The following is a 110,165-nucleotide window of genomic DNA, read 5'->3' as shown; positions in this document are numbered from 1 at the left end:
CGATGAATATCCCCGCCACGATGGCGCGCACACATCCGCCACCCCGGTCGTGCCGTGTTCCCATGCAATAATCGGCCATCCATGCCGGGGGACCTTGCCCGGTGGCAGCAGGATCTGGCCCGAAACGGCAACGGGCGTGCCTTCTGCCATCCCGTCTGTCGCGCTGTACAGCGTGCGGATGGCGCGCGCGGTTCCATCTGGCAGATGGGGCGTGTTCAGTTCCTCGGTGCGGATCATGGTGCCGGGGGCAGGCAGCGTCACGCCATCGGTTTCATAAAACGCGCTGACCCCGCCATCGCCATACGGACTGCCCGCAGGCGGCAGGGGCGTGGCCGGGGCTGCCGCCAAGGCAGACGTGCCTATCGCGGTGGCGCAGCATGCCAGAAAGGACACGAGGAAAGAACGTGGATCGGACATGGGGTGTATCCCGGCTGAGCGAATGAAGGAAGGAGGTTAGGATGATAACGTAACGTATTGAAAATGAATTATGCTGTCATGCCCCTTCGGTGGCGTGGCGCCTACGGCCTGCCGCAGGCTTCCCGCCAGGCCAGCGTGCGCGCCACGGCCCCGAAGGGGAAGAAGTGAAGCCCCCGGAACAGGCAGCCCGGAATGTCGCCCATTGCCCGCGCTACCGGCTGGATCATCCGTTCGGGGGGCATGGGCCAGAACCAGCGATGCAGTCGGTGGCGCTGCCCCTTCAGGAACTGCAGCGATGGCCCGACCCCGCATTTCAGGCCGTAGCGCATCAGCATGCGTGGGGAGACAAGGCCCGGCAGCCCCACATGCACCGGCAGCGCAATGCCGTTGCGGCGCAGGTGCCGCTCCCATTCCAGCAGCGGGGCCGGGTCAAAGCACAGCTGGCTTACGATACGGATGTCAAGGCTGTCCCGCTGGCCGATTTCCTGTTTCCTTTGCAGGAAGGACAGCGCCTCTCCGGGTTGCATGACCGGCGCGCCTTCGGGGTGTCCGGCCACGTATATGTGGCGTATGCCGCTTTCCTGCAGCACGCGCGTCTCCAGCAGGGCAAGCGTGTCGGCAAAACAGCCTGCGGGTTTCGGGCTGCCGCCCGCGACAAGCAGGACCCTGTCGGTGCGCAGTTCCCCTGTCACGGCCTGCCCGATCATCCGCAGCATGGGAAGATCGGTTATGGCGCGGGCGGCAAGATGCGGCACGGGCACGCACCCCCACTCCCGCACCCTGTGGCAGGCCGCGAGTGTCTGCCCGAATGGCAGGCCAGGAAGCCATGTGATGAATACGGTGGCGCCCGGCGACAGGGCAGCCGGCCGCTGCCGTGTCGTGCCGACATGGGCGGGCGTCATCTCGATGGTGCTGTCATGCACCAGCTGGCGGGTAGTGCCGGCCATGGTGGCGGGGAACCGGGGATCAGGCATCGGCACCCGCCACGTCAAGGATGTTGTGAAGGAGCATCATGCGGGTCATGCCGCCAAAACTGGTGTCAGGCGGGGTGATCCAGCCATCATGCGCCATCATGCTGGCGGACAGGTCTCCCCTTACCTGTCCGTCATGCCATGTCATGCCAACCCCGATCACGGTCGCGCCGGGGCGCAGCATGTCAGGGGCAAGCAGGCCGGGCACGCCCGCAGCCGCGATCACGATATCCGCCTGCCGCGTGCTGTCCGCCAGATTGCGTGAATGCGTATGCAGGATCGTGACATCGGCATTGCCATGCACGCTCCTGCCCCCCAGCAGCAGCGCCGCCGGCAGCCCGACCAGTTCGCCCCGCCCGATGATGGTGACCCGCAGCCCCGCCATGTGGGGATTGCTTGCGGCCAGGAGATGGGCAATGCCCCGCACGGTGCAGGCCATGATGCCAGGTGTTGCGTCATGCAGCGCCATGACGTTGCATGGATGCAGACCGTCCACATCCTTGTGCACGGCAATGGCGCGGCATATGGCCCGTTCGTCCAGATGGGGCGGCAGCGGCAACTGGACCATGATGCCGTGATGGCGTGGATCGGCATTCAGCCGGGCAATATGGGCCAGCAGCGCCGCCTGCCCGGTAACGGGCGGCAGGTCAAGCGCATCCACATGGATGCCCGCTTCGTGGCAGTTCGCCACCTTGCGGGAAATATAGAGGCGGCTGTGCGCATCCGCCCCGACACTGAGCAGCGCAAGTGCCGGCCGGATGCCCCGGCGCGCAAGTGCCGCCGCGCGCGTGCGGGCGCTGTCCATCAGTCGTGCCACGGTCAGGTCAAGGTTGAACAGGGTTGCCATGATTGTACCGCCATCCGGGTGTGATCAGTAAGCCAGCATGGTCTTCCTGACCCGCTTCATGAAGCGGGCGCGTGAGTCCGGTGTGGTATTGTTCATGTTGTACAAGGCCAGATAGTCCACCCGCACCCGGCGGTTCATGACCGCGCGCAGGAAACGGGTGCCGTTCTTGCGCGGTGGATCACCCAGCATGAACGCCCTGTGCCGGGGGGAGCCATAGGTGGTGATGGTCGAGACGCGGCGGATGTTGGAAAAGCCGGGGGACAGCACGCCATTGACCAGCCTGAATGATACCTCGGGCAGGAAAACGCGGTCGAAATACCCTTTCAGGATGGCGGGCCAGCCAAAGTTCCAGACCGGGTGGCACAGCACAAGCGCATCGGCAGCCTGCAGGCGCTGGACGTAATTGGCCACGTATTTCTGGTTGATGGCGGGATCATGGTAGATTTCGCGGTCCAGCGCGCTCAGGACCGGATTGAACCGTTCGCGGTAAAGATCAAGGTCATCCACCTCATGCCCGGCCTGCCTGAGCGATTTTATCGCCAGTTCGTGCAGGGCGGCGCTGAAACTGTCCGCAAGGGGATGGGCATAGATGACGTGGACTTTCATGGCGCGGCCTGACAGACATGATGGGATAAAATGTTCGATATTCGAACGATCGTTCGTTATTGATTTATGTTAGTCAGGCATGCACTGTCCGTGCAAGATATTATTGCCAGAGCGCATCATTCGTGCGGTGGCCCGCTGCATGGTCCACCATCCTTCTCCTGCCCCGACGGATCACCATGACCGAAGCCGATAGTGAAATATCCCTTACCTTTGCCAGGGGCCTGGCCCTGCTGCGTGCATTCGATGCAGATGGAAAAGGCATGACGGTGGCCGATCTTGCCCGCAGGCTGGACTACACCCGCGCCGCCACGCGGCGTCTGGTCCGTACGCTGGAAATGGCGGGATATGTCACGGCGGACGGTACGCGCTACATGCTGACGCCGCTGGTTCTCAAGCTTGGCCTTGGTTTCCTGCAGAGCCGTTCGATCGGCCGGCTGGTCGGTCCGGTCCTGCACGGGGAATCCCTTGCGCTGGGTGAACCGATCTCGCTTGCGCTGCTGTCCGGGCGGGAACTGGTCTATGTCGTCCATGCCCCGACTTCCGCCAAGATCGAGACGGCGGGCTATACCATTGGCAGCAGCCTGCCGCTGACGGCAACCGCCATGGGGCAGGCGACCCTTGCCTTCCGCCATGCGCCCGACCTGTCGGTGCAGGACGGGCCGGGCACGGACCAAGGCCTTGCCACCATCCGGGCGCGGGGCTTCGCCCATGTTCCCGATACGGATGGCAAGGGGTTCTGCGCCATTGCCGTGCCTGCCTTCGGGCTGGATACGGATGCTGCGGTGGGGGCGCTGGGCATTGTCTATCCCAACGGGCGGTATGGCACGGATCACCTGCTGGACGTGATCGTGCCGAACCTGCAGAAATGCGCCCGCTATATTGCCATGGCGCTGTAGGAGCAGCCGATCATGGCCCGTATCATTGATTCCCGTCCGCTGCTGGATGCCTTCCTCGGGGTGCTGCGCCCGCTGTCCGGGCGGGTGGCGCAGGCCGTGGGCCGCACACCCGGACTGGCCATTCTCCGCGCGGTTGAAAACGCGGGAAGCGCTGCCTATGCCGCACGCATCCGCGCCGCCGCAGCACAGGCCGGCATTGCCTGCCATGAAGTGCCCGTGGCGGCCCGGACGGACGGTGCCGCGGGGGTGCGCGCGCAGGTCAGCGCCCTTTCGGCAGCACCTGACATTGATGGCATTCTTATCCTGCTGCCCCTGCCCGCCGGGTTGGCCATGCCGCGGGCCATGGCGTGCATGGACCCGGACAGGGATGTGGACTGCCAGCATCCGCTCAATCTGGGGCGGCTCATGACGGGGAACCCGCTTTACCTGCCCTGCACGGCCACGGCGGCGGTAACGCTGGCGGAGGGAATGCTACGTGACCTGCGTGGCATGAACTGCGCGGTGATCGGCGCCTCGGCCAGCGTGGGCCGGCCGCTGGCGCTGCAACTGCTGGACCGGGGGGCGACGGTGGACGTGCTGCATATCCAGACCCGTGACATCGCCGCCCATGCCCGCCGTGCACAGGTCGTTTTTGCGGCGGCGGGCCATGCCGGGCTGGTGGATGCCACATGGGTTTCCCCCGGCGCGGTGCTGGTTGATATCGGCATCAATGCCGACCCATCGGGCAGGCCGGGCGTGGTGGGGGATATTGACGCGGCTGCGGTGGCGGACCATGCCGCCGCCGTTACGGCCGTCCCTGATGGCGTCGGCCCGATGACGACCGGCTTCCTGCTGGCCAACACGGTGCATGCCGCCAGCAGGCGTGCCGGGCTGGACTTTACCATCCCTGACCTGACCACCCTGCCTGCCTGGCAGGCCCTGCGGCTGTAGAATACGGTTGATAAAAAATAATAAAAGTTTTTGGGTGTCGCCTTTTTTCAAAAAGGCGACGGTCTTCGAAGTTTTTTGAAAAAAGCTTCACCAAAAACTTTCTTATGACTACCGGGTGTTTCCCGGCCCGCTTCAGGCCAGCACGCAGTCCGTCACCACCTCCCCGGTCATGCCGGATGTAATGCCCATATCGGTTACATGCGGGCCGGGGTTGCAGGCAAGGCTGGCCCCGATCATGAGCTTGATGACGGCGGTATGCCCATCCCACGTCGTGACGGACGCACAGGCATCACGCACGGCCTTGAACTGCCGCGCCACTTCCTGCGGGTCCGCTGCCGAAAGCAGGCCGCAGACCGGCAGTTCCAGATGCGCCAGCACCCTGCCGTCACGCACGGCCACCATGCCCCCGCCCGAGCGGATCAGGGTATTGGCGGCCAGCATCATGTCCGCTTCCCCCCGGCCGATCACGGCCAGGTTGTGGCTGTCATGCAGCACGGTGGTTGCCACCGCACCCGACCATTCGCCCCAGCCTTCCAGAATGCCCAGTCCCGGCACGTCGGATGCGCCATAGCGGTTGAATACGGCCATGAGTGCCGCGTCTTCGGGAATGACGACATGGCCGTCGCGCACCGCGACCTCGCGCTCACCCCACCGGGTGGTGCGGGGTACGGCCACGGTGCGCACGCGGGCATGGGTGCCGGTTGCGGGGATGTGGAAGGACTGCTCCGTGGTCAGTGCAAGCTTCATGGTCTCGGTGGGGGCGGCAACGGGGTCGGGCCGCAGCGGCTCGCACAGCGCGCCATCTTCCGCCACATGGCGGCCGGATGCGAAAACATGATGTGCCCGGAATTCCTTCAGGTCATCAAATACCACCAGATCGGCCCGCCGCCCCGGTGCCACAAGGCCCAGGTCACGGCGCTGCAGCCGCATGGCGGTGTTGAGCGTCGCCGCCCGCAGCGCCTGCACCGGGTCCAGCCCGATCTGCACCAGCCGGCGCAGCATGTAGGCCATGCCGCCACGGCTGACCAGGTCATCGGGGAAGATGTCGTCCGTGCACAGGGTCACGGTCTGGGGCACATGGCCCAGCTTGCCAAACAGGGCGACCGCCTGCGGCAGGATGTCCTCGTGCGAGACGCGCAGTTCGATCGTCATGCCCGCGCGGATCTTTTCCAGCAGGTCGGCTTCGCTGGTAATCTCGTGGTCGGATTCAATGCCCGCGGCAAGGAAGCCCTGCAGCCCCCTGCCCGCCAGGTCACGCGCATGGCCACAGACCAGCTTGCCGCTTTCCAGCCCCGCCTGCGTGATGCCGCGCATGAGCGGGCTGCGCGCCAGCACGCCACGCATGTCCATGATCTCGGCCACGCCGCCCACTTCCGGCCAGGACAGCATTTCCTCCATGGCGGTGCCGTCAAACACCGCGCCTGAACGTTCCAGTCCGGGCGCGGACGGCACGCATGACGGTGCCAGCACGATAATGCGCAGCGGCAGCCCGCGTGCGGCGGCTATGGCCCATCGCACCGCCTCCAGCCCGCCTACATTGCCGACTTCATGCGGGTCCCAGCAGATGGTGGTCGTGCCCTGCGGCACCACCACGCCGGCATAGCTGCGCGGCGTGACCATTGAACTTTCGATGTGCAGGTGTGAATCGATCAGCCCGGGTGCCACGATGCGTCCGCCCAGGTCAATGACCTGCCCGGCGTCGTGAAAGGTGCCGCGCGGATGGACACTGGCGATCAGCGGTCCCGTCAGGCCGATATCCGCATCGCGGATTTCTCCCGTCGCCACATCGGCCACGCGGCCGTTGACCAGCAGCATGTCGAAGGCTTCCTGCCCCTGTGCCGCCCGTACGGCCCGGTCCCGCAGTGCGGGATCATTCAGGTCGGGATAGGGTGAATGCATGTGTCCTGTTCCTTCGTGCTGGAATGATGGATATATGTACCGCATGGCCGCCATCAGTGATGCATGCCCATGCTGACGATGAAAAAGACCGTCATGACCGCGCCCAGCCCCCAGGCCGTGGGGCTGACGCCGCGCCAGCGCCCGGCGGCGATGTTCATGACGATGTAGGAAAACGTGCCAAAGGCCATGCCGTTGAGCAGGTTGCTGGTCAGCACCGCGAACATGAAGGTCATGATGGCGGGCACGGCCTGCGTCATATCCTTCAGGTCCAGCCGGGATATGGCACCGAACATCAGGATTCCCACCATGACCAGCGCCGGTGTCGTGGCCTGTGGGGGAATGATCATGAACAGGGGCCACAGGAAAAGTGCGGCCACAAACCCGAATGCGATGACCACGGCCACCAGCCCGGTGCGCCCGCCCATCTGCACCCCGATCACGGATTCCAGATAGACCGCCACCACCGCCGTGCCCAGCACCGGCCCCAGGATCGTCCCCGCCGCATCAGCGGCAAAGGCGCGCGTGGCATTGGGAACGGACCCGTCGGGGCGCAGCATGCCCCCGGCACTGGCAATGCCCAGCAGGTTGGCCAGCGTGCCGAACAGTTCCGTGCACAGGAAAAAGATGATGACAGGCAGGACGTAGAAGAAGTTGTGGAAAATATAGCCCGGATCAAGGTGGAACGCCGTGGCCGATGGCCAGACGGGCATGGCGAACACGCGCGTGGGCCAGCGGGTGATCGTACCCCCGTGCCCGTCAGGCACGAACAGGCCCGCAAGGGTCAGGGCCATGATCGAGATGATCAGCGCGCCGGGCACGCCCGCGGCCACAAGGGCGGGAGTAAGGATCAGCCCGGCAAAGGTCAGCATCACGGCGGGGCTGGACAGCGCGCCCATGGTGACAAGCGTGGTGTGGTTGCCCACCACGAAACCGGCATTGCGCAGCCCGATGAACAGGATGGTCAGCCCGACCGCGATCTGGATGCCCACGCGCAGGCAGTCGGGCATGCCGTCGGCCATGCGTTCACGCACCCCTGTTACGGTCAGGATCATGAACACGATGCCGGTGAAGCAGACGATGGCCAGTGCCGCGGGCCATGGCACGCCCATCTGCTGGACCATGACCACGGCGAACACCACGTTCGAACCGATGGCTGGCGCAAGACCCAGCGGCAGGTTGGCCAGCAGCCCCATCGTGGCGGATGCGATGATGGCGATAAGGCAGGTTGCCGTCAGTTCGCTGGCGCGGTCCATGCCCGCGTTGCTCATGATGGCGGGATTGACCGCAACGCAGTAGACCATGGCCGCGAACGTGCCCAGACCGGCCACCACTTCCCGGCCAGCCGTGGTTCCGGCAGCCCGCAGGTGAAACAGGCGTTCCAGCAGATTTGGCTTCATCAGAACTCCGGCGCCCGTGGTGCGCGCCATGGTGGCGCGCAACTTGTATCAACTTGTCTTATATTCGTTCCGGGAAACAATCAATAACCGAATGTCGCGCCCGCTCACCCGGCGGGGGGCCATGGGTCACGGGGAATGAAATCGGTATCGGGCAGGCTGCCGCCATGCGCGGTGATGGAGAAGCGCGCAATGCCCGGCCGTGCCAGCAGCGTACTGTGTTCGCACGCAACCCCCGCGTCATCACAGGTCACGCGGCGCATGACCATGACCGGGCTGCCCTGTGCCATGGCCAGTTCGGCCGCCAGGGCCGGCTGTGCCTCGATCACATCCACCGTCAGGTGGGTGCGGCCCAGACGCAGGCCGATATGCTCCGTCATGAGCCGGGGGGAGGAATGGATGCGGGCGTCGTTTTCGGACACGAATGCCCGGAAGGCAGGTGGATAATACACCTCCGTCACCGCAACCGGCACGGCATCGATCAGGTAGCGCCGCCGCATCAGCAATGCGCGGGCATCGTCCAGGTTCAGGGTCCGCGCCACTTCGGGCGGTGCGGGTTCGAGGCCAAACGCCAGCAGTTCCGTCACCACGGCCATGCCGCGTGCCTGCAGGATGTCACTCAGCCCCACGACGGGATGGGCGGGGGGATTCCTGTCCGCGGGTGGGACGACAAACGTGCCCCTGCCCTGCCGGCGGCAGACCAGTCCGGCATTTTCCAGATGCCGCAGCGCGTGGCGGATGGTCACGCGGCTGACACTGTAGATCCGGCACAGGGCCGCCTCGGAGGGCAGCCTGTCGTGATAGCCATCCTCACGGCCGATCCTGCCGCTCAGGTGCTGGGCAATCTGATGGTGCAGCGCACGGGATGATGGGGTGTCTGACAAGGTCTGCATGAACAAGGAAATGCCTGCCCGGATGGGTCTGTCCTGAAAAAAAGGTCCGTGCCCCAGCATGGCACGGACCGGCGGCAAACGGAATGCATCATGCGCCCGGTGGCGCAGTCCCGCGCGTTTGCGCTTTCTGTTTGTTTCCCGTTATGATACGGGCTTGCATGACATAATTCATTCAGCAAGTCGGGATACCATGCCAGGACGCACCACTTTCCAATCCTTCCGGTTCATGGCGTGCGGCGGGGCACGACGTTCTGCCCGTGGCCTGCTGGCCCCGGCCCTTGCATGCACCATGCTGGCCGGGCCGCTCCATGCCGCCACACCCGCGCCGATTGACCAGATCAGGAATGTGGTGGTCATTTTTGCCGAGAACCGTTCCTTTGATAACCTGTACAACGGCTTTCCCGGTGCCGACACCTTTGCGGGCCAGCCGCCCGCCCGCTTTGCCCAGCGTGACCGTGATGGCAGCATCATGCGTGAACTGCCCCCCGTATGGGGCGGGCTGACCGGGCGCGGCGTGCCGGATGCCGTGACACAGGCGATGAGCGCCCACCTGCCCAACCAGCCCTTCCGCGTGGATGATCCCCACGGTTTCAACGTGCCGCTCAGTACCCTGACGCATGACCTGTGGCACCGGTTTTATGAAAACCAGATGCAGATCAATGGCGGCCGCAACGACATGTTCGTGGCATGGGCGGATTCCGGTGCCATGCCCATGAGTTACTGGGACGGTTCGGCCATGCGGATGTGGCAGGTCGCACGCAAGTACACGATGGCGGACCATTTCTTCATGGGGGCTTTCGGCGGGTCGTTCCTCAATCACCAGTGGCTGGCCTGCGCCTGCGCGCCCTATTACCCGCAGGCCGATACCAGCCCCGCGCATCCGGTCATCTCGGTTGTCGATGCGGGTGGCAGGGCGCTGGTGGTTGCGCCCAATTCCCCCCGTTCCGCGCTGGAAGGCGTGCCCAAATTCGTGCGTGATGGTAACCTGACCCCCGATTTCCATGCCGTGAATACCATGCAGCCCGCTTACCAGCCCAGTGGCAACCCGGCGGCAACCGGGCAGGACGCGCGCTTTGCCGACCCGACCGTGGCGACAACCCTCCCCCCCCAGACCGAAGCCACGATTGGCGACCGGCTGAGCGAACGCGGCATTACATGGGCATGGTACGCAGGGGCATGGCAGGATGTGCTTGACCACGGCAACCATTACCCCGCGCCCGATTTCCAGTACCATCACCAGCCCTACAACTATTACCTGAACTACGCCCCCGGCACGCAGGCGCGGCAGGCGCATCTTCTGGATGGCGGCCTGGCGGGTGCCGGGTTCATCGACGCGATTGACCACGGCAGCCTGCCACAGGTCGCGTTCTACAAACCGCAGGGCAACCTGAACGAACATTCCGGCTATGCCGATATCCAGTCAGGGGACCGTCATATTGCCGACCTGATCGAACATCTGGAGAAAAGCCCCCAGTGGCCGCACATGCTGGTGATCGTGACCTATGACGAAAATGGCGGCCTGTGGGACCATGTCGCCCCCCCGGCAGGAGACAGGTGGGGGCCGGGATCGCGCATTCCCGCCATCATCGTTTCGCCCTTTGCCCGTCGCGGTTACGTGGACCATACGGTGCAGGATACGACATCCATCCTGAAATTCCTGACCGAACGTTTCCACCTCCGTCCGCTGGATGGGCTGACGGTACGCGATCGTGCCATACAGGCCGCCACCGGGCACCCGCTGGGTGACCTGACGGGTGCCCTCAACCTGCCTTCCACGGGGAAATGATCCTGCATGCCGCACCGTGCCCTTACCCTTCTGCGTGGCCTGAAGCTGGCCACGCTTGCCTCCGCCGTGTGCCTTATGGCCGGGTGCGCCCATACGCCGCCTGCGGCCCGCACCGATGCGCTGTCGATACCCGTGGTCCAGCATGGGGATTTCGGGCATTACACCTTGGCGCTGACATGGCAGCCCGGTTTCTGCACGGACCAGCATGGCACGACCTGCCAGCCCGACCAGCCGCATACCCCGCTGGTCGGGCTGCATGGGCTGTGGGCTTCCCGCCCCGCCGACCTGGTACGCGATGGCCTGCCCGTGACGCTGTGGTGGATAAAGGGGTGTGACATCTACCAGCATGATGATACACCACCCCAATTGTCCCCCGCGCTGGCAAAACGGCTGTCGGCCACGGTGGCCCATACCCACTCCAGCCTTGTCGTGCATGAATACACCAAGCATGTGCAGTGCTTCGGCATGAATGCCGAACGTTTCTTTACGGTTGCCAGCACGTTGCGTGACCGCTTTGCACACGGGCCGGTCGGCCGTGAACTCGAACACGATGCGGGTCGGGACATCAACAAGGCTGACGTGCTCGGCTGGTTTGAAAAAGCCTATGGTCCCCTGCCGCAGCGGGGCCTGCAGTTCCGCTGCAACACGGATGCGCAGGGCCGATCGGTGCTGGCGCAGCTGTGGTTCACGCTGGACCCGAAGGGACTGGGGCGTTTTCCCGCCGCATCCGGTTTCCTGCCCTCGCCGGACGTGCAGGATGACTGCCCTGCCCGCTTCCACATACCTACATGGCCGGCTACATCGTCGCCTGAATAGTTTTTCCGGCAAGCTGCGGGAGATGTCGCCTTTTTGAAAAAAGGCGACATCCAAAAACTTTTATTATGTTTTTACCATCAGGTTATCTTTTAAATCCTGTTTCAGGGGAACAGGCTGTCGGGAATGGTGGGATGCCGGTCCCAGAAGCCACAATGATGACGGGCCGCCACATCGTGGTCCACCCGGATGCCCCCGTTGGCTGGCAGGGCCAGTACCGTTACCTCGGGGTTGTGCGTGGACCAGGCGGGCCAGGGCGCGGTCGTGCCCGACCGGCCGAATGTGGCCCACATATCCATAATCCGTGCGGACAGGACCTGCTGCGCGGGGGATAGTGGCCCCGCAACGGATTTGTAACCAAACAGGTAAGGCAGTTCCGCCGTATGGGATGCGCCCCGGTCAAACCCCGGCACTTCGGGCAGTTTCATGGCAAGCGAACGGAAGCGCGGCGCGGTCTGGTCCGCGAATTCGTAAACGGCGACATGGGCCTTGCCATCCAGCATGGCGGCCGCGCGCAGCGCAGGGCAGATGAACATCTGGTCGGTGCGCAGGGCGGCAAGGGCATAGGCCGGGTCCTGCCCCGCAACCAGGGGGTATTCCTTCAGCAGCTCCGCCGCAAGGCCAGCATAATCCTGTTTCAGCAACGCATGGTAACGCGCGGGGGAAAGCGGATAGTAACCCGCCAGGAATGATCGCAGTTCATCGTGGTTGAAGCCGATAAGAACGGGGATGCTTCCCGTCGCCCCCGCGCGGATTTCCTCATCTACCGGGCGGGGCTGCAGTGCCGCGCCAGACGGCGTGATGGGAAAGAGCGGGCGGGAAACGGTGCTGCCATCCTTCAGGGTGACGGTGGGCTGCTGCCATACTTTGTCCCATGCCGAAAGCAGGGTTTGCGTTGGCAGGCGCTTCAGGCACGCCAGCGGGTCAGGCCCCGTACAGCCTGCCGCCTGTGCCGTTGCCGTCCCGATGCCTTCCATCACCGCGCGGGACGGGCGGCCGGGACAGAACCCGCTTTGCATGATGGCCTGCGTGACCAGCCCGTGGGCCGCCGGGGCAACAATTACGTCGCATATGTCTGCCGCCCCGGCGGATTCCCCCGCCACGGTCATGCCTGTCGCATCCCCCCCGAATGCCGCGATATTGGTGCGGGTCCACTTCAGTGCCGATATGATATCGCTCAGCGCCAGATCGCCCTGTGGCCGTGCCTGCGTGCCGCCAAGGGCAAGAAAACCGAAAACCCCCAGCCGGTAGGTGGGAATGACCACGATGGAACGGGTGCGGGTGGCAAATGCCGTCCCGTCATAGATGGTGGGCGTGCCGGTCTGGTTGCCGCCCCCGTGAATGAAGATGGTGACCGGCAGGCGGGCATGCGCGTCCACGCCCGCCGGGCGGTAGATGTTCAGGTAGAGGCAGTCCTCGTTCACCGTCTCGTCCGCATCGGCACTGAGCGGGGCCGAACAGCCCTGATGCGCAGCTGTCGCGTGGACGGGGGCAGGAAAGGATGCCAGCGGTGCTGAAACCTGCCACCTGCCCTGTCCCACCGGCGGCGGCGCGAATGGCACGCCAAGGAACAGGTCGGCATTGTCCCGTGTTATGCCCGAGACCATGCCCGCTGGCGCCCTGACCACAGGCGTCGCCGCATCCCCCGCCCATGCGGGCGGCATGCCCATGGTGGCGACAAGCGCCGCCGTGAAAAGACCGCGTATCACCGTCCGTCCATGCATGTCATCACCTGATTGCAATTGTTCCTGTTTCCGTATCATCACGCCCGCCCCTGCATCCGGTCAGTCGCGTCCGGGCATGGCGTAGGTTCTGCCGGCTTCCAGCGGCGTTACGTACGGCCCGGTCCAGTCATGCATGAAAATGGCGTTCAGGTCGCGTGCGGGCGACGCGCCATGCACGAAAACGGCCGCGTTGACCGATGTGGTGAAATAGCTGGGCTCCCAGTTGCCTGTGCCGATATAGACCGCATCATCATCTGCAACCGCGTATTTGCAGTGTTCAACCCGGGCATAGGGTATCTTTATACCCGGCACGTCGGGAACCGTGCTGAATTTGACCGATACATGCGGCAGGACCGCCAGTGACTTGAGATAGGACTGCATCGGTTCGGACAGCGCCCAGTTCGACACGATGATCTGCGTCTCCACCCCCCGCGCGGCCGCGTCCCGCAGGGCCGTATCCAGCACGGGCCAGTAGCCATGCGCGCCGTAATGGTTGAACGCGCTCATGGTCAGGACCTGCAGGCGCAGGGTCTTGCGGGCGCCATGGATCATGTCCACCAGCGCCCGGTCCTCGGTCGTGAGCACGGCCGGCATCATGGCCGCCGGGCTGAAGGCGGGGAAGGCGATCAGCGGCTGTGACCCGTCGGACAGGATGACCGGGCTGGCCTGCGTTACGGGTGCAAAATCCGGTGTTGCCGCAAACCGGGCATAGGCATCGGCAAGTGGCGTACCCTGTGCGAGCATCCACAGCATGCCGAAATCCGATTCAAAATCCCGCGCGATGGGCGTATTGTCGATCCGTGCGCCAATTTCATGAATGTGTTCCAGCGCGCGCCAGTCCCAGTTCTGGCTGCCCACGAATACGCTGCTGCCGTCCACAACCATGTATTTCGCGTGCAGGATGCCGCCGGTCAGCGCATGGCCGGGCAGGATGGCGGTCGTGACATTGGGCACCGCCTTCAGTTTTTCCAGAACACTTCCCGTTTCCTTCAGGAAGGACTGCTCCACGACAATACGCACCTGCACACCCGCCCGGGCGCGTTGTATCAGGGCGTCAAGGATGTCGGACATGCCATGGCCGGGTTTGTCCGTAATATAGAAAACCGCAGCATCAATGGTATGCTGGGCATGGCGGATCATGTCCAGCCAGACATCCCTGGTGCGGGCGATACCCGGCTGGCCGTACCGGGCGCCTTCCGGCACGCTCTCCACAATCTGGAAATCCCTGTGTCCGGTCTCCTGCGCCCCGGCCGGGCTGGCCTGGCCGTACAGGCAGGCCGCCACCACGGCGCAGGCAGGAGCCCACCGCAGGTGCCTGCGCCGTGGTGGGGTACGTCCGCGTGAAAGATGGCTGTGCTGGAAAAGGATCACGGCGTATTGCCCTTTTTTGAAATAAACATGAAATCCCGCCCCAGCCCGCAGGCCCGCGCGCAATGCCGGTTCGTGTTACCGTGCGGGTTTTAAGCTGACATCCGCCAGATCGCGGTTCAGCACGAATGCCAGCCGCACCCCGGCTTTTTCCAGTTGCCGGGTTGCAATCGCGCGTGCCGTGGCATCATACCCGGCGGGCAGCGACAGGGGCGCGCCATCGGTGGAGCATCCCGCAGGCGGGTGGAAATCATACACGTATGTTTTTGCCAGGCCGAAGCTGTCCATCGCCCATTGCGCGACCGTGCCAGCCTGCCACGCATCCTTCTGCGTGACGGAGATCTGGTCAAACAGCCGGTCGGCCAGATGCCGGGCATCGGGGTCGATTTCCGTTACCACCACCGTGTCCCAGTAGCTGTGCAGGTTGGTGGTGCGCGCACCACCCAGGCTGATGCGCACGCAGTTGCCGCCGCGGTCCTCATGGTCGGCCGCGTGCAGGGGCTGGTGCATGTCGCCTACGAAATGGATGACATATTTCAGCGCCACGGCACGATCCGCCACCGTTGTGGCGGGGTCGGACAGGACGTGTTCGAAATGTTCAAGCTGGCTGGTGACACAGGCCTGCCCGCCGCCCTGTGCCGGTGCCTGGCAGGCAGACGCCATGTCGGGGTGGTCGATTTCCATGTTGATGAAGTGCCATGCCCCGGTTTCCGGGTGGCCGGTGGTGCGCCAGTGGTCGGCCCATGTCGAACGCGCGATGAAGTCGGGCGCGGTCAGCGCGTCATGATCCGTGGCAAGGATGGCATCGACCTTTGTCCGGGTGTCGGGTGTCATGTAATGCCACGCCAGGGCGGCAACGGCCTCGTGCCCTTCCACCCCCCATGCATGCGCCCTGCCCGGCAGCGCGGACAGGCCCAGAAGGGCCGCACCGATCAGGCACGCGCCCGCCCTGCGCCTGCCCGCCCGCCCTGCGGAGGATGTGCTGTTCATCATGGTATTCTCTCCTCTGCGGGACGCGGCCCGGTCCCCTGACGCGTTTTTATGAGGGGATGTTGTCGCGGTATTTCTTCCAGTTCATCAGGATTTCCTCAATGACCGGCTCCCCTGCCCGTTCGTTGTTGTCGAACGCCAGCGACTGGCCCGGTCCCTCGTCCCCCATGGACCGGGTCACCGGCACGCCCGGTGGCGGGACCGAGAAATTGCTGCCCGAACGCAGCACCATGATCCGGTCGGGATCAACAAAGCCAAGAGTTGCCAGCGTGCGCATTTCGCGCTGGTAGGTCTGGCTTTCCTCATTCGTCATGACAAACTGGCCCTGCCCGTGCGTCCACAGCCGGACCCAGTCCTGTGCCCAGCGGTTGCGGGGGGCGCCGTGCCAGTAGCGCTCCGCGCCCAGCGTCTCGCCCAGCAGCACGAAGGGGGGCTTGCGGGCCTGGTCAAAGCCCGTCCATGCCCTGCGTCGCAGGGCAATGGCCGGATCATCGGCCAGGTTGACCTTCTGGCTGAGCGCGAACGCCCAGCGCGCCAGCCCCTGATTGAGGGGATAGGCCCGGGTCAGTTCCGCCACGTCGGTCACGGACCCGTAATGGTTGGGTGCCTCGGGCAGCATGTTGGGGCGTGAGGCCCCAATGGCGTACAGGCCGTAGGGCCAGTCCCTGGGGATGGTGCGGTCATCGATTTCGCGCAGGGCATCGCCATCAACGACCCAGCGCGCCCACGCCACGCTGCCGACCGATGCCACGTTCGGGTCCACACCGGAAATACCCGTGAACAGCCAGTAGGTGTGATGGAAATCGAAGCGCGGGTCGAGCACGAAGGCCGCAAGGTCGGTCACCCCATGGCGCAGCACCATGCCGTACAGTCCCGCCTTGTTGCGCCGGACAACGTCGGGCGCGCCACGGACGGGTACTTTTTCATCCAGGTGTTCGCGCTCCACCCAGTTCTGGTATTCACCGGGTTCGTCGCCGCTATCCGCCCCGTTTTCCCAGTTGGCCACGACAACGAAGCGGACCTCCTGCGCCTGCGGGGCCGCCTGCGCGGCCACGGGCAGGCAGGCGGCACCCGCCAGCATGAAAGATGTAAACATACCGGCAGGGAACCTGCTTCGCCTCTGGTCAGCCATCAGATACTTCCGTTTCCATTTCAGTCCCCGCCTGCCGTGGGCCACGGCAGCACTGGTACGGCCTTGCCGTGCCGCCGGCGGGACCGGATCATCACATCTGGTGCAGGAACCCCGCAAACGTTACCGATGCGATCCTATTGCGCCAAATAGAAAGAAGGCCACACGCTGTTGCATTTTAGTTCACACCCTCCACCGCGTGGCCCCGCTTTCCCGCAGGGTTACCTGTGGTGGCCGGGCAGTGATGCCGCCACGCGCCGGTCGGCCTGTGCTTCCACCGTGTTTATGTCCTGTGTCAGCACCCGGCCATGGTCCACCACCAGCCTGCCGCCAACATAGACCTGCTCCAGATCCCGCTCCGACGCGGCAAGGACAAGGGTGGCGTACGGGTCGAACACATGGGCAAGATGTGTGGGATCGATGATCAGGAAGTCAGCGAACTTGCCTGCCTCCAGGCTGCCCAGCCGGTCCGATACCTGCAGCACGGCGGCACTGCCCACCGTATGCAGGCGCAGTACGTCATAGGGGCTCATGATGCTGGCACTCTGGTATCTGTCACGTATGGCGTACAGCCCGGTGCGCATGTTCTCGAACGGGTCGGCCAGGTCGGCGCTGGCTTCCCCGTCCTCACCCATGCCAACGCGGATGCCGTTCTTCAGGTAGGTTGGAATATCCGCCGTGCCCGAAGCCAGCCGCCCGTTGGAAAGCGGGTTCCATGACATGGCGGCCCCGGCCCGGCCCGTCTGTGCCAGGATTTCGGGTGTGGTGTGGATGAAGTGGCCAAAGATCAGGCCCGGCCCCATCATCCCGCTCTGGGCAAAATAGGGAAAGACTGCCTGTTCGGCGGCAATGGTATCGGGCGGTTCAAGGTAATGGGTCTGGTTGCCCACCCCGAATTCCTTCATCAGCGCCGCCTCCATCATCGCTTCGGACAGGGCATGGGGCTGCGTGTCCTGGAAGGCGACGGTGCCGTTGAGCATGATGGACAGGAACGTGGTGCTGGCAGGCTGGGCCTTTGTCCAGTCAATGAAGCCGCGCAGGTGCTGGCGCGCGCCATCAAGCGAATGGTCGGCCGCATCCGCCGTGGGGTTGATGCCGTGTACGAAGCGCAGGCCGGAATCCATTTCCGCGCGGAATTCCTGATGGTCCACGTTGTCACGTTCGGTCTTGGGCTGGCCCCAGTGGTTGCCGTAATTGAAGTTGTAGGCCGCCGTCACGCCGTGCTGCAGGTGGTCAAGCGCGCCATCAAGCGTGAACCAGTAGAAATCTTCCGCCTGTGCGCGGCTGGCGGTCTTGTCATACAGTGCGTCGATCCATCCCGGCAGCGTCTTGTCCTGCGCCAGCCCACGATAGGCGGCCTGCCACAGGTGGCTGTGGGCGGAAATGAAACCGGGCATGATCCAGTGCCCATGCGCATCAAGCGTGGTGGTGGCATGGATGCGGGCACCGGGCGCGCCCGGTGCGATGGATGTGATCCGGCCATCGGCATCAACGGTCATGTAGCCGGTAAAGGGCTTTTTATATTTATCGCCCATGGAAAATATATAGGCGTTTGTCACCAGCAGCGAGGGCTGGCTGCCAGCGGCGCCCGCCGGGGCCAGTGGCAGCATGCACAGCATGGTGGCCGCCAGCAGTGTCCTTCTTGCAATCGGTTTCATGTATGTTGGATCCATTTCCGGTAATATGAAATCGGTCGGGCACGGAACGCGGCCCCGCTAGGGGGCCGGCTGTTCCAGTTCGGTATAGGCGGGCACGCGCGCATCGAGTACCCGGCCGTGGCGGATGACGGTGCGCGGCGCCGCCGGGCGGGTGACAAGCTGGTTCATGTCGCGCGCTTCGAAAATGACCAGGTCAGCAGGGTTGCCGGCCCGCAGCGTCGTGTCCAGCCCCATCCAGCGTGCGGGGGTGACCGAAACCGACTGCCACCACCCGCCAAACGGATGGTCAAGATGCGCGATGCGCACGGCCTGTGAAAAGACTTCCGCCATGTCCAGGTCGCCATAGGCATAGAACGGGTCGCGCGTGTTGTCGCTGGCGAACATGACCGGCACCCCCGCCGCATGCAGTTCGTGCACCATGCTCACGCCCCGCCACAGCGGGGTGCGGCCCGGCTGCCGGTCCTGCAGGTACAGGTTGCACATGGGCAGGCTGACAATGCCCATGCCCGCATCCGCAACACTTTGCACGATTTCCTTCTGCCGTGGCGCATCCTGCACCGACAGGCTGCAGCAGTGCCCGCACAGGACCGGCAGGCTGAAGCGGCGGCGCATGACCATTTCGGCCACGGCCTGCAGGGCGGTGCCGCCACGCACGTTGTTTTCATCGACATGCAGGTCCAGCCCGCAGCCGAATTTTTCCGCAAGGGCAAACAGGCGCTCCAGGTGTTCGGGTGTTGCGTTGTCGTGCATGAGCACCGCGCCAAGGCACGCGCCCGGTGTGGCCGCAACCTCACGCGCGATGCGCTCCCCCTCCTCCCCCGCATAGGATTGCGGCATGGCAAGCGATACGGCCTGCAGCGCGATCCGCCCGGCCCATTGTGCCTGCATTTCACGGATCAGGGGCCACACGGTGTGCCCATGCGCGCCCATGGTGTCCAGATGGGTGCGTACCGCCTGGGTTCCGTGGGCATGGGCGCAGCGCAGCGCGAAGGTCATGCGGCGGCGCACGTCTTCCACGCTCCAGTAGGCTTCGCGGTCCTGATTGACGGCCTGAAGTGCGCCCATGAACGTCCCATCGGGGTTGGGCGTGCGGTCCCATATGAACCCCTTGTCCAGATGGGTATGGATATCCGCCATGGCGGGCCAGACCATCGCGCCGCCAAGATGTGCCACCGGCAGCCCCGCACCGGGGGGCTGTTCGGAGATGGCGGCAATGCGCCCGCCCGCGATCACCAGGTTGCGGCGTAACAGGCCACCATCGGCGGCAGGCAGCGTGGCATCGGCCAGCATGTATGCATCATGGTTTAAAAAAAGTGCAAGATCCATCATCATTCCCGTGGGGCACCGCTCCGCCCTGCTGTATCCGTAATGCCATCGCATCATTAATCCCGTTTTCCGCCCCGATGGCAACGGAACAGCATGATGCCTGTTCGGCAACACGACGTATTCAAAATACCGCTTTATCAATACGAATTTATGATGTTACGCTACCGTTATCGTTGTGAAACCGGCTGCGGACATAATGGGGAAAGACATGCACAGACACGGCATAGGCAGGCGGAGCGTGCTGGCGGCCGGTGCCGCCGCCGCATTCCTGCGCGCGCGTCCCGCCCCGGCGGCGGACCAGCCTGCGCTGCGGCTGCTGACAAACTGGTACGCACAGGCCGAGCATGGCGGTTTCTATCAGGCCCGTGCGGCGGGACTGTATGCACGGGCGGGGGTTCCTGTATCCATAAAAATGGGTGGCCCGCAGGTCAACAACATGCAGCTGCTGCTTGGCGGGCAGGCCGACATCATGATCGGCAGCATGGAACTGGCGCTGCTGGCCGCCGCGAAGAACCTGCCGGTCGTGGCCATCGGCACGTCGTTCCAGAAATCCGTGACCGGATTCATGGTGCACAAGGACATCACGGCCATCGAACAGCTGAAGGGGCATCCCATCCTGATCAATACCGAAGGGCGGTCCACCTTCTGGCCCTGGCTGTGCGCGCGTTACGGTTTTTCGGACGGGCAGGCCGGTGTCTACACCTACAACATCCAGCCCTTTGTCATGAACCCGCGCCTGGCCATCCAGACATTCGTGACATCCGAACCCTTTGCCGCGACACAGAAGGACATTCCCTTCAATTACCTGCTCCTGTCCGATCTGGGCTACCACACCTATGGCAACGTGCTTCTGGCCACAAAAGACATCGTTGCCCGGCGCGGGGATGACGTGACGGCCTTCCTTCGCGCCAGTGCGCAGGGGTGGAAGGATTACCTGTACGCCGACCCGGCGGCGGGGGACAGGGAAATCGTTCTCGATAATCCCGCCATGTCGGCGGCCCAGCTGGACTATTCCCGCGCCGCGCTGCGCCGGATCGGGGCACTGGGGGAAAAGGGCGGCGTGATCGGTACCATGAATGACGCACGCTGGGCGGAACTGCATGACTTCGTGGTCCGTGACAACCATGCGCTCGACACCCCGACGTGGCGCGCGGCCTATACGACCGAATTCGTATCAAAGCTGGATATGACCGTATGATGGACCCCGTGGTCGGCCTGTGGGGGGTCGAGAAGGTTTTTGGCAATGGTGTCCGTGCCCTTGCCCCGGTGAACCTTGCGGTCCAGCCGGGGGAGTTCATAAGCCTGATCGGGCCTTCGGGCTGTGGCAAGAGCACACTGCTCAAGGTCATCGCCTCCATCCATGCCCCCTCGGCGGGGCAGGTGCGCTGGTGGGGGCGGGATTTCGCGCATGTGGGTTCGGCCGGGCACAGGATGGCCTTCGTGTTCCAGGACCCCACCCTCATGCCTTGGGCGTGCATGGAAGATAACGTGCGCCTGCCGCTGGACCTGGAACGCATGCCCGCCACTACCGCCGGCCCGCTGGTCCGTGATGCGCTGGAACAGGTCGGGCTGGGGCATGTGCTCAGGCACTATCCCGCACAGCTGTCGGGGGGCATGAAGATGCGCGCCTCCATTGCCCGCGCGCTGGTGACACAGCCCGACCTGCTGCTGATGGACGAGCCTTTTGGCGCGCTGGACGAGTTCTCCCGCAACCGGCTGGACGAGGAAATGGCCCGCCTGTGCTATGAGAAGGGACTGACCACGCTGTTTGTCACGCATTCGCTGTACGAGGCGGTTTTCCTGTCCTCACGCGTGATCGTCATGGCGGCCAATCCGGGGCGGATCTTTGGTGAATACCACATCGACCCGGCCATCCGCCGCGATGAGACATTCCGCCTGAGCGATGATTTTGCCCATATGTGCCGCGACCTGACCCAGATGCTGACCGAGGCGACACATGCAACCTTTTCCGGCGGAGCGTAGCGCCATGAACGCACGCCATATGGCCAGGCTGACCCTGATTGCCCCGACGCTGGTGGGGCTGTGCACGCTGGGGGTGTGGGAGGCGGCGTGCCGCCTGCTCTCCATCCCCTCCTACCTGTTCCCGGCTCCGTCCGATATCGCCGCCTCCCTTCATGCCAACTGGCCCATGCTGCTGCATGCGCTGGGCAGCACGCTGCAGGTCACGCTGGTCTCGCTGCTGGTCTCGGTCGTGCTGGGCACGGCCATCGCGGTGGTGCTGGTGCAGCACAAACTGCTGCAGGTCAGTTTCATGCCCTATGTCATCATCCTGCAGGTCACGCCCATCGCCGCCGTGGCGCCGCTGATCATCGTGCTGGTCAAGACAACGGGCGTGGCGCTGGTCCTGTGCGCCACGCTGATTGCCATCTTTCCCGTCATTTCCAACACGCTTATCGGTCTTGGCGCGGTGGACCCGGGGCTGGAAGCCTACTTCCGCATGCACAAGGCCACGCGCATGCAGACGCTGCTGCGCCTGCGCATTCCCAGTGCGCTGCCCATGTTCATGGCCGGGGTGCGCATTGCCAGCGGGCTGGCGCTTGTGGGCGCGGTGGTTGCGGAATTCGTGGCCGGCACGGGCGGGAACAGCGCCGGGCTTGCCTATGAAATCCTGCAATCGGGGTTCCAGATGGACATCCCGCGCATGTTTGCCGCCCTTTTCCTTATCACTGTCACGGGGCTGGTGCTGCATGGTGGCATGACCACCATCGAGCGCCTGCTGCTTGGGCGCTGGATGCGCCCGGCCACATGAACCGTGCCCCTTTTTTCGGAAGCTGACCTGACATGACCAATACCCTTCCCCGTCGCTACTGGCAGGACATGATCTCGCGCGAGTTCCGTGAACTGCCGGACAATACGGTGGCAGTACTGCCCGTGGGCGCCATTGAACAGCACGGGCCGCACCTGCCCGTATGCGTGGACAGCTGCATCAATGCCGGGCTGCTGGAACGCGCGCTGGAACGTGCGCCCGCCGACCTGCCGATTACCGCCCTGCCCATCCAGTCCGTGGGCAAGAGTGACGAGCACATCGCCTATCCCGGCACGCTCACGCTTTCGGCCAACACGCTGCTCAATGTGCTGCTGGACCTTGGGGCCAGTGTGGCGCGCGCGGGCGTGCGCAGGCTGGTGCTGCTCAATTCCCACGGGGGGCAGCCGCAGATCCTTGATATCGTGGCGCGTGAACTGCGCCGGACCCACAACCTGTTTGTGGTATGCGTGGCATGGGGGCGTTTTGGCTGCCCCGAGGGTCTGTTCAGCACGACGGAGCTGAAATACGGCATTCATGGGGGCGATGTCGAAACATCGCTGATGTGCTACCTGCGCCCCGATCTGGTGCAGATGGACCGGGCAGAGAACTTCGTGTCCTGGCCCGAGGAAATGGCCCGTGAATACAAATGGCTGCAGGCCGAGGGGCGCGTAGGCTTCGGCTGGCATGCCCATGACCTGCATCCCGCCGGGGCGTGCGGGGACGCATCGGGTGCCACGGCGGAAAAAGGCCGGCTGGTGGCGGACCAGTACATCGCGGGCTTTCTGGAACTGATGGCGGAAGTCGCCCGCTACCCGCTGGAGCGCATCCGCCCCGCCACCCCCGATCTGGGCCGCTAGGCCGGCCAGGCAAAGGAGAGACGCATATGTCCGTGGAAGCCTTCCTTCGGGACCTGCCGCAGGTCACGGCCCAGACCGAGCCTGCCATCGTCAAGCGCAAGAGCCGGGATTTCTACTGGTACAGCCCGGCGCTGAAGGCGCGGCTGCACGGGCTTGCGGCACAGGCGGTTGTCATGCCCCGCACGACGGCGGATGTGCTGGCCATTGCACATGCGGCGCGCCGCCATGGGGTGGCGCTGACCGTGCGCGGTGGCGGCACGGGCAATTATGGTCAGGCCGTGCCGCTGGAACAGGGCGTGATCGTGGACATGACCGACATGAACCACCTGCTGAAGGTGGAAAATGGCGTGGCCCGCGTGCAGGCAGGCGCCAACATGCTGGCGCTGGACCGGGAACTGCGCCAGCAGGGGCTGGAAATCCGCATGTTCCCCTCCACCAAGCGCACGGCTTCCGTCGGCGGTTTCTACTGTGGTGGCTCGGGGGGGATTGGTTCGATCCGCTGGGGCGGGCTGAACAATCCGGGCAACCTGCTGGGCGGGCAGCTTGTCACACTGGCCGAACAGCCTGTGGTGGAGGAACTGCGCGGGCAGGATGCCTTCTGCCTGCTGCATGCCTATGGCACCACGGGCATCGTGACGGAGCTGGACATTCCGGTTGAACCCGCAATCGACTGGCAGGACATGGTGCTGGGCTTTGCGGACTTTGCCGCCGCCGCCGCCTTCGGGCGCCTGCTGGCGCTGCAGCCGGGCATTGACCGCAAGCTGGTCAGCGTGGTCGAGGCGGGGCTGGTGCCATATTTCCCGCATATGCCCGATGTCGTGCCGCCGGGGCATGCCATCGTCATTGCCATGGTCGCCCCCGCCGCCGTGACGGTGGTGGAGGAACTGGCCCGCCTGCACAACGGCAGCCCGTGCTACCGCGCCGCCACGCATGAGGCGGAGGACAACCCCACGCAGATGCCGCTTTATGAACTGACGTGGAACCACACGACCCTGCAGGTGCTCAAAAAGGACAAATCCTTCACGTATCTGCAATGCCTCCATCCCGTGCATGAAACGCTTGCCAGTGTCGCCACCATGGCCGGCCTGCTGGGGGACGAGGTGATGTTCCATCTGGAGTTCATGAACATTGGCGGCCAGATCACCTGTTCCGGCCTGCCGGTGATCCGGTTCACCACGCAGGAACGGCTGGATGAGATCATCGCCCTGTTCCGCGCCCATGGGGTCAATGTCGCCAATCCCCATGTCTATACGCTGGAGGAGGGCAGTCCCCACCAGAAGATCCCGCCTGCCCTGCTGGAAGCCAAGAAGCGCAATGACCCGCTGGGCCTGCTCAATCCCGGCAAGATGCGCAGCTTCGTACCGACCCGCCATGGTGTGCAGGCATGACGGATACGGCCCTTCATGCAGTGGCCCCGCCGCGCACCGGGCGCATGCGCACGCGCGACGGGACGATACTGGTGGCCGATATATGGCAGCCCGAAGGGGATGGCCCCTTCCCCGTGCTGCTGATGCGCCAGGCCTATGGGCGGCATATCGGCACATCGCTGTGCTACGCGCCGCCGGAATGGTATGCGGCGCGCGGGTATATTGTCGTGATGCAGGACGCGCGCGGGCGCGGTGAATCCGGTGGTGCGTTCGACCTGTTCCGCCATGAGGCGCAGGACGGGGTGGATACGGTCAACTGGGCGGCCGGACTGCCGGGCAGTTCCGGGCTGGTGGGGATGTTCGGTTTCTCGTTTCAGGGGACCAACCAGCTTCTGGCCGCAACGCAGCACTGCCCTGCCCTGCGCGCCCTTGCGCCCGCCATGATCGGCTGGGATCTTCGCCATGACTGGGCCTATGAAAACGGGGCCTTCCCGCTTCGCGCCAATCTGGGATGGGCGATACAGCTTGCTGCCGAGACCGCGCGGCTTGCAGGGGATCATGCGGCACAGGCAACCCTGTTCGCGGCGTCACGCGCCCTGTCCTTTTCCGGCCCCGCGCCGGTCAGGCCACCCGTCCTCGACCTGCTGCGCCGTTACAGCCATTACACCACATGGCTGGATACCCCGGCGGAGGACCCGTACTGGGCCACGATCTCGCCCGCCGCGCATCTGGATGCGATCATTGCCAACAAGCCGGCCGTTTTCCTGATTGGTGGCTGGTACGACAGTCACCTGCCGGGCACGCTGGCGGCGTGGCGCGCGCTGTCGGGCCATGTTCCGGCCCGGCTGCTGGTGGGGCCATGGGGGCACTTCCCATGGGACCGCCGCACGGGGGACGTGGATTTTGGCAATGACGCGATAACCGACATAGACCAGCAGCAGGTCCGCTGGTTTGACCACTGGCTGAAAAACCGCCCCCCTGCCGTGCCCGATGCCCCCGTGCGCCTGTTCGATATGGGGGCGCATGCATGGCGTGACAGTGCGGACCTGCCTGGCCCCCGGGCCACGTTCCATCTGTCCGGCACGGGGCGCGCCGCCATCGATACGCGCGACGGGGCGTTGCTGCCCGCGGGCCAGGTGCCCCCTGCCGCCGTCGCCCAGTCCCTTACGCTTGACCCGTGGCGGCCCGCCCCGCCGCAGGGTGGCAGCTTTGGCATGCCGGTCGGCCCCGTTGACCGCAGCCGGACGGATGCCCGCTCCGATATCGCCACGTTCACCACGCCGCCGCTGGCCGCGTCACACCTGCTGGCCGGTGAGGTCCGGTGCCGGTTTGTGGTGCGCAGCCCGCATCCATCCTTTGACCTGCATGCGGTACTGTCACGCGTTGCCACGACGGGGCAGGTCCATACCCTGGCGGAAGGCTATGCTGCTGCCCGGCCGGGGGAGACCACCGTGCCCATGCGCGCGACCTGCGCGCGCCTGCAACCGGGGGAGGCCCTGCGGCTGAGTGTCGCGCTCTCCTGTTTCCCGGCCTTTCCGCTCAATCCCGGCACCGGTGTCAGCCCCTGTGATGCCACGCTGGCGGACATGGGCGTGACCACCGTGCATATCCTGACCGGGGAGGACGGTACGAGCCTGCACCTCCCCCTTTCGCCTGCTGGAGAATGACATGAACGCCTTCTACAAGAGATCGGTCGACCAGATCGAGGCCCGTCGCATCTCACCAAACGACAGCAATTACTTCGTGCTGCTGTTCGATGAAAAGGACGGCGAAACAAGCTGCGTCGCCGTTGTTGAAATCTTCACGGTGGGCGGCAAGACCCCGCCCAACACGCACAAGGGCGCCGATGAACTGTTCTTCGTGCTGAGCGGACAGGGGCGCGCGCTGTGCAACGGGCAGGCCACCGAACTGCGCAAGGGCGATGCCCTGCTGGTCAAGCCCGGATCGGAACATATCGTGGAAAATACCGGCGATACCAAGCTCTATACCCTGACGGTCATGGTGCCGGATGAAAAATTCGGCGCGCTGATCCGTCGCGGCACGCCCGTGACCCTTGATGATGAGGACCGCGCGGTCCTGTGCGGCTGAAAGAAGAACCATGAACCCTCTGGGCTGCAACACCCGCAACCGCTGGCAGGTATCGGACACCACCGCCAGTCTGGTCCGGCCACAGGTCGCACCGCGTCCCGTCACGGTCATGGCGCCGCCCAAACAGGTCACGTTTGACCTGGCGCGTACGGCCATCATCGTGATCGACATGCAGAATGATTTCTGTCACCCCGAAGGCTGGCTGGCTGGCATTGGCGTGGACATAACGCCCGCGCGTGCGCCGATCGCCCCTCTGGCCCGCCTGCTGCCCGCCCTGCGCGGTGCGGATGTGCCGGTTGTCTGGGTAAACTGGGGCAACCGGAAGGATCTGGCCAACATCCCGCCTTCCCTGCTGCATGTCTATGATCCGGCAGGGCAAGGCGTCGGGCTGGGTGGCACGCTGCCGGTGCGGGGTGCGCGTGTACTGGAACAGGGCAGCTGGAGCGCGGGTATTGTGGATGAACTGGTGCCCGCACCCGATGATATCCACATCGACAAATACCGGATGAGCGGCTTCTGGGACACCATGCTGGACAGCGTGCTGCGGAACCTGCGGGTGGATACGCTTCTGTTCGCGGGTGTGAACATGGACCAGTGCGTCATGGCCACGTTGCAGGATGCAAGCTGCCTTGGGTATGACTGCATCCTGCTGGAAGACTGCGCGGCCACGACATCGCCCGACTTCTGTGCGCGGGCCACGGTGTATAACGTGCGGCAGTGCTTCGGTTTCGTGACCAGCAGCGATGAATGCCTGCGTGCGATGAAGGATGCGCCGGCCGCCTGATGCGCGCTGCAGGTGGCGCCACCATCCGGCGTGGCGCGGGACCGATACGGAAACCTGCGCCAGTCCGCGGGGTTACATCGGCCCCCTGGTCATGTCACAGTCATATTGTGGGATATCTTTCCTGAGCATGAGACAGACCGCCCGTGCCATCCGGTCGCGCAGGGATTCGCTCAGATCATGCGGGAATGCTTGGGCAGTGGCCACGACGTCCCTGACCTGGCGGTAGACCGGATCGTCCCGCACGGCCTGCTGGTCCCAGAACGGCCGGGTGCCAACCAGCAGGTGGCGCGCCGGCGTGCCTTCCGGCAGGTCGTGCGAGAAGGCGATGTAGGTTTTCATCTCCCTGCCCGTCATCATGGTCGTGAAATCCGTGCTGTCGGCCCTGCAGGTACGGTGCACGGCGCATGAGGCCCTGTTCGTGACGAATGCATCACTATACAGCATTGACTGACCGTTCTCCCCCCACGGGACGGGAATCATGACCAGGGATGCGGCCTGTGCGGGATTGAAGTGGTTGATATAAAAACTCTGTTCGGAAAACCCGATATCCAGTCCACTCCTGCCTTCAGCGAATATCCGGTCAACTTCGCCATCTGCGGCGCGGCTTGATGTGCCATCCACACAATGGTTCTCCTTCCCGTCCGTACAGGTAACGGCCAGTCTTTGCAGGCTGGCCACCACCTGCGGGTCCGGTGGCAGGCGGAAGGCATCGCGGATATGGTCATAGCCGTAGCGCTGCACATATCCGTCCATGTAAAGGGATGGCAGGCGGGTCGTGCCTGAAAAATCGGCGGAGATGTGGCGTTTTTCCACCGGTTCACGCTGCACGAAAGCCAGAAGCTGCTCCAGGCCATGGATGTTGCGCATATCGGGGGAATAGGAATAGAGGAAATCAAGACACAGCCAGCTTGGCACGGCATAGGTCCCGCCATGATACTGCACGGCGTCGAGACCCGGCTGCCACGGTTCATCCCCGCTTATGCGCACCGGTGCGATACGGCCATGCGCGGCAAGGAAGGCGATGTATAACGTATCCAGTTCCACCACATCATAACCACTGCCGGACAGAAGCCGCAGCAGGCGGGTCGGACTGTAGATGTCCACATCCTCGTTCATGACGGCGTTGAGGAGCACATCCGGGTTACGCTCCTGATAAACGGCAATGACATGCTGGACCAGCGCCCGGAAGTTTCCCTGCGGCAGGCTGGGAATGAACGGGTAGAGCGCGACGTTGAGCACACGCTTCTGCCTGCCATTGAGCACGAGATACCCGTCCATTCCGCCGGGTGTGATATGCATTTCCCGGGTTTTCAGGCCATTACAGTCAACGCTGCCGATCATGCCGCCGGCAGGGGCGCTGACATGCGCCACGTCATGTGCCCTGACCGTCAGGATGCCACCTGCCCTGCTACCCTCCACCACATGGCATGTCACATCGGCGGTGCCGGTGTTGCGGACAATCAGGTCACCGCAGAAAGCGGCATGCGGCAGGGCAAGCATGCCCGCGAGCAGGCAGGCACCGGCATGCCAGGGCGGGAGCCACCCGTGCGATCGCGACAGGGACAGGCGACGCAGGCGAACGCGTGTGGAAAACATGCAGGCATTCCGGGCTATGGTGTGAACATATGCGATCATATCGGCATTGCGGGGCCATTGCGTCATGCCATGCCGGGTTGCCCTGCGGTCCAGAAGTCGGTTTCCAGTGCGACGGCGGTGGAGAACAGGCGGGTCAGTTCCGGCAGGCGGGCCATGCCGCCGCGCCGGGATGCCACGATATCAAGCCGGGCAAGACCCGTGCGCACCAGTGCCTGGTACGGTTCATCGGCATAGACGCTGAACCACGAGAAATAGGGGTTGCCTTCGCGCAGGGTTGCACGATCGGCCGCCAGCGCCAGCCCGATTTCGCCATACCCCACCAGACAGGCGGAAAGTGCTACCAGCAGGTCCAGCAGGTCACCTGCCTGCGCGCGGTCAAGAATGAAGCCCGAATAGGCACGGAGTTCCTGCGCGGGCGGGTGCGCTTCCATTTCCTTGCGGCCAAGGCCCCAGCCTTCGCAGTAAGAGAAATGCATCGCCATTTCAGTATTCAGGATACCTGCCACAATATCGGCGCACTCCCGCATTTCCTCAAAGCTGTCGCTTTTATAGACTGCAAGCGCATAGGCGCGGGCGTAGTTGAGAAGATACAGGTAATCCTGCATGAGAAACGCCCGGAAGCGCGCGGGTTCCAGCGTGCCATCGGCCATGCCGCGCACGAACGGGTGGCGGATGTAGCCCTGCCATGCTTCCGGCACGGCATCGCGCAGCCGGGCGAAGAATGTTCCCTTTGCGTAATCGGTCGTACTGTCCGGCCGTGTATCAATATTCATGTCCGTCTGCTTTCCGTATTGCGTGCGCCCCGCTGGCGGGTGGCGGGCAGTGTGGCGGTCAGTCCGCCAGGTCGGTGGTTTCGTCCTCGGGCAGCTGGCCTGCCTGCATGACGTGTACACGCATCATCTGGTAGGCCAGTTCACCGTGGCCTTCCAGAATGGCATGGACAATGGTCTGGTGCTGGGCATGGGATACGTTCATCTGTTCGACCGACCCCATCCGTTCGACACGGGTATAGGGCAGTACGCGCTGGCGCATCTGCGTGACTGAATCAGCCATGATCTCGTTATGCGCACCCTGCCGGATCGCGGTATGCAGCCGTTCGTTATGCCGGTCGAAACCGGCACGGCTGCCCTGGCGTATGATGTCGGAGAGTTCTTCGTTGATGGTGTGCAGATGGTCGCGTTCCGCGTCGCTCATGCGTTCGGCCGCAAGCCGGGCGGTCGCGGCTTCCAGTTCGGCTATGACCTCCAGCGTCTGTATGACACGCGTATCGTTCATCTTGGTCACGATCACGCCCTGACGTGGGCGGATCTCCACCGTGCCCTGTGCTGCCAGGCGGCGCAGGGCCTCGCGCACCGGTGTGCGCGAGACGCTGAACATCTGCCCCAGGCTTTCTTCTTCCAGCCACATGCCCGGTGTGAAGACGCCCGATGCAATCGCCTTCTGGATCCGTTCTTGCACGATACTGGCCAGCGTGGGCGCGCGTGTCGTGTCCTTGCGGGCAGTGCGGCGGCTACGCGCGCGGGCCATGGCCGGGTTCAGGTTTTCGGTCAGTTCATCTTCACCGGTCATAGGCGCGCTACAATTCCCTTCAGTTCGGTATAATGCTCTATAGCAGGGAAACCGGCGGCGCGCCCCCAGCCGGACTGCTTGAACCCACCCATGGGCAGGGCGGGATCAAAGAAATTATGCGTGTTGATGCACACATTGCCTGCCCTGATGCGCCGTGCCAGACGGTGGGCGCGCGACAGGCCGGTAGTCCAGATACTGGCATGCAGGCCGTAGACCGTATCATTGGCCATGCGCACCACATCATCGATCTGGCCATCGCCAAAGCGGCGGACGCACAGTACCGGCCCGAAGATCTCTTCGCGGTACAGCGCTGCCTCCGGGTCGACATCGACTGCAATGGTGGGCTGCATGAAATAGCCCGGCCCATCAACGGGCGCGCCCCCCGTTGCAAAGTAGGTACCCGCGCGTGACGCGGTGGCCAGATAGCCTGCCACCCGGTCGCGCTGTTCGGCTGAAACCAGTGGGCCGAGCCGTGTCGCTTCATCAAGGCCATGCCCGATGGCAAGGTTGCGGGCAAAGGCCGTAATGCCGTCAAGCAGGCGGTCATATATGCGTTCATGCACGAACACACGCGAGCCCGCCGTGCAGACCTGCCCCGCGCTGAAGAAAATGGCGGAGGCAATGCCTGGCACCGCCTGTTCAGGATCGGCGTCGTCCAGCACGATCATGGGCGATTTGCCACCCAGTTCCAGGAACACCCGCTTCATGTTGCCGGCCGCCGCGCGAATGATCCCGCGCCCGACCTGGGTGGAGCCGGTAAAGGAAATCGCATCGACATCGGCATGGCTGGCAAGGGCGGCCCCCGCGGTTTCCCCCTCCCCCGACACGATATTGACCACGCCGGGGGGGAAACCGGCCTGTTCGATCAGGTGACCCAGATGCAGCGTGGTCAGGGATGTCTGTTCGGCAGGCTTGACCACAACGGCGCAGCCTGCCGCCAGTGCCGGGGCCATGCGCCATATCGCAAGTTCCAGCGGGTAGTTCCATGGCACGATGACCGCCACCACGCCCACCGGTTCGCGCTCCGTATAGGCATGGAAGGTGCCGGGGGCGGAAACGGGCACGCTCTCCCCGTTTATCTTGGTGGCCCAGCCCGCCATGTATTCCAGCATGCCGGTCGAGCCGGGCAGGTCAACGAGCCGGGTTTCAAAAACCGGCCGCCCCGTGTCAAGCGCTTCCAGCCGGGCGAACACATCCGCCTGCTGGTGCAGCAGGTCCGCCAGCCGCCACAGCAGGCGGCCGCGATCCGCGCCGTTCATGCGCGACCACGGGCCGCTTTCCATCGCGCGCCGCGCGCTGATGACGGCAAGATCGATATCCGCGCTGCCCGAACGGGGAATACGTGCGATTTCACACTCCGTGGCGGGATCGATGACGGGCAGTGTCTCCCCCGACAGGCTCTCGCGCCACTGGCCATCGATGAAGTTACGATGCGGCGCGGACAGGATGGCAAAGGCATCCGGCCCCAGAAGGGCTGCAAGGTCGGGTTCCATCCGGCGGCCCATCATTGTGAAGTCCTTTTCATCTTGCGGTTTCATCCTGTCAGAACGATACGGGCCTGGCCGCCGTGGCCGGCAGTTCAAAGGGAGTGGGATCGATGAAGCGCCGCACGACGTTGCCCGTCATGCGCGAGACGGAATTGTCATAACCCGCATGGGACAGGCTGCCGCTCCAGGCGATCGATCCGGTTGAAAATACCGCGCCCCCCTCGGCCGTTTCAAAAAACACGATTTCGGCACGGACCAGGTCGGACTGGGCCGCTCCCTGCCCGGCATAATTGATAAGCAGCGCACAGGTGGATGGAAGATAGGTGTTGGTATGTCCTTCCGACCGTGCAAGGACCAGCGTGTTCAGCGGCGTGCCTTTGGCGCTGTTGGCACGGTCGAGTTCTATGCCGGCCGCGCCCCCGCCAATCAGCCCGAAATCACCGATGATGTCGCCCTTCATGCCCTCGAACACGAAGGCGACGCGCGGGTTGTCGCTATCCGGCTGGCGGCGGAAGTAGGTGCACCTGTCAAACCCCTGCCCGATAAACCCGGACCCCAGGGTTTTATGTGGTGGCCGGCCGATCCGTTCCCACAGGCCACCATATTCGCCGCCGAAGGCATGGCAGCTTTCGCCGGGGTCGGTTATCCAGCCATTGCCAACCTCACAGCGGCGCAGTTCCATCACACCGGGAATGGCCGGATGATAGACGACCCGCCAGTACAGCGCGTTCCCCCCCAGTGAAACCAGTCGTCCGCCCTGCGCGCGGTGTGCCGCCAGCGCATCGAGCATCCGGGTCGAGACATATTCCGGGTGGCTGGCCAGCATGACACAGCGATAGGGGGCAAGGGCGTGCAGGCCCTCCCGGTCCAGATCCTCGTCGGTGATGATGTCGTAGTCGAATTTTTCATGCTCGAGCCAGTCGATGATATGCGTATCGGCATTCATCTGCCACAGGCCCGAACCCGTGCCCCCAAGCCATGACTGGTATTTGGGCCGCATGTTCAGCACCGGACGCAGGCGTGAGGAAATCATGATGCCCGACCCGTCGCTGTGCCGGTCATACAGCGAGGCGCCGAATTCACGCCGTTCGGCCAGGAACACGTCCGATGTGCCGAATACAGGCACATGGTCATGTACCCGCTCCGCCAGGGCGGCATCGATGGCAAGGTGCTCATTGGCATAGGCCAGGTAGCTTGCGGTTGGCAGGATGAAGACCAGCGGCGCGTGCCCGGTGCCCGGCGCGCGGCGGATGACGAAGGGGATATGGTCCTCATCCGTGGCGCTGCGCAGGCGGGCGGCGTACAGCCCGCTCTTCAGCCCCGGGGGGACCCGCCATGCGAAATCGCTGTCCCAGCAGGCATCCACCAGGTCATCTTCATGAAAATGGATGGCGCCATACTGTTCCGGCGCATCCTGCCAGGAGCGGACGGTACCGTTCCAGTTATGTCCGGTCATGGCGCGCGCGGGCATCTGCCACGTCCGTCCATGCAGCCTGAAGGGACCGTGGTCGCAGATATCCTGCCCATCGATCCCGATGGCAAAATCCCACTGCCCGATAACCGCGCCGGCATGGTCCGACAGGCACGGCGCCTCAAGCTTGCCATTGTAGAAACCGCTGAAGACCCTATCGCCCCCGGCCGTTGCACGGGCCGCGATGATGATGCGTGCAGCGGGTGTCCATGCCGGTTTGATGCCACAGGCGACCGTGATGGCCGCGCTGTCGGCAATGCCGGCGCAGCTTTCCAGTGCGCCCTGTGTCAGGGTCAGTTCATTCCTGGCCGGATCAAGGGTGACGCGCACCCTGTACCATTCATGCCGGCGCATGGGAACGCCGGCCGCGCAGACGACACATCCCTGCGCGGCCTGCACCATGGCGTATGCGCCGTCCTCTCCCCTTATGCCAATTTCAATTCCACCACCCGATACAGGATCGCGCAGGCTGAACATGACCTGCCCCGCGCCATCGGCCCCGCTGCTTTCAGGCAGGGTCGGGCGTGCAAGCACGGACAGGCTCCAGCCCGCCGCCAGCTTTTCCAGCGGGACGGCGGCATCGACCATGATGCAGGATCCCGGATGGACCTTCTGCGTCCGGCCCTGGACACGCCATGCGGTGCCGGGTACCTCTTCCTCACGGTAGCCGGAACCGGCGGGGTTCAGGTCGCCATTGATGATCCGCACGATTGTGGCGTCATACGCTTCCGCCGTTTCGCTGCTGACGCGAAAGGCGATTTCATCGCCTTCCGTCACGCTGATCTGGTCGGCATAGCCAAGCAGGGTCTTCATCGGGCCTCTCCCCCCGTATTTCGCGGGGCCGGGCCCGGTGATGCGGGGCCATCAAATTCGGCGGGCAGGCGCGTGCCGGTTTCCGCTTCCCATCGTCTGCGGAAGATGTCCCATTCCGCTTCCACAAGGTCGTCATATTCCACGCCCGGCACCGGCACCGGCGGCATGCCGCGTATGCCCGACAGGCGGGCCAGTACCCACTTCCTGTGGGGTTCCAGGCAGATGATGCAGTATTTCCCGCCCATCGTGCCGGTGCGCAGGATGTTCAGCACCGCTTCCAGCGCCGGGCTGTGCAGGCCGATGGGACAGGCCCGGAATTCCCGCACCGGGCCGAGATCGGTCGGGTCGATCCGGGGGGCATTGGGTCTCATGTCCGTGTTTCCGTGGCAAAGCTGTCCAGCGGCGCCAGTTTTGAAATGACGCCGTAAGCCAGGCAGAACTTCTCGAATGTCTCATAGCGCGCCGTATCCAGGTGCCCCGGGTTTTCGGGTATCCACCCGCTGGTCATGGCCCAGGCTTTTTCAAGCACGGGCGTGTCCTGTTCGGTATGTCTGGCGACAAAGGCGCGCCGCATGTCATCGGGATGGGCAAGCAGTGCCGCGCGCCCTTCCGCAACGGCGGAAATGAAGCGTGGAATGCGTGGGTCCGCCCGCAGGTCCTGCCGTGTCAGCATGATCAGTTCATCATACAGGGGCACGCCATGATCTTCCGGTGCGAAGATGACGGGGGCAATACCCGATGTGTGTTCGATCTCCAGCACCTCGGCATTGCGGTAGGCCCCTATCGCCGCGTCGATCCGCCCGGTCAGCAGGGCGGTCACCATCTGGTAATTGACCTTGGTGACCGTGACATCGGAAATTGACAGGCCGGCGGAATGCAGCATGGCGGCCAGCAGGCTTTCCTCAACCCCGCTGACCGAAAGGCCGACGCGCCTGCCCTTCAGGTCGGCCAGGGTGCGGACGGACCCGTTGCCCATCGCGGCCACAACGTTGATCGGCCGGTCGATAAGCGTGCCAAAGCGCACCAGCGGCAGCCCCTGGTCCACCAGCAGGTTGATCTGCGTGCCATACCCCAGCGCCACATCCGCCTGACCGGCCGTGACCAGCCGGGCGGGGGAATCCGGGTCGGAGGGGGAGACCAGTTCCACATCCAGCCCTGCCCGCGTGAATGCCCCGCATTCCTGCGCGGCGAACAGCGCCGCGTGATTGACGTTGAGCAGCCAGTCCAGAATGACCGTAAGTTTTTCACCCCCCGCCGCGCGCGCGGGCGACAGCGGGACCCCGAGCGCGCCCATGGCAAGCGCGCTTCCGATAAAGCCGCGTCGGGATAATAAGGGTGTCGAACTGGTCCTGCCGGCACGGCTGTCCCACCGCGCCGTCAAACCCGCATCCCGCCTTGCGGCATCCGTTCCTGATTGCTGGTTCATGTGCTGCCTTTTCTGTTCGTCCGGAGCGGTCGGCAAAAAGAACATTTCCCATAAAATGTATACACAGACATTACGGGTCGGCAATAACAAAACTGGCGCGCCCGGCGTGAAAACGCGAATCCCTTGTTACAAAAAAGGGTAATGTGGAAAACGGCAGATTAATTTTTTCGAATCGATATCGAATCATGTTGCGTTACCGTTTTGACTTCGGCAATTTGTATACATGAACGATAATGACGCCCGCACTCACCGCCCCGCCCCCGGACAGGTCGACCTGCCGGGCCTGCGCATTTCCGGACTGGGCCTGCAATACGGTTCACGTGCCATTTTCACCGATCTGGACCTGACGGTTCAGGGGGGTGAATTCGTTGTCCTGCTGGGTACGAGCGGCGTAGGCAAAAGCAGCCTGCTCAAGATCGTGGCCGGCCTGACGCGGGCCAGCACCGGCACGGTCACGGCCAGTGACGGGCGCCCCCTTGCCGGGCGCATCGCCTATATGGGCCAGCAGGATCTGCTTTATCCGTGGCTGACCGTTATCGAGAACGTCATGCTTGGCGCACGCCTGCGCGGTGAACGCCCGGACCCCGATCGCGCCCGTCACCTGCTTGGGCGGGTCTCGCTGCATGAACGGGCGAAGGCCCTGCCGTCAGAACTGTCCGGCGGCATGCGCCAGCGCGTTGCCATCGCCCGCACGCTTTATGAAAGCCATCCCTTCGTGCTGATGGATGAACCGTTTTCGGCGCTGGATACCTTCACGCGCGCGCAGGTGCAGGACCTGACCGCCGAACTCCTGCAGGACCATACCGTCCTGCTCATCACCCACGATCCGCTTGAAGCCTGCCGCATCGGGCACCGGCTGGTGGTACTGAGCGGCCACCCCGCACGGCTGGGAGAACCGATACACGTGCCCGGCCCCACACCCCGCGCACCGGATGACGACGCACTGCTTCACATCCAGGGGCATCTGATGCGTATTCTCATGGAAGGACATCGCGCATGATCCTGACACTGGCAAGGCCGGTCGTCACGTTTGTGGTGCTGATCGGCGCATGGTGGGCGGCAACACGTCTGGCCAGCATTCCCTTCTACCTGCTGCCGCAGCCGCCCGCCGTGCTGCATGCGCTTTGGCAACAGCGCGTATTGCTGGCCTCGGCCACGCTCACCACATTTTCCGAAATGGCGCTGGGGCTGGTCATCGGCACGCTCCTGGGCAGCCTGTGCGCGCTGGCCATGGCCTTTTCGCCGCGCCTGCAGCGCTGGATCATGCCGCTGCTGCTGCTGAGCCAGGCCATACCCGCCTTTGCACTGGCGCCGCTTCTGGTACTGTGGTTCGGCTTTGGCATGGCCTCCAAGGTGGTCATGGCCACGATCGTCATTTTCTTTCCCGTTGCCGCCGCGTTTTCCGACGGATTGCGGCACACGGATCCCGGCTGGATGGATCTTGCCCACACGATGGGGGCCAGCCCCGGCGCCATCCTGCGCCATGTGCGGCTTCCTGCCGCCATGCCCGCCTTTGCCTCGGGGCTGCGTGTGGCCACGGCCATCGCGCCCATCGGGGCGATTGTGGGGGAGTGGGTCGGGGCTTCGGCCGGGCTTGGCTATGTCATGCTCAACGCCAATGCCCGCATCCAGACCGATGTCATGTTTGCCGCGCTGTTCGTGCTTGCGCTCATGACGGTCCTGATCTGGACGGTGGTGGACCGTGTGCTGCGCCGCATCCTGTACTGGGCGCCCGACAGTAACGGAGCCGCCCGATGAAGGCGCCGCTACCGGATGCGGCCCCGACGTGGGCCTGCGCATCGGACAGGGCGGGGGATGTTGCCTTTTCATGGCGCATCCGCCGGGGTACGGGTGGTGCGCCCCCCCTTGTCCTGGTGCATGGCATTGGTCCGGGCACGACGGGGCAGATCAATTTCGCGCCCCTGCTGGCGCGGCTGTCCGCGTCGCATGACGTGCATGTCATTGACCTGATCGGCTTTGGTGGGGCCATCCCGCCCGGTAGGACCTGTACTTTCGACGTGGACCTGTGGATCGAGCAGATCGGCAGGGTGCTGGACCATGCCGGGCCGGATGCGGTGCTGATCGGCAATTCGGTTGGTGGCGCGCTCGCGTTGCGCGTGGCGGCACGGCACCCGGCCCTGCGCGGGGTGCTGGTGATCGGCGCGCCCGCCGGGCAGCAGCACGCGACACCCGCGCTGCGGGCGTTCTGGTCCGCCCCGGCTGACCGGGCGGCGCTGGCGGCGGCCATGCGTCCGATGACGGCCGATTGCGCCATCCCGTCTCCGATGGTGGTGGAGGCCCGCTGGCAGGCTGCGGGCGACAGCGCGCGCCGCGCCGCGTTCGCCGCCATGCTGGCCGATCCCGATGCCTGCCTGCGCGCGGCCGCCCTGCCCGCGCGGGAAGCCGCCGCCATACGCGTGCCCCTGCGGATCCTGCACGGACTGCGTGACCGCGCCTGCCCGCCCGGCCCCATGGCCCGGCTGGTGCTGGACCATATGCCCCATGCCGATCTTGTCCTTCTGGGCGATTGCGGCCACGCCATCATGTCCGAACGGGCAGCGGATGTGGATGCAGCGCTTTCCCTTCTTCTAGCCACCGGATATGCCGCATGAGAACCATCCTTAAATGCGGGCGCGTCTTTATCGGTACGGACTCCACCTACCGGCATGATCAGGCGCTGGTCATCGAAGGCGAACGGATCGTCGCGCTACATCCCTTCGCATCCCTTCCCGCCCCGGCGCCCGATGATGTGGTGATCGACTACAGCCACCACCTTGTCATGCCGGGGCTGAGCGACCTGCATACCCATCTTTCCTATGGCAATGCCCGGTCGGAAGAGGAAGTCGATCTTTATCCAAACCTGGAATACCGAGCAATCCGTGCCCTGGCGGCGGCACAGCGCATGCTTGCGGCCGGTTTTACCAGCCTGCTTGATCCTGCCTGCGCGGGGCTGGTTACGCCATCGTTGCGCAACGCGCTCTATGTAGGCATGTTCCAGGGGCCGCGGATCACCGCGGCCGGAGCGGCGCTGACATCCCGCCAGGGCCTGTATGACTACTATCCGTCATGGATCGGCTGCCCGCCCTGTTCCACCGGGCGACTGGTGACATCGCTGCCCGATGCGATTGAAGCCATCCGGCAGCAGACCAAAGATGGCGTCGATATCATCAAGATCGCGATGGATGGGATACAGGGCGGCAATTCGGGCGGTCTGTACGCAACTTTCACACAAGAAGAGACCACCGCGATGGTCAGGGAGGCCCACCGCCTTGGCCGCCGGGTCGCCATCCATGCCCGTGGGCGGGAGGGCGTGCTCTATTCCGCCCGCGCGGGTGTGGATATCCTCTATCATGCCTCCCGCATTGATGATGAGGGCGTGCGTGCCGCGGCGGGGGAAGGCTGCGCGATCTGCCCTTCCCTGCTCATGCTGGTCAACAACATCCAGTATGCCCGGCCCGATGATCCGTCCTATGACTGGTGGCCCAACGTGCAGCGCCAGGAACTGGCGGAAGCAACCGACAACCTGCGCCGTGCCTATGATGCGGGCGTGCCGATCCTGAGCGGATCGGAAAGCGGGTTTTCCATGACGCCATACGGCGAATGGGCAACCCGCGAACTCTCGATCCTGGTCAGATTCCTTGGCATGCCCACCGATGAGGTACTGCGCACCGCGACGCACCGCAACCGCAGCCTGCTGCGGGGTGGCAGGGAATTCGACAGTATCGCCCCGGGCAAGCTGGCCGACCTGCTTGTCGTTGACGCCGATCCGCTGGCCGACATCACGCAGCTTGAAGAGCGTAAGCGCATCATGGACATCTGGCTTGGTGGCAGGCGTGTCGTGCTGCCTGACATGCCAGTGGAGATACCACGCCACCCCTGTGAGAACGCACAGGGCTACTGGACACGTCTGTACACGCGTGAATCCACCGGCCATACCCCGATGCAGCTGCCGTAATGCTTTCCCGCCAATCCGGACTGACCCATACGGAGTATCCTTCATGACCGCACCTGCCGGGGCTGATGCCCTGTCACGCTATACTTTCCCCGCGGCCGACTGCAGTCGCATACCATACGGCATGTACCGCGACCCTGATGTATTCGAACTGGAACAGGAACGTATCTTTCGCGGCCCGATATGGAACTACCTGGCGCTGGAAGCGGAAATTCCCGATCCGGGTGACTACCGCCTGATCGCGGTGGGCGATACGCCGGTTATCGTCAATCGTGCGCGCGATGGCAGCCTGCACGCGCTGGTCAACCGTTGCAGCCACCGTGGCGCGGAAGTGCAGCGCAACCTGCACGGCAACACCAAGGTGCATACCTGCTGCTACCACCAGTGGTCCTTTGACCTGACCGGCAAGCTGATCGGCGTGCCCTTCCAGAAGGGGATCAAGGGTGTCGGCGGCCTGCCGGCCGATTTCGACAAGGTCTGCCACAATCTGCAGCGCCTGCGGGTCGAGACGATGAATGGCGCCATTTTCGGCACGTTCTGCGACGAGACCCCGCCGCTGGAGGATTATCTGGGGCCGGTCTTCAGCCATCAGGTCAGGCGGCTGTTCCACAAGCCCGTCAGGGTTCTGGGCTATCAGCGCCAGAGAATTTTCGGCAACTGGAAGCTCTATACGGACAATCTGCGTGACCCCAACCATGGCGGCCTGCTGCACATGTTCCAGATCACCTTCGGCATCGCGCGCCTGAGCGGTACCGGCGGCGCGCGGGTGGATGCGGACGGGAAGCACAACCTGTCCTGGGCCTCGCAGGGCGGGCGCACGACACACGAAGACAGTGCCGAGGGGGGATATGCCGGGACGGACCGGGGCGACATGAACATCAAGCTGAAGGACCCCTCCCTCCTGCGCTATCACAAGGAATTCCCCGATGACCTGACACTTGCGGTCACGTCGCTGTTCGCCAATGCCGCGCTGCAGCAGATCGGCAATACCCTGGCCGTGCGCCAGCTGCGCCCCCGCTCGGCAGATGAGTTCGAGATCGTCTCGACCTTCTTCGGTTATGAGGATGATGATGAGGCCATGACACGCCACCGCCTGCGCAAGGCCAACCTGGCCGGTCCGGCGGGACTGGTCTCGATGGAGGATGGCGAGGCGGTGGAACTGGTCCATCGCGCCATCGTGCGTGATATGGACAAGCATTCCATAGTCGAGTTCGGCGGCCGGGGCCCGGTCGTTGACCAGGAAAACCTGATCAGTGACGTGCCCATGCGTGGGTTCTGGATCTATTACTGCAAGCTTATGGGTATCAGGGCGGGAGAGACGGCATGACTGGCACCCCCCGTGGCGTCTCGCCCGAAATGCATCTGGAAGTTACGATGCTGTTCGAGGAATATGGCCGCCTTCTGGATGCGGACAGCCTGGAAGAGTGGACGACCCTGTTCGTGCCCGACTGCCGCTACGAAATCATGAGCCGGGAGAACATCGAGCAGAACCTGCCCCTGTCGCTCATGCTGTGCGACAGCCGCGACATGCTGGATGACCGCGTGTATTCCCTGCGTGAAGCCAACGTCTTCAACATTCATTATGACTGCCACATCATCGGTCCGGTGCGGGTGACGCCGCAGGGCGATGGCTGGACCGCCACGGCTGCGTATTCCCTGTTCCAGTCCATCCAGGCGGGGGAGACGCGCCTGTTCAGTGTCGGGCGCTATCATGCCGAACTCAGGCGCGTGGACACCGTACTGCGGATTGTCAGGATGCGGGTCGTGGTCGATACCGGTGCCATCCTGACCCTGCTGGCCACGCCGATATGATGCCCCGTGCCCTCTGCCCTTCCGGCCTGTCCGTGCCGGTGGGGCCTTATTCGCATGCCGTCCTGGCGGGGGGGCTGATCCACGTCTCGGGCCTGCTGTCCCTGGATGGGGATGGCAGGCTGGTGGGCGCGGGGGACGCGGTAGCCCAGGCGCGGCATATCTTCGGCCTGCTGGAGCGCATTCTGGCAGGTTCCGGGTCGGACCTGCGGCATGTGGTCAAGCTTACCTTCTTCCTGACCGACCTGCGCGACCGCTTTGCCCTCAATCAGGTCCGTTCCGAAATCTTTGACGAATGGCGCCCCGCCAGCACGCTGGTGCAGGTGGCGGGCCTGATCGGTGACGGCACCCTGATGGAAATCGAGGCCATCGCAACCCTAGCTGAAAGCCCAGTTTCATGACCACCCCTTCCATCTGCTATCCCCTGGCCGTCGGAAACGGCTTTACCCGTATCATCGAGGCCGGGACCGGTCCCGCCATCCTGTTCATTCATGGTCTGGGCGCCCGTGCCGACCGCTGGCGCACCACGGTCGAACGTATTGGCGCGCTGGGTTTCCGCGCCATTGCCTGTGACCTGCCGGGCCATGGCTTTGCCAGTAAGGAAGCGACGGCGCCCGCAACCGTTCCCGCCATTGCCGATTACATCGTGCAGGTCATGGACAGGCTGGATGTCCCCTCCGCACCGCTTGTGGGCACATCGCTTGGGGCGCATATCGCAGCCTATGCGGCCTGCACCGCGCCGGGGCGTGTGCCGGGCCTTGTCCTGGTCGGGGCGCTGGGCGTTGTGCCGATCAGCCAGGAAGTGGCGGAGACCATAAGCCGCAATGTCCGGGTACAGGACAAAAGCCTGTTTGAAAACAAGCTGAAATTCGTCCTGTACGATCCATCGGGAATTACCCCCGCGATGATCGAGGAGGAATGGCGGATCAATACCTTCCCCGGCGCGGGGGCGGCCTTTGGCCGACTGGGGGACTATCTGGTCAACGGTATTTCCGCCGATTATGTGGCAGGCCGTCTGTGCGCGCTCTACCCGCCGGACAAGATGCTGCTGGTATGGGGCAAGCAGGACAGGGCCGTGCCGCCCGAAGTGGGTGAAGCCTGTCGCACCGCACTGGGTGGGCCGGAACTGGTGTTTATCGACAGGTCGAATCATGTGCCGTATCTGGAGCAGCCCGAAGCGTTCGATGCGGTCGTCGTGCCCCACCTGCGCCGTCTTCTTTCCGGCGCGTCATAAGGTGTTGCGGGCAGGGAATGCCCTTCCCTGCCCGCCTGCCTCACGGCATCAGCACGACACGGCCCGGCAGTTCGCCGGCCTGCACTTCAGCCAGCGCCGTCTCGAATTCCTCAAGTCCGTGCCGGCGGGCCACGGGGGACTGGATGACACCACGCGCCAGCAGGTCGATTGCTTCGTACAGGTCCTCAAGCGATGAGCCGACAGACCCGCGCACGGTAATTTCACGCACGATCAACTCAACGGGATGAACATGAAAATCCTCGGCTGTATAACCGATCATGACCATCCGGCCCCGGCGGCGCAGCATGGTCACGGCGGCCTTCATCGTGGCGCTGGTGCCGACCAGTTCAAAAACGACGTCCGCCCCCTCCCCGGTAATTTCGGCCACACGCGCCGCCACGTCGGGCACTTCGGCCGCATCAATCGTGTATTCCGCGCCAAGCTGGCGGGCCAGCGCCATCCGTTCGGCCCCCATGCCTATGGCAATGACCCGGCCACCCGCATAGCGCGCGTACTGCACCACCGCCATGCCAACCCCGCCCGCGCCATTGATGACCACCCATTCACCAGGGTGGATTTCAGCCATCCGGCCCGCATGGACCGCGGTGGAACCCGCGCAGCCCATGGGTGCGGCTTCCGCCAGGTCAACATTGTCCGGCAGCGGCACGCAGTTGCGCAGCGGCACCACGATGTTCTCGGCATAGCCACCATCGCTCGAAAATCCGGGCTGGGCCTTGGGTGTGGGGCACAGATATTCCTCCCCGTTGCGGCAGTACCGGCACAGGCCACAGCCGATATAGTAATAGATGACCACGCGGCGGCCCAGCCAGTGCGCCGGCACGCCATCGCCACAGGCTTCGATGGTGCCTGCAATTTCGTGACCGACGGTAAAATCCCTTTTCCCCAGATCAAGCAGGCCGTCGCGCAGATGCAGGTCGGTCCGGCATACGCCACATGCGGCAATGCGCACCCGTACCTGATCCGCCGTGGGGGACGGCACGGAAACCGCACGCAGGGAAAACGGGCGCCCAGGCGCCATGAAGCGAACGGAACGCATGGTTTTGCAGTCATTCATCAATGTTTTCTCCATCTACACAGTAATTGTAAATATAAAATTAAAATATATCAATACTTATATCAGTATAAATTCATATATGCAATGTTTATATATTTATAAATTTGGTTTTATATGATATATGCACATTATATTTTTAATATTATTATATAATATCAATACATATCGTGATGTATATTTAATACTGTAAGCAGAACCCTCCTGACCGAGGGCGGAGCGCTGCGCCTGTCCTTCAGGCGCGCCACCGGAACAGGGCTATGCGGCGGCCGCAACGGATTCCCGGCCGGAAGGCCGTCCACCCGCATCGTGACCGCACGGAAATTCATGATCCCGCCTGACGGGATAACGCCATAACATGCCTTCGTGCAGTCGGCATGCCGCACCGGAAAGGACGGAGCGGCCACGCCGCCTGTCATGGCCTGAAGCGGTGCGGAACGCAGCCGTAATGCAGGGACGGCCACGTTCGCGGCATCAGGCGGGCATGTCGAGATGCAGTACGGTGCGCTGTGCGGGACTTTGCGCGATGACCCTGCCTGAGCGGATCACATACAGGCGGGTCGGGCGCAGCCGCAGTGCCTCGATCGGGGAGGTCGCCTGCAGTACCACCATATCCGCCCGCCGCCCCACCGCCAGCCCATATCCTTCCAGCCGCAAGATGCGGGCCGCGGTTTCCGTGACCGCCCGGTAGCAGTCCAGCAGTTCATCCTCGCCGGTCATGTGACCGACATGTGCCCCCATGGAGGCCACTTCCAGCATGTCATGGCTGCCAAGCCGGTACCAGGGGTCCATGACGCAGTCATGCCCGAACCCGACAGGTACGCCCGCCTGGACAAGTTCGCGGATCCGCGCAAGGCCCCGCCGCTTGGGATAGGTATCGTAGCGCCCCTGCAATGTGATGTTGATCAGCGGATTTGCGATAACCCCCATACCGGCTTCCGCCAGCAGGCCAACCAGCTTGCCGGCATAGGCATTATCGACCGAATGCATCGACGTAAGATGGGACCCGGCCACCCTGCCCTGCAGGCCATGGCGGATGGTGCACGCCGCCATGGTCTCGGCATGGCGGGAGGATGCGTCATCGGTCTCGTCACAATGCATGTCGACATCCAGCCCCCGTTCTGCCGCAATGCGGAACAGCGCTTCGATCGACTGCGTGCCTTCGGCGGAGGTCCGTTCGAAATGCGGGATGCCACCAACCAGATCCACCCCCATATCCAGCGCCCGTTCAAGGCGCGCCGCAGCCTGTGGCATCCGGAAATAGCCATCCTGCGGGAACGCGACAAGCTGGATGTCAAGCCAGGGCTTCATGTCCCTTTGCAACGCCAGCAGGGCCCGCACGGCGCGGGGTTCTTCCGGGCTGGTGTCAACATGGCTGCGTATGGCCAGGTTTCCCTTGGCAATCGCCATTTCACACAGGCGCTTCGCCCGGTTGTAGATGTCCTCCTCGGTCAGGGTCGGCTTCAGTTCTTTCCAGATGGCAATGCCTTCGGCCAGTGTTCCGCTCGTATTGTGGCGTATGATCCCGGCCGTCAGCGTGGAATCGAGATGGAAATGGGCATCCACGAACGGGGGTGAGACAAGGTTGCCGCCCACGTCGATCCTCTGCCCGGCCTGACCCGTGAAGTTTGGCCCCATGTGGGCGATCAGCCCATCACGGACCGCGATGTCGGTGCGCGAACCGTCGGGCAATGTGGCGTTGGCAAGGACGAGATCCATCATGTCTGGTCAGCCTTCGTGCTGGTCGGGCGGGAACGGTGCGCCTGCTGGCGCAGGATAAGATACTGGCCGCCAGCGGCCAGCGCGAAACCGACAAGATAGCCAATATCGGCCCCCTGCAGCATATGGGCGACAGGGCTGGTGTACAGGGGCGTGGACGAAAACATGAGGATCGTGATCCCCGTCACGGCCACGAACAGGGTCGCGGACGGGCTCCAGCCCGGCGGTGTCGTCATGCGGCCTTGTTGCAGGCAGGGCGGGCGGGCGTACCAGTCCGTCAGCACGATGCCGCACCACGGGGCGATCCAGTACAGCGCCATGAGCAGGGCATTTTCATACAGGGTGGTAAAGCGCCCTTCCCCCATTACGGCCAGCATATAGGCCAGTCCGGCGGTCAGTACGGCGCTCAGCGGCCGGGGAATCCTTGAGCCGGCCGAGATCAGGGCATAGGCGGCCGTGTTGTCATTGGCCGCGTTGATGGCAATGGACGACAGCGCAATGGCCGCAAGGGCGACAGGTGCCAGTGGCCCCATCCAGGTCTGTAGGGAAAGAATGACGGATTCAGGCGAAGGGCTTGCAATCATGGCGCCTGTCAGCAGCCCGAAACTTTCCATAAGCATGGCGGAACTGAATATGCCGCCAAAAGTCAGGGCAAAGACCTTGCCCCGTCCCGTATGGCGCGAAACATAACGGGTGTAATCCGAGGCATAGGCGGTCCATGCCAGCGTGAAACTGCTGGTTGCCCCCAGTGCCAGCAGGATATGGGCGGCATCTGCTGGCTGCGGCATGGCCGCAGGCCCGCCCTGCGGCCGGTGCGTGACGGCCATCCATCCGCTGAATGCAAAGGCGGCCAGCAGAATCCAGCCAAGATATTTTTCAATGGTCTGCACGGTATCATGCCCGGCGGCGCTGGCCAGCAGCTGCGCCAGTGCCAGTGCCGCCATTGCCAGCCAGAAAGGCACCTCGATCCCCCCGATCCGGGCCAGAAGAATCAGTGCTACGGCGGATGGCACGTTATTGACCGCATCCCAGCCAATACAGTTCACCCAGTTGATGAGCGCAGGCAGCCGCTTGCCCGTGCTGCCGAAGGAAAACCGCGAGGCCTCCATCTGCGGCAGGCCGGTATCGGGCCCCATGGCCGCGCAGGCGGCAACCGGCAGCGCGCCGAGCACATTGCCTGCCAGCACCACCACGAACGCGCGCCAGCCGCTCAGCCCCAGGCTGACGACCAGCACGCCGATAACCCAGGCCGCCGGGGCAAGGTTGGGTGAGAAATGGCTCCAGAATATCCGGTCCGGCGCCATGGTCTGCAATGCCGGTGGCACCGGGCACTCCACGGTTTCCGGACCGCTTCCTTCTATCCTTGCCACGGAATTCGGTTCGCTTGTGTCATGACTGTCGTCCCGGAACAGTATGGAGGGGAAGCCGGCATGACAATGACACACCTGCGCACAAGGCTGTCATTGCCATCCCCAGGCATGGTGCAGGCCGCCTTCATGTCAACCGGATGACCCTGCCGCGCCATGACGGGCGCGTGCGGCCTGCCAGTTGGCCTGCCGTATGCGGGCGGCGGCCTCGTCGTACAGAAAGGTCAGGCATGCAAAACGCTGCCCCTGCGTAACGGGGTCGACCCTGTGCATGAGACCGCATGAAAACACGAGCGCGCCACCCGCCGGTGGCGCAAGACCGCGTGGGCTGAATTCGGGAAACGTGACCTGGCCGCCGGCAAAGGCGTCGTTCAGATTGATGGATACGGCAAAGCGCCGGTGGGCGGCGGCGGTCAGGGTATCGTCACGGTGGGGGCCGAACCGGCCACGTTCATGTGCCGCGTAGCAGGCAATGATCAGGCGCTCCAGCCGTGTCGCATTGAACTGGAATACCTTGCGTATTTCCGGCACGATGCGCCGGGTTATGCGCAGTTGCACCTGATCGATCAGGTGCGCGTCCTCTATCGGGCAGTCACGGCGGCGCTTGAACTGTGAATCGAGCACGGGCACCGAGCGGCCGGGCGCGTTCTCCATGAATATGCCCGACGGGCGCGAACCCTTTTCCGTATAATACCGCATGAGCCGGTCACAGAATTCGGGCTCGAATACATCCGACAGGACCAGCGCGGGAACCGGACCGGATGTCTCGCGCATCATCATGGCGGGAATGGCGGCCAGTATGGCCAGAATCTCGTCAACCACCTGCGGGGTGTGGGGAAACACGGCGCGGACACGCAGTAGGGGATCGACCAGCAGCCAGAAGGGGCGCGTGTCGGGGCCGAACCCGTAAAGGCTGCTGACCTTGCGGTCCGTATCCCAGAAGAACCGTATTCCGGCATTGGATGACAGTGCATCCAGCCGCCCGACATCCCGGGGGTCGTTTGTGATACCGAAGAACAGGGTATGGATGCTGTCGATCCGGCCGTCCTGTGCCGCCAGGCGTGACAGGCTGGAGGCGACATCCGCCTGCGCGCCCGAATGAAAGAAGAAGAGGACGCTGTAACGTCCGGCCGCCTTGTCGAAATGATAGTCGCCATGGGCATCGGATCCCTTCTGCACGAACCAGGGTGCGGGGTCTCCTACCAAAATGGATGGACTTGCAGACATGAGGACCTGCTCTACTTCTTGCCATGTTCGTATCGCGCCCGGCATTACTAGCATGGATCAGGGGGATGAGACACATCGGGGTCGATACATGTTGTACATTTGTCTCATGTTCAAAAATTTTGTACGGGCAGAAAGATATTGTCTTAGAGCCTGAATCAGAAAGCGGTTTGATTGATTTTTCGCAGAACTCTGCGGATATGGGCAATCATCAACCACGCGTGGGATGAAGAGATTGTTGCCTCGACATCCTTCGTGAGGCGACGGCAGCGTCCGAGCCATGCAAAGCTGCGCTCCACGATCCAGCGTTTGGGCAGGACGACGAAGCCTTCGGCCCGATCGCTACGCTTGACGATCTCGATCGTCCATCGGCCGAGTTCAGCCAGCGCACCACGCAACTTCTCGCCGGCAGTCGTCCACATCGAAGGTGCCAGCTATCGCCTGCGCCAGCATGCCGATCTGATCCCCGAGCATACACGGGCCCACGCCAATCTGATGCCACCGGCAGCGCCAAAGCGCCGCGGTAGGCCCCCAAAGCATGGAGCTATCGATCACCTCAATGGCTGATCACCATATCCGTGCTGGGGAATTTTCCGACAGCACATGTGGGGAATTTTGAAACAGCATTTACATCAGGCGGCGGCGCCGGACTGATCCTGATGCCCCTGCTGGGGCTGGTACTGCCCGGCACCCAGGTGCCTGCCACCCTGTCCATCGGCACCGCCGCCAGTTCGGCGGCCCGCATCCTGTCGTTCCGGCATGCGATCCGGTGGGATATCGTCCGTCATTTCGCCCCGACCGCGCTGCCCTTTGCCGCCCTTGGCGCCTGGGCACTGAGCCGTATGGACCCGGCCTGCCTGTCGCTGCTGCTGGGCCTGTTCCTGATGGGGAACCTTCCCCTTCTTTTCCGCGGGTCCGCATCCCACGTCAGCGTAAAACCGGTCCGTATCGCCAGCCTGCATGCGCTGGGGGCCGCCGCCGGTTTCATTTCCGGTTTTACCGGCGCGGTCGGCCTTGTTTTCAACGGGTTCTATTACCGGCTTGGCCTGCGCAAGGAAGAGATTGTCGCAACCCGCGCAGCCAACGAAATCATGCTGCATGTGCTCAAGATCATGCTCTACGCCACATTCGGCCTGCTGGATGCCCGGGCCACCGCCGCGGGCATCGCCGTTGCCACGGCGGCGGTGCTGTCTTCCATCCTCATGAAGTTCGTGCTGCCGTACCTGCATGACCGCCTGTTCCACCATATCGGCCACGCCGCCATGGTCATCGCGGGGATCGCGATGGTGCTTGCCGCCAGCAGCCAGATCGCACGGCGGGAAAACATCACGCTACATTTTGCCCACGCAGATGAAGATGTCACGGCATCCCTGTCATGGCGGCGGCATGTCCTTGCCGTGGAATGGGAACATGGTGACGAACTGGAGCTAAGCCACTGGCTGCGCCCCGCACCGGCATCGCGGCCAGGCGGGTTCCAGTCCCGTGGCTTCGTGGTGCATGTCTCACCCCGTACCGGAATACGGACGGCCCGGGTCCGCGAAGGATGCCGCGCGGCGGGTAGCCCCTTCTGCCCGCCCGTTTCCCGTCATGAAATATAAGAGACTGCTTGAGAAGTCAGTTCATGATAGCGCCTTAAAATCAAAGAAAGTTTTGGGTGAAGCTTTTTGCAAACGCTTCGAAAGAACACCCCTTTTAAAAAAAGACGGCACCCAAAACTTTTGTTGTTTTTTATCAATGAGCTGTCTTCAAACGGTTTCCAAGGCAGGCCCCCGATTCAAGATGTAACAATCAGCCCCATGGGCGAATGGCGCCTGCTGTATCAGGATATCCCGTATCCAGCAGAAAGGAGATTCCATGTCCCGTATATGGCGCCTGTTGCCGCATGCCCTGTGTGGTGCGGTCCTTGTTCTTGGCACCGTTGCCCCGGGCGCGCATGCGGCGGATGAAAGCCCGGCGGCGGACACGAAATGCGCCCGCCCGCATGGCCCGCCGCCGGGCGGCAAGCCCCCCAACGGGCCCCCGCCGGGCTTCAGGAAAGGTGAAAAGCCGCCCGCACCGCCCAAGGGCTGCCCCCCGCCCCCATTCCATGGCGGCCCGGGCAGCAGCGGTGGTGACGCCGCATCCACCAGCCAGCCCTGATACCCGCGCGCGGCCCCGGAACGGTATCCGGGCCCGCGCGTCCGGTTTCACGCAGGGCGTGCGCGGCAGATGCCCGTAAGGAAAATCCCCCACGCCCGGTCAAAAAACCGTTGGCGCGCGTCCTGGTCGTTCAGCCGGTTCTGGCCCAGCATGGTATTCTGCAGGGGCCAGCCGATGATCAGGCTCATCAGCACCCGCGTCGTCTCCTCATGATCGATGGAATCAATGCGCCCGGCATCCGCCGCCGCCTTGATCAGCCGGCTTATGGTGGCCACAAAGGGTTCCACGCTGGTTTCCATCATGTCATCGGCAATGGAGGGAATGCGGTGTCCATCGCCAATGACAATCCGGTAGGCCTCGCGCGTTTCGGGGCGCAGCATGAAGTCCAGGAAGAACAGGGCAATCTCGCGCGTGGCCGCCAGCGGGTCCCTGGATGAGGCCTCGACCGCACCCGCTTCCTCCAGCAGCATCCTGCCACGTTCGGCCACCACGGCCTTGAACAGGTCCTCCTTGGAGGCATAGCGGCGGTAGAGCGTGGCCTTGCTGCAGCCGATCTCCCGCGCGATCTTGTCCAGCGACGTGGCGGCGTATCCGTGTTCGACAAACTGTGCCGTTGCGATTTCAAGAACCTGCCGGTCAAGCTGCGCCGACATTTCGGGTGTCGGGCGTCCGCCTGTGTGCTGGGGCCGTGATGCTGCGTCAGGCATGTCCTGTCCTTCGGTTGCGTCTGTTCAGATAGCGCAGCGCTGGCCATAGCACAAAACACCTCTCCAACCCATGACCCGTCCGCAACCGTCGCAGCCGGGGCCTGCATTCCGCCATGGTGGCCGGGCATGCCCGCGCGCGCCGACGGCATACAGGATTTTTACTTGCCCCGCCCCGGATGCGGGCGGCATGTTGTGTTCCGTTAAAAAAAATAATAAGAACGAGCTTCATGACGCAAAAAATGAAAAAGAATATGCCATGAATCGGAAATATATTGTCCTTCCTGCCGGATTTCCCTTTTTGTTCGTGCCCGGTACCGACCGCGCCCGCAAATGCGTGGAGACAGCCTGATCCCACGGCACGACAGCGTGTGATCCTGTAACGTTCCGGTTGTGATGACGCGGGACATCCCCCTTTCCAGCTTTAAATGACATTCCCATGCCCTCATTCCGTCGCGTGTCCGCACGCCCGTACCCTTCCGCTCCCCGTTCTGGTGCCCTGCCTGGCGCCCGGTGGCCTGTTCGCGCCCTGTCGCCCGCCCCGCGCCCGCCGCGCCGTGCCGGTAGCGTGGCAATGCTGGCCTGCGTGCTGGCGGCCTCGGCCGCGCAGGCCGCCGAACCCCGCGCCACCACCCGGCCCGGCGCGACCGCCCCGGATATGGCACCCGCCCTGGCACCCGTGGCGGTGAACACCGCGCCCGTGCGGCACAAGCGCCCGATTGTGGAGACGCGGCTGGACGCGCTGTTCAATACCGAGAGCATTTCCGCCCTGCTCAACCATAATGACGACGCCCTGCGCCAGAGTGACCTCAGTGCGGGCTATTTCGTGGCCGAGCAGGCATTCGGCAACCTGGTGCCCCAGATCAGGCCGTGGCGGGACTGGCTGAGCAACCGGGGCTTTTCCTTCGAACTGACCTACAAGGGCGAAGGCATGGCCAATGTGGGGGGCGGGCTGTCAAAGGGCATGGACTACGTGCATGACCTGCGGGTCAGCATGCTGTTCGACCTGGGGCGGCTTGTTGGCCTGAATGGCTGGTACCTGCACGGCATCATCATGAACCGCGAGGGCCGTCAGGTGGGCTGGGACCATGTGGGCGAACGCAACGTGCTGCTGACCGAGGTATGGAGCATCCACGGCCCGGCCGCCGCCCGGCTTGCGGACCTGTATGTCGAGAAATCGTTCCTGCACAACCGCATCAACATCAATGTGGGTCGCATCGCACTGACCCATACCTATGCCACGTCGGTGCTGCTGTGCACGTTCATGACCCAGTGCTCCGCCCCCATGGCCATTCGTGAACCGGCGGGGTGGAGCGTGTATCCCAAGACATCATGGGGTGGCACGGTGCGTTTCCGCCCCACGCGCGACCTGACGCTGCGCACCGGCATATACAAGATCGGCCCCAAGGCGCAGGACAATACCGGCTGGGCCTGGGGCAGCGAGAGCACGACCGGCATCCAGACACCCGTCGAGGTGACATGGGAGCCCTTTTTCGGCCCCCGCAAGCTGCCCGGCCATTACAAGCTGGGGTACGGGCATGACACGTCGCCCTATCCCGACCTGATCGGGACCGTGCCGGCCGCCTATGCCGCCATCATCCACGCGCACAAGGAAAAGCCGCGCGATACATTCTATGTCGAGGCCGACCAGATGGTGTACCGCAAGCATGGCGAATACCAGATGGCGGGCGGCTACCTGCTGGCGGGCTACATCCACAACACACCCAGCATCTCCAACTTTGCCGATGAATTCTATTTTGGCGCTTCCCTGCTGGGCCTGATCCCGCACCGGCCGTTCGACCGTTTTGGCGTGATGTATTCATACTACCAGATGAGCCCGCGCCTGACCTATGGCCAGAGCCTGCGCCAGTCCGCCGGTCTGGCGCTTGGCCCCTACATTACCGGGCCGCAGACGCATTCCGCCATTCTGGAGGCCTATTACGGCATTCCCGTCACCCCCGGGCTGGTCATGACACCGGAGTTTGAATACGTGATGCGCCCCGGCGAGACATCGGTCATTCCCAACGCCATGCTGGTGGGGCTGAAGGTTATTGCAAATCTATAACAATAACGGATGGCTGGCTGCCTGCCCGCGCGGGATCACGCAATCGTTCCGCCCATGGCCCTTTCGTGATCGCACGACCCGTGGCCGTGCCGGCGGCAGCATGTAACATCCGGTGGAAAAAGGATATTACGGACCATGAATGCCAATGTGGATGCCCTGGCCATCAGGCCGGATACAGGATTGAGCCGCCCGGCGCTGGTTACGGCGCGGCATGTGGTCGTGGCCTCGTTCCTGGCATGGATGCTTGATGCGTGCGATTTCTTCATCGTCCTGTTCACACTTGATGACGTGGCGCGCGGTTTTGGCGTTTCATTGCAAAGCGTGCTGCTGGCCCCCACCCTGACCCTGCTGACCCGGCCCATCGGGGCCTTCCTGTGCGGGCGGGCGGCGGACCGCTACGGGCGCAAGCCGGTCATGATCACGACCATCATGGTCTATTCCGCCATCGAGATCCTGTCCGCCTTCGCGCCCACGCTGGGCATCTTCCTGCTGCTGCGCGCGCTGTTTGGCGTAGCACTTGGCGGCGAATGGGGCGTGGGCACGTCGCTGATCATGGAAAGCGTGCCACCATCGTGGCGGGGCATGGCGTCGGGCACCCTGCAGGCGGGGTATCCGGCGGGGTACCTGCTGGCGTCCCTTGTGTTCCTGCTGCTGCCGGTTCTGGGATGGCGCGGGCTGTTCGTGCTGGGGGGCAGCGCGCTGTTCTCCGCGCTGTATATCTGGCTGCGCGTGCCCGAAAGCCCGGAATGGCTGGCGCAGCAGAAAAACCATGATGCAGCCGCCCCCCCGGCAACCGGGCTGGGATCGCTGGTGCGGGGCAACATGGCCCTGTGCGTGTTTGCGGTCACACTGATGGCGGCCTTCAATTTCATGAGCCATGGCTCACAGGACCTGTATCCCAAGATTTTCCTGGGGCTGGAGCGCGGGCTGTCCCATCCGTCCATTACGCTGGTGGTGGTGCTGTACGATATTGCCGCCATTGCGGGCGGGCTGTTCTTTGGCATGCTGTCACAGCGCATCGGCCGCCAGCACAGCATTGCCCTTGCCGCCCTGCTGACCCTGCCGCTGCTGCCGCTATGGACACTGCCCCATTCCACGCTGTGGCTTACGGTGGGCGCGGTATGCATCCAGTTCTGCATCCAGGGGGCATGGGGCGTGGTGCCCGCTTACCTGAGCGAACTTTCCCCCCCCTGGGCACGCGCCACGTTTCCCGGCCTGGCCTATCAGTGCGGCAACCTGCTGGCCGCCAGCAATGCCCTGATCCAGACCAGCCTGGCAACCCTGCTGGGCACCGGGCTTGCGCTGCCGCTCATGCTGACCGTGGGGCTTGGCGCGCTGGTGGTGCTGGGGCTGACGCTGGCCAATGCACGGCTGCATCCCGCCATCAGGTAGCATGCGGGGATGGAGGGTTCACGGATGGTGCGAAAACAGGTTCGTGATGAAAAACGGCGGTTCCGGGTGCCGCCTTTTTCTGGAAAGGCGACGGTCCCTGATGCTTTCCGAAAAAAGGCTTCACCCGAAAAATCCGTACGCATGCGGCTTTCCGGGGAGGCCCTTCAGGAATCACAAGTAATCCAGTTTTAATTCTGTTATGGATACGACCCATCCGTATAATATTAATAAAAAAGTACTTTTCCATAATTATGAATACATCACCCGAAACCGTGGGCAGGATGTATCGTTGAGGCTTCCACAGCGCGCATTTTCGGGATTGCTTTCCTGCCACGCCCCCGGGCCGGGCGGGGAAAAACAAGGGTCCCCCATAGCCGCTGCGATATGGAAAGGTGAAGATCATGAGCTATCATATCTCCCTGCACGACCGCATCCGCCTGCCCGCAATGGCCCCGGCCGACAGCCGTGGAGGTGGCGGAGCGGCGAACAATCCCGGCAATTTTGCCAATGACCCGGCCCGCGCGGCCGAAGCCGGGCACAAGGGGGGCCAGCACAGCCACGCGGCACCCCATGCCGACACGACCCACACACCGGAAAAGAAGAAGGAAGCCACCCATGCCAGGGGGGGCCACACTTCGGGCAATTTTGCCGATGACCCGCAGCGCGCGGCCGAAGCCGGGCGCAAGGGCGGCCAGCATAGCCATTCCAAGACATGACTGGCGCGCGGGCGGCGGGCGGTACGCGCACGCCGCCCGCGTCGGGACGGCACCACGGCCCCTTCCCGCGCCGCGCCATGGCAGCGCCCATGGTGGCGGGTGGGAATGGCGGCATGAACGGCAATGGAGATCCTGCATGTCACAGGCAATGACGGACAACATGACAGACCGGCTGAACGCCACGCATGACCTGGTTGCGTCCGATCAGGTTGAAGGCACGGCCGTATATTCCCCTTCGGGGGAAAAACTGGGCACGGTAAAATACTTCATGGTCGACAAGATCACGGGCGCGGTTGCCTATGTCGTCATGAGTTTTGGCGGCTTCATGGGCATGGGGAACAGCTACCATCCCCTGCCATGGAAATCCCTGCATTATGACCGCGACCGTGGCGCCTATATTGTCGCCCTGACGCGCGAGCAGCTTGAAGCCGCGCCCGCCTATACCGAGAACGCCACCCCTGACTGGAGCGGCACCACCTATGGCGCGCAGGTGGATACCTATTACGGTGGCCTGCCCCACGCCTAGGCCCCCACGCCGCCCGTGAACCGGGAATGCAGGCACAGGCTCCGGCTGGTGCCTGCATTCTGCGTTTTCCGTCCCGCGACGGGCTGCCCAGTGGCACCCAAAAAGCTTTTTTCAAAACCCTTGAAGAATGCTGCCTTGTTGAAAAAAGGCGGCACCCGAAAACGTCTCCTGCTTTTCAAGCATGTTCTCAGGGACTGGAGCGCGCGCTGCGCAGCCGTCCGAACAGGTCAAAAAAGAAATCCGGCGTGTACCGGCAGCCACCATGCCGCTGCCTTCAGCCGCGCAGGGCAGGACTGAGCCCCGGTATCCCTGACCGGATCAGGGCCTTCCCTGCCGCGTTGTGGTGCCGGGCAGGCTCCGCCTTTCTGCGCCCCGGCCCGCTTTTGCCGGTAGCCATGGTGCCTAGCGCAACGCATCCGCCACCAACGCATCAAGCGACAGGTCTTCCCCCTCCGCCGCCAGCAGGGCATCCAGCATGCCATCAATCGCCAGTACCGCCAGCCCGTGCACCCGGCCCCATTGGGCGGCGCGCATGCCAGCACGGGTGCGCGCGCCCTGCGGGCCGGGCATGGTGCCCAGCAGTTGGGTCAGCATGGCGGATGTACGAGCCGATGCGGCGGCAAGAGCGGGGACGGCGCGATCAATCGCGTCGCTGCGGAACATCAGCGTGAATAGGCCCGGATTGCGCAGGGCAAAGCGTACATAGGCCAGGCCCGCGGCAGCGGCCCCCTGCGCCAGCACGGGTGCCAGCGCTTCGGCCAGCTCGTCAAACCCCGCCGCCGCCAGTACGCTAAGCAGCCCGGACAGGCTGCCAAAATGCGGAATGGCCGCCGTGGCCGATACCCCGGCCCGCCGTGTAATGGCACGCAGTCCAAGGGCCGCGATGCCCTGTTCTTCCAGCAGGTCCCGCGCCGTGGCCAGCAGCACGACACGCAGATTGCCATGGTGATAGGTTTTTGCGGACATGCGGCGCCCCGGGGGCGTTGACCCTGCCCCCGCAGGCCGGGCAGGGTTACAGGTGCTTGACATCCGCTTTCCCTCCCTATCATTAGATCATTCTTAACACTGTTAAGTTTAAACCGGAACCACGGTCCCCGCAAGGGCCGCCACCACAGGAAGGATACAGCGTGCGCCTTACCCGCCCCATTCATCTTGCCGCCCGCCTGCTTGCGGGGGCGTGCCTCATGGCTGCCCGCGTGCCCGCCCATGCGGCCCCCGTCGCGGCGGCCGCGCCGCACGCGGGCATGCTGACCGCCTCCGCCCCGCTGGATACGGCCCTGAGCCTGCCCGATGCGGGACAGGCGCTGCGCATCACCTATCTTTCCACCAATGGCGTGACCGGCACGGGGCCTGTACCGGTTACGGCGGAAGTCATCGTGCCACCGGGCAGCCCGCCCGCGGGTGGCTGGCCCATCGTGGCATGGGCGCATGGCACGACGGGGGTGGCCGATCACTGCGCGCCATCAGCCAATCCATGGACCGAGCGCAACCGGCGCTACCTGTCCGCGTGGATGAAGCGCGGCTTTGCCGTTGTCGGCACCGATTATCAGGGGCTGGGCACGCCGGGGGGGCATGCCTATCTGGACACGCGGGTGGAAGCCTACAGCCTGCTTGATGGCGTGCGCGCGGCGCGGGCGGCGGTGCCCACGCTTGGGGCACGCGTCATGATCGTGGGCCAGTCACAGGGTGGCGGGGCGGCCTTTGCCTCGGCCGCGTATGCCCCGGCCTATGCGCCGGAACTGGATATTCGTGGCACCGTGGCCACGGGCGCGCCCTATATCACGCCCGCCCTGATGCAGCAGCTTCTGGCCACCCCCACGGCACCGGGTGCCGCCTACAATCCGCTGGTGGTCTACCTGCTGTACCTGGCGCAGGGACAGGCAGGCTACCAGGCGGGCTTCAGGCCGCAGGATGCCTTCACCCCCAAGGCCCTGCCCGCCTATCACGCCGCCGCCAGCCTGTGCGTATCCGACCTGACGGACAGGGTGAAGAAGGAAGGGCTGAACCTTGGCAACGCCCTGCGGCCCGGCTTTGCCAAAGCGCTGGCCCCGGCGCTGGCGGCCATGCAGTATCCCACGCTCAGACTGGCGCAGCCGCTGTTCACCGGCACGGGGGAATTGGACCGCGACGTGCCGCCGCCACTCCAGCTCGGGCTGGTGCGGGCGGCCTGCGCGGCGGGTACCGTGGTGCAGGCGCATCTGTACAAAGGGCTGGACCACAGCCAGACGGTCAATGCTTCCCTGCCCGATTCAGCCGCCTTTACCCAGGCCGTGATGGCGGGCCGGCCGGTCACGCCGCAATGCACGCCCACGCCCGAATAAAGGCGCATTCCGGGATCATGCCCTAACGGGAAACTTCCTGAAAAAGGCTTCACCAAAAACTGTTCCCGCTTACTGGTGGTGTCCGGGTCGGTCAGTGCGCCACGCGCGGGTTCCGTCCCCGGATCTGGCGGCCTTTCACACGATATGCGGGGGGGTAAGGGAGCAGCACGCCAAAGGTCTCATAAAAAAGGACAATCCGGCCGCCATCAGGCGCACGCAGCACAACCAGTCGAACTTTACATGCATGAAAGCTTTATCTTGCGTGTACTGACACAGGCGGAAACCGCCACAGCCACGGCCCCGGCCGGACGGCTGGCGGTCTTGGCATGAACGGGCCGCACGACCCCGGCAGGGGCACGGCCCGCAGGAAAAGTTGCAAGGACGTGACAATGGACAACCCGCTGGAAACATCCCCCCAGACCCAGGCCCGCATCACCGCCAAGGCGAAGGAAATGTGGGAAGCCGATGGCAGGCCCGGCTGTGGGCCACAGGCCTATGCCGAGCAGGCATCCGAACTGATCGGCATGGAAAGCAATCCCGATGCGGGGCAGATTCCTGTTGATTCACCCGTACCGCTGGATGCGAACGGCCAGCCGATCGAGCAGGCATGGCTGGAAGAAAACCTGGGCAATCCCGGCGGCAGCCAGGACGAACTGGATGACCGGCGCGAAGTACCCTTCGCCACCCGCCAGGAAGAAGAAGACGCCCTTAAAAACCAGTAATGAAGACAGGGCGGGATGAACGTCCCGCCCGCCCGCGGGTTATCCGCAGGGCGGGGCCGGCCCTAATGGGCCGCGCCGGCGGGGCTGGCAGGACAGCCCCATACGGGCGGGACAGGACAGCGGGCATGCAGGCCCGGAGCACCGTCCCCCGCCCCTGGCACATACAGGCATGGCAGCGGCCCGCGCGCCGGAGGCAAGGCCACGGACACGGCACACGACCGTGCCCCGCCCGCGCGCACGCGGCACGATAATGGTACGTAACGGTTGGACATGGCAGGATGGGCTGCGGTGAGCATGAGTGACGACCCCGATTTCCATGACGGCAGGAACATGTTTGCCCAGTGGGTGAAGCGTGGCCTCCATGCCCGGTTCGGATCGGTCATGCATGAACAGGTGCCCGATACCCTGCTGCGGCTGCTCGATGCCAATGGACCGGAAGAAGGTCAGGCCGCATCTTCCGGCCATTCCTAGCCTGCTCCCAGCGCCATTTCCGGCAGCGGCGCATGCTGTCCGATGAAGGTCAGCCGCCATGGGCACACGCCATTGCTATGCCACCCGACGAACCGCTTTCCACCCTTGGCCCCAACCTGCGCGAAAGCCTGCACGCCGGGATCGGCACGACCCTGTGCGCGCTGGGCACCCCGTCCCGCCCTGACCCCGGCGCCTGACCTGCTGCTGATGACGGGGACCTGACCGATGGCGGGCGGATGCACGCCTTGTGCTGGAACCGGGCAGTTCCCGGATTACGCCTGGCAGCCCGCCACCGGGCCGGTGGCCACATGGGCGGGGCCGCATCCCTTCTGCCGCAAGGGCGCGATCATAGGCTGAATGATGGTCCGGGCCACCTGAGGGAAGCGGGAACAGCCCCGTTCCTTCAGGATGGATGGTCGATCAGGAACAGGGCTGCCGCCACGGCCTTCAGGCGCGAACGCCGTGACGGGAAGGGTTTAGGGAATATGTTCCTAATAATTTCATAATTGTTTTAAAAATTATAGCTTCACGCGGTCAGATCGTGCCCAGCACCCCGCCATCCACCCGCACGGACGCCCCCGTGGTGGCCGATGCCTGCGGTGATGCCAGATAAACCACCATGCTGGCCACTTCATCCACCGTGGCGGCCCGGCGGATGATGGAGCCGGGCCGGTGTTCCATGACGAAGGCCGCCGCCAGTTCCTCCATAGGTTTGCCGGTCTTTTCCTGCTCGGGTTTCAGCATGTCCGCCAGCCCTTCGGACAGGGTCGGCCCCGGCAGCACGGAATTGACCGTAACCCCCGTGCCCGCCATGCGCTCGGCCAGGCCGCGGGCCACGGAAACCTGCGCGGTCTTGCTGAAGCCGTAATGGATCATTTCCACCGGGATGTTGAACGCGGATTCGGAGGAAATGAACACCACCCGCCCCCAGCCCCTTTTTTCCATGCCCGGCAGGTAGGCGCGCGACAGCCGCACGCCGGACATGACATTGACCTCGAAAAACCGGGTCCAGTCGGCATCGGGGGTTTCAAAAAAATCCTTCGGCTCGAAAATACCCAGATTGTTGATCAGGATGTCACATTCCGGGTGCGCCGCCACCAGCGCCGCACAGCCTTCCGCCGTGCCCAGATCGCCCACAAAGCCCACGGCACCCCCCGCGCCCAGGCCATTGATGGCACTGACCGCCTGTTCCACCGCGGGCGCGCGGCGGCCATTGACCACCACCCGCGCCCCGCTCGCGGCCAGGCCACGGGCAATGGCCAGCCCGATGCCCCCGGTGGAACCCGTTACAATGGCGGTACGGCCCGCAAGGTCGATCTGCATGGTTTCCCTTTCCATAAGGATTCAAACACGGCGCCATGGTACACACCACCCGCCCGCAGGCAACCGCCCGTGCCGCCCATGACCCGCCGCGCCGCCGTGGCAACGTGCGAACAGCCCCGCCCGCAACATCATGCACACGCGGGGAAAACGGCCGGAATGGCGGGGGCTGCCGCGCCCTTAGCGCATCAGGTCGGACAGGGCATCCAGCTTGTCGGCAATCATGGATGCCTGCGTGCGCAGCGCGGGGGTAACCGGGCCATCCCCGTCCAGCATGGCGCCAAGCCTTTCCATGTCGGTGCGTATTTCACCCATCAGCACGCCCTGTTCCGTCTGGATGCCGTCTTCATCGTCCCTGTTCATGTCGTCCCTGTCCTTTTTCCATCCGCCCTGGCCGGCCGCCTGAACGGGTAGCGTAGGATGACACCGCGCCCACCGCCACCCATAATCGTGCCGGAACAGGACCATACCGTATCATTTCGTTGCATTTCTTGACACTGTAAACACATTTGTCAGGCAATTAATGGTGAATGCAAACGATGCTCCAGCCTGTCCTGCGGGTAAAGATGTCCAGTGACGTGCATGAACGGCTGGCGGAACTGCGTCTTCCCTACCCGCCCGGCCCCAAACGGCTGCGCCGGCTGGAACAGGTGCGCCGGGCGGGCGTGCTGTTCATTCACATTCCCAAGAACGCAGGCACATCGCTGACACGGGCACTGTACGGCATGGACGTGGGGCACGAGACCATCCGCTATTTCCGCCGCCGCATGCCGCAGATTGCCGGCCTGCCGTCCTTTGCCATCCTGCGTGATCCGGTGCGGCGCTTCATGTCGGCCTATCATTACGCGCGGGCGGGCGGCAGCGCGGTGCGGCATGTCTCACGCGGGTTCCGGGATACCTATATGGGGTTTGATGGCATTGACGCGGCGCTGGACCATATTGCCAGCAACCGCATGCCCTATGGCATCGACCACATCGTCCGCCCGCAGGCATGGTATGTAACCGACCGGCGCGGGCGGGTGGCGGTCGATCACCTGTTCATGCTGGAGGACATGCAGCGCATCCAGGCCTTTGTCAGCTGCTACACCCCCACCCCCATCGGCCATGCCAACGCGGGCAACAGGCCCGACGGCACCACCACGCCGCGCCCCGACCAGATTGCACGCATCCGCCAGATCTATCATATGGATTACGCGCTGATCGCGGCACTTCACCCCCCCGCGCCGTAAGGCCGCGACCCGGCCGGCCCATGGCCCCCCATGGCCCGGACACCGGACAGAAAAAAGGCCCGGAACGGGCCGGGCCTTTGATCCTGTCAGGCGGTATCAGGCCGGATGGCCGGAATTACCAGTTCCCGCCACCACGGCCACCGCGTTCGCCGCCGCCATCGCGGCCTTCACCGCCACGACCGCCATGCTCGCCGCCGCCGTTCTGGCCTTCGCCGCCACGGCCACCGCGTTCACCGCCACCGTTCTGGCCTTCACCGCCACGACCGCCCCAGCCACCGCCATTCTGGCCTTCGCCGCCACGGCCACCGCGCTCACCGCCGCCGTTCTGGCCTTCGCCACCACGACCGCCCCAGCCGCCGCCATTCTGGCCTTCGCCGCCACGGCCACCGCGCTCGCCGCCGCCGTTCTGGCCTTCGCCACCATGATGGCCACCACGGCCACCTTCGCCATCATAAGACTGTGCGTGTGCGGCCATCGGCATTGCAGCACCCAGTGCCAGCGCAAACAGGATTGAACGTTTCATAATGTCTCCTTCGGGTTCGACACTGGATATTTTGTCCCTGCGTGTTGAAAATGTAAGCCCCAATATTGTTACAAACAGGAACAGCCATGCGTAAATAAAGACGCTGCCATCCACCAGTGTGGAACAGGAACCGGCATTAAATCATCTATATATCCTGAATGGCGAAAGCAGATAGGAATGTTAGGTATTCATTCCTGTCCACCCGGTATGGGCATCCTGTTACGGCGGTGGGGATTCATACAATCATCACACTTGTGCGCAATGGTATTTGCTATGGACGCATGCCTGCGCTTGTGCGGGTTTTTCAGGAGGTTCCGGATCATGAACACGACATCCGATTCCACACCCAGACCCCGCAGGGAACCGCATGAGGAATGGCGCGAGGCGCTGATCCACGCATGGAAGAACAGGCGTGGCTACGTGCGCGCGCATGACACGCTGCCTGCTACGACCGAGGACACCTTCCGCCACGACGAAACCTGAACGCCGGGACAGGCAGGTGGGGCGCGGGCGGATTTCCGGCCGGCAGGAAAGTCCCATGATGCATTCCGTTACAAACGAAACGCTGGTATGCCCTTTTCTCCACTCAGGTTGACATTATATAAAAATCAGCCTGATTTGGAAAAATCAGTTAATCAAGAGGAAATGGATTACATGAAAAAAGCACTTCTTTTTGCCGCTGCCCTTGGTCTGTCCCTGCCGGTTGTTGCCCACGCAGAAGACAATAACGGCGACCGCCATGGCGAGCACGGCCATCACCACGGCAAGCACGACCGTAACCATGGTGACGAACAGCGTGGTGGCGACGAGCACCGTGGTGAAGAGCATCATGACGAGCACGGCGACCAGCACGAAGAGCACGACCACCAGTAATCCGTAACGGATACGCGGAAAGGGGGCGCCTTTGCAAAGGCGCCCCCTTTTTTATGCCGGCACCGGCATCAGAACAGGATCAGGTCAATGCCGATGCCCAGCGCCATCATGCCCCATAGCAGGACCAGGATGGCCCGCCGCCAGACCAGGTTGCGCGCCAGCAGGGTAATCAGCGGATCGGCCGCGGGCGCGCGCTCGCCAGCCGCAAGCAGCCGGTAGGCGCCGCCGTTCTCGGCCACGCCCACGGCACTCATCAGCGTGTTGCGAAAGCCGCGCAGTTCATCTTCGGTATAGACCCTGCGGCGGTTGATGGTAATGGCTTTCGGCCCGCAGCGCAGCCACTTCATGGCACTCAGCAGCAGCGGGCGGATACCGAGATAGGCCGATGCCTCCACCGGGGAAAGGATGTTCCTGCGCGGAAAATGCACGATGGCAGGACTGGCATTGTCGTTATCGGGGCGCATCGCAACGCAAAACCTTATCTGTCTGGCCGGCGCGGGGGCGGCGCGGATGGGGCACTTGGCCCTAGGGTGACGTGTCCTTCATGCAAAGACCAGCCCCAAATTGTGCACGCCGCCATGAATGCGCGCCCCTTTCCGTCCCACCTGCCATATTGGCGGCCATGCGGCCGTCCGTTATGGTGGGGCGACCGACACCACAGGGATATACCACGCCATGGCCGGCAACCTCGTCTACAAGATCCTGACAATGGACGAATACGGGACATTCCTCAGGACCGGCAGCTTTGCCGGCTCCCCCGCCGATGTGGCGGACGGGTTCATCCATCTCTCGGCGGCGGATCAGGTAACCGGCACGCGGGCACGCCATTTTGCCGGGCAGGACGGGCTGTGGGTGCTGGCCGTGGACTTAAGCCGCCTGCCGCCCGCGGCCGTGCGGTGGGAGCCTGCGCGCGCGGCGCTTCATGTCGGCCTATCATTACGCGCGGGCGGGCGGCAGCGCGGTGCGGCATGTCTCACGCGGGTTCCGGGATACCTATATGGGGTTTGATGGCATTGACGCGGCGCTGGACCATATTGCCAGCAACCGCATGCCCTATGGCATCGACCACATCGTCCGCCCGCAGGCATGGTATGTAACCGACCGGCGCGGGCGGGTGGCGGTCGATCACCTGTTCATGCTGGAGGACATGCAGCGCATCCAGGCCTTTGTCAGCTGCTACACCCCCACCCCCATCGGCCATGCCAACGCGGGCAACAGGCCCGACGGCACCACCACGCCGCGCCCCGACCAGATTGCACGCATCCGCCAGATCTATCATATGGATTACGCGCTGATCGCGGCACTTCACCCCCCCGCGCCGTAAGGCCGCGACCCGGCCGGCCCATGGCCCCCCATGGCCCGGACACCGGACAGAAAAAAGGCCCGGAACGGGCCGGGCCTTTGATCCTGTCAGGCGGTCTCAGGCCGGATGGCCGGAATTACCAGTTCCCGCCACCACGGCCACCGCGTTCGCCGCCGCCATCGCGGCCTTCACCGCCACGACCGCCATGCTCGCCGCCGCCGTTCTGGCCTTCGCCGCCACGGCCACCGCGTTCACCGCCACCGTTCTGGCCTTCACCGCCACGACCGCCCCAGCCACCGCCATTCTGGCCTTCGCCGCCACGGCCACCGCGCTCACCGCCGCCGTTCTGGCCTTCGCCACCACGACCGCCCCAGCCGCCGCCATTCTGGCCTTCGCCGCCACGGCCACCGCGCTCGCCGCCGCCGTTCTGGCCTTCGCCACCATGATGGCCACCACGGCCACCTTCGCCATCATAAGACTGTGCGTGTGCGGCCATCGGCATTGCAGCACCCAGTGCCAGCGCAAACAGGATTGAACGTTTCATAATGTCTCCTTCGGGTTCGACACTGGATATTTTGTCCCTGCGTGTTGAAAATGTAAGCCCCAATATTGTTACAAACAGGAACAGCCATGCGTAAATAAAGACGCTGCCATCCACCAGTGTGGAACAGGAACCGGCATTAAATCATCTATATATCCTGAATGGCGAAAGCAGATAGGAATGTTAGGTATTCATTCCTGTCCACCCGGTATGGGCATCCTGTTACGGCGGTGGGGATTCATACAATCATCACACTTGTGCGCAATGGTATTTGCTATGGACGCATGCCTGCGCTTGTGCGGGTTTTTCAGGAGGTTCCGGATCATGAACACGACATCCGATTCCACACCCAGACCCCGCAGGGAACCGCATGAGGAATGGCGCGAGGCGCTGATCCACGCATGGAAGAACAGGCGTGGCTACGTGCGCGCGCATGACACGCTGCCTGCTACGACCGAGGACACCTTCCGCCACGACGAAACCTGAACGCCGGGACAGGCAGGTGGGGCGCGGGCGGATTTCCGGCCGGCAGGAAAGTCCCATGATGCATTCCGTTACAAACGAAACGCTGGTATGCCCTTTTCTCCACTCAGGTTGACATTATATAAAAATCAGCCTGATTTGGAAAAATCAGTTAATCAAGAGGAAATGGATTACATGAAAAAAGCACTTCTTTTTGCCGCTGCCCTTGGTCTGTCCCTGCCGGTTGTTGCCCACGCAGAAGACAATAACGGCGACCGCCATGGCGAGCACGGCCATCACCACGGCAAGCACGACCGTAACCATGGTGACGAACAGCGTGGTGGCGACGAGCACCGTGGTGAAGAGCATCATGACGAGCACGGCGACCAGCACGAAGAGCACGACCACCAGTAATCCGTAACGGATACGCGGAAAGGGGGCGCCTTTGCAAAGGCGCCCCCTTTTTTATGCCGGCACCGGCATCAGAACAGGATCAGGTCAATGCCGATGCCCAGCGCCATCATGCCCCATAGCAGGACCAGGATGGCCCGCCGCCAGACCAGGTTGCGCGCCAGCAGGGTAATCAGCGGATCGGCCGCGGGCGCGCGCTCGCCAGCCGCAAGCAGCCGGTAGGCGCCGCCGTTCTCGGCCACGCCCACGGCACTCATCAGCGTGTTGCGAAAGCCGCGCAGTTCATCTTCGGTATAGACCCTGCGGCGGTTGATGGTAATGGCTTTCGGCCCGCAGCGCAGCCACTTCATGGCACTCAGCAGCAGCGGGCGGATACCGAGATAGGCCGATGCCTCCACCGGGGAAAGGATGTTCCTGCGCGGAAAATGCACGATGGCAGGACTGGCATTGTCGTTATCGGGGCGCATCGCAACGCAAAACCTTATCTGTCTGGCCGGCGCGGGGGCGGCGCGGATGGGGCACTTGGCCCTAGGGTGACGTGTCCTTCATGCAAAGACCAGCCCCAAATTGTGCACGCCGCCATGAATGCGCGCCCCTTTCCGTCCCACCTGCCATATTGGCGGCCATGCGGCCGTCCGTTATGGTGGGGCGACCGACACCACAGGGATATACCACGCCATGGCCGGCAACCTCGTCTACAAGATCCTGACAATGGACGAATACGGGACATTCCTCAGGACCGGCAGCTTTGCCGGCTCCCCCGCCGATGTGGCGGACGGGTTCATCCATCTCTCGGCGGCGGATCAGGTAACCGGCACGCGGGCACGCCATTTTGCCGGGCAGGACGGGCTGTGGGTGCTGGCCGTGGACTTAAGCCGCCTGCCGCCCGCGGCCGTGCGGTGGGAGCCTGCGCGCAATGACCAGCTCTTCCCCCATCTGTACGCGCCCCTGCCCGGGACGGCGGTGGTGGGTACCTGCATGCTTTATGAAAGCGAAGACGGCACGGTGCTGCTGCCGGAACCCGACATCAGCGCGGAGTGGACATACCATTAGGATACGCGGGCGGACGGAACCCGGCCGTCGCGTCATTCAGGGTCGTTGTCCGCCTCGTCCGTTTCCACGCCCACCACGCCCCCGATCGATGACAGGGCGGTCACAAGATGGGAGAGGGGCCGCCTGCCCCGCACCTTTATGAACAGCGTGACCATGCCCGGCGCGGCCATGTCCGGCGGCGGGGTGGCGGGGTCGTGCTGGCGGTCGCGCAGGTCGGCCAGCGCGTCGTCATCCAGCATGGGGCCGGGCTGTTCCACCTTCACGCGGTGGATGGTAAAGCGCAGCCCGGTACAGCGGCTTAGGATGGTACGCAGCAGGCCACGGCCATCGTAATAGGTAATGAACAGCCCGGCCGCGCGTGCGCCATGGTCACGCGGCACCAGATGGCTCAGCCGCGGGAAGCCGAGCATGATGATGAAATGCCCCACGGCTGTCGCCACCGCCAGCGCGATCAGTCCCGCCCCGCAGGCCATGCCCAGCGCCGCCGTAAGCCAGACCGAGGCCGCCGTGGTCAGCCCCCGCACCACATCACGGCGCATGAAGATCACGCCGCCCCCGATAAAGCCGATGCCCGACACCACCTGTGCCGCAATGCGGGAGGGATCAAGCACCACGCGCCCGCCATCCAGCACGTTATTGAAGCCGTATTTGGACACCAGCATGAACAGCGCCGAGGCCACGCCCACCAGCGTATAGGTGCGCAGCCCGGCGCTTTTCTGCCGGAATTCCCGTTCCAGCCCCACCAGCGCCGACAGGCCGAACGCCAGCGCCAGTTCCCCCAGCTGGAGCCATCCCTCGCCGGGGGCGGCAGGGGTGAAATGTGGCAGTGCCGTCATGCAGGTCACAACCGCCCAGCCCCCGCCCGGTTGCGTGGCACATGGCCATGGCTGTCAGCCGGGGGGCGGGCCAAGACGGTCGCGCAGGAACCGCCGCCCCGCGGCCGTGCGCCTGAGGAAAAGGCCCGTGGCCAGCAGGGTGACAAGGTTGCCCACCACAATACCGGCGAACAGGACCGCGCCGAGGACGTGATCCGTGGTCATCGTGAACGGCCCGCCAGGCAGGCATGCAGCAGGCAGGTCCCGGCGCCGCCGCCTGCGACGCCACCGAACCGGGGAGGAATGGTACCGACCGGATGCATGGATCAGCCCCCCTGCGCGGAAACAAAGGCGCCGATCTGGTTCATGGCCACCATGCCCTGCATATTGATCCCGCCATCGGCCACAAGGCGCGCGCCAGCGGCGTGACGGCCGGACACGGCAACCATGGCCTTCAGCAGGTCGATCAGCGTTGCCGCTGCCCCCGCCGCCGTCTTGGCCTGCGTGACCACGCTGCCGGACAGGTCGGCCGCCATGCCCGTGATGGTGGCGATGATGAGGGTGTTGACCTGCCCGGTATCCGTCAGGATGCTGTCAAAGGCCGCCTTCACGCTGGCGCTGTCATAGCTGACGGACGTGCTGGACCCGGCGGCGGCCACGAATGCCTTCCCCGCCGTGGTCAGCGCGGCAATGACGGTATTGGCCAGGGCGACGTTCGGTGCTCCCATCGCAGCCGCCACGAGCGGCATATTGATGGCGGTGCTGGAGAAATTCAGCAGCGCATCGACATAATCCGCGACCTCGGCCACGTTCAGGGTGATGGTGGTTGTGGTGCCGGATCTACTGGCGGTGCAGGCCGCCAGCGCGGCGGCGGCGACAAGGGCGGATGATCCGCGCAGGAAGGCGCGGCGCGTGGGGATGTGCATGGAAGGCTCCCATAAAAAAACCGCCCCGGGGGCGGTTGCATTCGGTTGCAGTTCGAGACTTATTTTCGCCCTAAAGTTGTATAATCTTGTTGTGGCAGCCCCGGAGTGCATCGGCCATCCACCTACGCGCCGGGGCTGTCACCGCGTCATGCCGGGGGTTCGGGCCGCCCCCTGCGGTCAAGCACCGGAATGCCCGCCGCCGCCACGGCCTGCCTGGCCGCCGGCTTGTCCGCCAGCGGCACGCGCACGCCGGACTGCCCGGGCTTGAAGTGGTTTTCCGCCCAGCCGATATTCAGGCCGATGGTGGTGATGACCTGCCAGGCCACCGCCCATCCGCCGCCCGCATGCGGCGGCGGCACAACGGCCGTCACCGCCCCGCAGGCAATGATGAACAGGGCGACATAGAGCGTGTACTGCGCCGGCACTTCCGTCAGCAGCAGCGCGATTGCGGCCCCCAGGCCGCCAAGCTTTGCGGTTGTATTCATGTCATGCCCCGATGGCCTGCTGGAACAGGGCGATATGCGTGTCATCCGCCACCCCTGCCCCAAGGTTGGAATTGTAGACGCGCTTCCACATCCGGCACATCGCCGCCGCGTCACGGGCCGCTGGCAGCGCGTCGGGCGCGCGGTAGTATTTCAGCCGCGCCATGATGCAGGCATAGAAGGCATTGCCCACGACCTGCCGCGCACCCGGCGGCCAGTTGCTCCGGCTGGACAGCACGGCACGGGCCAGGCTGTTCAGCCTGCTGTCGGACAGGAAGGTGGCCCAGATATCGTCATGGGTGAACGGCTCCATCTGCCACAGGCCCAGTGCCGGGCCCATGCCGCCGCCCGTGACCTGCCGGATGTAGGTCAGGCCGCTTTCGGCCAGCGCGGTGCCGACCATCAGGCTGACCGCCGCATCACCCCCCAGCCCGATCATGTCCAGCGCGGGGGCCACGATCCCGGCCCGGAACTGGGTAATGCACAGGCCGGTCATGGCAGCATCCCTGCGTGATGGTGGTGAAGGAACGGGACACTGGCAAAGAAGAAGTCATCCCATGTCTGGCTGGACAGCAGCGTGCCGCCGATCATGCCCCCCACCGCCGCCACGATGCCGGTCACGGCCGCCCAGTATTTGATGCGCTCGCCACGCAGCTGCGCCTTCAGAAGTTCGGCCTCCTTCAGTTCGTTCTGCCGTTTCTGTGCCCCGGTCTGTTCCGCAATCTGCTGGGTCAGGCCGTTGATGGCATTGCGGGTATCCCGCGCCTCGGCCGCGCGGTTGCGCTCGCGCTCCTGTCCCTGCGCCTCGATCGAGATCAGGCGCTCCATTGCGGCATCCTGCCCGGACCTGAGGGTCCCGACATCATCTTCCAGGTTGTCAATGCGGCGCCCGTGGCTGTCCACAATCGCGCGCAGGTCATCATCAGCCGCGCAGTCTGCGGCGCACTGTGTTTCGCTCATTCATTTTCTCGTAAAAAAACCGCCTCCCGGACGGGCAGGCACGGGTGGCAGGCAGCGGCGATTTACGTGGCCGCCGCCCCTACCGTAACACTCAGGCTGGCGGGATTGGTCAGGCCGCCGGTGTTCGTGGCGCTGATGGTCACGGTCCCTGCCGCCTTTGGGGTATAGGTCACACCCTGTGCCGTGTTCACGCCCGCGCCAAACGTGACCGTGCTGGCCGAGAACGTACCGCCCGCGCCGCCATCGGACAGGGTTACGGTGGTTTTGGTGGCGGGACCGTCATGGTCCGGCGTCAGGGTAAGCGGCAGGGCCGTGCCGGCCGTGGCCGAGGACGCTCCCGCCAGCGCATAGCCCGTGGAGGGAGTGTAGGTGCCCCCAATCGGGAACTGCCCGTCCGGGTCCGCCACGATGGCGCTGCCGCTGCCCGGTGTCCATGCGGACGTGCCGTCCCAGACAACCCGGTTCGTGACATACCCGGCCGGGCGCGCCACACCCGCTTCCGTTGCGGCCGCCGTCAGGTAGACGGCATAGACCTGTGCATTCGTATCGGTCATCGGGTTGATCCTATGGAATGAAACGGAAAGTCACGCAGGCAACGCCGCCCGCGCCGCCATCATGGGCGCTGCCGGTCATGCCGCTGTCATAAGCCCCACCCCCTCCGGCACCGGGGGAGGTCGCAGGCTGGCCGCCATTGTTGCCGGCACGCCCCGCCCCGCCGTAAACGGAAGGCGCACCGTTACCGGCAAATACCCAATTCCCGGCCTGCCCGTCAGACCCGCTGTTCCCGCAGGTATAATAGGCGGCTGTGGCGGGGGTTACGACAACAGGCATGCTGCCGCCGCCACCGGCGGTATTCGCGGTCGTCGGCTTGCCGCTACCGCCCCCACCCGGAATGTAGAAAAGCTCGGCTCCGTTTAATGAGACAACAGTCGTGCCGCCTTCATTGCCTGGTAACGCCCCTTCTCCCCCGCCGCCTCCGGCACCGATGGTGATGCCCAGCGTGTCGCCACCCGCCACCGGATAGATCGCCTTCATGTAGCCGCCAGATGCCCCGCCTCCGCCGGATACGGTTTCCGCCGTGCTGGAACCCTGGCAGCCACCACCACCCCCTCCGGCCCCCACGGCTTCGATTTCCACGCTGGTTGCCCATGCGGGAACGGCAATATTGTCGGAGGCAAGGACATAACCCCATGCGGTGGTCAGCTCGCCGATCGTGGCCTGCACGGCCTCAACATCGGAATAGTTGGCCAGTACCTTCCACACCGCCTCCACCGGGTCATAGGCGCGGACCCGATAGTCCGATGTATTCACCCCCAGTAGCGTGACCGGGTTTGTCGCACTGTCGGACTGCTGGAGGACGCAGCCGTTGATCCGGGTGGAAAGGGCCGCGTCCGCGCTGGCGCGTGCGGTCTGTTCGGCCGTGACATCCGCATGGTTGGCAAGCGCCCCGATATCGGTCGCGTCAATCTGGTAGCGCAGGCGGCCTGTGGATGCGTCGTTTATAATCTCCCACCCAAGACAGACCCTGTTGCTTCCCTGATCCGCACCGCCGCCCTGCTGGACCGGCGTGAAGCCAAGGCTGTCCTGCTTGCCCGCCTGCAATTGCGGGATGGTGTCATAAAACGGGGCGCCCTCGGCCTGCGTGATCATGTCCGCCATGATGACGGCGGCCCCGGCGGGCACGGTTATGGTCCATAGCGCATACGCACCCGTGGGCACCGATGTGCCAATGCCAGGTTGCGCCACATCCTGCCGCACCGTGGGCGCGGTGTTGCCGCTGTTATCGGCACCTGCATAGGTCACGGACGGGTCGGCGGCGTTGTAGAACGGCAGCACGGTGTCCGCCCCGTCCACCGTGGCGGGCGTGACATAAACCGTATAGGTGGCCCCCGCCCCCGGCACCGCAAGGGTTACGGGGTCGCGGCTGCCATACTGGCGCACAAGCGCACTGGCTACGGCGGCCAGCGTGCCATAGGCGGTGCCATCCACCACGCCGGGGGCCAGCAGCGAACCGGGGGCAAGGACCACGGCAAGCCCCGCACCCGGCGCGCAGGCGAAGCCGCTGGCGGAAACCGTGGTCCAGCCATAGGCCATGGCCGCAAGCTGGCCCAGCCCCACATAGGCATTGCGCTGGGCATTGAGCTGGTCACTATCCAGCGGGATCTGTGCCGGGTAGACGATCTGTCTGTCCATCAGTCGAGGTTCTCCACGTCCTGCACCCACGCAATGGTGCCTGCGGGCAGCACATTGGCGATGCGGTCCAGTGTCTGTGTTGCGGGCGGGCTGGTGTCGCCAGTGGGCAACTGTGCAAAAAGCTGGAAGGGTGCCGCGCGTGAGCCGTAGCGCAGGGCGGCCACGCCATAGCCGTAGCCACCGCCAATGGCCGGTGCCGCAAGGCTGCCCAGTCCCTTGCAGTCGGTGGCATTGCGCGGTTCGATCACGCGCCCTGCACTGCCCACTTCATCGGCAATGGTGTTGACCACGTCGGGCCGGGTGCCGAGCGAGGGAAACAGGGCTTCCTCAATGCGGGTGCGGAAGGCGTCATCGCTTTCGCCGGTGTTGCGCGTCAGCAGGGTTCCGAAGAAATCGGCGGCGAACATGTCCAGGAACGCGCCACCCATGCTGGCCAGCCGGGTCTGGTCCGCCGTTCCCGCCAGCATGGCCCATATCCATGCGAACACGCGGCCATAACCCTGCAACAGGGCATTCAGCACCGGGGCCTGTTCCGCTTCTCCTGTCGCTGGTGGAGATGGAAACCACCCGGTCGGCAGCAGCCTGCGGATGCGCAGGGCAAAGCCGTTCTGTGTGACGTCAGCCAAAGCTCACCGTCCCCGCACGGTAGGCCGTGCCGGTGATTGCGGGCAGGTCAACCGTTCCACCGGCCAGTGTCACGCCGGTCACGTTGGTGACGGATGCATCGGCTGCGTAGGCGATCTGGATCAGACGCGAATAGCTGGCCGCATCCCCGATGGCGAGGCCATTAAGGTAGGTCGCTATATTGGTACTGATCGTGGTTTCCACAGTGGCGAGTGTGCCGGTGCTCCCCACCGTGACCGTCATGGTAACGGCTGGGCGCACCACCGTGGGCCGCACGACCTGAATGGACACGGCCGCCGGGCGCACGGCGTCCACCGCTGTATAGACTTCATCAATCACACTGTCGGACACATCGCCCGACCCGTCATCGACAAACACCACCACATTGCCGGGAAGCGTTGCGCCGGACGTGTCCACGTTCTCCACCACCTGATAGACCAGGTCGGCGGAAACATCGGTCACCGCGTTTTCAATGGCGGCAATCGTGGCCTTTGACCGGCTGTTGATATAGGCCACGAACCGCGTGCGCAGGGCGGCATCCGTCTCGCCATCGCTGCCATTGGTCAGGGCTGCGGTGTTGGTGACCGTATCGATGCCCGCAACCGCCGTGCCCAGCAGGCAGATGGCGCCCGCCGCCACGTTGCCCGTGCTGCCCGTGGTCCCGCACTGGACAGGAAGCGTGATGGATGCCGTGCCCGCCGGGCGCACATACGCGCCATCGGCCGCCGACCACACCGCGTTCGTGCTGTCCTCCACCACGTCATAGACCAGGTTCGATGCGGTCTTGACCGTGGTGCCCACGGCAATGGTGGCCGACTGGCTGGCGGGGGTGAAGGATGTAAAGGCAACGGTGCCGGTGGCCGCCGTCCCCGCCTCCCGCGTCAGGCCGAAATCCTGCACGAAACTGTCCACATCCGAACCGATGGAGGTGGCAAGCCGCGTGCGCGAGAGGATCTGGAGCGCGATGAACTGGAACCACAGCCCCAGCCCCGCCACCGCTTCGAGCATGGCGCGGCCGGGGGAGCCGACATTGAGGTCAAGCAGCGACGGGCACGCGCCCTGTGCGCTCGCGACCATGTTGCCCAGCGTGGTCTTGAAGGATTGGAAGGTGATGGCCACCCGGACTCTCCATCATGTTTGTGGAACATCTCTTGTATTTTGCGCCAATGCGCCCGAGGATCGGGCCAATTGTCGCCACGCCCGACCGGACCCCGCCTTATGCCTGCCACGCCCTTTCCCGCCCTGTTCACGCCCCGCCTGCGGCTGGAACCGCTGACGCTGGCCGATGCCCCGGCCATTCAGGTACTGTTTCCGCAATGGGAGATCGTGCGCTTCCTGGCCCCGCGCGTCCCGTGGCCCTATGGCCCGGATGACGCCGAAAAATTCATACGCGACGTGGCCCTGCCCGCCATGGCGCGGGGGGTGGCGTGGCACTGGTCCATCCGCCCCCGCAGCGGGCCGGACGCGCTGATGGGCGTGATTTCACTGATGGATGATCCATCGGCTGCCGCCCCGCGTGAAAACCGTGGCTTCTGGCTGGCCCCGCAATGGCAGCGCCAGGGACTGATGACCGAGGCGGTGGAAGCGGTGAACGATTACTGGTTCCTGACACTGGGCCGCCCGGTCATCCGCACGGAAAAGGCGGTGGACAACGCGGGCTCCGTCGCCATTTCCCGCAGGATGGGCATGCGCCTGACCGGCACGCACCGGCGGGATTTCCTGTGCGGGCGGGACATACCGGCGCAGAAATGGGAAATGACGCGGGCGGAATGGCTAGCATGGAAGGCCCGCAACCGCCCCGCATAGGGTGGTTCAGGCTGTCAGCGCCAGTTCCTGTACCGCGCCACTCCGGGCATCGGTATAGGATATGGCCAGCAGGCAGGCGCCGGTTTTCGGGCTGGTCACGCTGACCGTTATGGCCCGGGTCTGGTCCACCCCGGCATCGGCCTGCATCTGTTCCAGCACAAGGGCGCGGATGGCGCCCTCATCCATCACGCCGCCCACGCGCGCGGGCAGCCCGGCGCCATAACCGGGCTGCCATATATAGGCCCCCGTGCCGGTGCACAGCCGGCGCAGCAGTGCCTGCCGCGTCTGGTCCGCCCCCGTGACCACCGCCACGCCGCCGGTGGCCGATAGGTCAAGGTCACCGCCCATGGTGTGGGACAGCGCGCTCATGGCCGTACCCCCGCGCGTTCGTGGCGCGCCAGCAGGCCCGGCATTTCCAGCGCGCCCACGGCGCCCGCGCTGGTGCCGCGATACTGCCCGCCCGGACGGACCGCCAGGACCATCAGGCCGATGGCCGCGCCACTTTTCACCTCATGCCGCGTGCTGTCGGGCCGGGCGCGCATGGCCTGACGGGGCGCGGGCCGTGGCTGGCGCGGCGGGGTTGGCATCGGGCGGTTCATTGTGGTTCTCCCGTCGTGCCGCCGCCGGGCTGCACGCCGCCATGGGTGTGGCCCCTGCCGGAAATGCCGGCGGCCAGAACGTCCGTCCCGCCGGTTACGCTGCCCTGTGCCGTCATGTCCCTGTCAGTCGTGATCGCGCCGCCAGTCACGGCCAGTCCGTTCGCGTCCAGCGTCATGGATACACCGCCGACCTTCCACGCGCGGGAACCACTGGTCAGGGTCTCGGTGGTGTTTCCGGCCCCGCTGTAGATCGTGTCCCTGGTGATGTGCCACCACGGCGCGCTTCCGGCCGGCTGGCCCGCCGCCGCGCCAGCATTCGCGGGGGGCGCGCCGCAGCCGGCCATGACCAGCATCTCCCCCGGCTGGGCCGGCCTGCCGGTAGCGGGAGAGAGGGGCGGCATGACCACGGTGTCATATACCGGGCAGGCGCACACCGCGTGTTCCCCATCGCCTTCCAGCCGCACCAGCAGCACATGCGCGCCAATATCGGGCGGGCAGGCAATGCGCAGGCTGCCAACCTGCATGGCGGCATGGGGCAGCCAGCCGCTTTCCACCCCGGCGGGCTGGGCCGTGACCTTTACGGCATGGTTGACCGGGTCCACCGCGCTGACCAGCCCGAAGCCGGGCTGGGCCTGCGCGTTGGCCATGTTGGCGGCAAGCATGCGGGTGTCAGCCATTGCTGTCCTCCTGTGTGCTGGTGTCGCGGCGGCGCAGCGTGACCTGCTGGGAAAAGCCGCCCTGCCATGAAAAACTGCTGGTCACGCTGTCCACATCCAGCGTGCCGTCCCATGTCGTGCCGGTGCCGCTGACCTGCATGAACTGGCGCGGGGCCAATGTCGCGCAACCGGGCATGGTGCCGGTTATGGTGCGGGCATGCGCCACGATCTGGCTGTATTTCTGCCTTGCATACTGCTCAAGCCCGTCAAGCCGCGCGCCGGGCAGGCTGAAGCTGTGCACGCTGCCCCCGGATGTGGCGGGGGCCGTGGCCGACCCGCCCGCAGCGGACCAGTAATACGCCACCTTCGTGCGCTGGCGGCTGTCCCAGCTCATCACATGCACCACCACGCCCCGGTCAATCTGGTAATCGCGGGTCAGGCGCAGGCCGCTGGCCCCCATGCTGATGGGGGAAAGCGGCCCGGTATCGGCATAGTCCAGCACATGCGTGTTGGCGGCACTGGCGGTGGGGGGTGGCGCGCAGATGATGGTGGTGCCACTGGCATACAGGTCGCATCCCGCCTGGATGGCAAGGGCGCTGACCAGGTCGAACGCCGTCTGGAACCGCCCGTGGCTGGTAGCCGCCGTGCGCTTGTGCTCCACCTGCCAGAACTGGCCCACCATGGCGGTGTCCATCGTGACATCGGGGGTCAGCCCCGCCGCCGTGATCACGGCGCGCGCCAGGTCCGCGCCGGTCATGTTCATCCATCCGTCCAGCACGCGCATGTCCAGCAGCCGTGCCAGATAGTCGCGGCACTGGATGTGGACGGATGTTTCCGCCGGGCTCCATTCCACATGGTCCACAATGCCCTGGAACAGCGTGGTCCACTGGCTGCCATCCCGTGCCGCATCCCGCATCTGGAGCTGGATGTCGGTATCGGGCAGCACGGAGCCGGCCGCCGGTGCGGGCACGTCAAACCACAGGCCGGACGCCGCCTGCGCGCGATCCACCGCCAGCGTCATTTCCAGCGTGTCGGCGCGGCTGTAGCGGGTGCGGGTCAGCGTGAAGGCTTCCAGCCCCGTTTCCGTCCGCTCCGTGCCATTCACCAGCAGCCGCGCACGCGGCGCGCGCCATGTGGCGGCCTGCGTGGCGGCGCGGGTCATGTCCGTGCTCATGCCGCCACCCCCGGCACGCCGCTGCCCAGTGTCGCATCGGCTGGCGGCAGCACCAGCGGCACGGGTGCCGCAAGACCCGACAGGTCGGGATCGTCCAGACCGTTAAGCCGGGCAATGCGCCACCACTGGGTGGCATCGCCCAGCCAGCGCGCCGCGACATGATAGAGCGACCCGTCCGCCGCCGTGACCCTGATTGTGGTTGCCATGTTTCCTCCCTTCCTGTCAGGCCGTGACCAGCGGGCCGTCCTGGGTCGCCCCGGTGGCCGTAAGCGTGTTGGCATAGGCCCGGTTGACCAGTGCGCCGGACATGACCGATGCGCCGTGCAGTTCCGCATTCTGCGTCAGGGTGGACAGTCCCGCCGCACCGGTCAGGCCCGTGCCCTCCAGATTGGCCCCGGTCGCACTGATGGCCGATGTCAGCCCCGCCCCCGATGCCTCCAGCCCCGAAAGCAGGCTGGTCGCCCCCTGCGGCGTGGACGCCAGGTTGACCCCGGCGCCGGACAGGCCGCCAACGGTGCCCAGACTGTCCTGCACGGTGGCGAATACCCCGCCCGCCCCCACCATGTCGGCAACGGGCGTGACCTGTCCCACCACGGTGGAAAGCTGGCCCGCGACATTGCCCGCGATGGTGGAAACATCGCCAAGCGCGTCCGTGATGCCCGACAGGGCGGAAGCCCCGTCCGCCCCGATCAGCGCGGACAGGGCGGATGTGGTGCCCGACTGGCTGGCCGCCACCTGCGCGGGCTGTTCCAGAACCAGCCGGTAGGGAATGACCACGCCCTTGTGCTGGTAATCATAGGAATACTGGACAATCCGCACCACCAGCGACAGCCCGGCCCCGCTGAAGGCCACGGGCGTGCCCGCCACCCGCATCTGCTTGAGCGCCTGCGCGCGCGCAAGGGCCGTGGGGCCGACAAAGGTGCCCTCCAGCTCCAGCCGGTCGGGGTCGTTGCCCACCGCGTCGAGAATGCGGTTGCCACCGGGCAGGCGATGAACCGCCACCTGCTGGCCGCCCCCATCGCGGATGAGCCGGGGCACTTCCATGCCGGTCAGGGTCAGCCCGCCAATGATCACGGGGGCGGACGCCCACAGCCGCCCGACCGACCCGATGGCGGTCTGGGCATTCATGAGTGCAAGGGACATGTGTTGTTTCCGCCATGGTTGAGAAAAGCCGCCCCCTGCGGCCGGTCCGTGCCCGATGCGCCATCTGGCGTTCCGGCCGACACAGGCGATGGGACTGGCGTGATGACACCCGTGCGCGCGGCACATGCTCCACGCGCCCATGCACGGTCTGGCGCGCCCCCTGGCAGGTGATGTGCCCGGCGGCTACAGGCTGACCTGCCTGCGGTGCGGGCGGGACCCGGCGCGTTCATGCCCCGATGGAGCGGCCGGGCAGCTGCGCGTGGCGCAGGGTGTCGGGCGCCGTGCCGGTGGCGCGGTGTTCATGCAGCGCGCGGCTGGTGTCGATCCGGGCCATGGCCTGACCCAGCACATGCCGGTCCAGCGTAAGCGGGATCGTCACCTGCACGACGGGACCATTGCCTGCCCCGCCTGCCTGTGGAGCCGCAGGGGCGGCATGGCCGCCGCCGGGTGGCTGCGGGCTGATGAAGGGCGGCCTGCCCGCCATGCCACGCGCGGTCGCGCGCTGCGGCCTGAACGCCCGGAGCGTGTCGCGCGCGCGCGGCATGGCATGCGCCGCCGGGAGGGCTGCGGGCGGCCGGGTAGCGGCAGGGACCGCCCGGTACGGCGGCAGGTGCCGCACCTGTACAGACCCCGACGCCATGTCAGGTGGCGCCATGCCAGGTGACGCCCTGTCAGACAGCGCCATGCCGGGCAGGCTGGCCGCGCTGCGCCGTGGCATGGCCAACCGGCCTGTCATGGCGGGTAATGGCGGGATGCGCGCCGCACCATCGTCTTTCCCCTGCCTGCCCATGTCCGTACCCGTTACATGACGGGGCGGCAGGGCCATGCGCCCGCCCGCCCCCTGCGCGCCGGGTACGGGAAAGGCGACGCGGCGCGGCATCCGCCCCCCTGCCGGCAGGCCAACCGGCGGGGCAGCGGCAGCAGGCACTGGCGGGAGCGGTGGCATTGCATCGTTGCGCGCCCGGCCGGGGCTGCCTGCCCCGTCCCGGCGCAGTGCGGGCCATGCGGGCGGTGATGGATACGCCGCCATGCGGACAGGCCCCCTGATGGCAGGGGCCAGCCGGGATATGGCGGCAGCAGGGCTGGCGGGCACATTGGCCAGCCGCCCCGTGGGCCGTGGCATGCCGCCCGGGCCATTGGCTGCAGGCCCGCGCGGGCCCTTCCCGCCCATGATCCCGCTTCCGGGCCGCATGGCGGGCATCCGGGCCGCCGGGGCAACAGGCCGGCCGGGCGTGCCGCCCCCCTGCCCGCTCCGCACGGGCGGGGGCCTGACCCCGCTATCCGCTGCGGGTGGTGGCGCGGAGGGGGGCACAGGCGCTGGCACGTCCATGCCGGCCACCATGGCGGGCGGGCGGGCGGCATGGGGCGGGATGGCCCCCATACGGCCACGCGCGCGCAGCAGGCGCGCCAGCGCGGCAACGCCCGGTGCCACGTCCCCCCGCGGGCGCGGGATCACCACGCGCCCACCCGCGCGCAGGCGCGCCACAAGGCGTTTCGTGGCCTGGCGGCATTCAGCCATCGGGGTCTTCCCATTGTCGCGCATTCCAGTCATATCGCCCGCCCGCAAGCTCCCCAAACGCTACCAGAAAGGCCATGCGCCGCACGCGCGGCATGTCCATGGCCACACTCCACGGCACCCCGTTCGCAACCAGGGCCGCGACCTCGATCACGACGGGGTGCCGGCTCAGTTTTTTGCGGCAAGTTCCTCCGCCTGTGCCCCGTCCGCAGCCCCCGCGCCAAACATGGCGTCCGACAGCGCCGTAATCCCGGCATTGCCGATCTGGTTGGCAAGCTGCTCAAGCTGGAGGCGCGAGGCCGGGCGAATCACGGGCACGCCGTCTATCGCCTCTACCGAACTGACCATCAGCGCGTATTCCATCCACGCCGTGGTGGGACTGGCCGGGCCGAATTCCAGCAGTGCCAGCACATCGCCCGGTCCCCGCTCACGCCACGTCAGCGTGCGGCCATCGCCGGTTTTTACCGTCTGTTCCGTCATGCGCGCCCCCTTACGATACGCGGCTGCGCGCACGCGCGGTAAACGTGATGGTCTGGGTTACCAGCGTTTCGGACTGGTAGCGCCCGGCATCCGATAGTTGCAGGGAAGCGCCGATGAACTCGTACGTGCTCAGCGTGCCATCGCATTCGGTCACGTACTGGTAGATGCTGCCCAGCACCACCGTGCCCGCCGACCAGAAGCCGCTTTCAATCGCGGCAAACAGGTCATCCGCCCCCGCGCTGTCGCGCTGGAAGGTAAACTGCCCGCCCCAGCCGCCCGGCACGTCATAGAACAGCGGCATGTCGTTCAGCGGGTTGGAGGCAAGCTGGTGCGTGCGCTGCTGCGCGTTGAAGCCGGTTACCGTGGGCAGGTCGACGCGGCTACCGTCATAGACCAGCACCACGCGGCAGTCACGGCCGATATTGAAGGGTTTGGTGGACATTCATCACTCCATGCGCGGAAGGAAAAAAGGGCCGCCACAGGCAGGGCGGCCCGTAAGGCGGGGCCTAGCTGGCGGTAGTGGCGGTGCTGACCGTCACGCTTGCCCCGCCCTGCAGGTTGACCACGAAGAAGCGGTTGATACCCTGGTAGCGCACCTGCACATCGGCACGCACGTAGCCCAGCGCGGTTTCGGATTGCGGGTTGTTGGTGGTGTCACACACCACCGCCCAGGATGCGCTGGCCAGGATGCCGCTGCCCGCCATGTTGGACAGCGTGCCCAGCAGGACGGCGCGGATATCACCAAACAGCGCGGTACCGATCACCTCACCCACAAACGCGCCCATGCCCGCGTTCAGCGTTTCGGCAATGTAGTTGGTCAGGCGGGTGTAGCTGTCATCATCGGTCACATCATCGCTGGAGGTATTGATGCCGCCGCGCACCGCCCAGTAGCTGCCACCGGGTGCCGGGTTGCAGATCACGTCGATCCCGGCCGCGAACAGGGCCGAAAGCTCGGCGGTGGAATAGGTCTGGCTTGTCCCGCCTGAGACCAGCCCCGCCTTCTGGCTGCCCACCACGCCATACAGTTCCTTGTTCAGGCTGGACTGTTCGGGCGAAAGCCCGCCCAGCAGCCCCGCGACAAACGCCTGTGGCGGCACCAGCATCAGCCCGTTGGTATCATCATCCCACCACAGCCAGTCCCCGAACATCAGCTTGACGGCGTAGCTGTCCAGCCCGGCCGCGGCCTTGGCCGCAACGGCGCTGGCAATGCCGTCGCCCGCAGGGCCGCAGGCAATCATGTACAGGCCCTCCCCCAGGCCAAAGGCGGCCTGCGCGGTCCAGCATGTGCTGTCGCTCACGCCCGCCAGCAGGCCCAGCGCGCAGCCCTGCCCGCGCAGGGCATACAGGCCGGTGCGGGTCACGCCATCGGTACCGACAAAGGCGGCGGTTGCGGGGGCCGCGCCATCGGCCCCGCCCGCCAGCGTAACCGCGCCCGCCGCCAGCGCGGGCACGGTGGTGGGCAGGCCCACGCGCACCAGCGCCGTGCTGTCCGCTGCCACAGCCGCCGCCAGCACGGCCCATGTGGCGCCGCGATAGCTGCGGCTGCCCAGCGTGGCGTGGCTTACGGCCAGGGTATAATTCGTGGTGATGATGGCGTCCTGCGCCAGTGTGGCACTGATGGCATTGCCCGCGCTGCCGGTGTGGATGGCCGTAAGCGTTACCCCATCCAGCGTGCCGGTGGCGGCTGCGTCCGTGCCGTCGGTCACGCGCACGCAGCGGAAGTCGGATGCCCCCTGCATGATGGCGATGTTGACGGTGGTGCCGATATCGCTGGCCAGCGCCTGCTTGGGGCCGAAGGCGGACAGGCAGTCCCCCATCGCGCCCACGATGACCGGCGTGCCCACCGGCCCCCATGTGGCGGTGCCCACCAGGCCGATCCGCCCGGTGGAGACGCCATTGAGCGCAAGGCTTTGCGGTTTGAGGATCTGCACATACAGGTCGGGCACGTTCAGGCTGTTGGTGTTCAGCTGGCCGGACTGGTAGATGGTCATGCGGGTCTTTTCCCCTTAAGGCGCGTTGGCGCGTGTTGAGCGGAACGGGTCGGGCTGGTGTTCACGGACTGCCGGGAAAGCGGGCGCCAGGACGTTCCGGATGAGGCGTTTTTCAAAAAGCCCCGACGAACGCCGCCTTTTTGAAAAAAGGTGGCACCCAAAAACTTTTATTCGTTAAAGTGTTGTTTCCAGGCGTTTTTATCCAGAAGGCGGGCTGAGCAGCACGTCACCCGCCACCATGCCCGCACCCATGCCAATGCCACCCGCCAGCATGGCGGGCGTGGCGCGGGTCAGGTCGGTATCAAACGTGACAAGGTAGCGGGCGGGGCGGGAAAACAGGCCCCGGTTCATGGCGGTGTCGTCGTTGGTGGTGGCACGGGCCTCGATACGGAAGGTGGAACCCCGTGCATCGGTCAGCCAGTCGGCCAGGGCCAGCGCGTCACTTATGGCCTGCCCCAGCACATCGCGTGCTTCGGGCAGGGCCGACCATGCGGTAATGACAAACATCTGGCTCTGCCTGCGCGCCACGCAGCGCGCCGTCTGCGTGCCCGCGTTGATGGCCTGCACGATGCAGCCTGCGGGTACTGTCAGGCTGGCGCCCACGGCCGTGGCCCCCGGCAGGCTGGCCGCCAGCGTGGCCGCGATGCTGGCGGCCGTATCGCCTGCCACCGCCACATGCAGGCCGCATGCGGTGCCGGTCACACCGGGCAGGCCCCCCACCCGCAGCCCCACCGTGCCCGAAGGCACGGCACCGCCGGCAACCGATACGGTGGCCGTGGTGCCGCTTACGCTTATGCTGGTGGTGGCGGGGGTCTGGCTGTCCAGCCGCCACGGGCGGCCGAGTGGTTCATCCAGCCGCGTCCAGCTTTCGGGCAGGTCGGTTATGCCAATGAAGTCGCAGCCCTGTTGCAGTGTGTGGGCGGCATTGCCCTGGTCGGCCTGTGTCAGTTCTCCCCGGCGGATGATGAGTGGCCTGCCGGTCACAGCCCCGCTGGCGGTGCCATCGGGGCACAGGGCGGCGGCCAGCGCCGTGGCAATGGCGGTGGAAATTGTGGCGATATCAGCCATGCTGGTCAGGTTCCTGTGTCATTTCCCGGCAGGAAAGTATTCAGAAAGAACAGAAGTTTTTGGGTGCCGCCTTTTTTCAAAAAGGCGGCGTCCTTCAAAGCTTTTCAACTATACCTGCTGGCGCCCCAGCTGGCAGCGCACACCCCACGGGCTGGCCCGTGCGCCGCCAATGGTGTAGCGGCTGCCCGCCCCGTCATCGACCCACATGGCGGGCTGCACGCTCAGCGTGGGAATGGCGGGCAGGAACATTTCATACCCGCCCGTATGGATGCCGCCCGGCTGCACCGGCCCCGGCACCCCGGCCCCGCTGCCGGGGCGGATCAGGGCGGGCCAGAAGGTGGCAACGGCAGTCTGGGCCGATACGTCGCCCGATGTGGCATACCCACCCGGAGCGGCCACATCCGCCGCCACGGCCATGGTGGTGCTGAGTGTTACCACCGCATTGCACAGCACGCACAAGGGCGGGCGGAACGGCTCGGCACGCGCGATGAAATATGTCTCCGCCCCGCACGTCACAATATCGCCTGCCTGCACGTCCGCCGTGTCCAGCAGGGCAAAGACAAAGGGCACATCCCACAGCGCGGGACCGGCAAAGCCGAAGGCACGGTCGTTGTTGAACGCCGCCATGACCCGTGCATGGGGTGTCGCGCACGGGCTGGCGGGCGTGGTGGGGCGGTACTGGGTGGCGGGTGCCCCAAGGCGGGTGGCCGCAACGGCAAACCCCCTTGCCGCCAGATGGCACAGGGCTTTGTGGTCCATCAGATGATGATCTCCCCCATTCCGCGCAGCCCCGGCCCCGGCGGCACGCCCAGAAAGTTGCAGAGCTGCACCCGCCAGCGGGTATAGAGGGTGAACCGGTCGGTTACTTCGCTGCGGTTGCGGGTCCACACGGCGGCGCGGTCGGTATCCAGATTGGCGGTTGCCGCCATGATCGCGCCCTCCAGCATCTGGCACTGGGCAATAAAGGCGCGGGCCTGCGCGCACTCGGCGGGGGCCAGGTTGCGCAGCCGCCATTCATTGAAGCCATAGACGCGGAAGAACCGCCACGACTGCATGCCACTGTCCTGCCCGCCCAGTGCGGGATAGCCCATGTAGCGCCGCGCCTGCGCTAGTTCGGTCTCGACCAGGGCGGTATCGGCCATGGTGGCGGCGGTGGGGGGCAGCATGGGCGCCGGTTCCGTGCCAGTTGTTGCCGTGCCGGTAACGTCCGTTCCCGTCGTGCTGCCGTCCGTTGCATCCGCCGCCGGTGTGCCGACGGTGCCTGCCGCAGCGGTCGTGGTGGCATCCGTGGTGGTGGTATCGGTCATGTCTGCCCCCGTTGCATATGGGTTGCCGGGCCGTGGCGGGGGGCGGCAGGTCGCGCCCCCGCCACGGCATTACGCCGGGAGGTCAGGCACCCGCGCCCAGGCTTTCGATCACCACGCCACGCTTGAGGTAACTGTTGGTGGCGGTGGGAATGACCGTCGTGTTGGCCGTAAGGTCGGTGGGCAGCGCAAAGCCGCCAATCCATGACCACGACTGCGCGATGATCTGCGCCAGCCGGTCCAGGGCCGGGCGGGTGATCATGCACACGCCCTCCACATCCGTAAGCTCGCCGCCATCCAGCAGCGGCGCGTAATGGGTGCCGATATTGGCGTAATCGCCCTCGATCAGCGCGCCCTGCCCGCAGATGATCGCGCGGTGGATGGCGCCCGCCCCAAGGCTTGCCTGCTGCGGGGCCTCGGTAGTGGGGATGAAGCGCACGCCCAGCAGGTCGAAGATCTGGCCGGTCTGGTAGGTGTCGGACCCGTACTGGCCCCGATACAGCAGCTTGAAATCCGCATCGCGGAACAGGCCCAGCAGCTGCGCATTGTCCAGATAGCAGTGATACACCCCGCCATCGGGCGTGGGCACGTTGTTGTCACGCAGCGTGGCCAGCGCGGCAAGGATGGTCTGCACCGTCAGCAGGTCCCCCGTTACCAGTGCGGCCGTGGTGGCGCGGCCACTGGGGCGCAGCACCAGCGGGGCGGTGGCGGCCATGACCGCGTTGCCTGCCGTGCCATCGGAGACCGAAACATTGCCCGAAAGCACAAGCGTGCCCGAAACCCCATCGGGCGCGGTGGAGGTATTGGCCGCATCGGCCGTGGTACCGACCAGCGTATAGGACCCGGCCCCGATGGTCACCGTCATGCCATTGCTGGCGCCGACCGCAACCACCTGCCCCTCATTGGACAGGATGTTCTGGAAGCCGCGGATGTCATCCACCGCAACGACCGTACCCGCCGCCCCCAGCGTGGCCGTGACCCGCGTATTGCCCCCCAGATAGCCGCCCACCCCGTTCTGCGCGCCGCCAAACAGGGCGTTGCGCGCCAGCCGGTCCAGTGTCTGCCGGGCATTGATGCCAAGGCGGGAGGCATTGGCCAGGAACTGGTTGGCAATGCCCACGCCCTCGGTCACCTGGTTGAGGTCCATGGTGTTGCCGTACTGGTTGATGGTAAGCGTATACTGTTCCACCGACCACTGTGCGGGCGTCATGCCGTTATCGAAGCTGGTATTGGCGGTGGGGTTGAGCGGGGTGGTGGCCGGCGGCAGGAGCCCTGCGCGGGTATCGGTAATGGTCTGGCCGATGCGGGCGGGGAATTCCATCTGGTCGGCAATGGAGCGGAAGCCCAGCCGCGACTGCAGCGCATCCTGGAACGCGCGCGAGAGGAACCCCTGCTGGATGACCGGCTGCAGGGCGGCGGGGAAATTGGCAATGGCCATGAAGTTCATTTCCTTTGAAAGAACGCAAGAAAGCCGCCAGGCGCGGCGCGTGGCGGCGGCAGGGGTGGCCATGGCGGGCTTGCGCCATGAAGGGGCCGGGTGGCGGGTCAGGGATGCGGCACGTCTGGCCGCCCGCAGGCCCCTTGCCGGTTCCGCGCGACATGACGGGCGCGGAACGGGTAAAGGGTGGCCTATGGGGCGCGGGGCCTGCCGGCCCCACGGGTCTTCATAAGGAAGGTGCTGGTAAAGATTTTTTCAGGATGCTTCAAAGGATGCCGCCTTTTTTAAAAAAAAGACGGCCCCCAAAAGCTTTTTATTTATTAATTATTGTCCCATCCCGGCATGCCGCATCGGCAACAGTTCTAGGTCGCCACCGGCCAGCGCAGGCCCGCCGCGCTGGCGGCGGCCTTCACATCGCGCGCACCTGCCGTACGGGCATCGAACGGGGTGGGGTCGCCCGCGCGCGGGGCGGGGCCTGCGGCGGTGGTGCCGGTCGCCGCCCCCGATGCGGGCCGGGGCGGGGTGAACAGGTAGGCGCGGCTTTCACGCGCGGCCTCCATCACGGTGTCCAGCCCCTGCGGCGTGCCGTCCTCGGCCAGGGTGACGGTGGACAGGTCCACCAGCCGCACCACATCGGCCGGTTCCACCGCCCCCATGCGGGCGGCCATGGCGCGGGCTTCGGCACGGATGACGGCACGGCTGGCGCGGGTGCGCGCGGTGCTGGCCTGCTCGGTTGCGCGGGCAAGATCGGCCTCCAGCGCGGTGCGAGCGGCAAGGGCCGCGTCACGCTCGGCACGCAGGGCGTCCATCTCACGGCGCAGGGTTTCAGGGTTGGGGGACGGGGGCACGCTGGCGGTCATGTCGTTACTCCGTAATAATGAATATCAGGTCTGGCTGCCGGTATTGATGCGCGCCCATTCGCCATGCGGGCCGGGCACGCCCGCGCGCGCGGCAAACAGGGCGCAGGCACTCTGGCGTGACAGGAACCCCCCCTGCACCGCCTGGCCCAGCCCCTGCGCCAGTTGCGCGATCTCGCCCTCGGTGCCGGGAAAGTAGGGCGGCCATTGCAGCGCAAGGCCCATTGCATCCAGCCCCACATAATCCTGCCCGCCAATGCACAGCCCACCGGCCAGGACATGGGAAAAGCGGCAGGCCATGCGGTACAGCGCCAGCAGCCCGTATTCCCCGTAACAGAGCCGCATGCGGTCAGTCAGCCACAGCAGCGGCTGGTAGAGCATTTCCATCGCGCGGCCCGATGTGGGGGCGGCCAGGCTGTCGGCCTGCGCGCGGTTGCCGTGAATCTGCTCCATCACGCTGGCGCGCAGTTCACGGTAATGGTCACGCATGGCGCCTGCCGCATCACCGTTTATTTCCAGCAGCTTGGCATCGCCATCCAGCGGCAGGGTCAGGGCACTGGCCGCGCCCCCACTGCTGGCGGGCGTGCCGTCCGCATACGGGTCCGGCCCCGCGCGGATGACAAGCCGGGGGTCGGCGCTGTATTTCAGCCCCCGCCCGGATTGGGACAGCAGGTAATCGCACTCGATCACCGTATCGATGGCGGGCGCAAAGGTGCACGGGCCATCCACCACGCCGGGGGCAGCCAGATTGGCCATCCACACCCATGGCACGAAGCCAAGGCCGTGATGGCTGCTGCGGGTGGCATCAATGCGCGCGGGCGGCCCGGCCTCCACACGCTGCGGCACGTAAACGTGGCAGTCCGCCCGGTCCCATACGCGCTGCCACCAGAACACGCTGGCGGCATCATCCGCGCCAATGGGCCAGCCCTGTGCGGCCAGCATCGCACCGCGCACCTTGTAGCACTCGGTCACGCTGGCTAGATCCCCCGCGCCATCCCATAGCGGGGTCAGGTAGCGGGTATCATGCACCTGCGCGCGCAGGCGGCGGCCCACGGCTTCAACCAGCACCGCGCTGGACCCGATGGACCCGCGGGTCGCGGCCTCCATCATCAGGGCGGGGAGTGCGGTCTCGGCGGCCAGTTGCGCCAGTATGGCGGGAAGCTGCGGGTCGGTGGCCACAAGGCCGGGCCAGTGCGACGCCCCGAACAGCAGCGAGACCGCATCATCCACCACCGCGCGGCACATGTTGGTACGCACCGATGGCCTGCGGGCTGAGAGCGGGATGTATTCCCCCGCCCCGTTATATTCGCGGCCAAAGGGGTTGGGAATGGCGTCGTACTGCGTGCCATCCAGCACGCGGGCCAGTGCCGCCAGGCGGTGGGCGCGCACGGGCAGGTCCGGGTCGCGCGGGTAGGTTAGGCTGAGTTCCTGCCAGTCCATGCTGTCATGCTCCGCTGCTGTGGGCAAGGGGATGCAGGCTGTCTCTACCTGCTGTTTTTATAGGTGAAAAAACGTACGGACTGGTCTAGACAGTCTGCCGCCCGTTAACTGGAGAGAACCTTATGCAATGCGTGCGCCCCCCATGCTGATGGGTATGGTGGAAGTTGTCGTGGGCCTGCTTGTGCTGGGCTGGGGGGTGCGCGGCATGCTGCGCGGCCCGGCCCCGGTCAGCCCCCGCCCCGCAGGCCGCCCCATGCGGGTGGAGCCGCGCACGCTGCCCCGCAGGCCCCCTGCCCCCGTGCCGGATGCCGTTATGGAACCCGTGGGGAACACCCCGGCGGATGCGCCGGTGGATGCGGGGTTCAGCGTGCCTGTTTCCATGGCGGATTACGGCTGGGCGGTGCGGCTGTACCAGCCCCACCCCCTGCTGAGCGCGTGGGAATGCCGGGTGCTGCGCAGCCTGACGGGTCAGGTGCCGCCGGGCGTTCTGGTGTGCCCGCAGGTCAGGCTGGCGGATTTCATCGTGCCGCGCGGCCCGGATGCGGATGCCAACCGCAGGGCGTTTTACAAGATTGCCTCCAAATCCGTGGATTTCCTCATCATCCGCGAAGGCGATGGCCATGTGCTCCTGGGCGTGGAACTGGATGACAGCACCCATGACCTGCCCGAGCGCCAGTACCGTGACGGGCTGGTCAACGCCGCTTTTGCACAGGTCGGCATACCGCTGCTGCATGTTGTGCCGGGGCAGCGGGTGGACGTAACGGGGTATTTTGCGGACGTGATGGCCTGAAACCCCAGCAGTAAGACGGCCTTCCTGAAAAAGGGTGGCACCCAGAAACCTTTTACAGTTCACGCAGGCCTACCGCCCCATGTTGAACCGCGTGGGCACCCACCGCGCGGGGGCCGCGGGCGGGGCGGCCAGCATGAGGTCACTCAGCGCCCAGACCAGCGCATCCGCCCGGTCGGGAGACTGCGCGCCATGGTAGCCACTGGCGGAAAACTGGCATAGCTGCGTCTCCAGCGCCGCGAATGTGCCGTGATGCGTCACCCGCCCCTGTTCATACAGCGCGGCCACCGGCTCGGCGCGGGCGGCCTTGCCCCGGCTGGCGCTGACCATGGTCAGTGCCGCATTGGGGTTCAGGCCGCGCAGGGTTGCTTCCACCAGCGCACCGCCAAAATTCTGCTCGGCCACAATACGCTCCGCCCCCCAGTCCGCCTGCGCCTGCAATGCCGCGCGCGCCCAGCCCGCCGGGCTGTCACGGCGTGACAGGTCAGCCAGGACATGGCCCGCCCCGGCGGCATCCACACCGCAGACCACAATGCCGATCTCGTCCGATCGCATGTCTTCCGGCCCCGAACAGCCCGACGGGTCCACCGCCACCACAATCCGCCGCATGTGCGCGGCAATGGCGCCGCGCGTGGCGGGGGTGATGGCGGCCGCGCGGGCAAAATCCTCCATCCGCCACAGCGCGCCATCCACCGCGTGCTGGTATTCGCCCTCCATGAAGCGCCTGCGTTCCCGCTCGGGCAGGGCCGCAAGCTGGGCCATGTACTCCGCCGAGAGGTTGGCGCGGTTGCCCGCCGGGTTAAGCTGCATGGTGGCATGGCGCGCGCGGTCCAGTGGCGTGCCGGATGTGGGTTCCACCCCTTCCTCAAACACGCGGTACAGCCAGTGGCTGGTGGTGGGGGGATTGGCGTCGACATATTCCTTCAGCGCCAGCGGGCTTTTCTGTGCCAGCCGCGTCAGCAGCATGTTGCGCGCGCCATAGGTGATCTGGCTGGCTTCGTTCAGGTAGACGGTGGCGAATTCCAGCCCGAGTATCTTTTCGGTGCGTTCGTCATCATCCAGCCCGCCAAACACGATGCTGGACCCGTTGGGCAGTTCCACCGTCCAGTCGGTGCGCGACAGCGCCCACGGAACAGTGGGAAAGCACGCGCGCATGACGGCGGGAAACGTATCGGCCACAACCGTGGCACGCAGCGCGTTCAGCCGGTGGCGGAAAATGCCGTGCCGCGTGCCCCCCGCCCGCAAGGCCCGGATGACCATGGCGCGCACCAGCACGAACGTCTTGCCCGACCGCGCGCCGCCGCGCAGCAGGATATGGGTGGCCGCACTGCCCAGCAGCCGGTTGGCGCGGCGCTGGTCCGGGGTCAGGCTAAAGGTCTGTGTCATCGGGCGTTATGGCAATGGTAATGGCGGGTGCGGGTTCGGCGCGCCGTTCGACCGTGGGGCGCAGGCGGGTGGCCACCCACATGCGCGCTTCCATGCGCAGTTTTATGGCGGGCACGTCGTCACGCCCGGTGGCGCGGTCGGCAATGCTCACGATCTCTTCCGCCAGCGCATCGGCCGCCGCTTCGCGCGCCAGGGCATACAGGCTGCGGAATTCGGGGTTGGCATGCAGCCAGCGCAGCACCGTGGCGCGGTGCGGCATGGCAGGGTCGGTGCAGATGGCGCGCAGGCTCTGGCCATTGCTCAGGCGGGCGCAGATTTCATCGGCCAGCCTGCGGCTGTAGGCCCCACGCCGGGGGGACGGGCCAGCGGGTTCGGGCATCGCCGCCCTCCGTTGCGTGGTTATGCCATTATGGAAGGGTTGTATGGAAAAATCGTGCAGGCAGCAAATAAACCGGGCAATGGCAGAGTGTATTCCCAGGCAATATGCCGGAAAAATGAATAACAGGTTTTGGGTGCGCCCCTGCTTGGGAACGGCGGCGTTACCTGAAGCATTGTGGAAAAAGCTTTACCAGAAACTTTCTTACGGTTGCCGGATGTTTCCCGGTTTTCCAGCCCGCCCCGGCAAGTGAAGCTACCCCATTATGGCAGGGTTGTAAGTAAAAACCGTGCAGGTGGCAATCATGTCAGGGCTGTGGCGCGGATGCTGGTTTTACCGGCTTTGGCAAAATATCCTGCCCCAACGGCTGCGTCCTGCCGCACCATTTCGATATTTGAGGGTTTCTGGATTAATGAAAGTAACAAGCTACGGTCTTTTCTGGAGAAAGGACGAGATTGACTGGCACCCCGGCAATGGCAACCACAACAGGTTCCGCCTGCTGGGGCGGGTTGGCAGTAATAGGGGCCATATAAAAATTGTGGATTTCCGCCACCAGCAGGGCATCTACATCCTGTATGACCATTACGGCCCGGGTTATGTCGGGCTGACGCGCAATCAGGGACTGGGAAAGCGGCTGAAGGACCACACACAGGATCATCTGGCCGGGAAATGGGACCGGTTCAGCTGGTTCGGCTTCCGGCCCATTGATGAAACCCCGACCGAACACGGCCTGCTGCCGCTGGGTGAGACGAAGGAAGACCTGACCGAAGAAACCAATACCACGATTGGCGACCTGGAAGCGCTTCTGATCCGGGCCATCGGCCCGAAGCGCAACAGGGTTTTCATGGGGTTTGGCAATGCGGAGGAATGGACCCAGATCGAATACGACCGGGTTGATACCTACATGAACCGCCTGGGGAATGATTAGGGGCCGTGGGGCAGGGCCTGCCGGGAATGCTTCAGGAAACGTCGCCTTTTTGAAAAAAGGCGACACCCGGGGTTTTTTATCAATGGGTTGTCTTGGACAGCCCCCAGACGGTGGGCACGGTATCCGGCCCCGCCTGCCCCGCCCGCGCCATGTCCCGCACCGCGTCAAACACCACTGGCCCATGCGCGTAATCGCGCTGGCAGTAGCGCAGGCCGGTCAGGGCAAAGACCAGTTCCACCGGTATATCGAAGTAAAAATCGATCATCCCCGGCGGGTAGCCACTCTGGGTTTCCTCCATTTCCATGGCCGTCCGCACGGTTTCCAGTTCCGGCGGGGGCGTGCCGTCCACCTTCAGGTCATGCGGGCCGGCCTGCCCGTTATGGGATACATCCCATATCCGCACCCCGTCACGCCAGCAGGTGGCGGCGGCGGCGTAGGCGGGTTCATCCACCATGCAGGCCATGACCGTGCTGCCCGCAGGACAGGTGGCAAGACGGGCCTCCACCCGGTGGCGCAGGCCCGCGCCGTTGCACCACAGCGCCGTCCACCCGCCGGGCAGGCTGGCGACGCTGGCGGGCGCGGGGCGGGTGTCATCATCGGGCATGCCGGTTTCCTCCAGCCCGAAATGGCGCAGCACCGCCGCGCGGTCCATGCCGTGGGCCAGGAATACCCCCACCGTGTAGCCCACCGGGCGCGGGGGGCAGCTTTCACGGATATAGGGGCGCAGGCGGATGGGGGGAAAGATGTCGCGCGTGCCCTCGGTCGTGGTGGCGGGGCCGAAGGTGACGCGCCCTTCGGTTAATGTATAGGGGTGGACGATATGCTCCGCCGTGCCGTCACGGTGCGCGCACATCATCACCACGGCCTGCGCGGGGTCGCTTTGCCCGGGCAGGATGACGGTGCAGTTGGCCACCATTGCCGCCGCGCGGTGGGGCGCTGCCGCCAGCACGCGGCCCAGCGCCGCGCGCGCCTGTTCGAGCTGCACGTCGCTTGATGCGCGGCCGGGCGGGTCCAGCAGGGTAATGCCGGCAATATAGGGTTCCAGCGCCACCGTGGCGCCAAAGGGGGCGAATACCCCGTCACGTGCCAGAAGGCTTTCCACATGCGGCACGATGGCCGCCGCCAGTGCCGCGAAATCCTGCTGCGGGGTGCTGAGCCAGTATGGCAGGTCCGCCGTGTTCCAGCCTTCGTACGGGTCCATCGCGCCATCCTTGTCCGTGGGCGGGGTCAGGCTACGTTTGGGGGATGTGGCGTGTCAATGCACGCCCGCGCACGGGCGGCGTGCGCGGCAATGGCGGGCCGCGGCACCTGACCATGCCGCAAGGGCATGCAGTGCGTGACGCCTGCCGGCCGGGCTTTTTTCAGGCCGGTTCCCGGTGGCGGCTGGCCCGGCCATGGCCGCCATCAGCCTGCGGGCATCGGCCATGGGACCGGCATGCCGCACGCCCCTTACGCCGCATGGGTGTGGTCATGCCCGTCATGGTCATGTCCGCCATGGTCATGTCCGCCATGGTCATGCCCGTCCGGGCCATGGTCATGGCCATCGTGGCTGTGGCGGTGGTGCAGGTCGGGATAATGGGGGTGGCGGTGCACCAGGCGGGTATGCACATGGTAGTGCGTGTGCGGCTCCCCCGGCGGGTCGTCGTGGGTGTGGGTGTGCTGGTGGTGCCCGTCATGCACATGGCGGTGGGTGTGGGCCATTTCCTCGTGAATGTGTTCATGGTCGTGGCGCTCGCTCAGGTGCAGCCACAGGCCGATGCCCATCAGCCCCCCCGCCACCGCCAGCCGCGCCGCGTCATGCACGCCAAACACCACAAGCGACACCACCGCCCCCACAAACGGCGCCAGCGCGAAATACGCCCCCGTGCGTGCCGCCCCCAGATGGCGCAGCCCCAGCATGAAGGCCACAAGGCTGATCCCGTACCCCGCGAACCCCACCGCCATGGCCCCCGCCACCAGTACCGGCCCCGGCAGGCCCGCATGCATGAACACCAGCGCCAGCGCCATGTTCACGCCCCCCGCCACCAGCCCCTTGAGCATGGCGATGCGCACCGGGTCCACCGCCGAAAGCCGCCCGCTCAGGTTATTGTCAATGCCCCAGCACACGCATGCCGCCACGATATACAGCGCCCCGGGCGAAAGGGTGGCCCGCCCCTGCCATGACAGCACGACCGCGCCCGCCACGATGCATACCGCGCCCAGCAGCAGCCTGCGGTCCACATTTTCACGGAACACCACCCATGCAATCAGCAGGGTGGCAATGCTTTCCACATTCAGCAGCAGCGAGGCCCCGGCCGCATCCGTGCGCGCAAGCCCCAGCATGAGCAGCAGCGGCCCCGCCACCCCGCCGGTGGCGATCACCCCCAGCAGCCACGGCAGGTCACGCCGCGCCAGCGGGGCTTCATCATGCGTGGGCAGCCGCAGGGCCGCGCGCGCGCCCAGCACCACCGCCAGCCCCAGGCCGGAACCAAGATAGAGCAGCCCCGCCGCCATCTGGGCCGGCATGCCCCCCAGCAGCAGCTTGGCAAAGGGCGTGCTGACACCAAACAGCACGGCGGAAAGCAGGGCGAGGCCAAGGCCGGTCTTGTTCATGCCGCCACCCTATCATGTCCGGCACGGCGCTGCCATTGCCATGCGGCACGCACGGGGCATGGCCGGGCCACCACTGCGGATGCTCCCGCGCCGGCCCGGCATGGAGCCCACCATGCCGGCACCGTTACCGGCACGGTCATTCCATCAGCAAACGGGCATGACCATGACGTTAAGGACAGGCCCCGCGCGGCCGCGACCAGCGCATGCGCCATGCCCGGCCCGTGCCCGGCCACGCCCTGCCGGAATCCCATGATGGCCCGCAACACCCCCCGTCCGGCGCGGCCTGCCGCTGTTCCCGCGCCCGCCTCACCATTGATCATGCAGCACATCCAGCGCGCGGTGCAGGGTGCGCAGGCGGGTGCCGGGCTGTTCATCCATGCCGCACACCGCGCATACCACCTGCCAGCGCGCGGGCGTAAGCAGGGCATGCGCGCGGTCCAGGCGACGGCGGGCCTGCATGCTGGCCTCGGCATCCTCCAGGCTGGCCCCGCCGCCCGCGCCGGTATGGGGGGTATAACACTGCACCAGCCGCCCGGCCCGCACCGCGCGCCGCCATGTGGCGCGAAAGCGCAGCCCCACCGCATGCTGTTCGGGCGTCAGGGCGGCGTTGGCGCGGTGGAACAGGCGGTCCAGCACGCAGGTATCCAGCACGCGGCGCACCGGCCGGGGCCGGGTGTGGGGGGCCAGTTCCATGCGGGTGGTCTCCACCACGCGGGCGGTGGCGGCGGGGCCGGTGGCCCCCATGTCGGGCTTCAGCCCGGCGGCAATGTCGCGCGCCAGCAGGCGGGCACGCCGGTCGGCCCGCAGCAGCGCCGCGACACGGGCGCGTTCGGTGACGGAAGGGGATGGGAGCATGGGCGGCCTCGCATGACTTTGTGCACAAAAGTCATACTAGCGCCGGGCCATGCAGGCAGGCAGGCCATCCTCCCCCGGCACGGGCGGGCGGCAGGCCGGGAAAAAGGGCGGTGGCAGGCAGCCTTCCGCGCATGACGGGTCCCTGCCATATCCGGCCCCCGTACCGGCGGGTCCGTGGTAAAACCGGCCGCCTGCACCACACCGTACCGCCCGTTCCATGGTGGCGCAACCATGCAAACCGGCGCGGGGTGTTCCCTCTGTTCCCTATGTTCCCAACTGTTTTACAGAACAGTAAACGAATAGCATGCCCTGTCGCCCTGTCGTACACCAGATGGCAGAAACAGCGGGAACAAAGGGAACAGAGGGAACACAGGGAACAGGCCCGCCCGGCGGGGGCTGACGGTTTCGTGATACAATCTGTAAAATCCCTGTCCCGCAGGCGGCGTTACTTCCGCCAGACCCTGTAATGGCAGGTTGTTGTCCTGCCCCGGTGGCCTGTTATCGGCAATACGGGCGCCACCATGCGGATGGGGGATGGTCCCGCACGTTTTAATAACAATAAAATAAATAAAAACAAAAAAATAATACGCGAATCGCATTTTTTCGAAATAATAAATAACAATAAATGTGTATATGGAATCATCTTTTATTTGTGTGTGAGAACGATCATGTACAGAACCACCGTGGTGGAAGATGCCTCCATTGACACGACACCCCCGCCCGCCCTCACCCCGGCCATGGCCGACCTGCCCACGGCCACCGCCCTGCCCGCGCTAGCGTCGGCCGATGTCGCCCCGCTGGCCCGGCCCGTCATTCCCGCGCTGACGGGCATACGCGGGGTGGCGGCGGCATGGGTGGCCACCCACCACATGCTGCCGCCGCTATGCGCCAGCATCGGCGTGCACGCGCTGGACCATTCCAGCGTGGTGGAAAACGGCTTCCGCGCGGTGGACCTGTTCTTCATCCTGTCCGGGCTGATCCTGATGCTGACCCATGGGCATGACTTCGTGGTGCGGGACATGGCGCCGGTGCGGCGTTTCCTGATCCTGCGCGTGGTGCGCGTGGCCCCGCTGCATGTGCTGATCATGCTGGCCATCGTGCCGTTCGTGCTGTCACAGCCCGATTTCGTGCGGTGGTCGCGGGTCTATACCTCGCCCGAATATGCCTACCGGCAGCATGATTTCTCATGGCCGGGCTTTGTGCAGAGCCTGTTCCTGCTGCAGGCGCTGACGGTGGCCAAGCTGGGCACATGGAATGGCCCGTCATGGACACTGAGCGCCGAGGTACTGGGCTACTTCCTGTTCCCCGCCATGGCGTGGGGGCTGCTGGGCATCCGGCGCGTGGCGCTGCCGCACCTACTGGCGGCGGCCCTGCTGGGGGGGGAATGCGTGGTGCTGGCGCTGGCCCACCATGCCCATAACAACCCCAGCGGGCCAATGGGCACGGTGCGCATGCTGGGCGGCTTTGGCGCGGGCATGGCGCTGGGGCGCGCGGTGATGATGGGGGGCGTGTCCACCCGCGCCGCCGCCATCATGACATGGGGCGGCGCGGGGCTGGTGGCGCTGGGGCTGGTGGTGGCGGTGTTCTCGCCCGTCATGGTGTTCGGCTTTACGTGGCTGCTGGCGGGGCTGGCCTGCCGGACCGGGCTGCTGGGCCGGGTGCTGGGCTGCCGGCCGCTGCTGTGGCTGGGGGCGGTGTCATTCCCGTTCTACATGGTGCATTTCTTCGCGCTGAAAGTATTCGAATGGTATTTCGACCCCCGCTTCGAACAGATGGGCGTGGCCGTGACCCTTCTGGCCTGGGCGCTGCTGCTGGGTGTCATGTTCACGCTGGCCATCGTGCTGCACAGGGGGGTGGAACGCCCCAGCCACCGCCTGGCGCGCAGGCTGGCGGCGGGCGTGCGCATCACCCCCCTTGCCCCGCCCGTGCTGCCCGCGTAGCCGCCGCCATTCAACCCCCGGCCGTGGCGGGCACGGGGGTGGGCAGGTCCTCGTCCTCATGCACCACGCGGGTGGGGAAGGCGCTGCCGCTGACCGCCACCAGCGCCATGCACAGCACGCCCACGCCAATGGCCGTGGGCGCCAGCACCCCCTGCCCGTGCAGGGCCAGCAGCCCGCCCCCCACGGCCGAGCCAAGCAGGATGCCGATATTGCTGGTGGCATTCACCGCCGCCCCCGCGATGTCGCCCGTGGTGGCCTGCGTGCGGATGGCACCGGACATGAAGAACGGAATGGCCCCGGCATAGCCCGCGCACCAGACCGCGCCCGCCGCAACCGACCCGATGCCGCTGGTGGCATGGCCCACCAGCAGGCCAATCCCCGCCAGCAGCAGCGCCCCCGCCCCCAGCATGCCCAGACGCGGGCTGGCATCAACCAGCTGCCCCGCGCCCCACAGCCCCGCCAGGCTGCACACGCCGATGGCCAGCAGGTCAAGGCTGAGTGTCGCCTGCGGCAGCCCGTGGGCCACCAGCACCGGCGCGATATAGGTATAGACAAGGTTATGGGCAAAGAAGAACCCGGTGGTGACCGTCAGGATCACGCCAAAATCCCGCACCGCGCGCCCGCTGCCCCGCAGGCCGGAGCGGGCCGCGCGCACCGGGGTGGCAACGGCGGGCAGCGCCACCATCACCACCACCGCCAGCACGGCGGCCAGCCCGCCCGCCGCCAGCAGGGCCGCCCGCCAGCCCAGGAACTGCCCGATGGCCGCCGCCGCCGGCACCCCCGCCACCGCGCCGAATGACGCGCCGCAGAACACGAACGAAATGGCCCGTCCGGTAACCCGCCGGGGCACAAGCTGGGCCGCATAGGCCGAGACGATGGACATGAGCAGCGCATGCGCCCCCCCGCCCACCGCGCGCCCCACGCACAGCAGCCAGAAGCTGGGGGCGAACGCGCCCATCAGGTTGGATGCGGCGTAGCCCGCAAGCGCCAGCAGCACCAGGCGCTTGCGGTTGACGCGCGCGGTCACGATGGTCAGCGGCACCGCCAGCGCGGCCACGATCAGCGCATAGGCGCTGACGGCCATGCCCACCTGCCCGGAATTGAGGTGGAAGGACCGCGCCATTTCCAGCAGCAGCCCCACGGGGGCCAGTTCGCTTGTTATGGCGGTAAAGGTAGCGGCGCACAGCACGCACAGGCCAAGGGCCGCAGGCCGGGACAGGGTGGAGAACATGGCTGTCGTTCCAGGGTTATTGTTTTTTGCGCCATATCCACATACCGCCCCGGTGGGAAGGAATTTCACGCGCCCGGGAAATGCGTCCGGCACAATAAAGCCATGCATTTTACGCCTGCCGCGCAGGGCATGGAAAACGGCCCGGTTCCGGCGGCCATGAGGCCCCGCCACCTGCGCTCCCCGGCCCGTTGCACGACGCGGGGCGGGGGTGGCGCGAGCGGGTGGTTCACCCCGCCCCGCCCGGCTGCCAGACCCAGTGGGTGGCGCCACCGCTGCGCACCTTGTGGCGCGCCCAGCCCATGGCGCGCAGCACCACGCCCGCGCGCTGCTGGGTCGCGCGGTCCTGCCGGTCCCGCGGCAGGCCAAGGGCCATGTGCAGCACATCGGCCATGCGCACGCCGCCCGCCCCCCGCCCGGCCAGCCACGCGGCAATGGGGTCGTGCCACGGGTCATCGGGCAGGCGGGCTTCCTGTGCCGCCTGCGCGGTAATGGCGATGGCGGGATCATCCAGCCACAGGGGCATGGGGCTGGTGGCCTCCCGATGGTCCGCCTCCGCCCAGAGCTGGGACCTGTGGGCGGCAACCCAGTCCGGATCGGCGCGGGTGCAGCTGATGGGCCAGTAGCGGCGGTTGCCGGTGGGGTCGGTCAGGTAATCGCATTCATTGGTGGTACCAACGAACACGCACTGGCGCGGGCGGATGACCTCGGTCGTGCCGTAGCTGGGGCGGTAGCGGTCATGCTGGCGGCTGAAGAACGCCTTGGCATCACGGCTGGTGGACCGGCCAAGCGCCTGCAGTTCCCCCAGTTCCACGCACCATACGCCCAGCAGCCCCTGGGCGGCGTCCTTGTCCCCCAGGTCGCGCGGCAGGTCGTCCTTGAACCATGCCGGGCCGAACAGCGCGGCCAGCAGGCGGCTCTTGCCCATGCCCTGCGCGCCCTCCAGCACGGGCACGTAGTCGAACTTGCAGCCCGGCTGGCGCACGCGCCGCACCGCGCCACACAGGAAGCGCGCGCCCACGGCGGCATGATAGGCATCCGCCCCGGCGCCCAGCGCCCGATCCAGCCATGTGGCCAGGCGGGGCGTGCCATCCCATGCCAGCGTGTCCAGCCAGTCCCGTACCGGGTGGCGGCGGCACAGGCCGGTTGCGGTGCGGCAGGCCTGTTCGGCCACGGCGCGGCTGACCGGCAGGCCGTAGGCACGCTGCATGTAGGCCTGCACCAGGGCGGTGTCCGTGTCCTCCATCATGCGCGGATACGGCCCCGGCGGGGCGGCCGCGCCGTCAAAGGCGGCCGGCGGGGCACGGGTCAGCATGGGGCGGCAGCCAAACGCATCCCACGCCAGCAGGCCACGCAGCAGCGGGTCATGCCCCAGCAGCACCAGGCAGTTGCTGAGCGAGGCCGACACCCTGCCCCGCGCCCCGCGTACAAGCAGGTCCATCCATGCGGCGGTGACGATGGCGGGGGATGGGGCATCAGGCATGGACGGACCTCGGGCTGGATGGGTTCTGGCGCGGCGGCGGACAGAGGGGGGAATGCGGTGTGGGGGCGTGGTACGGCCACCGCATGGACAGTGTGCGGGGCAGTGGTACGCGGTGGCATGGAATGTCAGGAAAGCGGCCGCCCGCCCGTGTCCGGGCCGGCGGGGCCAGGGCGATGCCAGGGCGGGGCCGGTGCGTTCAGCCGCCAGGGCGCGGGTTGCGCAGCCCCGCCCCCAGCCCGGAGCGGATGGTGGCGCGGGCCTCGGCTGGCGGAATGTTGCGCAGGCGGGCGGCGTGCAGCAGCATGTCGCGCGCCGTGGCCGGGTCCAGCAGCCCCGCCCCGCACCACCGGCCCAGCGCATAGGCCCGGGCGTTGAGCGTGGTGTTGGCCATGCCCCGGGGCGCATCGCACACCGCATGCAGCGCGCGCATGAGCGTGCCCCGCATCCGCTCCCCATCCATGCGGGGCACGGGCCGCGACGGGACGGCGGGCGGGGCCAGCAGCGCCGCAAGCCATGGCGGTATGGGCGGCGGGGGCACCACCCAGGGCGGGACGCGCCAGGTATAGGCCCCGCCCGTGGCCGGATGCGTGCCGGGCGGGATGGTGACCGCCTGCGGCCCCCGGTGCGGGTCCAGCCCCGGCGCGGGATGGCCCGCATGGCCGCGCAGGGCCTCGCCCCGATGGGCAAAGAACAGCACCGCCCCGCCAGAACCGCCGGTGCGCGTCATGGGCCGGGGCGGCAGCGGGCCATGGCGGCGGACCAGGGCGGCCAGCGCCGCCACCCCGTCGGCCGCGTGCGTGCCCGGCCGGTCCACATCCAGCGCGAACAGCCCCGACGGGCCGCACACCACCCGCCAGCCGCAGCCCGGCCAGCGCGCGCACCACCGGGCAATCGTGTCCAGGTGGCAGGTTGCCTGCCCTGCCGCGCCGCGAAAGCACGCGGCGCGCGATCCCGCCCGCACGGGATGGACATGCCAGCCCAGCCGGGCCACGCGGTACAGGTCTGGCGGGATGGGGGCGGTATGGGTCATGGCCGGTGTTTTATGGGATATATCCCAATACGTCAAGCAGTAATGGGATACGTCCCCCCTACCCTTCCGGCCGGGTTTATGGGACAGTTCCCATTATGGATACACGCTCCCCCGCCGCCGCCGAGATCGAACGCCGCATGGCGCTGCTCAAGCTCAATAAAAAGCGCCTTGCCGAACTGGCGGGCCTGAACGAGACGTATGTGCACGACATCCTGCGCGGCAAGTCGCGCAACCCCGGCGGCGACCGGCTGGAAAAGGTGGCCGCCGTGCTGGGCTGCACCGCAAGCGACCTGCTGCGCGCGCCCGCCGCCGGTGGCCCCAGCTCCGCCGCCCACCGGCTGAAGGCGCTGCGCGAACGCGGGGGCTACACCGTGCGCGGGCTGGCGCGCGACCTGGGCATGGGGGAGCGGTTTTCCAGCTATGCCTTCTATGAAAACAAGCTGAAGAAGGACTTCATTCCCGTTGACCTGGTGCGCAGGCTGGTCCCGCTGCTGACCGACCGGGGCGACCCGCCCATTGCCGCAAGCGAGGTCTGGGCACTGTGCGGCATCGTGCCCGGCGCCACCGACCTGAACGAAAGCATAAGCCGCGCCGAACGCGCCAGCATGCCCGTGCATGATGATGACGGCGCGATTACGGTGCATGAATACGACATCTCGCCCCAGGCGGGCGGCGGCGCGATCGTGGACCACACCGCCTGTGGCGATGGGGAGGGCCACCCCACGCTGGAGTCATGGCGCATCCCGCGCAACTTCATCCGCAACTACCTGCCCGATACGGCGGGGCTGGCCATCATCCGCGTCACCGGCAATTCCATGGAGCCGGAATTCCTGGCGGGTGACCGGGTGCTGGTTGATACCGGGCACCGCATCCCCTCGCCCGACGGGGTATATGTCCTTTGGAACGGCATGGGGGTCGTGATCAAGCAGCTGATGCTGGTGCCCAATTCCCGCCCGCCGCGCATCCGCATCATCAGCGTCAACCCCACCTATCCGGTGGATGAGGTCGATGCATCCGACCTGGTGATCAACGGCCGGGTCGTGGGCAAGTGGGTGTGGAAATAGCGCACCGGCCTGATGTGGCCACTGCCCTATCACGGCCGCATTCATCGCGCAGTCATGCATCCCGTGCCCGCCACCACTGCCCGGATGCCCCATGCCTGTCCTGCCACAACCCCACGCCGTGACGGGCGCCAGCCTGTCATGACCATGCCGACATCCCCCCGCCTTCCATGCCCAATCCCGCCATCCGGCCCCAATGCCCGGAAATACGGCGGTGCGGCCGCATGCCGACGGCGTGGCGGGCGGCATGGACGGGCGGTTTGGACGGGCAGTTTGGACGGGCAGTTTGGCAGGGGACCGGGCATGCCGGACCCTGACCCGTCATGCCCTGACCTGTCACATAACGACCTGTCACGCCCTGACCTGTCATCACGCCATGGCCGCCCCATTGCCGACCCCAACCGGAAGCTCCGCCGCATGACCGACCCGATGCCCCGCCCCCTGTCCGAAATCGCAAGCTATCACGCCCATGTCTATTTTGACGGCGCGCAGGCCCGCGCGCTGGCGGCACGCCTGCGTGAACAGATTGCCGCGCGCTTTGCCGTCAGGCTGGGCCAGTGGCATGAACACGCGGTCGGCCCGCATGTGGCCCCGATGTACCAGGTGGCCTTTGACCAGGCCGCGTTCGCCCGCCTGGTGCCGTGGCTCATGCTCAACCACGCGGGCCTGAGCATCCTGATCCACCCCGGCACCACCAACCCCCGGCGTGACCATATACGCGACGGGCTGTGGATCGGCCGCCCCCGCGCCCTGCTGGCCGACCGCCTGCCCGAACACACCGACACGCCCGACCAGCCGGGGGAGGTCAATACCCAGCCGGACCCCGAGGCGGTTATCTGACAGGCCCGGCAATCAGGTCCAGCAGCGCCTCCGCCGCCGGGCTGCGGTAGCGTTCCCTGTGGCGCAGGCCGTAAAACGCGCGCTGGCCCAGCGCCTGTGGCACGGCATGCAGGCTGCCCGCCGCCAGTGCCGGGGCCACCACCAGGGCGGATAGCGCGCTGATCCCCGCCCCGGCCTCCACCGCCGTGCGCACGCTTTCGTTGGAAGGCAGGACAAGGCTAACCGCAAGCCCGCCGGGGTCGATGCCGCGCTGGCGCAGATACCCCTCCAGTGTTGCGCGCGTGCCCGAACCCGCCTCCCGCATTACCCATGTAGCCGCGCGCAGCCACCCGGCATCCACCTCACCGGGCAGGCAGGGCGTGGGGCCGACCAGCAGCATGCGGTCATGCGCCAGCGGCCACTGCGCCAGCGCGGGGTCATCCACCACCGCTTCGACAATGCCCAGGTCCACCATCCCCTCACGCACCTGGCGGGCGGCTTCATGGGTGTTGGTAATGCCCAGTTCCACCGCAATCAGCGGGTAGTGCTGGCGGAAGCGGACAAGGACGGGCGGCAGCCAGTAGGCCGCAATGGTCTGGCTGGCCACAACCCGCAGCGTGCCGCGCTTCAGCCCGGCAAAGGCATCCAGCATGTGTTCCGCCGCCGTGGCGCGCGCCAGCACCGCACGCGCTTCGGGCAGGAACAGCGCGCCAGCACCGGTCAGCCTTATGCCGCGCCCCACACGGTGGAACAGCTTCACGCCGTGGCGGGCCTCCAGCGCCGCGATGGCGGCGGACACGGCGGATTGCGTGACATGCAGCGCACGGGCGGCGGCGGTTACGTGTTCGCGTTCGGCCACGGCAATGAAAAGGCGGAGCTGTTCCAGGGTCATGGGCGCATCCTGGCACAATCAATCGTTTATTGCGATTGGAATGACAGGAATAATGCGTTGGAGTGATGGGTTGCCCCGGCATTAGGGTGCGCGGCGAAAGGAAACCCGCCATGATCCCCCACCCCTGCCCCCGGCCCGCACAGGCGCATCTGCGCCGCCTCCTGCCCGGCATTGCGCTGTGCGCGTCGATCGCGGTGCTGGCCCGCGGGCTGGAGGCGGCGCAGATGCGCCTGTGCGGCCGGGTATGGCTGGAGGCACTCAACACCGCCCTGCTGCTGGGCGTGGGCGTGCGGACGTGCCTGCGGCCCGGCGCGGTGTGGGCGCCGGGCATAAAATGCTGCGCGCGCACGCTGCTGAACGTGGCCATCATGTGCATGGGGGCATCCTTCAGCATGGGGGCGGTGCTGCGGGCGGGGCCGGGGCTGCTGGCGGCGGTGGCGGGCATGGTGGTGTTCAGCCTGTCCTTTACCTGCGCCGTGGGGTGGCTGGTCGGGCTGTCCGCCACCCGGACGCTGCTAGTGGCGTGTGGCAATGCCATATGTGGCAATTCCGCCATCATGGCCGCCGCCCCGGTCATCCATGCGCGTGAGGAGGACGTGGGCGCAACCATCGCCTTTACCGCGGCGGGCGGGCTGGTGGTGGTGGTGGGCCTGCCGCTGCTTGGCCCCCTGCTGCATCTGGGCGGGGCGGCCCATGGCGTGCTGGCGGGGCTGACGGTCTACGCGGTGCCGCAGGTGATGGCCGCCGCCGCCCCGTTCGGGCCGGTGGCGGTGCAGGCCGGCATGCTGGTCAAGCTGATGCGGGTGCTCATGTTGGGGCCGGTCTGTGCCGTGCTGTCGGTATTGCGCGCGCGGATGGCGCGGACGGGTCCGGCACGGGGGAGGGTACGGGTCGTGCCATGGTATATCACCGGCTTCGGGGCCATGATGGGGCTGCGGGCCATGGGGCTGCTGCCACCGGGAATGGCGGCCGCGCTGGCCATGATGGCAACGGGGCTGACGGTACTGGCCATGGCGGCGCTGGGGCTGGGGGTGCAGGCGGGCGCGGTGCTGCGCGCGGGGCGGCCGCTGGCGCTGACGGTTGTGTTCTCGCTGCTGGGCCTGATGGGGGCGGCCCTGGTGCTGGTGCGCGGCATGGGCTGATGCGTCCCGCGGGCCGCCGGCGCAGGCCACAGGGCGCTTGCCTGCGGCCACCCCGTGCGGCAAAGCAGGAGCATGTCCCCCTTGCGTACCTGCCGCCGCCATATCCGCGTTCTTGCCGCCTCCCCCACCGGGGGGGCGCTGGCGCTGCTGCTGGCCGCGCTGCTGGGCCTTGGCATGGCCAACAGCCCGTGGCGGGGGGTGTGGCAGGCCGTGGTGGCGCTGCCGCTGCGGCTGGGAATACTGGGGGCGCATGGCCCGGCCACGCTGGGGGCGTGGGTCTCGGACGGGCTGATGGCGCTGTTCTTCGCGCTGGTCATTGTGGAAATACGCAGGGAAATGGCATCGGGGCACCTGTCCTCTCCCCGGCAGGTGGCGTTGCCGCTGGTGGGGGCGGTGGGGGGCATGGTGGTGCCCGCGCTGGTCTATCTGGCGGTAACGTGGGGCAATGCGGCGGCCATGCGGGGCTGGGCCATTCCGGTGGCGACCGATGCCGCCTTTACCCTGCCCGTGGTGCTGGCGCTTGGCCCGCGCGTGGCACCCGCGGCCCGGACATGGCTTATGGCGCTGGCCATTTTTGACGATATCCTGGGCATCATCGTGATTGCGCTGTTCTACGGCACGGCGGTGTACTGGCCTGCCCTGCTGGCGGCGGCACTTGCCACGCTGGGGCTGGCCGGGGCCGGGCGCGCGGGGGTGCGGGGGCCGTGGCCCTATGTGCTGGGCGGCGGGGTGTTGTGGGTGGCCCTGCTGGCATCGGGGCTGCACCCGACGCTGGCGGGGGTGGTGGCGGGGCTGTGCCTGCCCGCCACGGCCGCGCCCGGCCGCCCCACGCCGCTGGACCGCGCGACCCACGCGCTGGCGCCCGTGGTGACATGGGCGGTGCTGCCGCTGTTCGCCTTCATGAATACCGGGATTTCACTGGCCGGGACGCGGGTGGAAATGCTGCTGCAACCCGTGCCGCTGGGTGTGATGCTGGGGCTGGTGGTGGGCAAGCCCGTGGGTGTGCTGGGGGCGACCATGCTGGCCACGCGGCTGCGGCTGGCCCCGCTGCCCGTGGGCACGCCGCCGGGCATGCTGTTCGGGCTGTGCCTGCTGTGCGGGATCGGCTTTACCATCAGCCTGTTCATGGCGGACCAGGCATTTGCCGCACCCGGACTGGCCGACATGGCCAGGCTGGGCATATTTGCAGGGTCCGCCCTGTCCGCGCTGGCGGGATGGGTATGGCTGCGCATGGTACCGGCCCCTGCCCCGGCCCGGCGGCCGGGATAGGCCGCATGCGCCTGCTCCCCCCATGTCGTCACACCCTGGCCGCCGGGCTGCTGGCGGCGGCCCTTGCGGATACGCCATGTAGCGTCAAAGGTTCCGCCAGACCGGACAGACGTGAAGGTCAGGCCGGGGCCAGGCGCATCATCTCCCCCGCGTGCCGGAGCCGGCCCAGGGCGTGCGCAGCCAGCGCCGGTACCGGGCCACGGGCCATGATGTCCGGCCTTACTGGTCAGCCGAGCCCGGCTGTTCGATAATGACCCGCATGCCCCATGTCTTCCCGCCATCGGTGGTTGTCAGCACGACCTGATAGGTTCCGTTATTGGGGATGATGATGTGATCCAGTGGCGTATCCGTTGATGGCCAGGTGATGTTCTTGTCATCATAATGCTTTAACGACACGGTCATCGGCACGACCGGCGCCGCCGTGATGCCGCTTATGATGGCGGCTTTCTGGATGTCCTTGGGCAGCAGGGTCCCGATCGCCCTGATGTCGATATCGCCGCCACGGTTGGAGGGCAGGCTCAGGATGGCGGAGATGCAGGTCTCGTATTCCCTGTAGCTCTCGCTGGTGCAGGGTGTCTGGACGGTCACGCTGGCCGGGGTGCCATCGGGAAGCCTGACGTCCGTTGCATGGGCCTGGCCGGCCAGCAGAAGCGCCGGAACAAGGGCAAGAAAACGTTTACTCATGGCACGCGACACCTTACGGCAGATTCGGACAACGCTCACAACCCTATCCAGTACTCCAGATCGTCTCCCCTGCACAGGATGCGGCGGGACCATCCGGTTGGTTAACACATTATTTTATCATGGGACATATCCCGCGAAAATTCCCCACATGCGCCGCGCGGGCGTCATGGCTTACGTTATTTTAATAATGTCGCATGCCCCACCCCGGCGCCCCGGTGCATGCGCCCGGATACGGGCCATATCACTGAAAACCATGCCTGAAATGACGGCAGCCGCCATCGCGGCCACCGCCGGATAAAAAACGGGGCGGTTACAATCCACGAAATTTGCATGCTAGCATGACACGGTGCAATCAGCTCAGCCCGTAAGGCCCGGTACCCGGCCACCATCGAAAAACAGTCAAGATAAAGCGGTACGTCGTTCAAGAGATGCAGAGTTCCCTTCTTATGAAAAAATTCACGGTGGTGCCGCTCGTTCTTCTGCTGGGTGGATGTTACGGCGTTGGCTCCCAGAGACTGGACCGTGATCAACTTGACTATTCCCAGGCGCTGATCGGATCATCCAAGCAGCAGACACTCCTGAACGTCGTCCGCCTGCGCTATGCCGACACACCGGGTTTCCTGGACACGACCCAGCTGATTTCCGGCTACCAGCTACAGCGCAACATTTCCATCGGCGTCGGTTCGGATTCCAATCCGGTCCGGCCCGCCGGGGCTATCGGGGCACAGATACAGGAAAGCCCGACCTTCACCTTCCAGCCCGTTACGGGCGATGCCTATGCGCAGAGCTTCCTGCGCCCGCTGCCGCCCGGCAGCCTGCTGCCGCTGGCCATGGGCGGGCTGCCCATAGATATCCTGTTCCGCCTGTCGGTCCAGTCGGTCAACCTGATCAACAACGTGGGGGCCATAGGGGGCGATGTTGGCAGGGGATCGCCCGAGTTTTTTGAACTCATCTATGATCTCCGCCGGTTGCAGATCGCGGGCCTGCTGGGCATCCAGCTTGAACATAGCGAGGAAATACCGGGCAAGACACCGGCCTTTGACCGGGTGTTCCTGACGGTCTCGTCAACGACCGACCCGATCCTGTCCGACGTGGTGAAGGCAACACGGCGTTTTTTTGAAATGGGCCCGAATGACGAGCGCGTGGAGGTCATATACGGGGCAGGCAGGCCGCAGCGTGGCCAGGTCAGGCTGCTGACCCGCACGATGCTTGGCGTACTGGGGCAGATTGCCTACCAGATCGACGTGCCACAGGAAGATATTGATTCAGGACGCACCCTGCCCAAGGTCATCCTGATCGGACGCAATACGAAGCCAACGGTTTTTGTCCATGTCAGTAACGAACGGCCGCGACTTTCTTTTGTAACGATAAAATACAATAACAAATTCTATTATATTTCGGATACGGACTTCCCCAGCAAGCTGGGGTTCACGATGCTGCAGATCCTGATGGAACTGTCAAAAACCACCAAGAACCCGGGCGCCGTGCTGACCATACCGGTCAACGGGTAACTGTCACCGGCGGCACGCGGGCCGCGCCGGGTTGCCCGCCCCCGCCATGCCGGGCACGCCATCACGCCTGGCCACGGCGGGAACACCGCGCCGCGGCCCGGACGCCGCGGCGTGTAAAGGCCGCAGGGATCAGTCCCCCGCGGCCCCCAGCGTGGGATAGTCGATATAGCCTTCCGGCCCGTGGGTATAGAACGTGGCGGGATCGGGCGGTGTAAGCGGCGCACCCGCGCGCAGGCGTTCGGGCAGGTCGGGATTGGCAATGAAGGCCTGGCCAAAGGCAATGGCGTCGGCCCGGCCGTCTTCCACCGCCTTTTCGGCGCTTTCGGGGGTGAAGCGCTCATTGGCGATATACACGCCGCCAAACTGCTTTTTAAGCTGCGGGCCAAGGCTGTCCGGCCCTTCGGCTTCGCGCGCGCAGATGAAGGCAATGCCGCGCCGCCCCAGTTCGCCCGCCACATAGCCAAATGTGGCGGCGGGGTTGGAATCCCCCATGTCATGCGCATCGCAGCGCGGGGCCAGGTGCATGCCCACCCGGTCGGCACCCCAGACGCCAATGGCGGCGTCGGTCACCTCCAGCATCAGGCGGGCACGGTTTTCAATCGACCCGCCATACCGGTCGGTGCGGTGATTGGTGGAATCCTGCAGGAACTGGTCCAGCAGGTAGCCGTTGGCGCCATGAATTTCCACCCCGTCAAACCCGGCCACCTTCGCCAGTTCCGCGCCACGGCGGAAGGCGGCGACGATGCCCGCAATCTCCCCCGTTTCCAGCGCGCGGGGGGTGACGTAATCACGCAGGGGGCGCAGCAGGCTGACATGCCCCTTCGCCGCGATGGCGCTGGGGGCCACCGGGGCCTCGCCATTCAGGAAATACGGGTCCGAGATCCGGCCCACATGCCACAACTGCATGAAGATGCGCCCGCCCGCCGCATGCACGGCGGATGTGACCTTCTTCCACCCTTCCGCCTGTTCGGGGGTCCAGATGCCGGGCACGTCCTCGTATCCGATGCCCTGCGGGGTGACGGGGGTTGCTTCCGACAGGATCAGCCCCGCCAGCGCGCGCTGGGCATAGTATTCGGCCATCAGGTCGTTGGGGATGTGGGTGCTGCCCGAACGCAGGCGGGTCAGCGGCGCCATGACCACGCGGTTGGGCAGCGTCAGCGCCCCGACCTTGAGCGGGGTGAACAGGGTTGGCATGTCATATCCTCCACGGTTCGTTGTCGCGCGGATGATGGGCGCATCACCGCACGCCCGCAAGCCCCCGCCCCATGCGCAGGCAGGCGGCCTGCCGCATCCCGGCTTCGGGGAAAAAAACCGTCCATGCGGCCTTGCCACCCGATGCAGGGATTCATCCCGGCCCCTCGGGCGGTGGCAGGGCCTGGCGGATGGCGGTGGAATAATCCGCCCCGATCACCGCCCCCGGCGCGCGCCGGATGCGGCTTGCGGCGTGCAGCGCGGCATAATCGGGGTAGCGCTTTGCATCATACGGGCCAAGCAGGTCCATGTCATAGGCCATGTCGGCCGTGTGGCCGCTCAGGATCACGCGCCAGTCCAGCCGGTAGCGCAGCCTTGCCCCCGCGCGCGCCAGGATGCCGGTGGTGCAGTTGTCGGTCAGGGTGTTGTACCAGACCGGGTGGCGGGTGATGTCGTGAATGGCGGCCACATAGCTCAGGAACAGCCGCGTACGCACTTC

At 65.5% G+C, this 110,165-nt stretch carries 118 protein-coding genes and 1 pseudogene (2 of these 119 cut by a window edge); 45 read left to right on the top strand and 74 right to left on the bottom strand.

Annotation, left to right across the window (positions count from 1 at the left end; all coding sequences use genetic code 11):
• The 4 genes from GWK63_RS08025 to GWK63_RS08010 form a co-directional block, all read right to left on the bottom strand.
• Window positions 1–417 carry the start of a lipase family protein gene (locus GWK63_RS08025; RefSeq protein ID WP_034931354.1) on the bottom strand. The gene continues 891 nt to the left of window position 1, outside the view, so the window shows 417 of its 1,308 coding nt (coding positions 1–417); its start codon is at window positions 415–417; the stop codon falls past the left edge of the window.
• Window positions 418–518: 101 nt separating this feature from the next.
• Window positions 519–1,391, bottom strand: a complete 873-nt coding sequence (locus GWK63_RS08020; protein WP_051672092.1) for a methylenetetrahydrofolate reductase — start codon at window positions 1,389–1,391, stop codon at window positions 519–521.
• Window positions 1,384–2,235 carry a bifunctional 5,10-methylenetetrahydrofolate dehydrogenase/5,10-methenyltetrahydrofolate cyclohydrolase gene (locus GWK63_RS08015; RefSeq protein ID WP_051672090.1) on the bottom strand — a complete coding sequence of 284 codons (852 nt, stop codon included), beginning with the start codon at window positions 2,233–2,235 and terminating at the stop codon, window positions 1,384–1,386. Before GWK63_RS08015 ends, GWK63_RS08020 begins: the two co-directional genes overlap by 8 nt.
• A 24-nt stretch (window positions 2,236–2,259) precedes the next feature.
• On the bottom strand, window positions 2,260–2,841 hold the full coding sequence (locus GWK63_RS08010) for an NAD(P)H-dependent oxidoreductase (protein ID WP_007398668.1): 582 nt from the start codon (window positions 2,839–2,841) through the stop codon (window positions 2,260–2,262).
• 122 nt (window positions 2,842–2,963) lie between these two features.
• Here GWK63_RS08010 and GWK63_RS08005 point away from each other — a divergent pair, with 122 nt between their 5' ends.
• A complete protein-coding gene (locus GWK63_RS08005; protein ID WP_306765536.1) occupies window positions 2,964–3,737 on the top strand; it encodes an IclR family transcriptional regulator in 774 nt (257 codons plus the stop codon).
• Between the two features lie 12 nt (window positions 3,738–3,749).
• Complete coding sequence (locus GWK63_RS08000; RefSeq protein WP_007398666.1) at window positions 3,750–4,667, top strand: tetrahydrofolate dehydrogenase/cyclohydrolase catalytic domain-containing protein; 918 nt, start codon at window positions 3,750–3,752, stop codon at window positions 4,665–4,667.
• Between the two features lie 132 nt (window positions 4,668–4,799).
• On the opposite strand, the gene GWK63_RS07995 is transcribed toward GWK63_RS08000, so the two are convergent.
• From GWK63_RS07995 to GWK63_RS07985, 3 genes are all read right to left on the bottom strand, one after another.
• On the bottom strand, window positions 4,800–6,566 hold the full coding sequence (locus GWK63_RS07995) for an adenine deaminase (RefSeq protein WP_039999109.1): 1,767 nt from the start codon (window positions 6,564–6,566) through the stop codon (window positions 4,800–4,802).
• Window positions 6,567–6,619: 53 nt separating this feature from the next.
• Complete coding sequence (locus GWK63_RS07990) at window positions 6,620–7,963, bottom strand: NCS2 family permease (RefSeq protein ID WP_007398664.1); 1,344 nt, start codon at window positions 7,961–7,963, stop codon at window positions 6,620–6,622.
• Between the two features lie 104 nt (window positions 7,964–8,067).
• Window positions 8,068–8,853, bottom strand: coding sequence for a GntR family transcriptional regulator (locus GWK63_RS07985; protein ID WP_034931391.1), 786 nt, complete (start codon window positions 8,851–8,853; stop codon window positions 8,068–8,070).
• 289 nt (window positions 8,854–9,142) lie between these two features.
• Here GWK63_RS07985 and GWK63_RS07980 point away from each other — a divergent pair, with 289 nt between their 5' ends.
• Both GWK63_RS07980 and GWK63_RS07975 read left to right on the top strand, forming a co-directional pair.
• Window positions 9,143–10,639: an acid phosphatase gene (locus GWK63_RS07980; RefSeq protein WP_007398660.1), complete on the top strand. Its 1,497-nt coding sequence runs from the start codon at window positions 9,143–9,145 to the stop codon at window positions 10,637–10,639.
• A 6-nt stretch (window positions 10,640–10,645) separates the two neighbouring features.
• Window positions 10,646–11,455, top strand: coding sequence for a ribonuclease T2 family protein (locus GWK63_RS07975; protein WP_007398659.1), 810 nt, complete (start codon window positions 10,646–10,648; stop codon window positions 11,453–11,455).
• Between the two features lie 101 nt (window positions 11,456–11,556).
• On the opposite strand, the gene GWK63_RS07970 is transcribed toward GWK63_RS07975, so the two are convergent.
• From GWK63_RS07970 to GWK63_RS07945, 6 genes are all read right to left on the bottom strand, one after another.
• Window positions 11,557–13,176 (bottom strand): carboxylesterase/lipase family protein, encoded by a 1,620-nt coding sequence (locus GWK63_RS07970; RefSeq protein WP_112210009.1) that lies wholly within the window; start codon window positions 13,174–13,176, stop codon window positions 11,557–11,559.
• A 60-nt stretch (window positions 13,177–13,236) separates the two neighbouring features.
• Window positions 13,237–14,547 carry a phospholipase D-like domain-containing protein gene (locus GWK63_RS07965; protein WP_083824454.1) on the bottom strand — a complete coding sequence of 437 codons (1,311 nt, stop codon included), beginning with the start codon at window positions 14,545–14,547 and terminating at the stop codon, window positions 13,237–13,239.
• 75 nt (window positions 14,548–14,622) lie between these two features.
• Window positions 14,623–15,537 (bottom strand): S1/P1 nuclease, encoded by a 915-nt coding sequence (locus tag GWK63_RS07960; RefSeq protein ID WP_007398655.1) that lies wholly within the window; start codon window positions 15,535–15,537, stop codon window positions 14,623–14,625.
• Window positions 15,538–15,583: 46 nt separating this feature from the next.
• A complete protein-coding gene (locus GWK63_RS07955) occupies window positions 15,584–16,666 on the bottom strand; it encodes a purine-nucleoside phosphorylase (protein WP_039999034.1) in 1,083 nt (360 codons plus the stop codon).
• 218 nt (window positions 16,667–16,884) lie between these two features.
• On the bottom strand, window positions 16,885–18,321 hold the full coding sequence (locus GWK63_RS07950; protein ID WP_007398653.1) for an amidohydrolase family protein: 1,437 nt from the start codon (window positions 18,319–18,321) through the stop codon (window positions 16,885–16,887).
• 57 nt (window positions 18,322–18,378) lie between these two features.
• Window positions 18,379–19,611, bottom strand: coding sequence for a cytosine deaminase (locus GWK63_RS07945; RefSeq protein WP_223846680.1), 1,233 nt, complete (start codon window positions 19,609–19,611; stop codon window positions 18,379–18,381).
• 244 nt (window positions 19,612–19,855) lie between these two features.
• Between GWK63_RS07945 and GWK63_RS07940 the strand changes: the two genes are divergently transcribed.
• Genes GWK63_RS07940 through GWK63_RS07905 form a run of 8 tightly spaced genes read left to right on the top strand, consistent with a single transcriptional unit; the run spans window position 19,856 to window position 27,510 of the window.
• Entirely contained in the window at window positions 19,856–20,845 is a 990-nt protein-coding gene (locus tag GWK63_RS07940) for an ABC transporter substrate-binding protein (protein ID WP_039999098.1), read from the top strand.
• Window positions 20,842–21,630 carry an ABC transporter ATP-binding protein gene (locus tag GWK63_RS07935; protein WP_039999031.1) on the top strand — a complete coding sequence of 263 codons (789 nt, stop codon included), beginning with the start codon at window positions 20,842–20,844 and terminating at the stop codon, window positions 21,628–21,630. Before GWK63_RS07940 ends, GWK63_RS07935 begins: the two co-directional genes overlap by 4 nt.
• Before the next feature lie 4 nt (window positions 21,631–21,634).
• Window positions 21,635–22,417, top strand: coding sequence for an ABC transporter permease (locus GWK63_RS07930; protein ID WP_039999029.1), 783 nt, complete (start codon window positions 21,635–21,637; stop codon window positions 22,415–22,417).
• Between the two features lie 32 nt (window positions 22,418–22,449).
• Window positions 22,450–23,271: a creatininase family protein gene (locus GWK63_RS07925; protein ID WP_007398648.1), complete on the top strand. Its 822-nt coding sequence runs from the start codon at window positions 22,450–22,452 to the stop codon at window positions 23,269–23,271.
• A gap of 26 nt (window positions 23,272–23,297) precedes the next feature.
• The gene (locus tag GWK63_RS07920; RefSeq protein WP_007398647.1) at window positions 23,298–24,659 is read left to right on the top strand and encodes an FAD-binding oxidoreductase; all 1,362 of its coding nucleotides are present in this window, start codon (window positions 23,298–23,300) and stop codon (window positions 24,657–24,659) included.
• Entirely contained in the window at window positions 24,656–26,305 is a 1,650-nt protein-coding gene (locus GWK63_RS07915) for a CocE/NonD family hydrolase (protein WP_007398646.1), read from the top strand. The genes GWK63_RS07920 and GWK63_RS07915 overlap by 4 nt, the downstream gene beginning before the upstream one ends.
• A gap of 1 nt (window position 26,306) precedes the next feature.
• Window positions 26,307–26,726, top strand: a complete 420-nt coding sequence (locus GWK63_RS07910; protein WP_007398645.1) for a cupin domain-containing protein — start codon at window positions 26,307–26,309, stop codon at window positions 26,724–26,726.
• A gap of 10 nt (window positions 26,727–26,736) precedes the next feature.
• A complete protein-coding gene (locus tag GWK63_RS07905; protein ID WP_007398644.1) occupies window positions 26,737–27,510 on the top strand; it encodes a cysteine hydrolase family protein in 774 nt (257 codons plus the stop codon).
• A 72-nt stretch (window positions 27,511–27,582) separates the two neighbouring features.
• Here the strand turns inward: GWK63_RS07905 and GWK63_RS07900 are convergent, their stop codons facing one another.
• From GWK63_RS07900 to GWK63_RS07870, 7 genes are all read right to left on the bottom strand, one after another.
• Window positions 27,583–29,106, bottom strand: coding sequence for a type 2 periplasmic-binding domain-containing protein (locus GWK63_RS07900; protein ID WP_139064290.1), 1,524 nt, complete (start codon window positions 29,104–29,106; stop codon window positions 27,583–27,585).
• 62 nt (window positions 29,107–29,168) lie between these two features.
• Entirely contained in the window at window positions 29,169–29,879 is a 711-nt protein-coding gene (gene tenA / locus GWK63_RS07895; protein WP_007398642.1) for a thiaminase II, read from the bottom strand.
• Between the two features lie 58 nt (window positions 29,880–29,937).
• Window positions 29,938–30,675: a GntR family transcriptional regulator gene (locus GWK63_RS07890; RefSeq protein WP_007398641.1), complete on the bottom strand. Its 738-nt coding sequence runs from the start codon at window positions 30,673–30,675 to the stop codon at window positions 29,938–29,940.
• Window positions 30,672–32,183 carry an aldehyde dehydrogenase family protein gene (locus GWK63_RS07885; protein WP_007398640.1) on the bottom strand — a complete coding sequence of 504 codons (1,512 nt, stop codon included), beginning with the start codon at window positions 32,181–32,183 and terminating at the stop codon, window positions 30,672–30,674. Before GWK63_RS07885 ends, GWK63_RS07890 begins: the two co-directional genes overlap by 4 nt.
• Before the next feature lie 34 nt (window positions 32,184–32,217).
• Window positions 32,218–34,446: a N,N-dimethylformamidase beta subunit family domain-containing protein gene (locus GWK63_RS07880; protein ID WP_007398639.1), complete on the bottom strand. Its 2,229-nt coding sequence runs from the start codon at window positions 34,444–34,446 to the stop codon at window positions 32,218–32,220.
• The gene (locus GWK63_RS07875; protein WP_007398638.1) at window positions 34,443–34,817 is read right to left on the bottom strand and encodes a hypothetical protein; all 375 of its coding nucleotides are present in this window, start codon (window positions 34,815–34,817) and stop codon (window positions 34,443–34,445) included. The genes GWK63_RS07880 and GWK63_RS07875 overlap by 4 nt, the downstream gene beginning before the upstream one ends.
• Window positions 34,814–35,872: an ABC transporter substrate-binding protein gene (locus GWK63_RS07870; RefSeq protein ID WP_050800686.1), complete on the bottom strand. Its 1,059-nt coding sequence runs from the start codon at window positions 35,870–35,872 to the stop codon at window positions 34,814–34,816. Before GWK63_RS07870 ends, GWK63_RS07875 begins: the two co-directional genes overlap by 4 nt.
• 223 nt (window positions 35,873–36,095) lie before the next feature.
• Between GWK63_RS07870 and GWK63_RS07865 the strand changes: the two genes are divergently transcribed.
• Genes GWK63_RS07865 through GWK63_RS07830 form a run of 8 tightly spaced genes read left to right on the top strand, consistent with a single transcriptional unit; the run spans window position 36,096 to window position 42,867 of the window.
• A complete protein-coding gene (locus tag GWK63_RS07865) occupies window positions 36,096–36,872 on the top strand; it encodes an ABC transporter ATP-binding protein (protein WP_007398635.1) in 777 nt (258 codons plus the stop codon).
• Window positions 36,869–37,630 (top strand): ABC transporter permease, encoded by a 762-nt coding sequence (locus tag GWK63_RS07860; RefSeq protein ID WP_007398634.1) that lies wholly within the window; start codon window positions 36,869–36,871, stop codon window positions 37,628–37,630. The genes GWK63_RS07865 and GWK63_RS07860 overlap by 4 nt, the downstream gene beginning before the upstream one ends.
• Entirely contained in the window at window positions 37,627–38,484 is an 858-nt protein-coding gene (locus GWK63_RS07855; protein WP_007398633.1) for an alpha/beta fold hydrolase, read from the top strand. Before GWK63_RS07860 ends, GWK63_RS07855 begins: the two co-directional genes overlap by 4 nt.
• Window positions 38,481–39,827, top strand: a complete 1,347-nt coding sequence (locus tag GWK63_RS07850; RefSeq protein WP_007398632.1) for a metal-dependent hydrolase family protein — start codon at window positions 38,481–38,483, stop codon at window positions 39,825–39,827. The genes GWK63_RS07855 and GWK63_RS07850 overlap by 4 nt, the downstream gene beginning before the upstream one ends.
• A gap of 43 nt (window positions 39,828–39,870) precedes the next feature.
• Window positions 39,871–41,151, top strand: coding sequence for a Rieske 2Fe-2S domain-containing protein (locus GWK63_RS07845; protein ID WP_007398631.1), 1,281 nt, complete (start codon window positions 39,871–39,873; stop codon window positions 41,149–41,151).
• A complete protein-coding gene (locus tag GWK63_RS07840) occupies window positions 41,148–41,636 on the top strand; it encodes an aromatic-ring-hydroxylating dioxygenase subunit beta (protein WP_007398630.1) in 489 nt (162 codons plus the stop codon). The genes GWK63_RS07845 and GWK63_RS07840 overlap by 4 nt, the downstream gene beginning before the upstream one ends.
• Entirely contained in the window at window positions 41,633–42,034 is a 402-nt protein-coding gene (locus GWK63_RS07835; RefSeq protein WP_039999023.1) for a RidA family protein, read from the top strand. Before GWK63_RS07840 ends, GWK63_RS07835 begins: the two co-directional genes overlap by 4 nt.
• Window positions 42,031–42,867, top strand: a complete 837-nt coding sequence (locus GWK63_RS07830; protein ID WP_007398628.1) for an alpha/beta fold hydrolase — start codon at window positions 42,031–42,033, stop codon at window positions 42,865–42,867. Before GWK63_RS07835 ends, GWK63_RS07830 begins: the two co-directional genes overlap by 4 nt.
• A 40-nt stretch (window positions 42,868–42,907) precedes the next feature.
• Here the strand turns inward: GWK63_RS07830 and GWK63_RS07825 are convergent, their stop codons facing one another.
• The 5 genes and pseudogenes from GWK63_RS07825 to GWK63_RS07805 form a co-directional block, all read right to left on the bottom strand.
• On the bottom strand, window positions 42,908–43,942 hold the full coding sequence (locus tag GWK63_RS07825; RefSeq protein WP_039999021.1) for an alcohol dehydrogenase catalytic domain-containing protein: 1,035 nt from the start codon (window positions 43,940–43,942) through the stop codon (window positions 42,908–42,910).
• Window positions 43,943–44,413: 471 nt separating this feature from the next.
• Window positions 44,414–45,661 carry a cytosine deaminase gene (locus GWK63_RS07820; protein ID WP_007398624.1) on the bottom strand — a complete coding sequence of 416 codons (1,248 nt, stop codon included), beginning with the start codon at window positions 45,659–45,661 and terminating at the stop codon, window positions 44,414–44,416.
• Window positions 45,658–47,103, bottom strand: a complete 1,446-nt coding sequence (locus GWK63_RS07815; protein ID WP_007398623.1) for a purine-cytosine permease family protein — start codon at window positions 47,101–47,103, stop codon at window positions 45,658–45,660. The genes GWK63_RS07820 and GWK63_RS07815 overlap by 4 nt, the downstream gene beginning before the upstream one ends.
• A 54-nt stretch (window positions 47,104–47,157) precedes the next feature.
• Complete coding sequence (locus GWK63_RS07810) at window positions 47,158–48,204, bottom strand: 2OG-Fe(II) oxygenase (RefSeq protein ID WP_007398622.1); 1,047 nt, start codon at window positions 48,202–48,204, stop codon at window positions 47,158–47,160.
• A gap of 203 nt (window positions 48,205–48,407) precedes the next feature.
• Window positions 48,408–48,659: pseudogene (locus GWK63_RS07805) on the bottom strand (transposase); the annotation flags it as partial.
• 249 nt (window positions 48,660–48,908) lie between these two features.
• Between GWK63_RS07805 and GWK63_RS07795 the strand changes: the two are divergent.
• Window positions 48,909–49,847 carry a sulfite exporter TauE/SafE family protein gene (locus tag GWK63_RS07795; protein WP_112210186.1) on the top strand — a complete coding sequence of 313 codons (939 nt, stop codon included), beginning with the start codon at window positions 48,909–48,911 and terminating at the stop codon, window positions 49,845–49,847.
• Between the two features lie 256 nt (window positions 49,848–50,103).
• Window positions 50,104–50,388 (top strand): hypothetical protein, encoded by a 285-nt coding sequence (locus GWK63_RS07790; RefSeq protein ID WP_007398515.1) that lies wholly within the window; start codon window positions 50,104–50,106, stop codon window positions 50,386–50,388.
• A gap of 47 nt (window positions 50,389–50,435) precedes the next feature.
• On the opposite strand, the gene GWK63_RS07785 is transcribed toward GWK63_RS07790, so the two are convergent.
• A complete protein-coding gene (locus GWK63_RS07785; RefSeq protein ID WP_034932552.1) occupies window positions 50,436–51,095 on the bottom strand; it encodes a TetR/AcrR family transcriptional regulator in 660 nt (219 codons plus the stop codon).
• Window positions 51,096–51,750: 655 nt separating this feature from the next.
• On the opposite strand from GWK63_RS07785, the gene GWK63_RS07780 reads away from it, so the two are divergent.
• The 4 genes from GWK63_RS07780 (at window position 51,751) to GWK63_RS07765 (ending at window position 55,791) form a co-directional block, all read left to right on the top strand.
• Complete coding sequence (locus GWK63_RS07780) at window positions 51,751–53,157, top strand: carbohydrate porin (RefSeq protein ID WP_223846703.1); 1,407 nt, start codon at window positions 51,751–51,753, stop codon at window positions 53,155–53,157.
• 135 nt (window positions 53,158–53,292) lie between these two features.
• A complete protein-coding gene (locus tag GWK63_RS07775) occupies window positions 53,293–54,549 on the top strand; it encodes an MFS transporter (RefSeq protein ID WP_007398510.1) in 1,257 nt (418 codons plus the stop codon).
• A 401-nt stretch (window positions 54,550–54,950) separates the two neighbouring features.
• Window positions 54,951–55,265, top strand: a complete 315-nt coding sequence (locus tag GWK63_RS07770) for a con-10 family general stress protein (protein WP_007398508.1) — start codon at window positions 54,951–54,953, stop codon at window positions 55,263–55,265.
• 136 nt (window positions 55,266–55,401) lie between these two features.
• Window positions 55,402–55,791 carry a PRC-barrel domain-containing protein gene (locus GWK63_RS07765; protein WP_007398507.1) on the top strand — a complete coding sequence of 130 codons (390 nt, stop codon included), beginning with the start codon at window positions 55,402–55,404 and terminating at the stop codon, window positions 55,789–55,791.
• Window positions 55,792–56,193: 402 nt separating this feature from the next.
• Here GWK63_RS07765 and GWK63_RS07760 read toward each other — a convergent pair whose 3' ends face one another.
• The gene (locus GWK63_RS07760) at window positions 56,194–56,757 is read right to left on the bottom strand and encodes a TetR/AcrR family transcriptional regulator (RefSeq protein ID WP_007398504.1); all 564 of its coding nucleotides are present in this window, start codon (window positions 56,755–56,757) and stop codon (window positions 56,194–56,196) included.
• A gap of 161 nt (window positions 56,758–56,918) precedes the next feature.
• Here GWK63_RS07760 and GWK63_RS07755 point away from each other — a divergent pair, with 161 nt between their 5' ends.
• The 4 genes from GWK63_RS07755 (at window position 56,919) to GWK63_RS07740 (ending at window position 59,502) form a co-directional block, all read left to right on the top strand.
• Window positions 56,919–58,112: an alpha/beta hydrolase family protein gene (locus tag GWK63_RS07755; RefSeq protein WP_007398503.1), complete on the top strand. Its 1,194-nt coding sequence runs from the start codon at window positions 56,919–56,921 to the stop codon at window positions 58,110–58,112.
• 389 nt (window positions 58,113–58,501) lie between these two features.
• Window positions 58,502–58,834 (top strand): hypothetical protein, encoded by a 333-nt coding sequence (locus tag GWK63_RS07750; RefSeq protein ID WP_007398501.1) that lies wholly within the window; start codon window positions 58,502–58,504, stop codon window positions 58,832–58,834.
• A 294-nt stretch (window positions 58,835–59,128) separates the two neighbouring features.
• Entirely contained in the window at window positions 59,129–59,305 is a 177-nt protein-coding gene (locus GWK63_RS07745; protein WP_157772009.1) for a hypothetical protein, read from the top strand.
• Between the two features lie 32 nt (window positions 59,306–59,337).
• The gene (locus GWK63_RS07740; protein ID WP_007398499.1) at window positions 59,338–59,502 is read left to right on the top strand and encodes a hypothetical protein; all 165 of its coding nucleotides are present in this window, start codon (window positions 59,338–59,340) and stop codon (window positions 59,500–59,502) included.
• A gap of 337 nt (window positions 59,503–59,839) precedes the next feature.
• Here GWK63_RS07740 and GWK63_RS07735 read toward each other — a convergent pair whose 3' ends face one another.
• Window positions 59,840–60,628: an SDR family NAD(P)-dependent oxidoreductase gene (locus GWK63_RS07735; protein ID WP_039998969.1), complete on the bottom strand. Its 789-nt coding sequence runs from the start codon at window positions 60,626–60,628 to the stop codon at window positions 59,840–59,842.
• A 177-nt stretch (window positions 60,629–60,805) separates the two neighbouring features.
• Window positions 60,806–60,988: a hypothetical protein gene (locus tag GWK63_RS07730; protein WP_007398497.1), complete on the bottom strand. Its 183-nt coding sequence runs from the start codon at window positions 60,986–60,988 to the stop codon at window positions 60,806–60,808.
• A gap of 167 nt (window positions 60,989–61,155) precedes the next feature.
• Between GWK63_RS07730 and GWK63_RS07725 the strand changes: the two genes are divergently transcribed.
• A complete protein-coding gene (locus tag GWK63_RS07725) occupies window positions 61,156–61,854 on the top strand; it encodes a sulfotransferase family 2 domain-containing protein (RefSeq protein ID WP_007398496.1) in 699 nt (232 codons plus the stop codon).
• A 115-nt stretch (window positions 61,855–61,969) separates the two neighbouring features.
• Here the strand turns inward: GWK63_RS07725 and GWK63_RS07720 are convergent, their stop codons facing one another.
• Window positions 61,970–62,377 carry a hypothetical protein gene (locus GWK63_RS07720; RefSeq protein WP_139064287.1) on the bottom strand — a complete coding sequence of 136 codons (408 nt, stop codon included), beginning with the start codon at window positions 62,375–62,377 and terminating at the stop codon, window positions 61,970–61,972.
• A 321-nt stretch (window positions 62,378–62,698) separates the two neighbouring features.
• On the opposite strand from GWK63_RS07720, the gene GWK63_RS07715 reads away from it, so the two are divergent.
• Window positions 62,699–62,860, top strand: coding sequence for a hypothetical protein (locus tag GWK63_RS07715; RefSeq protein WP_007398493.1), 162 nt, complete (start codon window positions 62,699–62,701; stop codon window positions 62,858–62,860).
• Window positions 62,861–63,004: 144 nt separating this feature from the next.
• On the opposite strand, the gene GWK63_RS07710 is transcribed toward GWK63_RS07715, so the two are convergent.
• Together GWK63_RS07710 and GWK63_RS07705 are read right to left on the bottom strand one after the other, a co-directional pair.
• Complete coding sequence (locus tag GWK63_RS07710) at window positions 63,005–63,244, bottom strand: hypothetical protein (protein ID WP_112210005.1); 240 nt, start codon at window positions 63,242–63,244, stop codon at window positions 63,005–63,007.
• A gap of 74 nt (window positions 63,245–63,318) precedes the next feature.
• The gene (locus tag GWK63_RS07705; RefSeq protein ID WP_007398491.1) at window positions 63,319–63,714 is read right to left on the bottom strand and encodes a hypothetical protein; all 396 of its coding nucleotides are present in this window, start codon (window positions 63,712–63,714) and stop codon (window positions 63,319–63,321) included.
• A 211-nt stretch (window positions 63,715–63,925) separates the two neighbouring features.
• Here GWK63_RS07705 and GWK63_RS07700 point away from each other — a divergent pair, with 211 nt between their 5' ends.
• Together GWK63_RS07700 and GWK63_RS07695 are read left to right on the top strand one after the other, a co-directional pair.
• A complete protein-coding gene (locus GWK63_RS07700; protein WP_166498140.1) occupies window positions 63,926–64,258 on the top strand; it encodes a DUF952 domain-containing protein in 333 nt (110 codons plus the stop codon).
• The gene (locus GWK63_RS07695) at window positions 64,248–64,574 is read left to right on the top strand and encodes a hypothetical protein (RefSeq protein ID WP_223846678.1); all 327 of its coding nucleotides are present in this window, start codon (window positions 64,248–64,250) and stop codon (window positions 64,572–64,574) included. Before GWK63_RS07700 ends, GWK63_RS07695 begins: the two co-directional genes overlap by 11 nt.
• A 115-nt stretch (window positions 64,575–64,689) precedes the next feature.
• On the opposite strand, the gene GWK63_RS07690 is transcribed toward GWK63_RS07695, so the two are convergent.
• Window positions 64,690–65,097: a hypothetical protein gene (locus GWK63_RS07690; protein ID WP_139064287.1), complete on the bottom strand. Its 408-nt coding sequence runs from the start codon at window positions 65,095–65,097 to the stop codon at window positions 64,690–64,692.
• A 321-nt stretch (window positions 65,098–65,418) separates the two neighbouring features.
• On the opposite strand from GWK63_RS07690, the gene GWK63_RS07685 reads away from it, so the two are divergent.
• Window positions 65,419–65,580: a hypothetical protein gene (locus GWK63_RS07685; protein ID WP_007398493.1), complete on the top strand. Its 162-nt coding sequence runs from the start codon at window positions 65,419–65,421 to the stop codon at window positions 65,578–65,580.
• A gap of 144 nt (window positions 65,581–65,724) precedes the next feature.
• Here GWK63_RS07685 and GWK63_RS07680 read toward each other — a convergent pair whose 3' ends face one another.
• On the bottom strand, window positions 65,725–65,964 hold the full coding sequence (locus GWK63_RS07680; RefSeq protein ID WP_112210005.1) for a hypothetical protein: 240 nt from the start codon (window positions 65,962–65,964) through the stop codon (window positions 65,725–65,727).
• 74 nt (window positions 65,965–66,038) lie between these two features.
• Window positions 66,039–66,434 carry a hypothetical protein gene (locus GWK63_RS07675; RefSeq protein ID WP_007398491.1) on the bottom strand — a complete coding sequence of 132 codons (396 nt, stop codon included), beginning with the start codon at window positions 66,432–66,434 and terminating at the stop codon, window positions 66,039–66,041.
• Between the two features lie 211 nt (window positions 66,435–66,645).
• Here GWK63_RS07675 and GWK63_RS07670 point away from each other — a divergent pair, with 211 nt between their 5' ends.
• Window positions 66,646–67,020: a DUF952 domain-containing protein gene (locus tag GWK63_RS07670; RefSeq protein ID WP_034932564.1), complete on the top strand. Its 375-nt coding sequence runs from the start codon at window positions 66,646–66,648 to the stop codon at window positions 67,018–67,020.
• Window positions 67,021–67,052: 32 nt separating this feature from the next.
• Here the strand turns inward: GWK63_RS07670 and GWK63_RS07665 are convergent, their stop codons facing one another.
• The 10 genes from GWK63_RS07665 to GWK63_RS07620 form a co-directional block, all read right to left on the bottom strand.
• Window positions 67,053–67,856, bottom strand: coding sequence for an MgtC/SapB family protein (locus GWK63_RS07665; protein ID WP_034932566.1), 804 nt, complete (start codon window positions 67,854–67,856; stop codon window positions 67,053–67,055).
• A 54-nt stretch (window positions 67,857–67,910) separates the two neighbouring features.
• Window positions 67,911–68,060, bottom strand: a complete 150-nt coding sequence (locus GWK63_RS07660; protein WP_007398488.1) for a hypothetical protein — start codon at window positions 68,058–68,060, stop codon at window positions 67,911–67,913.
• A gap of 101 nt (window positions 68,061–68,161) precedes the next feature.
• Entirely contained in the window at window positions 68,162–68,761 is a 600-nt protein-coding gene (locus GWK63_RS07655; RefSeq protein WP_007398487.1) for a hypothetical protein, read from the bottom strand.
• Between the two features lie 146 nt (window positions 68,762–68,907).
• Window positions 68,908–69,246, bottom strand: a complete 339-nt coding sequence (locus tag GWK63_RS07650; RefSeq protein ID WP_007398486.1) for a hypothetical protein — start codon at window positions 69,244–69,246, stop codon at window positions 68,908–68,910.
• A 1-nt stretch (window position 69,247) separates the two neighbouring features.
• Complete coding sequence (locus tag GWK63_RS07645; protein WP_007398485.1) at window positions 69,248–69,739, bottom strand: hypothetical protein; 492 nt, start codon at window positions 69,737–69,739, stop codon at window positions 69,248–69,250.
• A complete protein-coding gene (locus GWK63_RS07640; RefSeq protein WP_007398484.1) occupies window positions 69,736–70,203 on the bottom strand; it encodes a hypothetical protein in 468 nt (155 codons plus the stop codon). Before GWK63_RS07640 ends, GWK63_RS07645 begins: the two co-directional genes overlap by 4 nt.
• 62 nt (window positions 70,204–70,265) lie before the next feature.
• Window positions 70,266–70,757 (bottom strand): hypothetical protein, encoded by a 492-nt coding sequence (locus GWK63_RS07635; protein WP_007398483.1) that lies wholly within the window; start codon window positions 70,755–70,757, stop codon window positions 70,266–70,268.
• A 10-nt stretch (window positions 70,758–70,767) separates the two neighbouring features.
• Window positions 70,768–72,396: a glycine-rich domain-containing protein gene (locus GWK63_RS17225; RefSeq protein ID WP_007398482.1), complete on the bottom strand. Its 1,629-nt coding sequence runs from the start codon at window positions 72,394–72,396 to the stop codon at window positions 70,768–70,770.
• Window positions 72,396–73,022, bottom strand: coding sequence for a hypothetical protein (locus tag GWK63_RS07625; RefSeq protein WP_039998921.1), 627 nt, complete (start codon window positions 73,020–73,022; stop codon window positions 72,396–72,398). The genes GWK63_RS17225 and GWK63_RS07625 overlap by 1 nt, the downstream gene beginning before the upstream one ends.
• Window positions 73,015–74,139, bottom strand: coding sequence for a baseplate J/gp47 family protein (locus GWK63_RS07620; RefSeq protein WP_007398480.1), 1,125 nt, complete (start codon window positions 74,137–74,139; stop codon window positions 73,015–73,017). The genes GWK63_RS07625 and GWK63_RS07620 overlap by 8 nt, the downstream gene beginning before the upstream one ends.
• 99 nt (window positions 74,140–74,238) lie before the next feature.
• On the opposite strand from GWK63_RS07620, the gene GWK63_RS07615 reads away from it, so the two are divergent.
• Window positions 74,239–74,826 (top strand): GNAT family N-acetyltransferase, encoded by a 588-nt coding sequence (locus GWK63_RS07615; protein ID WP_007398479.1) that lies wholly within the window; start codon window positions 74,239–74,241, stop codon window positions 74,824–74,826.
• A gap of 6 nt (window positions 74,827–74,832) precedes the next feature.
• Here the strand turns inward: GWK63_RS07615 and GWK63_RS07610 are convergent, their stop codons facing one another.
• The 17 genes from GWK63_RS07610 to GWK63_RS07530 all read right to left on the bottom strand — a co-directional run bounded on the left by GWK63_RS07610 (window position 74,833) and on the right by GWK63_RS07530 (window position 88,492).
• Entirely contained in the window at window positions 74,833–75,195 is a 363-nt protein-coding gene (locus GWK63_RS07610; RefSeq protein WP_007398478.1) for a hypothetical protein, read from the bottom strand.
• Window positions 75,192–75,425 (bottom strand): hypothetical protein, encoded by a 234-nt coding sequence (locus GWK63_RS07605; RefSeq protein ID WP_139064286.1) that lies wholly within the window; start codon window positions 75,423–75,425, stop codon window positions 75,192–75,194. Before GWK63_RS07605 ends, GWK63_RS07610 begins: the two co-directional genes overlap by 4 nt.
• A complete protein-coding gene (locus tag GWK63_RS07600) occupies window positions 75,422–76,102 on the bottom strand; it encodes a phage baseplate assembly protein V (RefSeq protein ID WP_034928008.1) in 681 nt (226 codons plus the stop codon). Before GWK63_RS07600 ends, GWK63_RS07605 begins: the two co-directional genes overlap by 4 nt.
• Window positions 76,095–77,255 carry a phage late control D family protein gene (locus GWK63_RS07595; protein WP_039998919.1) on the bottom strand — a complete coding sequence of 387 codons (1,161 nt, stop codon included), beginning with the start codon at window positions 77,253–77,255 and terminating at the stop codon, window positions 76,095–76,097. The genes GWK63_RS07600 and GWK63_RS07595 overlap by 8 nt, the downstream gene beginning before the upstream one ends.
• Window positions 77,252–77,461 carry a hypothetical protein gene (locus GWK63_RS07590; protein WP_007398474.1) on the bottom strand — a complete coding sequence of 70 codons (210 nt, stop codon included), beginning with the start codon at window positions 77,459–77,461 and terminating at the stop codon, window positions 77,252–77,254. Before GWK63_RS07590 ends, GWK63_RS07595 begins: the two co-directional genes overlap by 4 nt.
• Window positions 77,462–77,477: 16 nt before the next feature.
• Window positions 77,478–78,398 carry a hypothetical protein gene (locus GWK63_RS07585; RefSeq protein ID WP_007398473.1) on the bottom strand — a complete coding sequence of 307 codons (921 nt, stop codon included), beginning with the start codon at window positions 78,396–78,398 and terminating at the stop codon, window positions 77,478–77,480.
• A 226-nt stretch (window positions 78,399–78,624) separates the two neighbouring features.
• Window positions 78,625–79,917, bottom strand: a complete 1,293-nt coding sequence (locus tag GWK63_RS07580; RefSeq protein WP_099963227.1) for a hypothetical protein — start codon at window positions 79,915–79,917, stop codon at window positions 78,625–78,627.
• Window positions 79,910–80,068, bottom strand: coding sequence for a hypothetical protein (locus tag GWK63_RS07575; protein ID WP_156953843.1), 159 nt, complete (start codon window positions 80,066–80,068; stop codon window positions 79,910–79,912). Before GWK63_RS07575 ends, GWK63_RS07580 begins: the two co-directional genes overlap by 8 nt.
• Window positions 80,069–80,082: 14 nt before the next feature.
• Window positions 80,083–80,394, bottom strand: a complete 312-nt coding sequence (locus GWK63_RS07570; protein WP_099963228.1) for a hypothetical protein — start codon at window positions 80,392–80,394, stop codon at window positions 80,083–80,085.
• Window positions 80,395–80,404: 10 nt separating this feature from the next.
• Window positions 80,405–80,836 (bottom strand): hypothetical protein, encoded by a 432-nt coding sequence (locus tag GWK63_RS07565; protein ID WP_034927992.1) that lies wholly within the window; start codon window positions 80,834–80,836, stop codon window positions 80,405–80,407.
• Window positions 80,837–80,900: 64 nt separating this feature from the next.
• Window positions 80,901–82,385 carry a phage tail protein gene (locus GWK63_RS07560; protein ID WP_099963229.1) on the bottom strand — a complete coding sequence of 495 codons (1,485 nt, stop codon included), beginning with the start codon at window positions 82,383–82,385 and terminating at the stop codon, window positions 80,901–80,903.
• Window positions 82,386–82,583: 198 nt separating this feature from the next.
• Window positions 82,584–83,453 carry a recombinase family protein gene (locus GWK63_RS07555; protein ID WP_007398470.1) on the bottom strand — a complete coding sequence of 290 codons (870 nt, stop codon included), beginning with the start codon at window positions 83,451–83,453 and terminating at the stop codon, window positions 82,584–82,586.
• Between the two features lie 108 nt (window positions 83,454–83,561).
• The gene (locus GWK63_RS07550) at window positions 83,562–84,212 is read right to left on the bottom strand and encodes a hypothetical protein (RefSeq protein ID WP_007398469.1); all 651 of its coding nucleotides are present in this window, start codon (window positions 84,210–84,212) and stop codon (window positions 83,562–83,564) included.
• Window positions 84,212–84,760, bottom strand: a complete 549-nt coding sequence (locus GWK63_RS07545; RefSeq protein ID WP_007398468.1) for a hypothetical protein — start codon at window positions 84,758–84,760, stop codon at window positions 84,212–84,214. Before GWK63_RS07545 ends, GWK63_RS07550 begins: the two co-directional genes overlap by 1 nt.
• Window positions 84,761–84,842: 82 nt before the next feature.
• Window positions 84,843–86,195 (bottom strand): hypothetical protein, encoded by a 1,353-nt coding sequence (locus GWK63_RS07540; protein ID WP_039998915.1) that lies wholly within the window; start codon window positions 86,193–86,195, stop codon window positions 84,843–84,845.
• 362 nt (window positions 86,196–86,557) lie between these two features.
• Window positions 86,558–87,055 carry a phage scaffolding protein gene (locus GWK63_RS07535; RefSeq protein WP_034931405.1) on the bottom strand — a complete coding sequence of 166 codons (498 nt, stop codon included), beginning with the start codon at window positions 87,053–87,055 and terminating at the stop codon, window positions 86,558–86,560.
• Window positions 87,056–87,079: 24 nt separating this feature from the next.
• Entirely contained in the window at window positions 87,080–88,492 is a 1,413-nt protein-coding gene (locus GWK63_RS07530) for a portal protein (protein WP_039998903.1), read from the bottom strand.
• A gap of 127 nt (window positions 88,493–88,619) precedes the next feature.
• On the opposite strand from GWK63_RS07530, the gene GWK63_RS07525 reads away from it, so the two are divergent.
• Window positions 88,620–89,282, top strand: a complete 663-nt coding sequence (locus GWK63_RS07525) for a DUF2726 domain-containing protein (protein ID WP_099963230.1) — start codon at window positions 88,620–88,622, stop codon at window positions 89,280–89,282.
• 69 nt (window positions 89,283–89,351) lie between these two features.
• Here the strand turns inward: GWK63_RS07525 and GWK63_RS07520 are convergent, their stop codons facing one another.
• Window positions 89,352–90,665 (bottom strand): phage terminase large subunit, encoded by a 1,314-nt coding sequence (locus tag GWK63_RS07520; protein ID WP_007398463.1) that lies wholly within the window; start codon window positions 90,663–90,665, stop codon window positions 89,352–89,354.
• Complete coding sequence (locus GWK63_RS07515) at window positions 90,649–91,044, bottom strand: terminase small subunit-like protein (RefSeq protein ID WP_007398462.1); 396 nt, start codon at window positions 91,042–91,044, stop codon at window positions 90,649–90,651. Before GWK63_RS07515 ends, GWK63_RS07520 begins: the two co-directional genes overlap by 17 nt.
• A 409-nt stretch (window positions 91,045–91,453) precedes the next feature.
• On the opposite strand from GWK63_RS07515, the gene GWK63_RS07510 reads away from it, so the two are divergent.
• Window positions 91,454–91,969 carry a GIY-YIG nuclease family protein gene (locus GWK63_RS07510; RefSeq protein ID WP_039998901.1) on the top strand — a complete coding sequence of 172 codons (516 nt, stop codon included), beginning with the start codon at window positions 91,454–91,456 and terminating at the stop codon, window positions 91,967–91,969.
• Between the two features lie 79 nt (window positions 91,970–92,048).
• Here the strand turns inward: GWK63_RS07510 and GWK63_RS07505 are convergent, their stop codons facing one another.
• From GWK63_RS07505 to GWK63_RS07495, 3 genes are all read right to left on the bottom strand, one after another.
• Window positions 92,049–93,170: a hypothetical protein gene (locus tag GWK63_RS07505; RefSeq protein ID WP_007398457.1), complete on the bottom strand. Its 1,122-nt coding sequence runs from the start codon at window positions 93,168–93,170 to the stop codon at window positions 92,049–92,051.
• A gap of 248 nt (window positions 93,171–93,418) precedes the next feature.
• A complete protein-coding gene (locus GWK63_RS07500) occupies window positions 93,419–94,561 on the bottom strand; it encodes a DMT family transporter (RefSeq protein WP_112209999.1) in 1,143 nt (380 codons plus the stop codon).
• A 306-nt stretch (window positions 94,562–94,867) separates the two neighbouring features.
• The gene (locus tag GWK63_RS07495; protein ID WP_007398454.1) at window positions 94,868–95,416 is read right to left on the bottom strand and encodes a hypothetical protein; all 549 of its coding nucleotides are present in this window, start codon (window positions 95,414–95,416) and stop codon (window positions 94,868–94,870) included.
• A 668-nt stretch (window positions 95,417–96,084) separates the two neighbouring features.
• On the opposite strand from GWK63_RS07495, the gene GWK63_RS07490 reads away from it, so the two are divergent.
• Window positions 96,085–97,356, top strand: coding sequence for an acyltransferase family protein (locus tag GWK63_RS07490; protein ID WP_157772010.1), 1,272 nt, complete (start codon window positions 96,085–96,087; stop codon window positions 97,354–97,356).
• Between the two features lie 10 nt (window positions 97,357–97,366).
• Here GWK63_RS07490 and GWK63_RS07485 read toward each other — a convergent pair whose 3' ends face one another.
• The 3 genes from GWK63_RS07485 to GWK63_RS07475 form a co-directional block, all read right to left on the bottom strand.
• Window positions 97,367–98,587, bottom strand: a complete 1,221-nt coding sequence (locus GWK63_RS07485; protein WP_051672139.1) for an MFS transporter — start codon at window positions 98,585–98,587, stop codon at window positions 97,367–97,369.
• Window positions 98,588–98,813: 226 nt separating this feature from the next.
• Entirely contained in the window at window positions 98,814–100,067 is a 1,254-nt protein-coding gene (locus GWK63_RS07480) for a VapE domain-containing protein (protein ID WP_099963231.1), read from the bottom strand.
• Window positions 100,068–100,263: 196 nt separating this feature from the next.
• On the bottom strand, window positions 100,264–101,097 hold the full coding sequence (locus tag GWK63_RS07475) for a bifunctional DNA primase/polymerase (RefSeq protein ID WP_099963232.1): 834 nt from the start codon (window positions 101,095–101,097) through the stop codon (window positions 100,264–100,266).
• A gap of 95 nt (window positions 101,098–101,192) precedes the next feature.
• On the opposite strand from GWK63_RS07475, the gene GWK63_RS07470 reads away from it, so the two are divergent.
• On the top strand, window positions 101,193–102,161 hold the full coding sequence (locus GWK63_RS07470) for a S24 family peptidase (protein ID WP_034932189.1): 969 nt from the start codon (window positions 101,193–101,195) through the stop codon (window positions 102,159–102,161).
• A gap of 414 nt (window positions 102,162–102,575) precedes the next feature.
• Entirely contained in the window at window positions 102,576–102,998 is a 423-nt protein-coding gene (locus tag GWK63_RS07465; protein ID WP_007398447.1) for a DOPA 4,5-dioxygenase family protein, read from the top strand.
• Here GWK63_RS07465 and GWK63_RS07460 read toward each other — a convergent pair.
• Window positions 102,991–103,869, bottom strand: coding sequence for a LysR substrate-binding domain-containing protein (locus GWK63_RS07460; protein ID WP_007398446.1), 879 nt, complete (start codon window positions 103,867–103,869; stop codon window positions 102,991–102,993). The two genes, GWK63_RS07465 and GWK63_RS07460, sit on opposite strands and share 8 nt — an antisense overlap.
• A gap of 110 nt (window positions 103,870–103,979) precedes the next feature.
• Between GWK63_RS07460 and GWK63_RS07455 the strand changes: the two genes are divergently transcribed.
• Both GWK63_RS07455 and nhaA read left to right on the top strand, forming a co-directional pair.
• Complete coding sequence (locus GWK63_RS07455; protein ID WP_050800666.1) at window positions 103,980–105,011, top strand: YeiH family protein; 1,032 nt, start codon at window positions 103,980–103,982, stop codon at window positions 105,009–105,011.
• Window positions 105,012–105,092: 81 nt separating this feature from the next.
• Window positions 105,093–106,280, top strand: a complete 1,188-nt coding sequence (gene nhaA, locus GWK63_RS07450) for a Na+/H+ antiporter NhaA (RefSeq protein ID WP_223846677.1) — start codon at window positions 105,093–105,095, stop codon at window positions 106,278–106,280.
• A gap of 219 nt (window positions 106,281–106,499) precedes the next feature.
• Here nhaA and GWK63_RS07445 read toward each other — a convergent pair whose 3' ends face one another.
• Complete coding sequence (locus GWK63_RS07445; protein WP_007398443.1) at window positions 106,500–106,964, bottom strand: hypothetical protein; 465 nt, start codon at window positions 106,962–106,964, stop codon at window positions 106,500–106,502.
• Between the two features lie 446 nt (window positions 106,965–107,410).
• On the opposite strand from GWK63_RS07445, the gene GWK63_RS07440 reads away from it, so the two are divergent.
• Window positions 107,411–108,475 (top strand): hypothetical protein, encoded by a 1,065-nt coding sequence (locus tag GWK63_RS07440; protein WP_034932192.1) that lies wholly within the window; start codon window positions 107,411–107,413, stop codon window positions 108,473–108,475.
• Between the two features lie 129 nt (window positions 108,476–108,604).
• Here GWK63_RS07440 and GWK63_RS07435 read toward each other — a convergent pair whose 3' ends face one another.
• Window positions 108,605–109,669, bottom strand: coding sequence for an alkene reductase (locus tag GWK63_RS07435; protein WP_034932211.1), 1,065 nt, complete (start codon window positions 109,667–109,669; stop codon window positions 108,605–108,607).
• Between the two features lie 151 nt (window positions 109,670–109,820).
• Window positions 109,821–110,165, bottom strand: partial view of an Lnb N-terminal periplasmic domain-containing protein gene (locus GWK63_RS07430; protein ID WP_099963234.1) — the 3' end only. It continues 681 nt past the right edge of the window; only the last 345 of its 1,026 coding nucleotides appear in the window; the start codon falls outside the window, past its right edge; it ends in the stop codon at window positions 109,821–109,823.

This window comes from Komagataeibacter rhaeticus (genome assembly GCF_011611525.1).
Lineage (GTDB): Bacteria > Pseudomonadota > Alphaproteobacteria > Acetobacterales > Acetobacteraceae > Komagataeibacter > Komagataeibacter rhaeticus.
This window is presented reverse-complemented; position numbering and strand designations above follow the sequence as displayed.

What these genes read in the sequence shown, in the direction of transcription:
- GWK63_RS07985 (WP_034931391.1), bottom strand. Translation starts at nt 8,853, where the DNA reads ATGCAGACCTTGTCAGACACCCCATCATCCCGTGCGCTGCACCATCAG.
- GWK63_RS07730 (WP_007398497.1), bottom strand. Translation starts at nt 60,988, where the DNA reads ATGAACAGGGACGATGAAGACGGCATCCAGACGGAACAGGGCGTGCTG.
- GWK63_RS07655 (WP_007398487.1), bottom strand. Translation starts at nt 68,761, where the DNA reads ATGCACATCCCCACGCGCCGCGCCTTCCTGCGCGGATCATCCGCCCTT.
- GWK63_RS07560 (WP_099963229.1), bottom strand. Translation starts at nt 82,385, where the DNA reads ATGACCATCTACCAGTCCGGCCAGCTGAACACCAACAGCCTGAACGTG.
- GWK63_RS07640 (WP_007398484.1), bottom strand. Translation starts at nt 70,203, where the DNA reads ATGAGCGAAACACAGTGCGCCGCAGACTGCGCGGCTGATGATGACCTG.
- GWK63_RS07930 (WP_039999029.1), top strand. Translation starts at nt 21,635, where the DNA reads ATGAACGCACGCCATATGGCCAGGCTGACCCTGATTGCCCCGACGCTG.
- GWK63_RS07615 (WP_007398479.1), top strand. Translation starts at nt 74,239, where the DNA reads ATGCCTGCCACGCCCTTTCCCGCCCTGTTCACGCCCCGCCTGCGGCTG.
- GWK63_RS07940 (WP_039999098.1), top strand. Translation starts at nt 19,856, where the DNA reads ATGCACAGACACGGCATAGGCAGGCGGAGCGTGCTGGCGGCCGGTGCC.
- GWK63_RS07740 (WP_007398499.1), top strand. Translation starts at nt 59,338, where the DNA reads ATGCTGTCCGATGAAGGTCAGCCGCCATGGGCACACGCCATTGCTATG.
- GWK63_RS07570 (WP_099963228.1), bottom strand. Translation starts at nt 80,394, where the DNA reads ATGACGGAACAGACGGTAAAAACCGGCGATGGCCGCACGCTGACGTGG.
- GWK63_RS07495 (WP_007398454.1), bottom strand. Translation starts at nt 95,416, where the DNA reads ATGCTCCCATCCCCTTCCGTCACCGAACGCGCCCGTGTCGCGGCGCTG.
- GWK63_RS07775 (WP_007398510.1), top strand. Translation starts at nt 53,293, where the DNA reads ATGAATGCCAATGTGGATGCCCTGGCCATCAGGCCGGATACAGGATTG.
- GWK63_RS07855 (WP_007398633.1), top strand. Translation starts at nt 37,627, where the DNA reads ATGAAGGCGCCGCTACCGGATGCGGCCCCGACGTGGGCCTGCGCATCG.
- GWK63_RS07515 (WP_007398462.1), bottom strand. Translation starts at nt 91,044, where the DNA reads ATGCCCGAACCCGCTGGCCCGTCCCCCCGGCGTGGGGCCTACAGCCGC.
- GWK63_RS07670 (WP_034932564.1), top strand. Translation starts at nt 66,646, where the DNA reads ATGGCCGGCAACCTCGTCTACAAGATCCTGACAATGGACGAATACGGG.
- GWK63_RS07530 (WP_039998903.1), bottom strand. Translation starts at nt 88,492, where the DNA reads ATGGACTGGCAGGAACTCAGCCTAACCTACCCGCGCGACCCGGACCTG.
- GWK63_RS07885 (WP_007398640.1), bottom strand. Translation starts at nt 32,183, where the DNA reads ATGATGGGCCGCCGGATGGAACCCGACCTTGCAGCCCTTCTGGGGCCG.
- GWK63_RS07440 (WP_034932192.1), top strand. Translation starts at nt 107,411, where the DNA reads ATGAAAAAATTCACGGTGGTGCCGCTCGTTCTTCTGCTGGGTGGATGT.
- GWK63_RS07465 (WP_007398447.1), top strand. Translation starts at nt 102,576, where the DNA reads ATGACCGACCCGATGCCCCGCCCCCTGTCCGAAATCGCAAGCTATCAC.
- GWK63_RS07480 (WP_099963231.1), bottom strand. Translation starts at nt 100,067, where the DNA reads ATGCCTGATGCCCCATCCCCCGCCATCGTCACCGCCGCATGGATGGAC.
- GWK63_RS07590 (WP_007398474.1), bottom strand. Translation starts at nt 77,461, where the DNA reads ATGGCAACCACAATCAGGGTCACGGCGGCGGACGGGTCGCTCTATCAT.
- GWK63_RS07535 (WP_034931405.1), bottom strand. Translation starts at nt 87,055, where the DNA reads ATGACCGCCAGCGTGCCCCCGTCCCCCAACCCTGAAACCCTGCGCCGT.
- GWK63_RS07890 (WP_007398641.1), bottom strand. Translation starts at nt 30,675, where the DNA reads ATGACCGGTGAAGATGAACTGACCGAAAACCTGAACCCGGCCATGGCC.
- GWK63_RS07695 (WP_223846678.1), top strand. Translation starts at nt 64,248, where the DNA reads ATGGGGTTTGATGGCATTGACGCGGCGCTGGACCATATTGCCAGCAAC.
- GWK63_RS07735 (WP_039998969.1), bottom strand. Translation starts at nt 60,628, where the DNA reads ATGCAGATCGACCTTGCGGGCCGTACCGCCATTGTAACGGGTTCCACC.
- GWK63_RS07785 (WP_034932552.1), bottom strand. Translation starts at nt 51,095, where the DNA reads ATGCCTGACGCAGCATCACGGCCCCAGCACACAGGCGGACGCCCGACA.
- GWK63_RS07820 (WP_007398624.1), bottom strand. Translation starts at nt 45,661, where the DNA reads ATGATGGATCTCGTCCTTGCCAACGCCACATTGCCCGACGGTTCGCGC.
- GWK63_RS08015 (WP_051672090.1), bottom strand. Translation starts at nt 2,235, where the DNA reads ATGGCAACCCTGTTCAACCTTGACCTGACCGTGGCACGACTGATGGAC.
- GWK63_RS07700 (WP_166498140.1), top strand. Translation starts at nt 63,926, where the DNA reads ATGGCCGGCAACCTCGTCTACAAGATCCTGACAATGGACGAATACGGG.
- GWK63_RS07660 (WP_007398488.1), bottom strand. Translation starts at nt 68,060, where the DNA reads ATGACCACGGATCACGTCCTCGGCGCGGTCCTGTTCGCCGGTATTGTG.
- GWK63_RS07605 (WP_139064286.1), bottom strand. Translation starts at nt 75,425, where the DNA reads ATGAACCGCCCGATGCCAACCCCGCCGCGCCAGCCACGGCCCGCGCCC.
- GWK63_RS07770 (WP_007398508.1), top strand. Translation starts at nt 54,951, where the DNA reads ATGAGCTATCATATCTCCCTGCACGACCGCATCCGCCTGCCCGCAATG.
- GWK63_RS07485 (WP_051672139.1), bottom strand. Translation starts at nt 98,587, where the DNA reads ATGTTCTCCACCCTGTCCCGGCCTGCGGCCCTTGGCCTGTGCGTGCTG.
- GWK63_RS07475 (WP_099963232.1), bottom strand. Translation starts at nt 101,097, where the DNA reads ATGACCCATACCGCCCCCATCCCGCCAGACCTGTACCGCGTGGCCCGG.
- GWK63_RS07935 (WP_039999031.1), top strand. Translation starts at nt 20,842, where the DNA reads ATGATGGACCCCGTGGTCGGCCTGTGGGGGGTCGAGAAGGTTTTTGGC.
- GWK63_RS07685 (WP_007398493.1), top strand. Translation starts at nt 65,419, where the DNA reads ATGAACACGACATCCGATTCCACACCCAGACCCCGCAGGGAACCGCAT.
- GWK63_RS07525 (WP_099963230.1), top strand. Translation starts at nt 88,620, where the DNA reads ATGCGTGCGCCCCCCATGCTGATGGGTATGGTGGAAGTTGTCGTGGGC.
- GWK63_RS07745 (WP_157772009.1), top strand. Translation starts at nt 59,129, where the DNA reads ATGAGTGACGACCCCGATTTCCATGACGGCAGGAACATGTTTGCCCAG.
- GWK63_RS07750 (WP_007398501.1), top strand. Translation starts at nt 58,502, where the DNA reads ATGGACAACCCGCTGGAAACATCCCCCCAGACCCAGGCCCGCATCACC.
- GWK63_RS07505 (WP_007398457.1), bottom strand. Translation starts at nt 93,170, where the DNA reads ATGGACCCGTACGAAGGCTGGAACACGGCGGACCTGCCATACTGGCTC.
- GWK63_RS07765 (WP_007398507.1), top strand. Translation starts at nt 55,402, where the DNA reads ATGTCACAGGCAATGACGGACAACATGACAGACCGGCTGAACGCCACG.
- GWK63_RS07610 (WP_007398478.1), bottom strand. Translation starts at nt 75,195, where the DNA reads ATGAGCGCGCTGTCCCACACCATGGGCGGTGACCTTGACCTATCGGCC.
- GWK63_RS07715 (WP_007398493.1), top strand. Translation starts at nt 62,699, where the DNA reads ATGAACACGACATCCGATTCCACACCCAGACCCCGCAGGGAACCGCAT.
- GWK63_RS08020 (WP_051672092.1), bottom strand. Translation starts at nt 1,391, where the DNA reads ATGCCTGATCCCCGGTTCCCCGCCACCATGGCCGGCACTACCCGCCAG.
- GWK63_RS07545 (WP_007398468.1), bottom strand. Translation starts at nt 84,760, where the DNA reads ATGACCGATACCACCACCACGGATGCCACCACGACCGCTGCGGCAGGC.
- GWK63_RS07520 (WP_007398463.1), bottom strand. Translation starts at nt 90,665, where the DNA reads ATGACACAGACCTTTAGCCTGACCCCGGACCAGCGCCGCGCCAACCGG.
- GWK63_RS07690 (WP_139064287.1), bottom strand. Translation starts at nt 65,097, where the DNA reads ATGAAACGTTCAATCCTGTTTGCGCTGGCACTGGGTGCTGCAATGCCG.
- GWK63_RS07725 (WP_007398496.1), top strand. Translation starts at nt 61,156, where the DNA reads ATGCAAACGATGCTCCAGCCTGTCCTGCGGGTAAAGATGTCCAGTGAC.
- GWK63_RS07925 (WP_007398648.1), top strand. Translation starts at nt 22,450, where the DNA reads ATGACCAATACCCTTCCCCGTCGCTACTGGCAGGACATGATCTCGCGC.
- GWK63_RS07870 (WP_050800686.1), bottom strand. Translation starts at nt 35,872, where the DNA reads ATGAACCAGCAATCAGGAACGGATGCCGCAAGGCGGGATGCGGGTTTG.
- GWK63_RS07840 (WP_007398630.1), top strand. Translation starts at nt 41,148, where the DNA reads ATGACTGGCACCCCCCGTGGCGTCTCGCCCGAAATGCATCTGGAAGTT.
- GWK63_RS07980 (WP_007398660.1), top strand. Translation starts at nt 9,143, where the DNA reads ATGCTGGCCGGGCCGCTCCATGCCGCCACACCCGCGCCGATTGACCAG.
- GWK63_RS07675 (WP_007398491.1), bottom strand. Translation starts at nt 66,434, where the DNA reads ATGCGCCCCGATAACGACAATGCCAGTCCTGCCATCGTGCATTTTCCG.
- GWK63_RS07995 (WP_039999109.1), bottom strand. Translation starts at nt 6,566, where the DNA reads ATGCATTCACCCTATCCCGACCTGAATGATCCCGCACTGCGGGACCGG.
- GWK63_RS07990 (WP_007398664.1), bottom strand. Translation starts at nt 7,963, where the DNA reads ATGAAGCCAAATCTGCTGGAACGCCTGTTTCACCTGCGGGCTGCCGGA.
- GWK63_RS07455 (WP_050800666.1), top strand. Translation starts at nt 103,980, where the DNA reads ATGATCCCCCACCCCTGCCCCCGGCCCGCACAGGCGCATCTGCGCCGC.
- GWK63_RS07975 (WP_007398659.1), top strand. Translation starts at nt 10,646, where the DNA reads ATGCCGCACCGTGCCCTTACCCTTCTGCGTGGCCTGAAGCTGGCCACG.
- GWK63_RS07780 (WP_223846703.1), top strand. Translation starts at nt 51,751, where the DNA reads ATGGCACCCGCCCTGGCACCCGTGGCGGTGAACACCGCGCCCGTGCGG.
- GWK63_RS07460 (WP_007398446.1), bottom strand. Translation starts at nt 103,869, where the DNA reads ATGACCCTGGAACAGCTCCGCCTTTTCATTGCCGTGGCCGAACGCGAA.
- GWK63_RS07830 (WP_007398628.1), top strand. Translation starts at nt 42,031, where the DNA reads ATGACCACCCCTTCCATCTGCTATCCCCTGGCCGTCGGAAACGGCTTT.
- GWK63_RS07955 (WP_039999034.1), bottom strand. Translation starts at nt 16,666, where the DNA reads ATGGCTGACCAGAGGCGAAGCAGGTTCCCTGCCGGTATGTTTACATCT.
- GWK63_RS07555 (WP_007398470.1), bottom strand. Translation starts at nt 83,453, where the DNA reads ATGGCTGATATCGCCACAATTTCCACCGCCATTGCCACGGCGCTGGCC.
- GWK63_RS07585 (WP_007398473.1), bottom strand. Translation starts at nt 78,398, where the DNA reads ATGTCCCTTGCACTCATGAATGCCCAGACCGCCATCGGGTCGGTCGGG.
- GWK63_RS07705 (WP_007398491.1), bottom strand. Translation starts at nt 63,714, where the DNA reads ATGCGCCCCGATAACGACAATGCCAGTCCTGCCATCGTGCATTTTCCG.
- GWK63_RS07875 (WP_007398638.1), bottom strand. Translation starts at nt 34,817, where the DNA reads ATGAGACCCAATGCCCCCCGGATCGACCCGACCGATCTCGGCCCGGTG.
- GWK63_RS07970 (WP_112210009.1), bottom strand. Translation starts at nt 13,176, where the DNA reads ATGCATGGACGGACGGTGATACGCGGTCTTTTCACGGCGGCGCTTGTC.
- GWK63_RS07665 (WP_034932566.1), bottom strand. Translation starts at nt 67,856, where the DNA reads ATGACGGCACTGCCACATTTCACCCCTGCCGCCCCCGGCGAGGGATGG.
- GWK63_RS17225 (WP_007398482.1), bottom strand. Translation starts at nt 72,396, where the DNA reads ATGGACAGACAGATCGTCTACCCGGCACAGATCCCGCTGGATAGTGAC.
- GWK63_RS08000 (WP_007398666.1), top strand. Translation starts at nt 3,750, where the DNA reads ATGGCCCGTATCATTGATTCCCGTCCGCTGCTGGATGCCTTCCTCGGG.
- GWK63_RS07860 (WP_007398634.1), top strand. Translation starts at nt 36,869, where the DNA reads ATGATCCTGACACTGGCAAGGCCGGTCGTCACGTTTGTGGTGCTGATC.
- GWK63_RS07635 (WP_007398483.1), bottom strand. Translation starts at nt 70,757, where the DNA reads ATGACCGATACGAATGCACAGGTCTATGCCGTCTACCTGACGGCGGCC.
- GWK63_RS07835 (WP_039999023.1), top strand. Translation starts at nt 41,633, where the DNA reads ATGATGCCCCGTGCCCTCTGCCCTTCCGGCCTGTCCGTGCCGGTGGGG.
- GWK63_RS07920 (WP_007398647.1), top strand. Translation starts at nt 23,298, where the DNA reads ATGTCCGTGGAAGCCTTCCTTCGGGACCTGCCGCAGGTCACGGCCCAG.
- GWK63_RS07850 (WP_007398632.1), top strand. Translation starts at nt 38,481, where the DNA reads ATGAGAACCATCCTTAAATGCGGGCGCGTCTTTATCGGTACGGACTCC.
- GWK63_RS07720 (WP_139064287.1), bottom strand. Translation starts at nt 62,377, where the DNA reads ATGAAACGTTCAATCCTGTTTGCGCTGGCACTGGGTGCTGCAATGCCG.
- GWK63_RS07580 (WP_099963227.1), bottom strand. Translation starts at nt 79,917, where the DNA reads ATGGCTGAATGCCGCCAGGCCACGAAACGCCTTGTGGCGCGCCTGCGC.
- GWK63_RS07490 (WP_157772010.1), top strand. Translation starts at nt 96,085, where the DNA reads ATGTACAGAACCACCGTGGTGGAAGATGCCTCCATTGACACGACACCC.
- GWK63_RS07865 (WP_007398635.1), top strand. Translation starts at nt 36,096, where the DNA reads ATGAACGATAATGACGCCCGCACTCACCGCCCCGCCCCCGGACAGGTC.
- GWK63_RS07445 (WP_007398443.1), bottom strand. Translation starts at nt 106,964, where the DNA reads ATGAGTAAACGTTTTCTTGCCCTTGTTCCGGCGCTTCTGCTGGCCGGC.
- GWK63_RS07540 (WP_039998915.1), bottom strand. Translation starts at nt 86,195, where the DNA reads ATGGCCATTGCCAATTTCCCCGCCGCCCTGCAGCCGGTCATCCAGCAG.
- GWK63_RS07795 (WP_112210186.1), top strand. Translation starts at nt 48,909, where the DNA reads ATGCCCCTGCTGGGGCTGGTACTGCCCGGCACCCAGGTGCCTGCCACC.
- GWK63_RS07595 (WP_039998919.1), bottom strand. Translation starts at nt 77,255, where the DNA reads ATGAGCACGGACATGACCCGCGCCGCCACGCAGGCCGCCACATGGCGC.
- GWK63_RS07910 (WP_007398645.1), top strand. Translation starts at nt 26,307, where the DNA reads ATGAACGCCTTCTACAAGAGATCGGTCGACCAGATCGAGGCCCGTCGC.
- GWK63_RS07500 (WP_112209999.1), bottom strand. Translation starts at nt 94,561, where the DNA reads ATGAACAAGACCGGCCTTGGCCTCGCCCTGCTTTCCGCCGTGCTGTTT.
- GWK63_RS07645 (WP_007398485.1), bottom strand. Translation starts at nt 69,739, where the DNA reads ATGACCGGCCTGTGCATTACCCAGTTCCGGGCCGGGATCGTGGCCCCC.
- tenA (WP_007398642.1), bottom strand. Translation starts at nt 29,879, where the DNA reads ATGAATATTGATACACGGCCGGACAGTACGACCGATTACGCAAAGGGA.
- GWK63_RS07825 (WP_039999021.1), bottom strand. Translation starts at nt 43,942, where the DNA reads ATGAATGACTGCAAAACCATGCGTTCCGTTCGCTTCATGGCGCCTGGG.
- GWK63_RS07470 (WP_034932189.1), top strand. Translation starts at nt 101,193, where the DNA reads ATGGATACACGCTCCCCCGCCGCCGCCGAGATCGAACGCCGCATGGCG.
- GWK63_RS07565 (WP_034927992.1), bottom strand. Translation starts at nt 80,836, where the DNA reads ATGTCCACCAAACCCTTCAATATCGGCCGTGACTGCCGCGTGGTGCTG.
- GWK63_RS07905 (WP_007398644.1), top strand. Translation starts at nt 26,737, where the DNA reads ATGAACCCTCTGGGCTGCAACACCCGCAACCGCTGGCAGGTATCGGAC.
- GWK63_RS07790 (WP_007398515.1), top strand. Translation starts at nt 50,104, where the DNA reads ATGTCCCGTATATGGCGCCTGTTGCCGCATGCCCTGTGTGGTGCGGTC.
- GWK63_RS07950 (WP_007398653.1), bottom strand. Translation starts at nt 18,321, where the DNA reads ATGAAACCGATTGCAAGAAGGACACTGCTGGCGGCCACCATGCTGTGC.
- GWK63_RS07650 (WP_007398486.1), bottom strand. Translation starts at nt 69,246, where the DNA reads ATGAATACAACCGCAAAGCTTGGCGGCCTGGGGGCCGCAATCGCGCTG.
- GWK63_RS07510 (WP_039998901.1), top strand. Translation starts at nt 91,454, where the DNA reads ATGAAAGTAACAAGCTACGGTCTTTTCTGGAGAAAGGACGAGATTGAC.
- GWK63_RS07915 (WP_007398646.1), top strand. Translation starts at nt 24,656, where the DNA reads ATGACGGATACGGCCCTTCATGCAGTGGCCCCGCCGCGCACCGGGCGC.
- GWK63_RS07845 (WP_007398631.1), top strand. Translation starts at nt 39,871, where the DNA reads ATGACCGCACCTGCCGGGGCTGATGCCCTGTCACGCTATACTTTCCCC.
- GWK63_RS07880 (WP_007398639.1), bottom strand. Translation starts at nt 34,446, where the DNA reads ATGAAGACCCTGCTTGGCTATGCCGACCAGATCAGCGTGACGGAAGGC.
- GWK63_RS07600 (WP_034928008.1), bottom strand. Translation starts at nt 76,102, where the DNA reads ATGGCTGACACCCGCATGCTTGCCGCCAACATGGCCAACGCGCAGGCC.
- GWK63_RS07960 (WP_007398655.1), bottom strand. Translation starts at nt 15,537, where the DNA reads ATGATGAACAGCACATCCTCCGCAGGGCGGGCGGGCAGGCGCAGGGCG.
- GWK63_RS08010 (WP_007398668.1), bottom strand. Translation starts at nt 2,841, where the DNA reads ATGAAAGTCCACGTCATCTATGCCCATCCCCTTGCGGACAGTTTCAGC.
- GWK63_RS07945 (WP_223846680.1), bottom strand. Translation starts at nt 19,611, where the DNA reads ATGCTGGCCGATGCCACGCTGCCTGCCGCCGATGGTGGCCTGTTACGC.
- GWK63_RS07550 (WP_007398469.1), bottom strand. Translation starts at nt 84,212, where the DNA reads ATGGACCACAAAGCCCTGTGCCATCTGGCGGCAAGGGGGTTTGCCGTT.
- GWK63_RS07760 (WP_007398504.1), bottom strand. Translation starts at nt 56,757, where the DNA reads ATGTCCGCAAAAACCTATCACCATGGCAATCTGCGTGTCGTGCTGCTG.
- GWK63_RS07435 (WP_034932211.1), bottom strand. Translation starts at nt 109,669, where the DNA reads ATGCCAACCCTGTTCACCCCGCTCAAGGTCGGGGCGCTGACGCTGCCC.
- GWK63_RS07900 (WP_139064290.1), bottom strand. Translation starts at nt 29,106, where the DNA reads ATGTTTTCCACACGCGTTCGCCTGCGTCGCCTGTCCCTGTCGCGATCG.